The following is a 93,130-nucleotide window of genomic DNA, read 5'->3' as shown; positions in this document are numbered from 1 at the left end:
AGGCTCATATACATGCTCCTGTTAGAGAAAATCAGCAGGAAAAGGTATTGGAAAACCTCAACAACCGGAATTCCCTTTTTCTTATAGGCATTGGCTGCCTTTAATGCCGAAGAGATGTGAAACCGCGCAAAAAATCTCTTAATAGATTTTGAAATCTGCTTATCATTTTGGTTCGCTTGTGTTATACTGATATTCATAGCATGAGCCTCCGGTTTTAATTGTTTTTTGGTCAATTCAATTATATCAAACCAGATGGTTTCATGCTATTTTATTGCCAGAACTTATTGAATTTTCAAGGTGCATAGGCACTTATTCAAGTGCGAAGTTTGAGTTATTATATCTTTTTCTATAAAAAGAGGAAATAGATAAAAGGTAAACAAGTATTTTAAATTTTCCGGTTATAATAAATTACAGTAATTAATTCCAGAAGCATCATGGCGGCTAACATGATGCCAAACGCAAGTGTCATAGGTACCGATAATACTTCTCCGATGACAGAATGCCCCAGCATACATGCAAGCAGGCAGAGAAAGCAGATGCCTTCCGACCATAAAAATGCAGTACTTCGGGATTTGATCTTTACAAGCAAATTTCTCTCGTCAAGTTCGTTGATTTTATCTTCTCTGGACAGACCGGCGGATAAACTGCGGATTAGAATCCCAATCCCGAAGAACAGACATAAAACCATGATCAGGCTTCCCTTGATATCGAAGCCTTTCCAGATGCTTGCAATCAGCATCGCAATGCCAAGCAGGCAAAAAAACAATCCAAGGAAAAAATTATTCTTGTTATAAATCTTCATACTGCTTATCCTCCTTCTTTTTATTCTCTTTCAGACAGCATAAGTCCTCAACGGTGACACCGAATATCAGGGCCATCCGGTAGGCCAGCATCAGGGACGGACTGTACTGCTCCTTCTCGATGGAAATGATCGTCCTCGATGAAACGTGAACCAGATCAGCCAGCTGCTGCTGTGTCATTTTTGCTGCTGTTCTTAATTCTTTTACTCTTGTTTTCATGTGTACCCTCTCATCAATGTGAAGTCAGCTTCTTGTGAAGTTAACTTCATGTTATCAGAAGAATATGAAAATGTCAACAGATATATGAAGGAAACTTCATATTCCGGCTCCGGATGATTTCCCCATAAAAAAGCAGGAATCCCATTTATCCAGGAATTCCTGCTTTTTATATAGATAGCGTCAGCTATTGGTATTCTCGTCCGATTCTTTTGAACCCATCTTGAAGAGATGGATTGTGCCGGTGCGGTTCAGATAGGAAAGCAGTGACAGCCCGATCGGAAAACCAAACAGACCGACTACACCGAACAGCTGGACACCGGCGAACATGCTGACAAGTGTAATAACCGGATGAAGTCCGATCTGTCCGCCTACGATTTTTGGCTCAATAATGTTGCGCACGACAGTGATGAATACATAGAGCAGCGCAAGCTTGATCGCTCCCGGAAAATCTCCGAGGATTGCAGAAATAACAGCCCATGGAATCATGATACCGCCGGTACCGAGAACCGGAAGAATATCAAAAACTGCAATGCACAAAGCGATCAGAACTGAATTCCTGATACCGATCAAAGTCAGGCCGACAGCCAGCTCTACAAATGTGATGCTCATGATCAGTGCGTAGGAGCGGATGCAGACAAATAATGTACCGACCACATACTGCTTGATCTGCCGGACCACGTTCTGGGCTTTGTCGCTTAACTGGCGCATGCAGAAAGCGGATAAGGCTTCGTAATCCATAGCAATAAAGAAGGTAGAGATGATCATTAAAACCAGCCGGATGAAAAGCATCGGAAGGGAGGACGCAATATTGGAAATTGCCTCCATACTGGTAAGAGAAAGATTCGATACAATTCCACGAAGAGACTGCATAAGCTGATTCCACAAATAATCTACGGTATCCAGAATAGAAGGATCCGCCTGCTGGATCGCGTGTTCCAGCTGATCGAAAAGATCAATCAGGACCGGATTTACATACCGGAGATAAATCTGCGGAAGCCTTTGTATCAGGTCGCTTACATAAGAAAAAGCCCGGATGCTTCCAAGCACTAAAAGTGTACCGATTGTCACATAAAATACCAGAACCACAAGAATGGCTGACAGCTTCCGGGGAAGCTGTGTTTTTGTGGTAATAAACTGAATAGGGCGTCTCAATATATAGGCAATAAAAAGCGCCGCGACAAACGGGAAAAGAAAGGACAGCGCGAACCTCAGCACAAAAAAGGCGAGGGCAATAATAATTGCGAAGTACAAAAAGTTAATGATGAATTTTGTCCGTTTTTCCATTTGTTTTCATAACCTCATTCCATGTTCAATATAGAAATAACTCACTAATAATTAAGATATCGGAGATTTGTGAAAGTGTCAACAGAAAGTATGCTGCCAAAGCAGTTTTTATGCTTCTTCCAGCGGAAATCTCTCCCATATTTTTCCCAGACGTTTTGCAATCAGTCCGACCAGAAGGGCAGCGGCAACGGTTCCTTCCCTGACACCCTGAAGGCTTTGAGTAAACACGAGCGAAAGGATGCAGGCAGTCAGTACTAATGTCACATCAAATCCCACCTTCATATAACCGAATTTGACCGGAAGAACCTGGCAGATGGCAAGGACTACTCCTTCTCCGGCGAGAACGACTACACCGGCCTTGACCTCCAGGCTGACCCCGACGGCTACCAGAAAGATACCCGCCAGACAGACAATCCACTGCTGCCAGTATGTATGGCACTGTATGCCGCGGACCGCCCAGACCGCGAAATCAGTGAGATATCCAAAGAGAAAGGCTACAGGAAGCTGCATCAGCTGAATCAGATGATATTTTCTTCGGAGAATTAAAATCTGGAGCAGTATAAAAACGCAGTGCATGAGAATAGTAGCGGTTCCTACAGTAAACGGAGAAAACAGGCTGATGACATAAGGAACACTGGAGATCGGCGATGTCCCGAGACTGGCCTTGATGGAAAATGCCACCCCGAAAGCCATGATGGTAAGACCGGCCAGGAGAATGAAATACCGCTTAAAAAGGGTAACAGTCAGTTGATTATGCATGATACTCATTCCTTTCGATAAAACTACAGTGATGCGTAAAAGCGCATCCATCAATTACACAGCATTTCACTGCGTTCTATTTTATTATAGCATTTGAAAAGAAAATGTAAATTATGGGAAACGTTTTAATGGATGGGTAGCAAAACAGGCCCGTCTGATGCTATAATGGATCATACAAAGAGAAACAGAAGGTATGAGAAAGGAGAAGGACCAATGAATATGGAATACGTACTGGAGCAGCTGAAAAACCTGCTTGCAATCGACAGCCCGTCAGGCTATACAAAAGAGGTGACGGATTATCTTTTAAATGAATTTGAGAAACTGGGAGTGCCGGCATACCGCACAGTAAAAGGTGGAGTGATTGCGGATCTCGGCGGAGAAGACGCGGACAATGCGGTCTTTGTAGAGTCTCATGTAGATACACTGGGCGCGATGGTTTCACAGATCAAGAGCAACGGATGTCTGGAGATTTCTCCGGTGGGAGGAATCGACGCCAACTCCGCAGAAGGTGAGACTGTCCGCATCCGGACACGGGACGGACGTATCTATGACGGGACATGCCAGCTTTGCAACGCCTCTGTTCACGTAAATGGTAAATATGCGGAGACAAAGCGGACATACGATGTGATGGAGATTGTTGTTGACGAAAAGACATCTTCCAAAGAGGAGACGGAGAAGCTGGGAATTATGACCGGAGATTTTGTCTGCTTTGAACCGAGAACAACAATTACAAAGAGCGGCTATATCAAGAGCCGTTTCCTGGATGATAAGCTCAGTACCGCAATGCTTCTTGGATACGCAAAGCATATCAAAGAGGATGAGGTGACACCTAAGAGGAGGATCTATCTTCATATGACAGTGTTTGAAGAAGTTGGACACGGCGGTTCCGCTTCCATTCCGGATGGTGTGACAGAAGTGCTTTCCGTGGATATGGGATGTGTAGGAGACGGTCTTGCCTGCAAAGAGCATCAGGTATCGATCTGTGCAAAAGACAGCAAGGGACCTTACAATTATGATGTCGTTTCTAATCTGATTGAGGCGGCGAAAAAAGCGGGATGCGATTTTGCGGTGGATGTTTATCCTCATTACGGATCGGATGCGGATGCTGCACTGACAGCCGGATATGATGTGCGCCATGGATTGATCGGGGCAGGTGTTTATGCATCTCACGGATACGAGAGAAGCCATGTGGATGGAGTGAAGAATACTCTTCTTCTGCTTGAGACATATCTTGGATAGGCTGGAGAAAGACAGGAGATTACGATTTACTTAAAATTCTTAAAAAAATGTGAAAACCATTTTATCTAAAAGAATCCGTGTTAAAATACATGTGTTACAGAAGAAATCAGATTTACGGAAGGGGAGACTGATTGTATGGAACATAAGGGAGGACGGATTAAAGATCATATCAGACGGGAAGAGCCTCAGGGACAGGATGACTGGATCGATGTGGAGTGGCTGGATGATGATGAAGATCTGGACAGCCGGCCGGATGCAGCCTCCGGGGAACAAGGCGGTGCGCAGGACAAGTCTGAAGAGGAGCCGTTTGAGATAGAAGACTGGAGAGACGAGGAGAACTGGAACCTCGAGAAAAAAGAGGAAACACCGAAATCCGAGCCGGCAAAAGACCCGTCAGCGAAAAGGAAAAATACCGGAGCACGCAGCACGGATGGACAGAATCCGCAAAGAAAGCGACGTCCGCAGCAGCAGGGATCCGGTACAGGAAAAGACGGTAAAAATGGTAAAAAACCGGTGAAAAAAGCGCCTCAGAAAGACAGCCGCAAAGACGGCAGACGAGAGCAGGAGCAACGGGATCAGGACAGACAGAAGAAAAAGAAATCAGGCTCAGCGGCCCGCCCGGTGAAAGCAGCCGGACGTGTGGCAGGAAAAGCCGGAAAGACAGCAGGAAAAGCAGTCGGAAAGGGAATTTCCATTGCGCTGAAATGTGGATGTTTTGTCGTGATGGCTGTGATTGTTCTGGAATTGTGGCAGGAATTCTGGGTTGAGAGAAGTACGCTTGGCGAGATCTGGCGGGTGGCCGCAGACCGGAATTATGCACAGGCGCTCTACCTTGGCATTGCGGGAGTCATTCTCCTGTACGGTGTCATTTCTGCACTCTGGCTTCTTGGAGGAAAGAAGATGCCGGACGGTAATCGTGTCAGAAGCTACGACACGGGACGAGGGCTGACAGCATTTATTCTGTTTGCCATTCTGGCGGCAGCTGCAGGTTATGTGGTACCGGTGATCCCGGCAAGTCCACAGGTTCTGGAAGGTGCGAGACTGGCACTTGCAGTAGTGGAGCGTGTCAGCACAGTTATACTCGGATGCAGTGTGATTGGTGTTGTGCTCTGTGTGATCAGAAAAATAGTAGGAAGATAAACAAAGAGGAGGACGTGACGGACGTCCTCCTTGTTTTGTAAAAAAATATAAAATGATTCTTTGATCAAAAGCAGCGGAAAGTTAACGGTCCAGAATCTGTCCTTCCGGTGTGATGACCCGGACCTGCCAGGGAATCATTTTTCCGCTGTTTTTCAATGCCTGTACTGCCGCGCGCTCCAGACCGCCGCAGCAAGGAACCTGCATCCGTGCGATCGTAAGGCTTTTGATCTCATTGTTTGCTAAAATTGAGGTCAGTTTCTCCGTGTAGTCGCCTTCGTCCAGTTTTGGACATCCGATGAGCGTGATGTGGTTTCGGATGAAATCCTGGTGGAAATTTCCATATGCATAAGCGGTACAGTCGGCGGCGATCAGAAGATTCGCATTGTGATAGTACGGAGCCTGTTCCGGTACCAGCTTGATCTGAACCGGCCACTGGGAAAGAAGTCCCGGACAGCCGGTAGGCTGCGGCGCGGTCTGCGCTACCCCGCTGCGATGAATGGCTTTTGCCATGCTTCCAGGGCATCCGCAGGCAAGTGCCGGCTTTTCGGTTTCTGCTTTTCCGGCTTTCTCTGCCTGAGCAGCTTTGACAGCTGCCTCATCATAAGCAGGCGCCTCCCGCTCTTCAAATGTAATTGCATTGGCAGGGCATGCAGGCAGACAGTCTCCAAGACCGTCGCAGTAATGTTCATGCACCAGTTTTGCTTTTCCATCTATCATTTCAATTGCGCCCTCGTGGCACGCCTGGGCACAGAGGCCGCAGCCATTGCAGAGTTCTTCGTTGATTTTGATTATTTTTCTGATCATCATATTCCTCCTTGTTCATTTTGTTTACAGGAAACGGCTTGACTTCCTGAGTATAGGATAGTACACTCAGGAAAAAGAGTCGGTTGTAATTACAACGAAGGAGAATTATGGATCAAATACAAATTATAGCAGAATGCCCGTTGTTTTCGGGCATGACCGATATGGAAATCCGGGGGCTTGTAGAGGAGATCCGGGCTATAAAGAAATATTACCGGAAAGGGGAAGTCCTGCTTCATGCGGGAATGGTTCCGGGTGAATTCGGTATCGTGCTGGAAGGATGTATTCATATATTGAGAGAAGAGTTCAGCGGAAGTACTACACTGCTTGCGCAGGGAATGCCGGGAGAGATTTTTGCGGAGGCCTTTGCGGCGGCAGGTGAGCCGTCTCTTGTTACGGTGGAGGCAGCCAGAGATACGGAAGTACTGTGGATTCATTTTGGACGGATGATGAGGCGAAGCGGGACAGGAAGGGCGCAGCAGACCCTCGTAGAAAATATGATGCAGATCCTGGCAAAGAAAAATCTGTTTCTTGCGGGGAGGGTCTCCCATCTTTCCCGAAGAACACTCAGAGAGAAAGTTCTGTCGTACCTTGCCGGACAGGCGGCGAGGCAGGGAAGCAGAAGTTTTGAGATCCCGTTTGACAGACAGGGGCTTGCGGATTATCTTGCGGCGGACAGAAGCGCTCTTTCAGCGGTGCTTGGAAAGCTGAAGAAGGAAGGAGTTCTGACGTTTCGCAAAAATCATTTCACACTGTTGAATGAAGATGTGGATGCAGAGAATGCAGGCAAAGGAGGAAAAGTTTGATATGACAATCAAAGAAATCGCACAGCTCGCGCAGGTGTCAAGTGCGGCTGTTTCCAGATATCTGAATGGTGGATATGTAAGTGAGGAGAAAAAGGAACGGATCCGGGAGGCTATTGAAAAGACAGGTTATCATCCGTCGGCCCAGGCGAGGATTCTGAGGACGAAAAAAGCAAGGCTGATCGGTGTCGTAGCACCAAAGCTCAGTTCTGAGTCTATTGCAAGAGTGGCGGACGGGATCGGAGAGGTGCTGGCGGAAAAGCAGTTTCAGATGCTGCTTACTGTTACCAACAACCGGTCGGAAAAAGAACTGGAATATATGCGGCTGTTTGAAAACTATCCGGTAGACGGGATTATTCTGATCGGAACGGTCATCTCCAAAAAGCACGAGAAATTTTTTGAGCAGAGCAAGGTTCCCATCGTAGTGCTGGGACAGTATACGGATAAAGCAAACTGTGTGTATCATGATGATTATGGCGCAGCGAAAGATCTGGCAGTGAGGATTGCCGGAAAAGAAAAGAAAAAAATTGCCTATATCGGAGTGACAAGAGATGACCGGGCTGTCGGGCAGGAAAGAGAAGACGGATTCCGGGCCGGACTTCTGGAGGCGGGAATTGTTCTTCCGGAAGAACTGTACGGGCTTTCGGAGTTTTCTGTTGAGTCCGGGTACCGTCAGGCAAAAGCGATTTTAGAGAAAAATAGTGATATCGATATCATATCATGCGCGACAGATACAATCGCGGCGGGAGCGATGGAAGCTTTGAAAGAGTGCAAAAAGGAAAGAAGAGAAAAGGTGAAAGTGACGGGTTTTGGGGACAATCAGTTCTTAAAAGCAGTTTCCGAGGGAATCACAACAGTCCATTTTTACTATAAAACAAGCGGAATCAAGGCTGCGGAAATGCTGCTGGACATTATTGAAGAAGGACATCAGGTGCCGATCCGGATGAAACTCGGATACCAGATTATGGAACATTAGACAGAGGATAAAACAGATAAGCAATCAATTTTCACAAAAACAGAATAGAAAAATCAGTAAAAGTGCCATATTTACAAGTGGCACTTTTTTCGTTATTATTTATGCAGGATATGAAATCGATTACATAAAATAAAGGAGGAGAAACATGGATTACAGAAAAACAGCAGAAGAAATCCTGGAGCATGTGGGCGGAAGCAAAAATATTGTTTCTGCCGCACACTGCGCAACAAGGCTTCGCCTTGTCATTGCAGACAATTCCAGAGCGGATAAAACAGCCCTGGAAAACGTAGACGGCGTAAAGGGCGTATTTGAGGCATCCGGACAGCTTCAGATCATCCTTGGAACAGGGACAGTCAATAAGGTCTTTGACGAATTCATTGCGGTTTCCGGAGTGACGGCCAGTTCCAAGGCAGAGGCCAAGGAGGCCGCGGTACAGAAGCAGAATATATTTATGAGGGCAATCAAGCTTCTGGGGGACATTTTCGTTCCGATCATTCCGGCCATTGTGGCAAGCGGATTCCTTATGGGAATCATGAACTCTCTGGACTTTATGAATTCCAATGGATTTATCAACATTGATACGAGCGGGTCCTTCTATGTATTTGCCAATATCTTCAGCAATACGGCGTATACATTCTTACAGATCCTCATCGCGTTTTCGGCAGCAAAAGCATTCGGTGCCAACCCGTATCTGGGAGCAGTCATCGGTATGATTATGATCAATCCGAGTCTTCAGAATGCCTACACCGTAGCGACAGAAGGTGTGCAGGCTACCCAGTCCGTCTTTTTCGGACTGTATGACATTGACATGGTCGGTTATCAGGGACATGTTATTCCGGTTGTCATTGCAGTATGGCTGTTATCAGTACTGGAAAAGAAACTTCACAAAGTCGTGCCTGAGGTCCTGGATCTTTTTGTTACCCCTCTGGTCAGCGTGTTTGTGACAGGATACCTTACACTTGCGGTTATCGGTCCGGTTTTCGTATGGGCGGAAAATGCGGTTCTGAGTGCGATTCAGTGGCTGCTTACCCTGCCGCTTGGGATCGGAAGCCTTATCATGGGCGGACTTTATGCTCCAACGGTTGTAACAGGCATCCACCAGATGTACACGGCCATTGACCTTGGACAGATTGCACAGTACGGAGTGACCTACTGGCTTCCTCTTGCAAGTGCGGCAAACATTGCACAGGGTGCGGCGGCGCTGGCAGTGGGAATCAAATCCAGAGATAAAAAGGTGAAATCACTTGCCCTTCCTTCGTCATTAAGTGCGTTTATGGGAATCACGGAGCCGGCAATTTTCGGCGTCAACCTTCGGTTTTTCAAACCGTTTATCGCAGGGTGTATCGGAGGAGGATGTGGAGCACTTTATGCCTCAATCGTGCATCTGGGAGCAAAAGGAACCGGTGTAACGGGTATTTTCGGAATCCTGCTTTGTCTGGAACAGCCGGTTCAGTATATTATCGAGATGGTCATCGCAGTGGGTGTGGCATTTATTCTCTCTTTTATTCTTTATAAGGATCAGAATAAAGATCAGAAGCCGGAAGTTGTGAAGGCGGATGCACCGCAGACATTGCCGGAAGAACACAGGGATGAAAAAGAGGCAGGCGAGATTCCTGCGAACACAACAGTAACGGCCGGAAGCGAAGAACTTCATACACCGGTCAATGGAACATTGATTCCGGTATCTGAGGTCAGTGATCCGACGTTTGCGGCGGAAGTGCTTGGGAAGACGGCGGCAGTCATCCCGTCAGACGGACAGATCGTGGCACCTTGTGACGGTCAGATTGTCAGTATCTATGAGACGGGACATGCAGTCTGCATTGCAAGCAGTCTCGGAGGAGAGATTTTGATTCATGTAGGAATCGATACAGTCAAGATGGAAGGAAAAGGATTTACGACAAGAGTAGCGGACGGGGATCAGGTACATGCCGGGGATCTGCTGATCGAAGCGGATCTTGATCAGATTAAAAAGGCCGGATACGATACGGCAACCATGATGATTCTGACCAATGCCGACAGCTTTGCGGCGGTTGATAAGGCTGAACCGCAGGAGGTCAGCCGGGGAACGACAGTAATGACGATCAGAACAGGAGCTTAGAATTCAATGAATGCATTATCCAAAGATCTTACAAAACTGGTCAAAATGATTGAGAAGATTGAGAGCCGGTCCGGAGAGCCAGACAGGTTCCGGCCAAGATTCCATCTGGCCCCTCCGGCCGGATGGCTGAACGATCCGAACGGGCTGTGCCAGTATCAAGGCCTGTATCATGCCTTTTTTCAGTACTCTCCATTTGACGTGGAGGGAGGCCTGAAACTGTGGGGACATTCCACAAGCCGTGACATGCTTCACTGGGAATATCAGGGAGCGGCACTTTACCCGGATCAGCCGTTCGACTGCCATGGTGTTTATTCCGGCTGTGCGTTGACAGAAGATGGCAGAATTTCTTTTTACTATACCGGAAATGTCAAGCTGGACGGCGACTTTGATTATGTGACGGAAGGAAGGGAAGCCAACACCATACTCGTGGAGAGCGAGGATGGCTTCCGGTTTGGACGAAAGCAGCTTTTGATGACAAATGAAGATTATCCGGAAGATGTGACAAAACATGTCCGGGATCCGAAAGTCTGGAAAGAGAATGGCATCTACTACATGATTCAGGGGGCCAGACGGAAAGATGATGTTGGAGAGGCGCTTCTATTTGCATCTTCAGACCGGATTCACTGGTTATTGAAAAACAGAATTACCACAAAAGAGCCGTTTGGCTTCATGTGGGAATGTCCGGACTACTTTGAAATTGATGGAAAGAAGATTCTCTCTGCATCGGTACAGGGACTGGAAGGTGAGAAATGGAAAGACAAAAATGTCTACCAGTCCGGTTATTTTGAAGTGAAAGGCCACGTTGCAGAGCAGTGTACGCTTTCGGAATATGTACTCTGGGATTACGGTTTTGATTATTATGCGCCGCAGAGCTTTGAGACAGAGGATGGCCGGAGAGTCCAGATTGGATGGATGGGAATGCCGGACTGTCCGGAACATACAAACCGGACTATCGAGGACGGATGGCAGCACTGCTTCACTATTCCAAGAGAAATTTATGTGAAAGACGGAAGAGTCCTGCAGCGTCCGGTCAGAGAACTGGAAGAAAGGAAACGGATTCTGGCAGAAGCGACAGGCGGCCTTTATGTGGAAGAAGAACCTGTTTATGAAGCAAGAATTGCGGAAATCAAAGAAAATCAGTTCCATGCTGTACTCGGAGAAGAATTGATTCTTGAATATCGGGACAGCAGATTTGAGATGCGGTTTATCAATCCTTCCAAAGACAATGCGTCCGGCGGACGGACCATCCGGTATCAGGAAATCGAAACTCTGAATAATGTAACCATTCTCACAGATGTATCGACCTGCGAGGTGTTTGTAAATGATGGAGAGTATGTCTTTTCCACGAGATTTTATCCGGAAAACTACGGACTTCAAATTCAGGCGGACGAAGCGAAGATAAAGATGTGGGAACTGGTTTCGTAAAAAGGTTAATGATTATAGTAGGGCAGTATCGCGGCAAACGGTACTGCCCTGCTTTTGCCATCTGGAAATAGGGGACATGACTCGTATGAGAGAAAGCCAAATCAGATATTACGGTTAAAAGAAGAGGGTATTGCATTTGAACCGTAGAAATCAGAATCTACGGTTGCGAAACAAGAATTGCCAGATCAAACCGTCTGCGGCCGCTAAAACCTGCGGTTACAATGGAGAAATTTCCCAAAAGCCGAAAAATCTGACTATCGGAACCGGGCAGGTTTCTCAGCAGTTTTCTACTGGCAAAATCGTCTGATATCTCTTGCCTTTTGTCATGGAATATTATAGAATAATTCTGTGAGTTACTATGCTGAAGTGATTCAGTGAAAGGAGTTATAGCAATGGGATATGAAAAATTAAACGAGAAGATGATGGAGCTTAAAGATGAGATCTTTGCTTCCATCAAAGAGAGTGTCGCAATCGAAAGTGTCAAAGGCGCACCGGAGGAAGACGCACCATATGGAAGAGGACCGAAGGAAGCTCTGGACCACGCTCTGGCATTGGGCGAGAAGCTTGGATTTAAGACAGGCAATCTTGACAACAAGGTTGGCTGGATCGAATATGGCGAGGGCGAAGAAATGGCAGCGGTTCTTGGACATCTGGATGTTGTTCCGCTTGGAGAGGGATGGAAATACCCGCCGCTGGCATGCGAGATTCATGACGGACAGATGTACGGCCGCGGAGTTCTGGATGACAAGGGACCGGTAATAGGAGCGATTTATGCACTGAAAGCGATCCGTGATCTCGGACTTCCGATCGACAGAAGAATCCGTGTGATTTTCGGAACAGATGAAGAAAACGGTTCTTCCTGTGTAAAACATTATAACGAAGCTGGCGGAGAACAGCCTGCGATCGGATTTACTCCGGACGGACAGTTCCCGGTTATCTTCTGTGAAAAGGGACAGTCTTTCTGGGAAGTTACAAAGAAAGTAGAAAATCCGTCCAGTGTCAAAGTGCTTTCTATTGAGGGCGGTACAGCAAAGAATGTCGTAACACCAAAATGTACAATGGTTGTAGAAGGTGATCTGGATGTCAAAGAAGCAGACGGCATCACCGTGACAAAGGCAGATGGAAAGACTACAATCGTGGCAGAAGGACAGGGCGCACATGGCAGTACTCCGGAAAAAGGAGTCAATGCGGCAATCAAGCTGTTTGAGGCTGTAAAAGATTGTGGAATCGACGGAGATCCGGGACAGATGATCAACTTTATTCTGGAAAAGATCGGAACAGAGACAAATGGAAAATCTCTCGATATCTGCTGGACAGACGAGGAGACAGGAGAGACAACAGTCAACCTTGGTGTTGTAAAATGCACAGAGGAAGATCTGTTCTTCACACTGGATATCCGCTATCCAAAGAACGGAGACCGCGACACACTTGTTGCAACAATGAAGAAACAGGCAGAGGCTTATGGAATGAATGCAGATCTGGAGTCTGAAGGCAAACTGTTATACGTGCCGAAGGATTCTGAGCTGATCCGGAAGCTGATGAACGTATATAAAGAAGAAACAGGAAGAGACGATCAGCCGATCGCCATCGGAGGCGGTACATATGCAAAAGCATTTGATAATATGGTTGCTTTTGGGCCGACATTCCCGGGAGAGCCGGATGTCATTCACCAGCCGAATGAATGTGCGGATGTAGAGAAAATGATGCTGTCCTACCAGATTCTGGCGGCAGCAATGTATGAGATTGCACAGAAATAAAATGCTGATTTAAGACAGAATAGAAAAAGGATTCCGGAACTGTTCTAATGTCCGTTTTGTGATGTTGGAAACAGTCCGGAATCCCTTTTTTTACGTGAAAATGCATTCCCCTCTTGCCGGAAAATATAGGATATGATACATTGGGCTTACAACACTTTTGGATGAGGGAGGTTATGAGGTGAAACTGATTTTGGAGTATCTGAAAAGATACAAATTCTGGTTTGTCCTGAACGTGATTTCCGTCTTTGGATTTGCTCTGGTGGAACTGGGGATTCCGACGATCATTTCCTATATGATCGACCAGGGAGTCATGAATGAGGACAAAGGATTTTTGATGAAGATGGGAGTGCTGACAGCGGTGATTTCTGTGATTGGCGTCTGCGGCACCATTCTTCTTGGTTACTGCTGTGCCCGGATTTCCACAGGGATTGCTCATGATATCCGGCAGGATGTTTTCCGAAAGGTACAGACTTTTTCGCACAGCGAAATGAATGAGATCGGAGTGGCATCTCTGATTACGAGAACAAACAATGATGCTTTTCAGATCATGATGTTTATGAATGTAATTTTGAGGACGGCAGTGTTGACCCCGGTTATGATTGTAGTAAGTTTCATGCTGACAGTCCGCACCTCTTTGGATCTGTCGCTGATCATTATTTCTACGATTCCTCTGATTATTATCGGGGTCGTTATTGTGGCGAAGATTTCCTCTCCGATCAGTGAGAGGCAGCAGGCGTCACTGGATTCTATCAACCGGATTTTCCGTGAGAATCTGACCGGTATCCGTGTCATTCGTTCTTTTAATAATGATGAATATGAATCTGAACGGTTTGACAAAGAAAATGTAAATTTTATGAACCAGTCGAAAAAGCTGTTTAAGCTGATGACCTCGACAGATCCGGTATTCTTTCTTATGATGAATCTTGCGATCATTGCGATCTATGTTGTTGCGAGCTTTATGATTGATGCCGGTACACTTCCTGTTGGAAAGCTGATTGCTTTTATGGACTATGTTTTCCATGCAATGTTTTCCGTATTGCTGTTCTGCCTTGTGTTTATGATGTATCCAAGGGCGAATGTGTCGGCAAAACGTATCCGGCGGGTACTTAAAACCGAGTCAATCATCGAGAACCACCCGGATGCTTCAAAGACAGAGGACAGGGAAAAGAGTATCGTATTTGATGATGTTACTTTTGCTTATCCGGACGGAGAAGAAGCGGTTCTGCAGCATATTTCTTTCGAGGCGAAGAAAGGCGAGACGGTAGCATTTATCGGAAGCACCGGTTCCGGAAAGAGTACGTTGATCAAGCTGATCCCGAGATTTTATGATGTATCAGCCGGAAAGATTTTGATCAACGGAGTGGACGTACGGGATATGGACATTTATAAGCTCCGCGAACGGATCGGATTTGTGTCCCAGAAGGCCAATCTTTTCAGTGGGACAATCGAGGAGAATATCCGTTTCGGCAACCGGAACGCGAGCATGGAAGAAGTAGTCCATGCGGCAAAAGTAGCGCAGGCCTATGATTTCATTATGGAGAAACCGGGGCAGTTTCAGGAGCACATTGTAGAAGGTGCGGGAAATGTTTCCGGAGGACAGAAGCAGAGGCTTTCGATCGCAAGAGCACTGGTGCGGCACGCGGATATCTATGTCTATGACGATTCTTTCTCCGCACTGGATTTCCGGACGGACGCAAAGCTGCGCAGTGAGCTTCGTAAGGAGATGACGGATGAGATTGTCCTGATCGTTGCGCAAAGAGTCTCTACGATTATGGATGCGGACCAGATTATTGTTCTGGACGAGGGCAGGATCGTCGGAAAGGGCACGCACAAAGAACTGCTTAAAAACTGCAGTGTATATCATGAAATTGCAGCTTCCCAGCTGAGTGAGGAGGAACTGGCTTATGAATAAAGAACAGATCGGCTGGAAGGCATGTATGAAAGGGATGGGACGGTTTGTAAGTCCGTACAAAGGAAAACTTTTAGTGGCAGTCCTGACGACAGTGTTTGCGACAGCAATCTATTCCCTGAATCCGACAATAGAGGGGCTTGCAACGACACAGCTCGCCCGGGACGCGTCTGAAATTCTCCAGGGTGTCAGTGGGGCACATGTACATTTTGACAAGGTATTCCGCATTCTGGCGCTTCTTGGTACAAGTTATGTGACAAGGGCACTGGCGCTCCTTGTGTCGGCATTTTTCCTGACCAATGCGATTCAGCAGACGATGCATGATTTGAGAGGGGCACTTCAGAAAAAAATCCAGAAGATGCCGGTCAGCTATTTTGACGAGCACGCTTTTGGAGATGTATTAAGCTGTGTGACTAACGATGTGGATACGCTGAGCAATGCTCTGCAGCAGACGCTGACCAGGGTGATCAGCGGGGTGCTGACTTTTATTCTTGCGGTCAGCATGATGCTTCGGATCAATGTAGCGATGACGCTGATTGCATTGATCATTATTCCGCTCGTGGCGCTTATTACGAAGGTATTTGTAAAGCGTTCCCAGGATCTGTTTGACATTCAGCAGAAAACCGTAGGACAATTGAATGGTGCAATCACGGAGCTGTACGGCGGATTTAACGAGATTATCAGTTACAATAAACAGGAAGATGTGGAAAAACAGTTTGAGGAAGTAAATCAGAAGATGAGAAATTCCGCGTTCAAGGCGCAGTTTGTCTCCTCTTTGATTTCTCCCTGCGTGTCACTTGTGACTTACCTGACGATCGGTACCTGTGCGGTAATCGGATGTCTTCAGGTTATTCAGGGGACCATTACGATCGGACAGCTTCAGGCATTTGTGCGCTATATCTGGCAGATCAACGATCCGCTGTCCCAGGTTTCCCAGCTTTCCGCACAGGTACAGGCAGCCTTTTCCGCCATGCGCAGAATCTTTACCCTTCTTGCTGAGAAAGAAGAGGATCAGGGCGGAAAGGCAGAGATTGCAAAGGATAAAATCGAAGGCAATGTGACCTTTGAACATGTACAGTTTGGATACGATAAGGAACTTCTGATGAAAGATGTCAATATCGATGTCAAGAAAGGCCAGACGGTGGCGATCGTCGGTCCGACAGGAGCAGGAAAGACAACGCTGATGAATCTGCTGCTCCGCTTTTACGACGTGAAGGGTGGTTCCATCAAGATTGACGGCGTTGATATCCGGGATATGAAACGGGAAGATCTGAGATCGCTGTTCTCGCTCGTACTGCAGGATACATGGCTGTTCTCCGGAAGTATTTATGACAATATCCGCTACGGAAGACAGAATGCAAGAAAAGATGAGATTATCAGCGCTGCGAAGATGGCAAATGTCCATCACTACATCCGCACACTGTCCAGAGGATACGATTCACTGATCAATGAGGAAGCGAACAATATTTCTCAGGGAGAAAAGCAGCTCCTTACCATCGCAAGAGCGATTCTGAAGGATCCGCAGATTCTGATTCTGGACGAGGCGACATCCTCGGTGGACACCAGACTTGAGAGAAGGCTTCAGGAAGCCATGCTTCGGGTGATGGAGGGAAGAACATCCTTCGTTATCGCCCACCGGCTTTCTACAATCCGGGACGCGGACATGATTCTGGTACTGCGGGACGGAGATATTGTGGAACAGGGAACACACGAAGAGCTTCTGGCAAAGAAAGGTATGTACGAAAAACTGTATCATTCTCAGTTCGCGGGACAAAATTTTGATGAGGTTTGCTAGACATTGTGGTATGATAGTGTATAGATAATATGAGGAAAGGGGCATGAATCCATGAAAAAGAAACTCATTTTAGTTACATCACCACCGGCATGCGGAAAAACCTATGTTGCCATGAAACTTGCGGCAGAACTGAAGCATGTTGTATATCTGGATAAAGATGCACTGATTATTCTGAGCAGACAGATTTTTGAAGTGGCAAATCAGCCATATGACAGAAGCTCGGATTTCTTTGAAGAACATATCCGTGATTACGAATATGCGGCGATTCTGGATATGGCAGTGGATGCGCTGGAATACGATGACATTGCGCTGATCAACGCGCCGTTTACCCGTGAGGTCAGAAATCCGAGATTTATGGAGAGCCTCCGGCAGGATCTGATGCGAAAGAATGCAAGACTTTATGTTGTGTGGGTTGTCACAGACCCGGCAATCTGCAAGAAGAGGATGATCCGGAGAAACAGCGACCGTGACACATGGAAGCTGGCACACTGGGATGAGTACATGGCAAAGACTGATTTTTCCATCCCGGAAGAACTGAACGACAAAAGCAAAGATCAGGAGCTCCTTCTGTTTTATAATTCCAATGAAGAAGAGTTCCGCAAATCCATGAAAGAAGTGGTACGAAAACTCCAGGATGAGGAGTAAAGAGAAAAGTCAGACAGACGAATGCAGACAGGAGATTCCGGCCGGACGGCAGGGGATCTCCTGTCAGACGTAGGGGGAGTCTGGAACAAGGACAAAAGAGAGGACCGGAATATGGAAATACAGATGTACAATATGGGGCTTGGAGAATGTTTCCTGCTGGAAGACGGAACAGAAAAACTGGCAGTCAACTGTGGAACCCGCAATAAAAGAATCAATGGGACAGACAGCGGAGAGATTTACCGGGAGATACAGGACCGGGCGGCAGAAGAGGGATATGATTTGCTGATTACACAGTTTGATCCGGAACATATCAGCGGGTTCCTCCAGACAGGCCGGGTACGGCCGGGTGACGGGATCCGGACTGTATACCTTCCGGATCTCTTTTCGGAACGGTGGATGAACGAGGTGCTTGCTCTGCTGCTTTTGCAGGATCTTTCCAGAGGAGGGTTTCTTCCGGGAAAAGCGGTGACACTTACCAGCCTGATGGAAGTACTTTTAACTTTTCCGGGCAGGCTTTGTTTCCTGAAAAGGGGAGAGAGCATCGGCGGGAGGTATCAGGTACTCTGGCCGCAGAAAGACGGACTGAAAGCGGAGATGGAACAGACACTTAAGTCCGCGGGGATTCTCGACGCTTTTTATGAGCAGGACCGCTGCATGTGGAGAGAACTGGTCCGGGTCTCCTCAAGAATGAGAGAGATTTACATGCGGCTTCTTGCCATTTCCAGAAGCGCGGATGTTCCGAGAAATGAAGAAGGAATCCCGGTGGAACTGGAAGAGGACATCAAAAACTTCCGGTCGGACTTCAGAAAGCTGCGTAGAAACGAGCGGTTTCTTGGAATGGTGGAACGGTGCCAGAAACATCTTGAGATTCTGAAAGCATTTCATGACAGGACAGGACTGATTTTTCATACCCGTGAAGACAGCAGCAGGAATTTTCTCTATACAGGAAACACCTGGAAAGAAAGGGCGGCATGGCTGGCGGCAAATGAGGACGGGCTCGCCGGACTTCACAGAGAATACTGGTGCATTACGCTTCCGGGACATGGGACGGATGCCTGTTACTGGGATTTCTCGGAGTATGCTCCGAAGCACTTCCTCGTATCCAACGGGTACGTAGCGGGACAGGAGAACGGGAAGGTATCCGGACGTTACAGCGGCATGTTCGCCGTCCCGGATGTAACGATGCACTGTACCAGCGCAGACTGGTGCGAGGGGCGGAGGAACGGTATCTGCAGCTGCTGGAGCGCGCAGATCACATCTCCGCATCATTATTCCGTCATCCGGTAGCACGAAAGAAAAGATCCGACATGCAAAGAAAGGGAGGACAGACAGAATGAATAAGAGAAGAGCAGATAACGGAATCCCGAAGTATCAGCAGATTGCTACGGATATTGCCTATAAAATTGTAAATGGAATTTATCAGGAGGATCAGAAAATCTATGCAAGATCTGCCATCGGGAGTCAGTACAGTGTTTCTTCGGAGACAGCGCGCAGAGCAATGTGCATTCTTGCGGACTGGGATGTGGTGACGATTGAGAAAAACAGCGGTGTTCTGATCAAGTCGGTGGATAATGCAAAGAATTTTCTTCAGCAGCAGAAACAGACAAAATCAATCCAGAATCTAAAACGGAATATTCTTGACAGTGTGGAACGCCAGCAGGAGGAAATCAAAGAGCTCTATGATTATCTGACAGAGATGATTGATCAGATTGAGCGTTACCGGTCGACCAATCCATTTATCCCGTATGAAATTGTGATTACAGATCAGACTCCTTATCTGGACCGGACTGTCGGGGAAGTGGATTTCTGGCAGGAAACCTTTGCGACCGTGATCGCAATCAGGAGAAATGGAGTGCTTATGATGTCTCCGGGGCCAAAAGCGGTGTTTAAACTCAATGATATCCTGTATTATACAGGGGATGAGGAATGTCCGGAAAGGGTACAGAAATTTATGTATCCGCATCAGTAAAAAAGTACTTGCAAAAGTAACAACTTTAAAATAAAATAGAGTTGTCATTCATGGCTATAATGTAACTCACAAAAAAGAGCAGGAGGTTCTGATGCAGATCTTCCTGTTTTTTTCTTTTACCCGGCCCGGAACGTCAGGGAAGGGTGAGGACTGCATGGAAAAGAACAAGGTTGACATCACATTCACACTGTAATAAGATAAAGCAAAAAGAAAATGGAGTCATTATGAAAAAAGATACGATAAAAGAAGTTGTAGAAAAACTGAACCGTAATTACCTCACTGAGGAACTGTTCATGCCGAAAAAAGGGCGGAGGCTTCCGGAGCGCGCGGCGGTGATTGAGATTATCCGTGATCTCAGACAGATTATTTTTCCGGGATATTTTGGAAAAGACAGCGCGCTGGAACTGGATACCGCCTACTATGCAGGATACCGGATCAACCATCTTTACGATGCGCTGAAAGAGCAGATCACCATTGCGCTGAGATATCAGGGGAAAGAAGAGAATGTAGAGCAGAAGGCTCAGGAAGTGACGGACCGCTTCTTCTCCCGGATTCCGGATATCCAGAATCTGATGCTCAAAGATGTACAGGCTGGATTTGACGGGGACCCGGCGGCCCAGAGCCGGGAGGAGATTATCTTTTCCTATCCTGGACTGTTCGCGGTTTATGTGTACCGGATTGCCCATGTGCTTTATGGTGAAAAGATCCCGTTTATTCCGCGGATCATGTCAGAGTATGCGCATGGAAGAACAGGGATCGATATCAACCCGGGAGCCAGAATCGGAGAATATTTCTTTATTGACCACGGCACCGGAATTGTAATCGGGGAGACGACCGAGATCGGTGACTATGTCAAACTTTATCAGGGCGTGACGCTGGGGGCGCTGTCTACAAGAAACGGACAGAAGCTTGCCGGACTGAAACGACACCCTACCATCGGCAACCATGTGACGATCTACTCGAATTCCACCGTCCTTGGTGGAGATACCGTGATCGGGGAACACTGCATTATCGGAGGAAATACTTTCATTACAGAGTCCGTGCCGCCTTACACGAAAGTAAGCGCCAAGAGCCCGGAACTGATTTTCAAAACGCCAAAAGAAAATCAGGAAAAGAAGAATCTCTGGGAGTGGGAAAATTAAAACTCCTTTACCTTGGAAGACGGAAGTAGTAAAATATAGGCAAAAGAACAACAGGAGGGAAAGTTTATGGGACAGGAACTGATTTTAAAATTAAAAGAAGTAAAACAGGCACTGGTAGACCTTGATCTCAAAGGCGAAGAGTGGGAAGAACGTCAGGAAATTCTGCAAAAGCTTGAAGACGTGACCTCCTATGTAAAGGATGCCATGGGAAGCGGAAAACTATAAAGCAGAAAGGATGAAAGACGATGCAGCCAAAGATCAGGGCACTGGTATTTGACATGGACGGGCTTCTCTTTGACTCGGAGAAGGTGGTCCAAAAATCGTGGTATATCGCCGGAGAACGGCTGGGATACCCAAACGTAGGAGATCACATCTATCATACCCTCGGGTTTAATGTTGTAAGAAGAAGCAGGTATTTCAGGGAGACATTTGGAGAGAAATTTCCGGTAGAGACCTTTAATCAGATGACAAGGGAGATTTTCTATGAATTGAAGGAGACGGAAGGAGTTCCGAAAAAGCCGGGTGTGGATGAGCTGCTTTCCTACGCAAAAGAAGAAGGATACCTGCTGGCGGTCGCCACTTCGTCCGGGGAGGCCTATTCCAGAACGCTTCTGAAAGAGGGAGGGATCTGGGATTATTTTGACGCCGCGGTCTTTGGCGATATGGTCACACATGCCAAGCCGGATCCGGAGATTTATCTGAAAGCATGTGAGAAACTTGGAGTGAAGCCTTCGGAAGCGGCCGCACTGGAGGACTCGCCGAATGGAATCCGTTCCGCGTATGCGGCGGGCATGTATCCGATTGTCATACCGGATCTGGTCAGGCCGGACGAGGAGATCAAAAGTCTCAGCACATGGCAGTGTGAATCATTGTTTGATGTGATCAGTATACTGAAAGAAAAGTAAGAATCAGCCGTACAGAAAAGGCAGTCATTCTCTGTGCGGCTGATTTTGTGATGTATGAGGAATGTGCGTACATCCTAAAGATTCAAAAAGCGGCTGCAGCATTCCTCAAAGACGTGAATCTGATGTGTCAGGTCTTCTGCCTGTATGTCGGACAGACTTTCCAGAAGAAGATCCTGAGCACGGTGTACGCCTTCTTTGTCAAGAGGAGGCGTAAGAGCGAAATCGCTGTAGGCCCGAAGCTTCTGGAAATAGAGATTCAGGTCCGCGGGATTTTGTTCCTTATATGCCAGTTCATACATATAGTGGGAGTCTGCAGCGTCAGAATCACTGCATTTTTGACAGATCCACTTTCCAAGGTAATAATATTGATTTCCGATCCGGTAGACAAATCCCGGACGGGAGATGAAATCCTGATGGTTCATATCCGGCACCTCCTTGTCATTAGCCGTTGATGATAACCTGTTTCAGGGAAAGATCCGGATTTAACAGGACCAGATTTCCGATTTTGCCGGGAGAGATGCTTCCGTACAGATGCTCCAGGTGCAGTGCGCGTGCCGGATTGTAGGTGGCACAACGGACAGCGTCTTCCAGCGGAATGTCCATCTCAGTTATTGCGGTACGCATACAGTCGGCAAGGTTTGTCACGGATCCGGCCAGTGCTCCGCCCTCTGCCAGAGTGGCATGTTTTCCGGACACATTGACATCCAGTCCGCCGAGGGTGTAGGAGCCGTCCGGCATTCCTGTGGCGCGCATACTGTCACTGATCAGGCAGATTCTTTCGGAACCAAGCATGGCAAAGGCAGCCCGTACCATGGACGGATGAATATGGACTCCGTCACAGATCAGCTCTGCGAATACATGTGGACTGTCAAATACAGCGCCGACAACACCCGGTTCCCGGTGGGTAAATGCAGGCATGGCATTGAAAAGATGAACAGCATGGCAGGCTCCGGCATCGAAAGCGGCCTTTGCGTCTGCATATGGAGCGTTTGTATGTGCCAGAGAAACGGATACGTTGTCCTTCACTTTCCGGATAAAATCAAGTGTCCGTTCCAGACCCATTTCCGGCGCAACGCCGATAAATTTGATCAGCCCTTTTGCGGCATCCTGAAATTCATTAAAAAGAGCGGCATCACATGGAATGATATTCCTTTCGTCCTGCGCGCCTTTCTTTGCGATGCTGATAAAAGGCCCTTCCATATTCAGACCCACAAGATGTGCACCCTGCTCATTTGTGTAGGAAGCAGCGGTAGCAAGAATCTTCTTGAGCTCTTCCGAAGGAAGTGTCATGGTGGCCGGACAGATGGTTGTTACACCGATGGAAGCTTCGTATTCGGCAATTGTCCGAAGTGCTTCCGGATCGTTATCACAGACGTCGGCTCCCATGCATCCGTGAAAATGAATGTCAATCAGTCCCGGAATGGCGTAGGCACCGCCGCCGTCCACAACTTCACCGGAACCGGAAGCAGTTTCGCAAAACAGTCCGTCTTCAATCACTACATCACCCGGATGGAAGTGAAAATCCTCCCCGTATACTTTTACATTTTTGATAATCATAATAGTACTCCTTTGTCTGAAAGAAAAGGATGCCAGGAAAGAATCCTTCCTCCCGGCATCCCTGATTACATGTTAACGAGGAACTTTGGAAAAAGCAGCCTCATCAGCTACAACGGTTACGTCCGGATGGAACTGCAGGATTGATGCAGGTACTTCTGGCGTAACAGGCCCAAAGAATGATTTTGCGACCGCTTCAGCTTTATCTTCTCCGCTTACAATAAGGAGAATTTTCTTTGCGCGCATAATGGTTCCGATTCCCATGCTGTAAGCCTGTTTCGGAACATCATCAGCGGAAGCAAAGAAACGTTTATTTGCTTCAATCGTACTTGGCTGAAGGTCAACACAATGTGTTGCTTTCGGGAATTCACTGCCCGGTTCGTTGAATCCGATATGACCATTGTGTCCGATTCCGAGAAGCTGAAGATCCACACCGCCGAGAGAAGCAACGACTTCTTCGTAGTGCGCACATTCTGCTTCGCTGTCTTCGCATGTGCCGTCCGGGATGTTGGTGTTTGCCGGATCGATATTTACATGATCAAACAGATGATCATGCATGAAATAATAGTAGCTCTGATCATTATCTTTTGGAAGTCCCTTGTACTCATCCAGATTGGCTGTCTTCACCTGTGAAAAATCAAGGTCACCATTCTCGTATTTGGCAACAAGGTTTTTGTAGGTTCCGACCGGAGAAGAACCTGTAGCCAGACCAAGTACACAGTCCGGTTTTGAAATAACCTGTGCTGCGATGATGTTGGCAGCTCTCTGACTCAGAGCATCGTAATCTTTTTCCACGTAGAATCTCATGACTAAAATCCCCCTTTTGTCTGATAGTTACAGTATAACACATAAAAAGAGAAAGTACTTTCAAAACGTGGCTTTTTCAAAAAATTCCGGTCTGTGAAAATCCGGAGCGTCTGACAGGAGGGGCGAAAATGCAGCGTAATGCTCGATGGACGGATCTTCCGAAATCTTATAAAAGTTGCAGGAAAAGGTATCGGGAAGACTGGATTTTGTGATTCCGTAAATCTGTTCCAAAAGGGAAAGCGGAAGATGGAAGGTCAGTTTCCAGCAGTCCGGCATCAGACGGACATGGTGTGACAGCGCACGGCATTCTGCTTCCGAAAACAGGGTACGGCCGGTACGGGCAAATCCGTACTGGGCAAGGAGAGCGCCGTTTGCGTTGAATTCCAGATTGATATACGGAGAGAGTTTCCGGCTTCGCTTTCCGGAAAACGGGAAGTGAAAAAACGCTTCCATGGCACTGTCCAGGTAAACAGGAACCTGAAAGCCGGTCTGACGGCGGAGCGGATCTGTCTCAAAACAGGTCATTTCCACGTAGAATCCGTCACCGGGCACATATCCGATCCGGCCTGTAACGGGAGGAGCAAATTTCGTCCCCCAGAGTAAATGGGACACCTCAAATGAGGTGCCCTCTGAAGATAACTGTTCCGGGAAGGAGAGGATCTGAATTTTCATTATGCCGAAACCCCGCTTTCCCAACGGCCGCTTGCCCCGCATGGAAGTACAAGACCGTTTGAAGAAACCGGAAGACCGATTTCCTGAGAGTCCACATGACCGTGGAACTGTTTCAACTCCGTGCCGAGCATATAGGTCAGAACTGCAGGAGCGAGGCCGGTTGTGTAAGAGTTGACAAGGAAAAACAGCGGCTTGTCGGACAGAATCTGTGTACACTTCCGGATCAGAGGATGAATGGCATCCTCGATCTTCCAGATCTCGCCTTTTGGTCCGCGGCCGTAGGAAGGCGGATCCATGATGATGGCATCATAATGATTTCCTCTGCGGATTTCTCTTTCGACAAATTTCATACAGTCGTCCACAAGCCAGCGGATCGGCGCGTCCGAAAGGCCGGAGGAAGCAGCATTTTCCTTTGCCCATGTGACCATGCCTTTGGAAGCGTCCACGTGAGTGACGTGCGCTCCGGCAGCGGCAGCCGCAAGAGTGGCTCCTCCGGTGTAGGCAAACAGGTTCAACACCTTGACCGGGCGTCCGGCGGAACGGATTTTTTCAGAGAACCAGTCCCAGTTTGCCGCCTGTTCAGGGAAGAGTCCCGTATGTTTAAAGCTGAAAGGCTTCAGATTAAAGGTCAGATCCCGGTAATGGATCTGCCATTGCTTCGGAAGGCTGAAGAATTCCCATTCTCCGCCGCCTTTTTTACTTCTGTGATAATGTGCGTTTGGATGATACCACCCGCGGTTTGTCTTTTCAGTATTCCAGATTACCTGCGGGTCCGGGCGGACCAGGATGTAATCACCCCAGCGTTCCAGCTTTTCCCCGCCGGAACAGTCTATGACTTCATAATCTTTCCAACCATCTGCAATCCACATGATTAACAATCCTTTCTATATCTGATATTTATCGTGACGGTGTGATTCCGTTTTGTGAATCCTCCATAATCCTGTTTATTATAGCAGTAAAGGAATAAAAGCTCAATGAAAAACACCCTTTTTGAGCCGAACCTATAGAAAAAGCAAATGATTGATATACGAAAAACCGATAAGTAAATCCGTTTACCGGCTATTTGCTTAGTGTTAAAATAATCGGTAGATATGGAACTAAACAGGAAAGGTGGAACAAGAAATGATCAAAGTAAACGCAATCGGAGATAATTGTCCGATTCCTGTAATTAAAACAAAGAAAGCAATGAAGGAGCTGACAGGACCGGATACAATCGAAGTACTGGTAGATAACGAAATCGCTGTTCAGAATGTGACAAAGATGGCTCAGTCCTCAGGCGGAAAAGTAACATCCGAAAAGAATGCGGAAAAAGAATACCGCATCCTGATTGAGATGGAAGGTGCACCGGCAGCAGAAGAGGCTGAAGAAGAGGTTTCCTGCACACCGGACAAGAGAGGAAATACGATCGTTGTCGTATCTTCGGACAAGATGGGAAGCGGAAACGAGGAGCTGGGAAAAGTCCTGATGAAAAGTTTCCTCTTTGCGGTGACACAGCTTGAGGAGCTGCCAAAGACCATGCTCTTTTATAATGGAGGCGCGACACTGACGACAGAGGAGTCCGACTCTCTGGAAGATCTGAAGAATCTGGAGGCACAGGGCGTTGAGATCATGACGTGCGGAACATGTCTTGATTACTATGGACTGAAAGAGAAGCTGGCTGTCGGAACAGTAACAAATATGTACAGCATTGTAGAGACGATGGAACAGGCATCAAAAGTGATCAGACCATAAAGACAACAGTATGGAAGTATACATCAGGATCGGCATCAGACTGTGCTGATCCTGATATTTTTTTGACGGGAAACGTAGATTTTTGGTTGATCTTGTTTCGGTTTATGATATAATAAAAAAGTTATAAGTTTTTTCTATAAGTACATGCGAAAGGAGAAGAAGAAAAAGATGATTCAGGATGTGAAATTGACACAAATGACAAAGACGGCGGGGTGAGCCGCCAAGATAGGTCCTGAGACCCTTGCCCAGGTTCTGGGTAAGCTACCGAAATTCCATGATGACAACCTGATCGTCGGAATCGAGACAGCGGATGATGCTGCGATCTACAAGGTGACAGATGACATCGCCATGATCCAGACGGTTGATTTCTTCACTCCGATCGTAGATGATCCATATATGTTCGGCCAGATTGCGGCAGCCAATTCGTTAAGCGATGTGTGGGCCATGGGAGGAGAGCCGAAGGTGGCGCTTAACATCGTCGGATTCCCGAACTGTCTGGATCCGTCCATTTTAGGAGAAATCTTAAAAGGCGGAGCGGACAAGGTGATGGAAGCAGGCGCCGTGCTGGTGGGCGGACACACCATTCAGGATGATGAACCGAAATACGGACTCTGTGTTTCCGGATTCGTTCATCCGAAGAAGATTTTTAAAAATTACGGCTGCAGGCCGGGAGATAAGCTTATTCTGACAAAGCAGATTGGAAACGGTATCGTCAATACGGCGATCAAAGCGGAGATGGCTTCTGAAAGAGCGATCAAGGAGGCAGAGACTGTCATGTCTTCTCTCAACAAGAAAGCGAAAGAGGTTGTGGAGAAGTATGACGTATCCGCCTGCACGGACGTGACAGGATTCGGGCTTCTTGGACACGGGGCCGAGATGGCAACTGCAAGCGGAGTGTGCCTGAATCTGGATGTGAGAAAGATCCCGTATTTTGCGGATGCGGTTGAGTATGCAAAGATGGGACTGATTCCGGCAGGGGCGTATAAAAACAGAGGACATTCCGGACAGTATGTGGATATCGGCAGTACGCCGGAACACTACGTGGATCTTCTTTATGATCCGCAGACATCCGGAGGGCTTCTGATCAGCGTTGCGCCGGAGCAGGCAGATGCTGTCATGGAAGATTTTGAGAAAAAGGGACTGGATACCAGGGTGGCCATGATAGGCGAAGTATCGGAAAAAGATCAGGAGGACAACACATTCATCCGGCTTGTATAGATGCCGGAGAATGGAAAAGAGACGAAAATGGACAAAAATATTTTTTACCGCAGTATTCCGAAGGTGGATATACTGCTGGAAGATGAAAGAATCCAAAACGCAGCTTCGATTTATGAACGAGACACGGTGATGGATGCTATCAGGGAGCAGACAGAGTATGTGCGCGGACTGATCCGGACATGCGACGAAGAGGAGACGATCCGCCGCGAAATTGACAATCTGATTCCGGATATTATCCGGCGGGTGGAGAAGATGCATACGCCGGATATGCGCCCGGTGATCAATGCGACAGGTACGATTCTCCACACCAATCTGGGACGTGCCCCGATCAGCAGGGAGCATATGGCAAGGCTTGCGGAAGTAGCATGCGGATACTCCAATCTGGAGTATGATCTGGAGGCCGGCAGACGTGGGGAGCGGTACTCTCACTTTGAGAAGCTTCTCTGCAAGATTACGGGAGCGGAGGCTGCCATGGCAGTCAATAATAATGCTTCTGCCGTTATGCTGATTTTAAGTTCCATGGCAAAAGGAGGAGAGGTTGTCGTATCCAGAGGAGAGCTTGTGGAAATCGGCGGGAAATTCAGGATTCCGGACGTGATGGAGCAAAGCGGAGCCAGACTTGTGGAAGTGGGAACGACGAATAAGACTCACTATTCTGATTACGCGGATGCTGTCACAGAGGAGACGAAAGCTTTTCTGAAGGTTCACACAAGTAATTACCGGATTGTCGGATTTACCGAGTACGTAGGCATCGACGATCTGATTCCGCTGGGACAGGAGTATGATCTTCCGATTATCGAAGACCTCGGAAGCGGTGTACTCATTGATCTGAGTAAATACGGACTGACTTATGAGCCGACGGTACAGGATTCCATCCGGAAGGGAGCGGATGTAGTCTGCTTCAGCGGGGACAAGCTTCTTGGAGGACCGCAGGCGGGAATTATCGTCGGAAAGAAAAAATACATTGATAAAATGAAGAAGAACCAGCTGACAAGAGCCCTCCGTATCGACAAGTTTACGGCGACGGCGCTGGAGCTGGTATTACAGGAATATTTAAGCGAAGAAAACGCGGTAAACAAGATTCCGGTTCTTCGCATGATTACAAAATCTGCCGAAGAGGTGGAAAAGTCTGCAAGACGATTTAAACGGATGCTGGAAAGAAAAGGACTTAAGGCGGCTATCACTCTTCAGAAGTGTGAATCCCAGATCGGAGGGGGATCTCTTCCGCTTGAGAGGATTCCGAGTATGGCTGTCGGCATCCGCCCGGAAACGATGAGTGTTCCGGAGCTTGAGACGGCAATGCGCCATCTGGAGGTTCCGATCATCCCAAGGACGGTCAACGATACGATTCTGATGGATGTGAGGACCATCGAGGAAGACCGGATGAAGCTTGCGGCAGACGAGTTAAAGCAGATATTATAATTACGATAGAGACAGTGGGAATGAAATAACATGAAACACATTATCATAGGAACAGCCGGTCATATTGACCATGGAAAGACGACGCTGATCAAGGCGCTGACAGGAAGAAATACAGACCGATGGGAAGAAGAGCAGAGAAGAGGGATCACGATCGATCTTGGATTTACCTACTTCGACCTTCCAAACGGCGACCGGGCAGGGATTATCGACGTGCCGGGACATGAGCGTTTTATCAACAATATGGTTGCAGGCGTGGTAGGGATGGATCTGGTCATGCTTGTAATCGCGGCGGATGAGGGAATCATGCCGCAGACAAGAGAACATATGGACATTCTTGGCGAGCTTGGTATTGAGAAGAGTATCATTGTCCTCAACAAATGCGATCTTGTGGATGAAGAGTGGATGGAGCTTGTTGAGGAGGAAGTGCGTGAGGAACTGCATGGCACATTCCTTGAGAATGCACCGATTGTAAAGGTATCCGCCGCTACAGGAGAGGGGCTGCCTGATCTTATCGATACGATCCAGCGGATGACGGAAAATGAAGTGACGGAAAAAGATATTCATACGATCCCGAGACTTCCGATTGACCGTGCGTTTACCATATCCGGATTCGGGACAATCATTACCGGAACCCTGCTTGCGGGGACAATCCGGAAAGAGGATACCCTTTGCATGTATCCGATCGGAAAAGAATGTAAAATCCGGAATATCCAGGTCCACGGCGAAAATGTGGATGTCTGCTATGCCGGACAGCGTGTGGCCATCAATCTCTCCAACATCAAAAAGTCTGAGATCAAGAGGGGCTGTGTTCTTGCGCCACCGAAAAATATGAAAAATACAGATCTTCTGGACGTAAGGCTCAATGTCCTTCCATCTTCCATGAGGATCCTTACCAATAATGCAAGACTTCACCTGTTTACAGGGACAAGCGAAGTTCTATGCCGTGCCGTCCTGCTTGATAAAGAGGAGATCGGACCGGGCGAGAGCGGCTTTGTGCAGCTGCGTCTGGAGGAGGAGATCGCCGTGCGAAGAGGCGACCGGTTTGTTGTGCGCTTCTATTCTCCAATGGAGACCATCGGGGGCGGCGTGATTCTGGAGCCGAATCCGAAATGGAAGAAGAGATTCCAGCCGGATGTGATTGAGGAACTGAAGAAAAAAGAGTCCGGCTCCTCTGCTGATGTGATCGAGCTTCATATCCGCCAGCATGACAAGACTATGGTGACAGTTGCGGAACTGGCCAAGATCACTGCGCTTGCACCGGAGGAAGTGGAGGAAGATGTAAAAGAGCTGCAGGCGGCAGGACAGATTCATGTGTTCCCTATGAAGAAAGATACCTATGTATGGCACAGAAGTTCGCAGGAGAGCATGACAGAGTCCATTTTAAAAGAGCTGGAAGGATTCCATAAGGCTCATCCGTACCGGCCGGGTATGCCGAAGGCAGAAGTGCATATGCGCTTTATGAAGCAGGTCAAGCCAAATGTATTTGACATGTATATTGAAATGCTGATAAATGAGAGAAAGATCGGACGCAGCGGAGAGTACCTCCATGCCCCGGCTTATGAGATACCAAAAGATGCGGTATTTGAGAAAGCATCCCGGACGATTCTTGAGACCTTTGAGAAAGCGGGGTATGATTTTGTCCGTTTTTCAGAGATCGTATTTCCGAAGCTCCCGGACGGAGTGAAGGAAGATGTGCTTCAGGTGCTGATTTCCGACGGAACTGTCGTAAAGATCAACGATGAAATGTATACACTGGCGTCCTATATGGAGAAAGCAAAAGCAAAGATTATTGAGAAACTTCAGAAGGACGGTTTGATTACGATTGCTGAGGTGCGGGATATGCTTGGAACAAGCCGGAAGAGCGCCAAGCCGATCCTGGAATATATGGACAGCCAGAAAGTGACTAAGAAAACAGGAGCAGAGAGCGAAAGGGTTGCATATTTATGAATTTAAAACAGTTGGAGGCATTCGTATGTGTTGCAGATAAGAAGAGCTTTTCCAAAGCGGCAAGGGAGCTGTATCTGACACAGCCGACGATCAGCGCACATATTGCCTCGTTGGAAAAGGAGCTGGATGCAAGGCTGTTTATCAGAAATACAAAAGAGGTGAGTCTGTCCGAGGATGGAACCGTTCTCTACAGCTACGCAAAACAGATGATTGATCTGGAAGAGCAGATTGAGGCATGTTTCTGCGGAGAGAGACAGTCGGATGTCAGAAAGATCACAATTGCGGCATCCACAATTCCGGCGCAGTATATTCTGCCGGGGATTTTGGCAAGGTTCATTGAGAAATATCCGAAAGAGCAGTTTAAGGTCATTGAGACGGACAGTTCCAAAGTGATCGAACTGATCTCCGGGGGAGCGGCTGATATCGGGTTTTCCGGAACTGTTCTCGAGAGGAAGTTCTGCAAATATATTCCTTTCTATAAGGATGAACTGATTATCATTATGCCGAATACGGAAAAGTATCAGGCGCTTATGGAGCAGGAAAATCTGGACTGGCTGAAATCAGAATCCTATATCATGAGGGAGGAAGGATCCGGGACACGAAAGGAAGCGGAAAAACAGCTGAAACGCTACGGGATCGATGTGGATCAGCTTACCGTAGTCGCAAGTATGGAGAGCCAGGAGGCAATTAAACGTTCCGTCATGAACGGAATGGGAATTTCCATTATCTCCAGACTGGCAGCGGAAGAAGAGGTCAGAACAGGAAAGGTGCTTTGCCGCAAGGTGCCGGGTGAAGGAGAAGGCCGGGATCTGAATGTCGTTTACAATAAAAACTTTCACCTTTCAAAATCCGCTGAGCGGTTTATTAAAGTAGTGAAAGAAATGTATCAAATTCACAAGTAATTACAGATTGCCAATTTATAGAATGTTTCTATAAATTGGCAATTTTCATAGGGTTTTTAAATTAGACTGGATTTGATAAAAAAGATATACTAGAGGTAATGGGAGGGAGAGACTATGATTTATCTTGATAATGCGGCGACTACGATGCATAAGCCGCAGGAAGTGATCGATGCGGTTGTAAATGCAATGGGTTCCCTCGGAAATGCAGGGCGTGGTGCCAATACAGCATCTCTGGGGGCGGCGCGGATCATTTATGAAGCAAGAGAGCGCCTGGCAAAGCTCTTTGGTGCGGAGGATCCGAAGCAGATCGCGTTTACATCCAATTCTACCGAAAGCCTGAATACGGCAATCCGGGGATTGATAGATCCTGGAGATCATGTAATTACGACTGTGCTGGAGCATAATTCTGTCCTCAGGCCGATCTATGATCTTCAGGAAAAAGGAGTGGAAGTGACCTTTGTAAAGAGTGATGACAAGGGCAGGATCTGTTATGAAGAAATCGAGCAGGCAATCCGTCCAGAGACAAAGGCCATCGTGACGACACACGGATCCAATCTGACGGGAAATCTGGTTGATATTGGAAGGATCGGAAAGATGGCACATGACCATGGTGTTCTCTATATTGTGGATGCATCCCAGACGGCGGGGGTTTTCCCGATTGATGTCAAAGCCATGCATGTGGATGTACTCTGCTTTACAGGACACAAAGGACTCCTGGGCCCGCAGGGAACCGGTGGGCTTTATGTGAGAGAAGGACTGAAGATTCGTCCGCTGAAGATGGGAGGAAGCGGAGTACAGACATACAATCATCATCATCCGTCTGAAATGCCGACGGCACTGGAGGCAGGCACACTCAACGGGCATGGAATCGCAGGACTGAATGCGGCACTCGGCTACATCGAACGTGTTGGGATTGATACGATCCGCAGAACCGAGCAGAAGTGGATGCGGATGTTTTACGAGGGGGTAAAAGATATTCCCGGCGTGAAAATCTACGGTGATTTCGAGACGGAAGAGAGATGCCCGATCGTTACACTGAATATCGGGGATTATGATTCCGCGGAAGTCAGCGACGAACTTCTGATGACGTACGACATTTCCACGAGACCGGGCGGACACTGCGCACCTTTGATGCATGAAGCGCTCGGTACGGTAGAACAGGGATCCGTACGCTTCAGCTTCTCCCATTTCAATACTGAGGAAGAGATTCAGACTGCCATCCGTGCAGTAGAAGAACTCGCGAAAGAAGAATAAGGAACAGGAGGAAAGAGAATGAATTTATCTGACTCAAAGAAAAAACTGGCGCTTGCCGGCGTTGTCTGCGGTATCGTTGCTGCAGTTCTGGCGGCAACAGGAAATCCGGCGAATATGGCGATCTGTATCGCATGTTTTGTCAGGGACACTGCAGGAGCTCTGAAATTCCACAGCGCGGCGGCAGTACAGTATGCCAGACCTGAAATTGTAGGAATTGTGCTGGGAGCATTTGCGATCTCATTAGCGACAAAGGAATACCGGTCTACCGGAGGATCTTCTCCGATGATCCGTTTTGTCCTTGGAATGATCATTATGATCGGTTCTCTTGCATTCCTTGGCTGCCCGCTTCGTATGGTACTCCGTATGTCAGCAGGTGACCTGAATGCATGGGTTGCCCTGATCGGATTTGCTGCCGGCGTTGCAACAGGAGCATTTTTCCTGAAGAAAGGATTCAGCCTTGGACGGGCACATGAGACCAATGCCGCAAGTGGTACAGTACTTCCGATTCTGATGGTGGGAATTCTGATTTTAAGCGTATGCACAACACTGCTTGCTGCATCAGAGCCGGGGGCAGGACCGGGAGCCCTTCACGCCCCGATTCTGATTTCTCTGATCGGTGGTTTGATCTTTGGAGCTTTTGCGCAGAAATCCAGAATGTGTTTTGCGGGAAGTATCCGTGATATTATTCTTGTCAAAAGTTTCGATCTGATTTCTGTTATCGTAGGACTGTTTGCAGTTATGCTGATTTATAATATCGCAACAGGCGGATTCCACCTCGGATTCAGTGGACAGCCGATCGCACATTCCGCGCATCTGTGGAATATTCTCGGGATGTATGCGGTAGGATTCGCGGCAGTACTTGCCGGTGGATGTCCTCTTCGCCAGCTCGTTCTGGCAGGACAGGGATCTTCCGATTCCGCAGTCACGGTACTGGGACTGTTTGTCGGCGCTGCTGTATCACATAACTTTGGACTGGCAGGCGCGGCAGCAAGTGCGGCAACTGCAGACAAGGCAGCGTCCGCAGGCGGAGTCAGCACAGCAGGTCAGATTGCAGTTGTCATCTGTATTGTCGTATGTTTCATAATTGCATTGACAAATAAGCGGAAAATGGCGAAATAGTATGGTATTTTAATGAAATGTATGTTATTCTATGAGAAAGGATGATAATGAAATGAAGGAAGTAGATGCAAGAGGACTTTCCTGTCCGGAACCGATCATGCTGACAGCAGAGGCGATCAAAGGAACGACGGAGCCGGTAAAGGTACTTGTAAGCGAACCTCATCAGAGAACGAATGTAGAGAAATTCGCGAAAGATAAAGGCAAGAAGGTTACCGTGACGGAAAAGGGCTCTGAATTTGAAATAGTGATTGAATCATGAGAAAGAAAGAATTAAAGCTGGTAGTGACATTCCATACGACAGCAGATGCTATGGCAATGGAAAAGACTTGTAAAGAACATGAAGTGAATGGCAGACTGATCCCTGTACCAAGGGCGATTTCGGCGGGATGCGGACTTGCCTGGTGTGCGGATCTTACGGACAGGGATTCGGTGCTTGACATCATGGATCAGGTGGGAATTGAACACGAAGAGCTTCACGAATGTATGGTATAATCAGGAGAAAACCGGATTTTCATTATGAAAATCCGGTTTTGCTTTTTGGGGGACAAATTTCCGCGGGGCGGGCTGTTCTGTAAAAGCAGAAAGTACAGCAAAGTCATGAAATTGAGAGGAGGAGATGATATGACATTAATGCTGAAAGTAGTTCCTGTATTTGCTGCAGCGGCACTTCTGTTTGCGGTTTATCTGGCGCTTAAGGTTTCCAGACAGGAGGCAGGAACCAGGAGAATGCGGGAGATTTCCGAAGCCATTGCGGAAGGAGCGGGAGCTTTCCTGATGGCGGAATACCGGATTCTGATAGTCTTTGTTGTAGTGCTGTTTGTCCTGATCGGTATTGGAACGAGAAGCCTTGTAACGGCCGTGTGCTTTGTAGCAGGTGCTCTGTTTTCGACACTTGCCGGTTACTTTGGAATGCAGGTGGCGACAAAGGCAAATGTCCGAACGGCAAATGCGGCAATGAAATCCGGTATGAACCGGGCTCTTTCCATAGCATTTTCCGGTGGAGCCGTGATGGGGCTTTGTGTGGCAGGTCTCGGGGTTCTTGGTGTCAGCATGATTTATCTGATTACCGGAAATATTGATGTGCTCTCCGGATTCAGCTTCGGAGCATCTTCCATCGCACTGTTTGCCCGTGTGGGAGGCGGTATCTATACGAAGGCGGCAGATGTTGGCGCTGACCTGGTCGGAAAAGTAGAGGCCGGAATACCGGAAGATGATCCGAGAAATCCGGCTGTCATCGCGGACAATGTCGGAGATAATGTCGGAGACGTGGCCGGAATGGGAGCTGACCTTTTTGAGTCTTATGTAGGGGCATTGATTTCGGCTCTGACACTTGGAATCGTATATCATGAGACTGCAGGCGTCGCGTATCCGCTCGTGATTTCCGGGCTTGGACTGATTGCGTCTGTTCTTGCGACCTTCTTTGTAAAAGGAGATGAAAAGTCGAATCCGCACAGAGCTCTTAAGATGGGAACGTATGTATCAAGCGCACTGGTGGTTGTTGTGTCGCTTGTCTTCAGCCTTGCGTTCTTTGGCAGCCTCAGGATGGCGGGAGCGGTGATTTCCGGTCTTGCTGTGGGCCTGCTGATCGGAATTATCACAGAAATTTATACATCAGCAGATTATAATTCGGTAAAAGAGATTGGAAAGCAGTCAGAGACAGGAGCGGCGACAACGATTATCAGCGGTATGGCTGTCGGAATGAAATCGACAGCGGCGCCGGTTCTTCTGATCTGTGTCGGTATTTTTGCGGCATACCAGTGCAGCGGTCTTTATGGAATTGCGCTGGCCGCAGTAGGAATGCTGTCTACAACGGCTATTACTGTTGCGGTGGATGCCTATGGCCCTATCGCGGATAATGCGGGAGGTATTGCAGAGATGGCGGGGCTGGACGAATCGGTCCGTCAGATTACGGATAAGCTCGATTCCGTTGGAAATACGACAGCGGCGATAGGAAAAGGATTTGCCATTGGTTCTGCAGCCCTGACCGCGCTGGCATTGTTTGTGTCCTACGCTGAGGCAGTCAGGCTGGATCAGATTGATATTCTGGACAACAGAGTTATTATCGGACTTTTTATTGGAGGAATGCTGCCGTTTCTATTCTCGTCCATGACAATGCAGAGTGTATCGAAAGCAGCATACCAGATGATCGAAGAAGTAAGAAGACAGTTTAAGGCAATGCCGGGGATTATGGACGGTACAGAAAAACCTGATTATAAATCCTGTGTGGCAATTTCTACAACAGCAGCCTTGAAGGAAATGCTGATCCCGGGAATTATGGCGGTCGCATCTCCGGTAGTAACAGGGCTGATCCTTGGAACGGGGGCGCTGGGCGGTCTTCTGGCAGGAGCGCTTGTAACCGGTGTCCTGATGGCCATTTTCATGTCCAATGCAGGCGGAGCCTGGGATAACGCAAAAAAATATATTGAGGACGGACATCACGGTGGAAAGGGAAGTGAGGCGCATAAAGCGGCAGTAGTCGGAGATACCGTGGGTGATCCTTTCAAAGATACCTCGGGGCCGTCTATTAATATTCTGATCAAACTGATGACAATTGTTTCGCTGGTGTTTGCACCGTTGTTCCTTTCGGTCGGCAGTCTTTTGTAAAAAAGAAAAAAGAGAATCCTGCACGAAAAGTGCAGGATTCTCTTTAAATACCATGAACAAATGTATCCAGTACGTGGGGCAGAAGACGACCGCTGTACTCGGACAGGGAATATGTACCCCGGCATAATGCCCAGTCATAAATCATGGAACGCTCATACATGGCGTAAATCTTGAGCAGTTCATCGACAGTACAGCCGGGATGAAACTCTCCGGTTTCCACCGCGTGTTCCAGGATCTCTCTCAGCCAGGTAAAGTACAGACGCTGCTCGTCAAGAAGCGACCGGTGGTCTTTTGTGACAAGCTGAGAAGAATACAAAAACGCAATAAGATTAACATCAATGCTCGTTTCGATCATATGGAACAGTTCTCTGTTCAGATACAGAAGTGTATCATAGGCAGACAGATCCGGATCAATTTTTGACTGAAGATCTTCATATTTTGAGTCAAACAGATCGGAGATGGAATTCAGCAGTGCCTCTTTCCCCTTGAAGTAATGGTAAAAGGTTCCTTTTGATGTCTTGGAAAGAGCGATAATATCTTCTACGGTTGTTTTGTCATAGCCTTTTTTGTAAAAAAGATTCCATGCCGCTTTTACTATACGGCTTTTCGTGGAAGAACGTTTTCTTGGCATAAAAATCTGTGTCCTTTCTGCATGACTGTGAGGTCTAGTGACCTACGCGGAATCCGTATTTCAGCGGATCGTCCGGGTCAATGACGTAGGTGGAAAGACCTGTAACATAAGCAGATCCTGTAATCCGCGGAATAACAGCATTGTAATCGCCTACTTTTGCTTCACCGAGAATAACACCTTTGAACTGGGAGCCGATAAAGCTTTCGTATACGAAAGGTTCACCGATACCGATTTCACCTTTTGCGTACAGTGTGGCAAGTTTTGCGCTTGTACCTGTTCCGCACGGAGAACGGTCAGCCATATGATCGCCGAAGATTACAACATTTCTGCGGCTGCATCCAGGTGTATCTGTATGACAGTAGAACTCGGCAAGGTCTACAGTTGTAATGTCGAGCTCCGGATGTTTTACTTTTACTTCTTTGTTGACATTCTCCAGAAGCTTCATTCCAAAATCCTGAAGGAACGGAACAGTCTTGGAATCTACGTGAAGATTCAGGGACGGCTGTTCTGCATCGATAATGGCAAAGAAACTTCCGCCGAAGGAAATATCATAAGTAATTTCTCTTCCGTCTACGACTGTTTTGAGATTTTCTTTATAAAGGAATGCAGGTACGTTTGTCAAAGTAACGCTGACAACTTTTCCGTCTTTTACCTGAGCCTTTGTACGGATTAATCCGGCCGGAGCCTCAAGAACGACTTCTGTCTCAGGTTCTTTTGCTTCGATCAGTCCTGTTTCGATTACGGCTGTAACTGTACCGATTGTACCATGTCCGCACATGTTCAGATACTCTCCGGTATCCATGAAAATAACGCCGAAATCAGCTTCAGGGTTGACCGGTTCTGTCACAACAGCGCCAAACATGTCGTGATGTCCCCGTGGTTCAAACATCAAAGCCTGACGAAAATGATCGTAATGCTCTGCGAGATAGTTCTTTCTTTCAATCATGGTATTACCTTCCAGTTTCGGGAAACCGGAAACTACAATACGTGTAAATTCTCCGACTGTGTGTGTATCCACAGCTAAAAAAGATGCCTCAAAATTATCAAGATTTAATTTTGGGTTCAGTTCCATGATCAGATCCTCCTTAGAAAAAATACTTCATAAACTTTGATTGCCTATAGATAAAAGCGATAAATCTATCGGGCGGGACGCTGTACGGTATGCAGAAAAAAAATACCTGCGGCATAAGCCGGAAGCGGCAGGTGCCATATAGTAGACCGCATTCTAGTACGGCGTCTAGTAAGTTATTACAATTATGACTGAAAAGCCTTGAAAAGTCAACGGCTATTTGCTAAAATACAATTGACAAAAATTTAATTATTTTTCTGTTGAAATTTGCCGTCAAGTGTGGTAAATTGTCTATGCGAAAAAGCATAACATGGAGGTAGATGAGTAACTGGTGTGCTTCCTGGTCTTCAAAACCAGTGTAGGGCGTTAGGAGCGTCCTGGGTGGGTTCGATTCCCACATGCCTCCGCCAGAAAGAAAACAGGCCTGTAAATATGCGGGCTTCAGATATCAGCCGGGAAATGACCGCGCTGAGCATCTTATAGAAATCATCAATAAACAAACATTGCTGTGGATCACGACGGGAGACAGATCGTATATTGGAGACCGAGCTTATATCCCGTATAAAATATAAAGAAAAGGAGCATGTTGTTATGGGAAACATTCAACTTTTACTGCGTCAGCACGTAGGAGCGCCATGTGAACCGGTTGTAAAAGCCGGAGATGTGGTAAAAAAGGGTACACTTGTAGCAAAACCGACCGGACTTGGAGCGAACATCTTCTCCAGTGTTTACGGTGTGGTAGAAGAAGTAAAGGAAGATCGCATCGTGATCAGGCCGGATGAAGAACAGCCGGATGAGTACGAAAAGATTTCCGAGGGCACACCGCTTGAGATGGTGAAAGAAGCCGGAGTAGTCGGCATGGGCGGAGCAGGATTCCCGACAGGAATCAAGCTGGATGCGCATCTGGATCATGGCTATATTCTCATCAATGCAGCTGAGTGTGAGCCTGGTCTATACCATAATATCAGACAGATCGAGGCCGAGAGCGACAAGATCGTACGCGGCGTGAAATATTGTATGGATATCGCAGGCGCTGACAAAGCGATTTTTGCAATCAAGAAGAAAAATGAAAAAGCAGTAGAGACACTTCGGACTGCGATTAAAGATGAAGAAGCCATGACGATCCACCTTCTTCCGGATATCTACCCGATGGGAGAGGAAAGAGCGGTTGTCAGAGAGTGTCTTGGAATCGAGCTTGAGACGACACAGCTTCCATCCGCAGCCAATGCGGTAGTAGTCAATGTGGAGACAATCTCCAGAGTGGCAGAAGCTATCGAGGAGAGAAAGCCGTGCTTTGTCAAGAACATGACGGTAATCGGCAAGCTGAACGGCGGAAATGAACCGCATGTCTTCATGAATGTTCCTGTAGGGACAAGCGTTGGAGAGATGATCGAGCGTGCAGGCGGCATCGACGGCGTTTACGGCGAGATCATTATGGGCGGACCTTTCACAGGGAACCCGACAGATCTTGATGCTCCTGTAACAAAGACAACAGGCGGTATCATCGTGACGATCGACTTCCCGAACCTTCATGGTGCGAAAGTCGGACTGCTTGTCTGCGCATGCGGCGGAAGTGAAGCACGTATGAGAGATATCTGCGCAAAGATGAACGGTGTTGTAGCATCCGTGGCAAGATGTAAACAGGCTGTTGAGAACAAGCCGGGCGCACCGCTCAAATGTGAAAGACCGGGTAACTGCCCGGGACAGGCGAAGAATAACATCCAGTTCAAGAAAGACGGATGTGAATACATCATCATCGGTAACTGCTCCGACTGTTCCAATACAGTTATGGGATCTGCGCCTAAGATGAAACTGAAAGTATTCCACCAGACAGACCATGTCATGAGAACAATCGGACATCCATTATACAGATATCTGAGAGTTTCCAAACAGGTGGAACAGCTTCCGGAAGGAAAGTAAGAAAAGGTATGGCATAAAAGTACATCACATTCTGCGTCACCATGCGGTGTGGTTGTATATAGAAAACGGCGAAGAGCCGAAGGAGAAAATCAAGGAGGGAATGAAACATGTCAATTACAGCTGAAACAGCGAAAGCTCATGCAAAAGATCCGGCCGTGCTTTGCTGCAGGGCGGAAGAGGGCATCACAATCGAAGCTGCAAATCTTGAGGATCCGGCGATCTTTGATGATCTGGTAGATTCAGGACTTCTGAATCTGGAAGGCGTCCTTACGATTGAACAGGTTCTTGGTGCAAAACTGAAAAAAACATGTGATTCACTTACAGCACTTACACCGGATGTCGTAGAAGGATACAAAGAAGCTTCTGCGGAAGAACCGGTAAAAGAAGAAACAGCTGAAGAAGAAGCACCGGCAGTTCAGCCGGAAGTGTCGGCTCCGGCACCGGCAGCAGTACCGGGTGGAGTATTTAAACTCCATATCGGAGAAGGAAAAGATATCAATCTGGAAATCCCGGTTGGCATCATGGGAGGCTCTGCAGTAGCAGCAGCACCGGCTCCGGTGGCAGTAGCAGCGGCACCGGCAGCAGAAGAAAAAGAAGCAAGAGTGATGGGAACACTCACAAGAAAGCATTTCAAAATCACTGAAGTAAAGAGAGGACCGGAGACAAAGATCGACGGAACAGTGCTTTACATCCGTGAAGGAATCGAAGAAGAAGCAGCTGCAGGCCAGGAACTGGTAAACAGCTTAAAGATTGATATTATCACACCGGAGATGTACCACACATACTCCAACACAATCATGGACGTACAGCCGATTGCCACAAAAGAAGGCGAAGCTGAAATCGGAAATGGTGTAACACGTGTACTTGACGGCGTTGTTATGATGGTAACAGGTACAGATGCAAACGGCGTTCAGATCGGTGAGTTCGGTTCTTCCGAAGGATACCTGGATGAGAACATCATGTGGGGACGTCCGGGAGCACCGGATAAGGGTGAGATCTTCATCAAGACAGAAGTGATCATCAAAGAAGGAACAAACATGGAGCGTCCGGGCCCGCTCGCTGCACATACAGCGACAGACGTGATCACACAGGAGATCCGTGAAGCCCTTAAGAAACTGGACGACTCACTTGTTGTTGATACAGAGGAGTTTGAACATCTCAGACATCCTGGAAAGAAAAAAGTAGTCATCGTAAAAGAGATCATGGGACAGGGCGCTATGCATGATAACCTGATCCTTCCAATGGAGCCGGTAGGAGTACTTGGAGCGAAACCAAATGTAGACCTTGGAAACGTTCCGGTTATGACATCTCCGCTGGAAGTGCTTGATGGATGTATCCATGCACTGACATGTATCGGACCTGCATCCAAAGAGATGTCCAGACACTACTGGAGAGAGCCTCTCGTACTGGAAGCACTCCATGACGAAGAGCTTGACCTCTGCGGCGTTCTTTTCGTAGGAAGCCCGCAGATCAACGCAGAGAAGTTCTATGTATCCAAACGTGTCGGACAGACAGTAGAAGCTCTGGATGTTGACGGTGCATTTATCACAACAGAAGGCTTTGGAAATAACCACATTGATTTTGCAAGTCATCATGAGCAGATCGGAAAGAGAGGAATCCCGGTAGTTGGATTATCTTTCTGTGCTGTACAGGGTGCACTCGTTGTTGGAAATCCGTATATGACAAACATGGTTGACAACAATAAATCTGAATCCGGTATCGAAAATGAAGTTCTTGCATGCAACACACTGTGTAAAGAAGAAGCAGTACGTGCAATCGCAATGCTGAAAGCAGCAATGGCAGGCGAGGAAGTAAAACCGGCAGAAAAGAAATGGAATCCGAATGTCAAGGCAAACAACATCGAGATGATCGAAAAGGCAACAGGAACAAAGATTGATCTCGTTGCAAATGAGCAGTCTCTCCCGATGAGCCAGAAGAGAAAAGAAAAATACGATTAATAGATGGTAATGACGTATGGAACTGAAATATGGAGATAAAATCATAAGAATGGAAGGCGTCATCGTCGAGGTACATGACGGATGCGTAGGAGTTGACCTGAAAGGAAGGCTCGGCTATCTGAAGATTCCGATGCGGATGCTGATCACAGATTATCCCGTCAAAGTCGGACAGGAAGTGGCATGGAACATGAGCTTCGTAGAGCAGATGGGGCCGGAGATCAATGAGAAGTACGTCAGCAACCTTGATATCTACAAGAGGCGTCAGAAAGAGATGCGCGAATTGAATGAAAATCATGAGGAGGTTTCAAAATGAGCTTAACGGTTGTGAAAGGTTTACAATCTGAAATTTATGTTCCGATTACTCCGCCGGCAGTATGGACTCCAGTAACAAAAGAGATTAAAGATATGTCTATTGCTCTTGCTACTGCAGCAGGTGTCCATAAGAAAAGCCAGGAAAGATTTAATCTTGCCGGAGACTTCACATGGAGAAAGATTGAAAATACAACTCCATCCAGTGAACTGATGGTTTCACATGGTGGATATGATAACGGTGATGTAAACAAAGACATCAACTGTATGTTCCCGATCGACAGAATCCATGAACTTGCAAAAGAAGGATTTATCAGAGCATGTGCTCCGGTACACGCAGGATTCATGGGCGGCGGTGGAAATCAGGAGAAATTCAAACATGAAACTGGTCCGGCCATCGCACAGATGTTTAAAGAAGAGGATGTCGACGCAGTCATCCTCACAGCTGGATGAGGTACCTGCCACCGCTCTGCAGTACTGGTGCAGAGAGCGATTGAAGAGGCTGGTATTCCTACAATTATCATCGCAGCCCTTCCACCTGTTGTTCGTCAGACAGGTACACCACGTGCGGTAGCACCGCTCGTACCAATGGGAGCAAATGCCGGAGAACCGAACAACGTAGAAATGCAGACAGAGATTGTAAAAGCAACTCTGGAGCAGCTCGTTGCAATCGATACTCCAGGAAAGGTAGTTCCGCTTCCATTTGAATACATTGCAAAAGTTTGATGCAAATCATTATGGGATCTGTACAGAGTGTACAGATCCCTATTTTCATTTGAAAATCAAATATCATTTTCTGAAAGTGCAAAGTGTGTTATGATAAAAAAGGATCAACAGGAAAGGAAACAAATGCCATGGGAGAAGAGACAAAACAGCTCCGCCGGCTTGTGATTAAAGCCTACCACATACGGGAAGCTATGTGGGGCGAGGAGAACAAGGTGGAGGAAAGCGGCGTGCTGACTGTGGATAAAGAGAGCGCAGACCGCTACAAACGTGGAAAAGAAGACTATATATCAGATATTTCTTTCCGGATTATCAAACCGGAAGAACGTGATCAGTATACCAATACGATTATGGACATTATCCCGATTTCAGCGAAAGTACTTGGAAATATCGGGGAAGGAATTACTCATACGCTGACAGGTGTCTATGTGATCCTGACAGGCGTGGATACTGTAGGAAAGCAGACACATGAATTCGGATCCTCGGAAGGAAACCTGAAGGAGCAGATCTGTTACGGAAGAGCCGGGACGCCAGGAGAAGGAGATATCATGATTGCCTTTGATGTGACGCTTCAGGAAGGAATGGGTCAGATCCGGGCAGGGGTAACGGCGGCACACAGCGCATGTGATGAATTTGTCCAGGAACTCCGGGAACAGCTGAAGAAATATCATGGGGACCGCTGCACAGAACGTCACGAATATTACGATGTGGTACGTCCGGGAAAGAAAAAAGTACTCATTATCAAACAGGTGGCCGGGCAGGGAGCTATGTATGACATGCATCTCTTCGCAAAAGAACCATCAGGCGTGGAAGGAGGCCGCTCCATCATCGATATGGGAAATATGCCGGTTCTAGTAACACCAAACGAATACCGTGACGGAATTCTGCGGTCCATGCAGTAGAAAAAGAACGAAAAGGGGTGACAGAGAATGGGAATCGGACCTTCAACAAAAGAAACAACACTTCACAACTTCCGCGATCCGCTTCTGGATGTAGTGTCAGCCGATGAGGATCTGGATCTGATGGGAATCCTTATCGTGGGGACACCACAGGATCAGCAGGACAAAGTGCTGGTGGGAACCAGGGCGGCAGTCTGGGCGGAAGGAATGCGCGCGGACGGCGTGATCATCTCTGCAGACGGATGGGGAAACAGCGATGTCGATTATGCCAATACAATCGAACAGCTCGGAAAACGCGACATTCCGGTGGTGGGAATCCACTTTTCCGGAACGGCCGGACAGTTCGTGGTGACCAATCCGTATATGGATACGATTGTTGATATGAATAAAAATCCAAAGGGCGTAGAGACCGACGTGGTCGGCGAAAATGCGGTAGACACCATGGATGCACGAAAAGCAACGGCAATGCTGAAACTGAAAATGCGAAAACGATAGAAAATTGAAAATGTGTTGAAAAATACAGGAAAGCAGGGAGATTGTGGATGGAATTCTTCCTGCTTTCGTCGTATAATAAAGGCATAGGATTCCTCTGCGCATGGAGGATTCATATGAAAAAAAGAAAAACACTACAGGAACTGACAATCAAGGATAACTTTCTCTTTGGCGCCGTTATGGTAAACGAAGAAAATTGTAAGGAATTTCTGGAAATGGTGCTGGAAATTGAGATCGACCAGGTTAAGGTCAGTAAGGAAAAGAGCATCGTTTACCATCCGGAATATAAGGGCGTCCGCCTGGATGTTTATGCCAGAGATGAGGAGCATACACACTACAATATTGAGATGCAGGCAGAGAAAAAGCCGGTTTTAGGAAAAAGGAGCCGCTATTATCAGAGCCAGATGGATATGGAACTTCTGATGAGCGGGGAGGACTACACGGAACTTCCCAATACCTATGTGATCTTTTTGTGCGATTTCGATCCTTTTGGAGCAGGAAAATACCGCTATACCTTTCAGTCGGTCTGTCAGGAAACGGAGGAAGCATCGTTGGAAGACGGACGGAAGATTTTATTTCTGAATACCCGCGGGAAGAATGACGCAGAAGTTCCGGGCAAACTGGTAACATTTCTGAGATTTGTCAGAGCAGGACTAAAGGAGAGCCAACAGGATTTTGGAGATCCCTATGTCCAGAAGCTTCAGGAGTTTATTTCGTATGTGAAGCAGAGCCGGGAAATGGAGGAAAGATTCATGGTGCTGGAAGAAATGCTGAGAGATGAAAGAAGCCGGGGAAGAGTCGAAGGTAAAGCTGAATTTGTCTTAAAGGTGCTTTCGGCGTACGGAAAAGTCCCGGAATCACTCAATGAAAGAATTACTAAGGAAACTAATTCGGGAATGCTGGATCAATGGTTCCAAATAGCTCTGGAATGCGGTTCCGTTGAGGAATTTGAGCAGAAAATCAAAGAGTAAGATGCATCGGTCTATTTAAATTATTATAAAAGCTGATTATAGGATACAGATATGACAGAAACGGATGTTTTGTTGTATCTGTATTACTGTCTATGGTACACATCAATCGCTGTCATTTCGACAGAATTTCAATGAAAAGCAGAGGAATTCTATTATCAAATGTGTTTTTTCTTTTTGGCTTGATCTTAGAAGCGGATAACTACTGTTCTTTAAGAGGAGAAGAATGGGATATGAAAAACCCGAAACGGGATCAGACAGAGCAGTTTCGGGTTTACTTTTTTGATAGTAGTTTTATGAAAAAAACTGGGCGTAATAAATCAAATCGTGAATGATACATGCCACACAGATGAAAAGGACAATTCCTTTAAAGTATGGGCGGGATTTTACTGTTTTAATAACATAGATCAAAAGAAAAACGCCCAAAAAAGGAAGCTCAAATGCGGCAATGGCGAGCACAATGAGAAAAATGCTCTCCAATTTGGAATTTACTGCATCTTCTGCACTGGAAACAGGAGTTTCGCCGGAAGTTGCCTCTGTAACGGCCGGCTCGGCAGAGGGTAGTACTTCTTGGAGATCTGCCGTTTGCTCTTGTATATCGAGTGTATTCTCTGGTGTAACATTGCCGATCAGACTGTCAACGCTCGTCTGATAAAGCTGACTCAGGAGGACAAGATTTTCCAGATCCGGGAAGGATGCATTATTCTCCCAGGCGGAAATGGCCTGGCGGCTGATATGCAATTCATTTGCCACTTGCTCTTGCGTGAAATGCCGGCTTTTACGATGCTCTTTTAAGTAACTTCCGATCTGCATAACTATCTTCCTCCTTTCAGCAAAATCAATATTGCCTGAAACTGACATAATATTAACATAAATTCCAGAAAATTACAATAAGTGTCAAATGCCTTATATTGGATGATTAGTAAATGCCCCAGTAAAATTCTGATAAATATTGTGCGAACGTGAGTGAAAAAATCGTGCATTTCCCAGGAGCAAATGTTCTGATAGAAGCATATAAAACAGCATAGAAAAAGCTGAGACAAAATGAAAAAAGATTAAGTGAAGAAATATCGGAAGATAATGCATACAACAGACCGACCAGTAAAACACCAGCCAGTTTATTGCGAAAGATATCCTGAAAAAAGGTCAGCAAAAATCCGTGATAAAGCATGTTTTGGCCTAATAATGCCAGGAAAAAATCAGCTCCTGGTAAAAAGGTGTGTAGATAATGATATCTCATATGGATCAGGCAGATGTTCCATACTTCTAAAAGATGAGAGATGAAACGACTTGGATTACCAAGAAAAATCAGAAGGAATATCAGGAAAACAGCAAAAAGTATCTGAGAAATAATCTGACTAAAATGAAATCCATATCTGTTTAATGGTTCATGCAGGAAAAAGCGGATCAAAAATACTGGGAGAAAGAACTCGAGCAGATAAATAATCCACCAATGATCCAACAGCATGGTGATCCAGGATGGAGCGGGTTTAGATAAAACATGATACATGTTGAAAATATAAAGTATACATGAATAAGTGATTCCGATAATAAAAAATGCCATCCATTTCTTTTTTTCTTTTTGATCCATCTGAGATTCCTTTCTATTATTCCCTGAAAATTTTCGACTTCATTATTATAGCATAGAGCGTAAATAAGAGAAAGAAAGTATCAGTTTCCGATGCAAGCAATGGTTGCCAGGTGAAAAATTTATGTTTTGCAAAGATGCAAGAACTCGTTTCTGGAAATAGAGAGGGATTGCAGTATAATAAAAGGTGTAGACCAAAAAAGTATAAAGCGATAAAGAGAAGAAGTGTGTGTAATGCCCGAACTACAGATCGCAAGGTAAAATACTTATAGAGATTTTATAACGTTACGCTGGAACATTCAAAATAGAATTGCAGTTGGTATTTTAGCAATAGAACGGGAGGAAAGTGTAAATGAAGAAAAAAGGTTGGAACAAGCGAGTATTTGTTGCGATTTTAGTGATTGTCATGGCTGCTGCGTGTTTCGGGTGCGGGCGTAATACTAGTACGCGGGAAGAAGAAAAACAAGAGGAGCAAACCCCAGATGGCATCTACCTGTATGGTGAAATACACGTTAATGCAAATATCATGAAGAAAGAACTGGAATTGTGGGGAGAGTACTATGATGATGGGATGAGGGATCTGTTTGTTGAATTACCGTATTTTGATGCACAATTAATGAATATCTGGATGCAATCAGCTGATGATGACATTTTTGACATGTTTTTTCAAAATAGCCAGGGAACGGCAGGGGGCACTCCGGAGTATCAGAATTTTTGGAAAAAACTGAAGACGAACTATCCGGAAACAATTTTACACGGTACAGATATTGGGCATGGGTATGCGACGACGGGACAATGGTACCTGAATTATCTGGAGGAACATGGCCAAAAAGATTCGGAAGAATATCGAAAGACTCAGGAGAACATGGATCAGGGAAAATATTATTATGATCATTATGAGGACGACCCATACCGGGAAAATAAGATGGTAGAGAATTTTGTTGAGGAATATGAAACATTGGGAGAAATTCCGGTCATGGGGATTTATGGAAGCGCTCATACAGAAATCGATGCAATGGATTATATGACAGGAACAGTTCCGTGTATGGCTAATCAGCTGCATGAAAAATATGGAGACAAGCTTCATACAGAAAGTCTGGAAGAATACGCCTGGATAACAGAGCCTTTAAAAACAGAAACGATAGAAGTAGATGGAAAGGACTATAAGGCAGATTATTTCGGCGAGAACAGTGCTTTTAGTGACCAAGAGGGATGGTATTCTATGAAATGCTGGAGATTGGAAGGAGCGTATCAGAATTTCAAAGAAGCTCCACTTAGCGGTGAAATGTGGGATCAGGCATCATTTCCAATGAAATTGAAAGCAAAGCAGGTCTACGTAGTTGAAATCAGCCATAATGACGGTACATTGGAGCGGAAATATTTCCGGACGGATCAGAATTCGTTTGAGAAAATGGGGTATGTGAAAGAACTTGTTGTTGATTAAGTGGAAGTGCTGGCAGGAGGAAATTGTCTATGAAATTTTGGAGATTTAAAAAGAAGTGGATTGAGGCGGTACTGGCTTTTGCGATGACGGCAGTGCTTGCAGGATGTGCATGGCAGGGGACGGCAATATCGGAAGAAGGAGGTCTGCTGACTAAAACACAGGTGGAGGAAGACAGGAAACAGGCGATTCAATATGTGGAAGATGTACATCCGTTCTTTGAATTGGAGGAAGATCAGTCGGAATATAAGGAAGCGAAAAAAGCATACATCAGTCAGACACAGTCGGGTATGACTGTCTGGGAATTCTGGGGAGCAACGGCAGAGTACATGAGTTCTCTTCGCGATGCACATACAAGGATTCAGGATCCTGGAGGAATAAAAGTATTAGACATACCTGCTTCTTATGAAAACGGAAAATCATATCTGTGGGAAAATGGGAAAAGGACCGGGCTTTATGTAGAAAAAGTTGGAGGAGTGGATGTAGAGAAAATATACGAAAAAATCGATAAAATGATCGTGGCGGAGAATGCAGCAGCAGAAGAACAGAACAGAGAAAAATATCTTGCAGTGAACACGATTCTAAAATTCTGTGGAGCGGTATCGAAGAATGATCAGGTAGAGGTAGAATTCTCGGATGGCACAAAACGGATCTACTCCTTTATGGAAGTTGGTAGATCCACCGAAGAAGTGACAAACAATTGTTTTACTGAAGGTGATATTTTTGTGGTAGATTTCAATACCTGTGAAGTTGATCAGAAACTGGAAGAAATTGCGGTAAAACTGGAAGAAGCAGTGGAAAATGGATGTACGAAAGTCATTATTGATGTACGGGGGAATCCGGGAGGGGACTCGAATGCTTGCTTAAGGATTTTGGAAGCAATGGGAATGAGGGAGCCTTACTATGGAAGTGTTATCAGATTTTCCAAAGAAGCGAAAGAACAGGGAGGAGTTCCAATAGATCACGGAATAATTGAAACAAAGGGATCGACACTCATGGCTAAAGCGAATGAGGATGTTCAGTTGATTGTCCTGTCTGATCATATCACATTTAGTTCGGCAACGATGCTTTGTGTTTGGGTGAGAGACGGAAAATTGGGAAAAATTGTCGGAGAACCAAGCACTAATAAGCCGAATTCCTATGGTGATATTTTGATGTTTCAATTAGAAAATTCGGGTTTAGTTATGTCGGTTTCATACAAAAAGTTTACACGCCCCGACAGTTCCAACAACGAAGACATGCTTGTGCCGGATGTCCAGACATCATCAGAGGATGCGTATGATAAAGCAGTAGAATTATTGAACCAGCAATAAACGAAAACCACTTGCGCTCCCTCGCCTGTCCGTTTGCTATATTATAATAGAAGAAACAGATCGTTCTGTTTGATGAAAGACAGGAGGCGGAGCATATGAAAACAGTCAATACTGTTCCGGAGATTCTTTCTACATTTCCGGATTCTCATTTTGACAAGCAAAGATGGCGGGACTATGCAGGAGCAATCCATCCGGAACTTCCTAAACTCTGTGAAGAAGATACGGCAAAGTATGAGTTTGAAAAGGATGTCCTCCCGGTAATTGAGACAGTACTGGGGGAACCAGAGCGGATCCGGCATCTTGGCAGCAGGTTTGAGCATATTGTGGCGGAGCTTCAGGAGCGCCTTCCGGTCCTGTTTGACAAGGAATGTGAAGTGACGGTTGTTTTATATCTGGGACTTTGCAATGCGGCGGGATGGGTGACGTTCCTTGGAGGGAAGAAGGTCGTTCTGCTGGGCGTGGAAAAGGTTCTGGAACTGAACTGGGACAGCGAGGAGAAGCTGAAGGCACTTTTGTACCATGAGATCGGACATATCTGGCATGAGACATACGGGAACCTGGAGTTCCCGGCGCATACACAGAGCAGGCAGTCGATGCTCCAGCTCTGGCAGGAGGGAATTGCCATGGTATGCGAGCAGATCTTAAGCAAAGATGAGAGGTATTACCATCAGGATGAGAATGGATGGCTTGCATGGTGTCAGGAGCAGGAGCCGATGATTAAGGAGGAATACGGGAGACGCCTGGAGCAGGAGGAAAGTACGCAGGATTTCTTTGGAGACTGGTGCGATTTCTGCGGCTATTCGGATGTAGGCTATTATCTGGGATGCCGGTTCGTGAGATGGATGATGAAAGAGAATGATCTCCGGGAGATCGCAGCGATGGGGGCCGCGGAACTGTTGGAAAAGTACACCCGGTTTGCGGGGAAAGAGTTACCTGCATAATATAGAAGAAAATGAAAAGGCGGATACGCGATCGCATCCGCCCTTTCATTTTGGTATGTCATTGAGAGGTTTTCCTGATTACATTGTAGTTTCTACATATACAAAACTGGGGAATCTCTTAAATAGAGGATGTATATAAGAATTGGAGACGTCGCTGATACTTTGGGGGAATATCAGGGACACTACAATGTAATCGTTTAGTACTTTAATGTACTAACACGCTATCACTATACCATGAACAAAAGGAAACTGTCAAGAGTTTAACGGAAAAAAGTAAAAAAAAGTATTGTTGCTGTTTGCGCCGAACCGCCGCCCGCATGCGCGCTCGTCGCACAGACGCGCTTCAGTTCCGGGCTGCGTGTATCAAAAAAAATACAAAAAAATGTAAAAAGGGCTTGCAAATTTATATTGTTTCATATATACTGAAAAAGCTGTGACATGATAGCGATGAAACGTGAGGTTGCTGCCTGGAAATGGCAGGTTTTTCCGCGGAGCGAATGTCAAGTTAGGAAACTGGCGACAAGTCACTGTACGAATCAATAACATCCATTGAAACATGGTAACAACGTGTGAGTCGATGTGGACACGCACGGGAGAGTGTACAGTCACCGCTTGTCGTACTGAGTTTGAAAGTACGAAAAGGAGGCGACTTTTTTTATGGCAAGTCAAGTAATGAGAATCACACTGAAGGCATATGATCATCAGCTGGTTGATGCATCTGCCAAGAAAATTATCGAAACTGTAAAGAAAAATGGAGCAAAGGTGAGCGGACCGGTACCGCTTCCGACAAAGAAGGAAGTAGTTACAATCCTGAGAGCTGTTCACAAATACAAAGATTCCAGAGAGCAGTTCGAGCAGAGAACTCATAAAAGACTGATTGATATCATCACACCAACACAGAAGACAGTTGATGCATTATCCAGACTGGAAATGCCGGCAGGTGTGTACATCGATATCAAAATGAAACAAAAATAAGAAAGCAGTATTCCTAAAATTTAGGATGAACGGATGCATGTCCGTTCCGCTGTAAATCACAGGAGGTAAACATAATGAAGAAAGCTATTTTAGCAACAAAAGTCGGAATGACTCAAATCTTCAACGAAGATGGAGTATTAACTCCGGTAACTGTTCTTCAGGCTGGTCCTTGTGTTGTAACACAGATCAAGACAGTTGAGAACGATGGTTACAAGGCTGTTCAGGTTGGATTCGTTGACAAGAAAGAAAAGATTGTCAATGTTGACAAGAGCGGCAAGAAAGAAATTGTCCACAGAAATGGTGTGACAAAAGCTGAGAAAGGACACTTTGACAAGGCTGGAGTATCCGGAAAGAGATTCGTAAAAGAATTCAAATTTGACAATGCAGAAGAATATGCACTTGCACAGGAAATCAAAGCTGATATCTTCGCGGTAGGAGATAAGGTAGATGCAACAGCAATCTCCAAAGGTAAAGGATTCCAGGGTGCAATCAAGAGACATAATCAGCACAGAGGACCTATGACACACGGTTCCAAATTCCACCGTCACGCAGGTTCCAACGGTGCGGCTTCCGATCCGAGCAAGGTATTCAAAGGAAAGAAAATGCCGGGACACATGGGAAGCAAGAAGATCACAATTCAGAATCTTGAAGTAGTAAGAGTTGATGCAGAAAACAATCTGCTCTTAGTAAAAGGTTCCGTACCAGGACCTAAAAAATCTTTAGTAACAATCAAAGAAACAGTAAAGAGTATTTAGGTTTTTGAGAGGAAAGGAGGAACATAGTAATGGCAAACGTAGCTGTTTACAATATCGAAGGTAAAGAAGTTGGTACGATTGACTTAAATGATGCTATTTTCGGTGTTGAAGTTAACGAACACCTTGTGCACATGGCAGTTGTACAGCAGCTTGCAAATAAACGTCAGGGAACACAGAAAGCAAAGACTCGTTCTGAAGTATCCGGCGGCGGAAGAAAACCGTGGAGACAGAAAGGAACAGGTCATGCAAGACAGGGATCAACAAGAGCTCCGCAGTGGACAGGCGGTGGAGTGGTATTCGCTCCGACACCGAGAGACTACTCTTTCAAATTAAACAAGAAAGAAAAGAGAGCAGCTCTGAAATCCGCTCTGACATCCAGAGTAGAAGAAAACAAATTCATCGTAGTAGATGAAATGAATTTCGATGAAATCAAAACAAAGAAATTCCAGAACGTATTAAGCAACTTAAACGTATCCAAAGCATTAGTGGTATTAGAAGACGGCAACACAAAGGCTGAGCTTTCTGCAAGAAACATTGCCGATGTCAAGACTGCACGCACTAATACAATCAATGTGTATGATATCCTGAAATACAACACAGTGATTGCTACAAAAGCTGCTGTAGAGGCGATCGAGGAGGTGTACGCATAATGGCAAACATTCAGTACTATGACGTAATCCTGAAACCGGTGATTACAGAGAAAAGCATGGGGCTTATGGCTGACAAGAAATACACATTCCTTGTTCATCCGGAAGCTAACAAGACTCAGATCAAAGAAGCAGTTGAAAAAATGTTCGCTGGAACAAAAGTAAAGAGTGTCAATACAATGAACCAGGACGGAAAGACAAAACGCCGTGGCATGACATACGGAAAAACTGCTAAGACGAAGAAAGCGATCGTAGCTCTTACAGAAGAAAGCGCAGAGATCGAAATCTTCCAGGGACTCTAGGATATAGAGAAAATAAACGGTGCAAATCCGTGAAACCAATAATTAGATAACGAAAGGAGATACAGTAATGGGAATTAAAACATACAGCCCATATACACCTTCCAGAAGACAGATGACCGGATCTGATTTTGCTGAGATCACAAAGACAACTCCAGAGAAATCTCTGCTTGCATCCAAGAGCAAAACAGCTGGTCGTAACGCTCAGGGTAAAATTACAGTAAGACACCGCGGAGGCGGAGCTAAGAGAAAATACAGAATTATCGATTTTAAGAGAAATAAAGATGGAATTCCGGCAAAGGTAATCGGTATCGAGTACGATCCGAACAGAACAGCCAACATCGCTCTGATCTGCTACGCAGACGGCGAAAAAGCTTACATCCTTGCACCGCAGGGACTGACAGACGGAATGACAGTTATGAATGGACCGGAAGCGGAAGTAAGAGTAGGAAACTGCCTGCCGCTCTCTGAAATCCCGGTTGGTACACAGATTCACAACATTGAGCTTTATCCAGGAAGAGGCGGACAGTTCGTTCGTTCCGCTGGTAACAGCGCTCAGTTAATGGCTAAAGAAGGAAAATACGCTACACTTCGTCTTCCTTCAGGCGAAATGAGAATGGTACCGCTTGTATGCCGTGCATCAGTTGGTGTTGTTGGAAACGGCGAACACAACCTGATCAACATCGGTAAAGCAGGACGTAAACGCCATATGGGCATCAGACCTACAGTTCGTGGTTCTGTTATGAACCCGAATGACCATCCGCACGGTGGTGGTGAAGGTAAGACTGGTATTGGACGTCCAGGCCCGTCTACACCTTGGGGCAAACCGGCACTTGGTCTTAAGACAAGAAAGAAAAACAAAGCGTCTAATAAGCTGATCGTAAGAAGACGTGACGGAAAAGCTATCAAATAAACAGTTTTGAAGGAGGTTAAACCTAATGGCTCGTTCACTTAAAAAAGGACCATTCGCAGATGCGAGTTTACTGAAAAAAGTAGAAGCTATGAACGAATCCGGAGACAAGTCTGTTATCAAGACATGGTCCCGCCGTTCTACAATTTTCCCGATGATGATCGGTCATACAATCGCCGTTCATGACGGAAGAAAACATGTCCCGGTATATATCACAGAAGATATGGTTGGACACAAACTTGGAGAGTTTGTTGCAACAAGAACATACAGAGGACATGGAAAAGACGAAAAGAAATCCAGAGTAAGATAATAAACGTGTATTCGAAAGGAGGGTTCATCCATGGCTAAGGGACATAGATCTCAGATTAAAAGAGAAAGAAATGCGAACAAAGACACAAGACCATCAGCTAAGTTATCCTACGCAAGAGTCTCTGTTCAGAAAGCATGCTTCGTATTAGATGCCATCAGAGGTAAGGATGTAACAACAGCACTTGGAATTTTAACATACAACCCAAGATATGCTTCCAGCTTGATTAAGAAATTATTAGAATCAGCAATCGCAAACGCTGAAAACAATAACGGTATGTCACCAGAAAACCTTTACATCGCAGAATGCTATGCGAACAAAGGACCTACAATGAAACGTATCAGACCAAGAGCACAGGGTAGAGCTTACAGAATCGAAAAGAGAATGAGCCACATTACACTTGTGTTAGATGAAAGATAAGGAGGGCAATCATGGGACAGAAGGTTAATCCACACGGATTGAGAGTCGGTATCATCAAAGACTGGGATTCCAGATGGTATGCAGAAAAAGACTTCGGCGACAATCTGGTTGAAGACCACAAAATCAGAAAATTTCTTAAAAATAAATTATACAGTGCCGGAATCGCAAAGATCGAGATCGAAAGAGCATCTGACCGTGTAAAAATCATCGTTTACACAGCAAAACCGGGTGTGGTAATCGGTAAAGGCGGTTCTGAAATCGAGAAAGTGAAAGCAGAACTTCAGAAGATGACAGATAAGAAAGTTATCGTTGACATCAAAGAAGTAAAGAAACCGGACAGAGACGCTCAGCTCGTTGCTGAAAACATCGCACTTCAGCTTGAAAACCGTATTTCTTTCAGACGTGCTATGAAGTCCTGCATGAGCAGAACAATGAAGGCAGGAGCGCTTGGTGTGAAAACATCCGTTTCCGGACGTCTTGGCGGAGCTGATATGGCTCGTACAGAGTTCTACAGCGAAGGAACAATTCCGCTTCAGACACTTCGTGCAGACATTGACTATGGATTCGCTGAGGCAGACACAACTTACGGAAAAGTAGGTGTGAAAGTCTGGGTATACAAAGGCGAAGTTCTTCCAACAAAGGCTAATCAGGAAGGGAGCGATAAATAATGTTAATGCCAAAAAGAGTAAAACGTCGTAAACAGTTCCGTGGCTCCATGAGAGGTAAGGCTTTACGCGGAAATAAGATTACTAACGGTGAATATGGTCTTGTGGCAATGGAACCTTGCTGGATCCGTTCCAACCAGATCGAAGCTGCCCGTGTTGCTATGACTCGTTATATCAAACGTGGTGGTAAAGTCTGGATCAAGATTTTCCCAGATAAACCTGTAACTACGAAACCAGCTGAAACGCGTATGGGTTCCGGAAAAGGTACTCTTGAATACTGGGTAGCAGTTGTAAAACCAGGACGTGTTATGTTCGAACTTTCCGGAGTACCGGAAGAAGTTGCACGTGAAGCGCTGCGTCTTGCAATGCACAAATTACCTTGTAAATGTAAAATCGTTTCTCGCGCAGACTTAGAAGGCGGTGATAACAGTGAAAATTAATGCATTTGTAGAAGATTTAAGAAAAAAATCAGTTTCAGAATTGAATGAAGAATTAGTAGCTGCTAAAAAGGAACTCTTCAACCTGAGATTCCAGAACGCAACGAATCAGCTTGAAAATACAAGCAGGATCAAAGAAGTAAGAAAGAATATTGCCAGAATCCAGACAGTGATGACTGAGATGGCAAAGGCTGAGTAAGGAGGGAATGAACGTGGAAAGAAACCTGAGAAAAACAAGAGTTGGTAAGGTTGTCAGCGACAAAATGGACAAAACAATCGTAGTTGCAGTTGAAGACCATGTGAAACACCCGCTTTACAACAAAATCGTGAAGAGAACTTACAAATTAAAAGCACATGACGAAAACAACGAATGCAACATTGGAGATAAAGTAAAAGTTATGGAAACAAGACCGCTGTCCAAGGACAAGAGATGGAGACTTGTGGAAATAATGGAAAAAGTGAAATAATTTCACGATGGAGCAGAATATAAGGAGGTTACCTGCATGATTCAGCAAGAAAGCAGATTAAAAGTAGCAGATAACACAGGTGCTAAAGAATTACTTTGTATCCGTGTTATGGGCGGTTCTACAAGAAGATATGCAAATATCGGAGATGTGATCGTTGCTTCTGTTAAAGACGCAACACCAGGCGGCGTTGTTAAAAAAGGTGACGTTGTAAAGGCTGTCGTTGTTCGTACAGTAAAAGGCGCACGTCGTAAAGATGGTTCCTACATCAAATTCGATGAAAATGCTGCTGTTATTATCAGAGACGACAAGAACCCAAGAGGAACTCGTATTTTTGGACCAGTTGCGAGAGAACTTCGTGAGAAACAGTTCATGAAGATCGTATCTCTGGCTCCGGAAGTATTATAAGGAGGTACCTGAGAATGTCAACTATGAAAATTAAAAAAGGCGACACTGTTAAAGTTATCGCTGGAAAAGATAAAGACAAAGAAGGCAAAGTAATTTCCGTTGACAGAAAGAACGGAAGAGTTCTGGTAGAGGGTGTCAACATGCTGACAAAGCACACAAAACCAAGTGCTTCTAATCAGGAAGGCGGCATCATCCATCAGGAAGGACCTATTGATGCATCTAACGTAATGTACGTTCACAAGGGAAAAGCTACAAGAGTAGGTTTCAAGATGGACGGAGACAAGAAAGTACGTTACGCTAAATCAACAGGCGAAGTGATTGATTAATTCGAGAAAGGAGGTCCAGCGCTTTGAGTAGATTAAAAGAACAGTATCAGAACGAGATCGTAGACGCTCTGATCAAGAAATTTGGATATAAAAACATTATGGAAGTACCGAAGCTCGACAAAGTTGTTATCAACATGGGCGTAGGTGAAGCTAAAGAAAACCACAAACTTCTGGAATCTGCTATTGCTGACATGGAGACAATCACAGGTCAGAAAGCAGTTACAACAAAGGCTAAAAAGTCCGTGGCTAACTTCAAAATCAGAGAGGGTATGCCGATCGGATGTAAAGTTACATTAAGAGGTGAAAAAATGTACGAGTTCGTTGATCGTCTGATCAACCTTGCACTTCCTCGTGTACGTGACTTCAGAGGTGTAAATCCGAACGCATTTGACGGAAGAGGAAATTATGCCCTTGGAATCAAAGAACAGCTGATTTTCCCGGAAATCGAATACGATAAGGTTGACAAAGTTCGCGGTATGGACGTAATCTTCGTAACAACTGCAAAGACAGACGAAGAAGCTCGTGAATTACTGAAACAGTTCAACATGCCATTCGCAAAGTAGTAAAGGAGGAAAATCATGGCAAAGACAGCAATGAAAATCAAACAGCAGCGCAAACAGAAATTCTCCACAAGAGAATACAATCGCTGTAAAATCTGCGGCCGTCCGCATGCATATTTAAGAAAATATGGTATTTGCCGTATCTGCTTCCGTGAATTAGCTTACAAAGGAGAAATTCCGGGAGTAAAGAAAGCAAGCTGGTAGGCCCGTTAACTGCTTTACGCTCATCCCTGACCGGGATGTGCGGGGCGAAAGGCTGCTCTCCGGCATGTTCCGGAGAACTCCTTGAAAAAGGATATCCGCAGTCAGGAAACAAAATGAACCATTCCATAAGGAGGAAATTGAAAATGACTATGAGTGATCCAATCGCAGATATGCTTACAAGAATTCGTAACGCAAACACTGCAAAACATGATACAGTAGATGTACCGGCTTCCAAAATGAAAGTCGCTATCGCAGACATCCTTGTAAACGAAGGATATATTACAAAATATGATCTGATTGATGAAGGAAGCTTCAAAACAATCAGAATTACATTAAAATACGGCGCTGATAAGAACGAAAAAGTTATTACAGGATTAAAGAGAATCTCTAAACCGGGTCTTCGTGTATACGCAGGCAAGGAAGAGCTCCCGAAAGTACTTGGTGGACTTGGAACAGCAATCATCTCCACAAACCAGGGTGTAGTAACAGACAAAGAAGCAAGAAAACTCGGTGTTGGCGGAGAAGTACTCTGCTTCGTATGGTAAGCACTGAACACTTGGCGAGCACAAGCGCAAGCGCAGTGCGAGGTTAGTGTGAAGGCTGCTCCCAAGCGTTAGCGAAAACGAGCCGCAGGCGAAGTTTGAGCTTAGGCGCACGGAGCGAGGCATGTATATAGGGATATGATCCCCATGAAACTGAAAACAGAGCGGATCAGGTCCGTTCCGAAAATTTAAGTGTAGGAGGTATACGTTATGTCACGTATCGGAAGACTTCCGGTTGCAATCCCGGAAGGAGTAACTGTAGAAATTGCAGAGAACAATAAAGTGACTGTAACAGGTCCAAAAGGAACTCTCGTAAGAGAACTTCCAGTTGAAATGGAAATCAAAAAAGAAGACAATACAATCGTGGTTACAAGACCGAACGACTTAAAGAAAATGAAATCTTTACATGGTCTTACAAGAACGCTGATCAACAACATGGTGATCGGTGTAACTGAAGGATACCAGAAAGTTCTTGAAGTAAACGGTGTTGGTTACAGAGCGGCAAAAGCCGGAAAGAAACTTACATTAAGCCTTGGATACTCTCATCCGGTAGAGATGGAAGATCCGGAAGGAATTGAAACTGTACTTGAAGGACAGAACAAAATCATTGTTAAAGGTATCAGCAAAGAAAAAGTTGGCCAATACGCAGCTGAAATCAGAGACAAGAGAAGACCGGAACCTTACAAGGGCAAAGGTATCAAGTATGCTGATGAAGTTATCAGACGTAAAGTTGGTAAAACTGGTAAGAAATAAGTAAGGAGAGTGTGAAAATGGTTAGCAAAAAATCAAGAAGCGAAGTTCGTTTAAACAAGCATAGAAAGTTACGCAACCGTTTCAGCGGTACAGCTGAAAGACCACGTCTTGCTGTATTCAGAAGCAACAATCATATGTATGCTCAGATCATCGATGATACAGTTGGAAACACTCTGGTATCAGCTTCCACTCTTCAGAAGGACGTGAAAGCAGAACTGGAAAAAACCAACAATGTAGAAGCAGCAGCATATCTTGGAACGGTTATTGCTAAGAAAGCTCTGGAAAAGGGAATCAAGGAAGTTGTCTTTGACAGAGGCGGCTTTATATATCAGGGAAAAGTCAAAGCATTAGCAGACGCAGCTAGAGAAGCTGGACTGGAATTCTAGAAGTTGAGGAGGAAAACACAGATGAGACGTAATCACATTGATGCTAGTCAGTTAGAGTTAAATGAAAAAGTAGTATCAATTAAACGTGTAACCAAAGTTGTTAAAGGTGGCCGTCACTTCAGATTCACAGCTTTAGTAGTTGTCGGCGATGGAAAAGGCCATGTTGGTGCAGGTTTAGGTAAAGCGGCAGAAATTCCGGAAGCAATCCGCAAAGGAAAAGAAGACGCAATGAAAAACATCATCACAGTTGCACTGAATGATGAAGAAAGTATCACTCATGATATGTATGGAAAATTCGGAAGCGCAACAGTACTTCTGAAAAACGCTCCGGAAGGTACCGGAGTTATTGCCGGCGGTCCGGCCCGTGCCGTGATCGAGATGGCAGGAATCAAGAATATCCGTACAAAATCTTTAGGTTCCAACAACAAACAGAACGTAGTACTCGCTACTCTGAACGGCCTGAAGAATGTAAAGACACCGGAGGACGTTGCAAGACTTCGCGGCAAATCTATTGAAGAGATCGTAGGCTAAGGAGGACGGTTAACATGGCAAATTTGAAAATCACATTAGTGAAATCAACAATCGGTGCCATTCCGAAGCATAAAAAAACAGTTGAAGCATTAGGTTTAAAGAAGATGCACAAAACAGTTGTACTTCCGGACAATGCTGCAACAAGAGGTATGGTACAGCAGGTAAGACATTTAGTAAAAGTGGAAGAAGAAGCTTAATATCAGATAAGGAGGTGTCATAATGGACTTATCAAATTTAAGACCAGCTGATGGTTCAAAACACAGCGATAATTTCAGAAGAGGCCGTGGACACGGATCTGGAAATGGTAAGACAGCCGGAAAAGGACACAAAGGTCAGAAAGCACGTTCCGGAGCAACAAGACCGGGATTTGAAGGTGGACAGATGCCATTATACAGACGTATTCCGAAGAGAGGTTTCACAAACAGAAACACAAAGGAAATCGTTGGTATCAATGTAAGCGCATTAGAAGCATTTGAAAATGATGCAGTTGTTTCAGTAGCAGCTTTAATCGAAAAAGGAATCATTAAGAACCCGAAAGACGGCGTTAAGATTCTTGGAAATGGAGAGTTAACCAAAAAGCTTACAGTTCAGGCTAATGCTTTCAGCGAAGGCGCAAAAGCTAAAATTGAGGCTCTTGGTGGAAAAGCAGAGGTGATCTAATTGCTTCAGACAGTCCGTAGGGCATTTCAGGTTGAAGAGATCAGACAGAGACTGTTCTTCACATTTTTGATGCTGATTGTTGTAAGACTCGGATCCGAACTCCCGACACCGGGGGTGGATCCGACATACATCCAGAACTTTTTTGCGAGCCAGACCGGAGATGCATTTAACTTTTTTGATGCATTTACCGGAGGTTCCTTTACCCAGATGTCCGTTTTTGCGTTGAGCATTACGCCGTACATCACTTCCTCAATTATCGTTCAGCTTCTTACAATTGCGATTCCGAAGTTGGAAGAGCTCCAGAAAGAAGGAGAAGAAGGAAGAAAGAAGATGACGGCGATTACGCGTTATCTTACAGTTGCGCTCGCATTAATCGAGTCTGCTGCAATGGCAATCGGATTTGGACGTCAGGGTCTTCTTGTAGAGTTTAATTTTGTGAATGCAGCTGTTGTCATCATGACACTGACAGCCGGTTCTACTTTGTTGATGTGGATTGGTGAACGTATTACAGAAAAAGGTGTTGGAAACGGTATTTCCATCGTACTTCTGATCAACATTCTCTCCAGAATTCCACAGGACTTCGTGACGTTATACAGTCAGTTTATAAGCGGTAAAAGTCTTGCTAATGCAGCTCTCGCGGCTGTTATTATCCTGTTGATTCTGCTTGTAGTGATTGTTTTTGTTATCATTCTGCAGGATGCGGTTCGGAAGATTCCGGTACAGTATTCTCAGAAGGTTGTCGGAAGAAAAACAATAGGCGGGCAGTCTACCAATATTCCACTGAAGGTTAACACAGCAGGAGTAATCCCGGTTATCTTCGCATCTTCTCTGATGCAGTTCCCTATTGTTATCGCTTCTTTCCTTGGAAAAGGAGACGGGGACGGTATCGGAAGTGAAATACTGAGAGGCCTGAATTCAAACAACTGGTGTGATCCATCAAATCTTCAGTATTCATGGGGATTAATCGTATATATCCTCCTGACAGTATTTTTTGCATATTTCTATACGAGTATTACATTCAATCCGATGGAAATTGCAAACAATATGAAAAAAAGCGGAGGTTTTATCCTTGGTATCAGACCAGGAAAACCGACGGTCGAATATTTGACAAAGATCCTGAATTATATCATTTTCATCGGAGCGTGCGGTCTTGTAATTGTACAGATTATTCCGTTCTTCTTCAACGGAGTATTCGGTGCAAATGTTTCTTTCGGAGGAACATCCATGATTATTATCGTAGGTGTCGTTCTGGAAACAATCAAGAAAGTCGAATCCATGATGCTTGTTCGTAATTACAAAGGATTTTTAAATACCTGATGATTTTAGCTCGCGGAAAATTTTTTCGCGAGTTAAAGTTCTATAAAGAGATAATATGGAGGTACGCAGTATGAAAGTAATTATGTTAGGTGCACCGGGGGCAGGTAAAGGAACCCAGGCAAAGAAGATCGCAGCAAAATACCAGATTCCTCACATTTCCACGGGAGACATTTTCCGGGCAAATATTAAAGAGGGAACAGAACTTGGAAAAAAAGCAAAAGAATACATGGATCAGGGACTTCTTGTGCCGGACGAACTGACAGTAGATCTTGTAATTGACCGTGTAAAGCAGGATGACTGCAAAAACGGATATGTACTCGACGGATTTCCGCGTACAATTCCGCAGGCAGAGGCTCTTGACAAGGCACTTGCCGCACTTGGTGAAAAAATGGATTATGCAATTGATGTAGATGTTCCGGATGAGAATATTGTAAACCGTATGGGCGGAAGAAGAGCGTGTGTCGGATGTGGAGCTACATACCATATTGTCTATGCTGCGCCGAAACAGGAGAATATCTGCGATGTTTGCGGTAAAGAGCTGATTTTGAGAGATGACGACAAACCGGAAACAGTTCAGAAGCGCCTGAACGTATACCATGAGCAGACACAGCCGCTGATTGACTACTACAACAATGCAGGTATTCTGCGTGAAGTAGACGGAACAGTCGACATTGACGACGTATTCGCAGCAATTGTAAAAATTCTTGGAGAATAAAAATGTCCGTGAAAATCAAATCAGCCCGCGAGATAGAGTTGATGACGGAAGCCGGAAGAATTCTTGGAGAAGTTCACAGGGAGCTTGGAAAGGGAATCCGGCCGGGGATGTCAACCGCTGATATTGATCATCTGGGGGAGGAGATCATCCGAAGTTACGGATGCACTCCCTCCTTCCTCGGTTATAATGGATATCCGGCTTCGATCTGTGTATCTGTCAATGAGGAAGTCGTACATGGAATTCCGGACCGGCACAGAATCATAAGAGAAGGAGATATCGTTTCTCTGGATGCAGGGGTTATTTACAAAGGCTATCATTCCGATGCTGCCAGGACGCACATACTGGGAGATGCGGGAGAAGAAGTCAGAAAACTCGTGGAAGTGACGAGGCAAAGTTTCTTTGAAGGTATGAAATATGCAAAAGAGGGTTATCATTTATATGATATTTCCCGCGCAATCGGAACATATGCCGGATATTTCGGGTATGGAGTTGTCAGGGAACTTTGCGGCCACGGGATCGGAACGAAGCTGCATGAAGATCCCCAGATTCCAAACTTCGCAATGCCGCGCAGAGGACTGAGGCTGAAGGCAGGAATGACCCTTGCGGTTGAACCGATGATTAATCTTGGGACAGCGGATGTCAAATGGATGAGGGATGGCTGGACTGTGGTGACAAAAGACAGGAAACCTTCCGCACACTATGAAAATACCATTCTGATTACAGAGGGAGAACCGAAAATTTTGACATTGTCGGAGGAAGAGGGCAAAGAGGAGACTTAGATGTTAAGTTATGAACCGGGAATGCTTGTGAGATCACTTGCAGGGCATGACAAAGGAAAGCTTTATATTATAATAGAAGAAAGAGATCAGATGCTTCTGCTTTCGGACGGGAAGATCCGGACTATGGAGAGGCCGAAAGCAAAAAAAGTCATGCATGTCCAGCTGATCAAAGAAAAGCTGGAAGAGAAGGAAATGACGGATATTTCCATCCGTTCATTCATAAAAAAATATCAGAAAGAACACATGTAAAAGGGATTCAAAAAGGAGGAACAGCATGTCAAAGGCTGACGTAATCGAAATTGAAGGAACTGTTGTTGAGAAACTGCCAAACGCAATGTTCCAGGTAGAACTGGAAAACGGACACCAGGTGCTTGCACACATCAGTGGAAAGCTCCGCATGAATTTTATCAAAATCTTACCGGGTGACAAAGTAACTCTGGAGCTTTCACCGTATGATTTATCTAAAGGAAGAATTATCTGGAGAGATAAATAAAAAAAGTATTGACTTTTGAAGAGAGAAAAACTATAATATTAGATGCCGTTCGTGGGCGAAGTCCGCACAAACGGCAGCAACAGTAGGTTTACAAGGTATGAAAGGAGGATTTGACATGAAGGTTAGATCATCAGTAAAACCGATTTGCGAAAAATGCAAAGTTATCAAGAGAAAAGGCAGTATCAGAATTATCTGCGAAAATCCGAAGCACAAACAGCGTCAGGGCTAATCAGGCTGACAAAGCAGTGATTTGGAACATGAATTAGGCGGCTGATAGTGTGACACGCCAGGCGGTGTGTAGCGCTATTTTAAATATACAAGGCACCGCAGGATGGGCCATTGTATATTGCTTCTAATACCGGCAGTCATGAACCCAAAGGTTGCCGGAAAGGGCATATTTAACATACCGGATATGCCTGGGCACATCAGTATTCCGTCAAATACGGTATGCCCCAGTTAAAGACAATATGAAACAAAACATGTAAAAATGGAGGAAAACAAGTATGGCTCGTATTGCAGGTGTTGACTTACCAAGAGACAAACGTGTAGAAATCGGTCTGACTTACATCTACGGAATCGGAAGAGTAAGTTCCAACCGTATCTTAACAGAAGCAGGAGTAAATCCTGACACAAGATGCAGAGATCTGACAGACGAAGAAGTTAAGAGAATCAGCTCTGTTATCGATGAAACTCAGGTTGTTGAAGGTGATCTTAGAAGAGAGATCGCTATGAACATCAAGAGATTACAGGAAATCGGATGCTACAGAGGAATCCGTCATAGAAAAGGACTTCCGGTTCGTGGACAGAAGACAAAGACAAATGCCAGAACAAGAAAAGGTCCGAAGAGAACAGTAGCAAATAAGAAGAAATAGTACACAATATTCAAGAAAGTAGGTTAGTTTAAATGGCAAAGAAAGTTGCAAAGAAAGTAACAAAAAAACGTGTCAAGAAAAACGTTGAACATGGACAGGCACATATTCAGTCATCTTTCAATAACACAATCGTTACTCTGACAGATGCACAGGGAAATGCTTTATCATGGGCAAGTGCCGGCGGTCTGGGATTTAGAGGTTCAAGGAAATCTACTCCATATGCAGCACAGATGGCAGCTGAGACAGCAGCTAAGGCAGCATTAGTACATGGTCTGAAATCAGTAGACGTTATGGTAAAGGGACCAGGTTCAGGAAGAGAAGCAGCAATCCGTGCGCTTCAGGCATGCGGAATTGATGTAACAAGCATCAAAGATGTAACTCCGGTACCACACAATGGTTGCCGCCCACCAAAACGTAGAAGAGTCTAATTAGGAGGAAAAGAGCATGGCAGTAAATAGAGTTCCGGTTCTGAAAAGATGCCGTTCCCTCGGAATGGATCCGATTTATTTAGGAATTGATAAAAAGTCCAAAAGACAGTTAAAAAGATCTAATAGAAAAATGAGCGAGTATGCACTTCAGTTACGTGAAAAGCAGAAAGCAAAATTCATCTACGGCGTATTAGAAAAACCGTTCCGTAACTACTACAAGAGAGCAAAACAGATGAACGGTATGACAGGTACAAACCTGATGATCCTTCTTGAAACACGTCTTGACAACATCATCTTCCGTATGGGATTTGCCAGAACAAGACGCGAAGCAAGACAGATCGTTGATCACAAGCACGTACTCGTAAACGGCAAGCAGGTGAATATTCCGTCCTACCTTGTAAAGGCCGGTGATGTAATCGAAATCAAAGAGAAATGCAAAGGTTCTCAGAGATATAAAGATATCCTTGAGGTAACAGCAGGACGTCTTGTACCGGCATGGTTAGATGTAGATGCAGAAAGCTTAAAAGGAACAGTAAAGGAACTTCCGACACGCGATGAGATCGATGTACCGGTTGATGAAATGCTGATCGTCGAATTATATTCTAAATAATAACCCGTAAAACGTGCTGATAGCAGGAGGGAACTTATAGTGTTTGATTTTAATAAACCGAATATCGAAATCACAGAAATGTCAGAAGATAAAAGATACGGCAGATTTGTTGTGGAGCCGCTGGAAAGAGGCTACGGAACAACACTCGGAAACAGTCTGAGAAGAATTATGCTGTCCTCTCTGCCTGGAGCTGCAATTAGCCAGGTAAAGATCGATGGTGTACTTCATGAATTCAGTTCCATTCCGGGAGTGAAGGAAGACGTTACTGAGATTATCATGAATCTGAAGACATTGGCGATTAAAAACACTTCAGAAACAGACGAACCAAAAACAGCTTATATCGAATTTGAAGGAGAAGGCGTTGTAACAGGCGCTGATATTCAGGTGGATTCTGATATTGAAATCATGAATCCGGATGTTGTCATTGCTACACTGAACGGTGGAGCAGACAGCAAGCTTTACATGGAGCTGACCATCACAAAAGGAAGAGGTTATGTAAGCTCGGATAAGAACAAGAAGGAAGATCTTCCGATCGGCGTGATCCCGATTGATTCTATCTACACTCCTGTAGAGCGTGTAAATCTGACTGTACAGAATACTCGTGTCGGACAGATTACAGACTACGATAAGCTGACGCTGGATGTATATACAAACGGTACCCTGCTTCCGGATGAGGCAGTCAGCCTTGCGGCAAAAGTGTTAAACGAACATCTGAAGCTCTTTATTGATCTCTCCGAAGTGGCTCAGGCTGCTGAAGTGATGATCGAAAAAGAAGATGATGAGAAAGAAAAAGTTCTTGAGATGAGTATCGATGAGCTGGAACTTTCTGTTCGTTCTTACAACTGCCTGAAGAGAGCTGGAATCAATACCGTGGAAGAGCTGACAAACAGAACTCCTGAGGATATGATGAAAGTACGTAATCTGGGACGTAAGTCTTTAGAAGAAGTGTTAGCAAAATTGAAAGAACTCGGCCTCGAACTCAGCCAGGGAGAGGAATAGAGAATAAGATAATTTCCTGCCGGTAAGCCCGATGTGCGCGGCAGGGCATTTGACTAGTAAGCCCGAAGATGCATAATCAGATGTAAATAATGGAGGAAAAGAACAATGGCAAAGTATAGAAAGCTTGGAAGAAGAAGTGATTTAAGAAAGGCTCTGTTAAGAAATCAGGTTACAGCTCTTTTAAATCATGGAAGAATCAGAACAACAGAAGCGAAAGCGAAAGAAATCCGCAAAATCGCTGAAGGTCTGATTGCAATGGCTGTAAAAGAAAAAGATAACTTCGAAGAAGTAACTGTAACAGCAAAAGTTGCACGTAAAGATGCTGACGGAAAGCGCGTGAAAGAAGTTGTAGACGGAAAGAAAGTAACCGTTTACGATGAAGTTGAGAAGAAGATCAAAAAAGATCTTCCATCCAGACTGCATGCACGCCGCCAGATGCTGAAAGTTCTCGTTCCGGTTAAAGAAGTTGTAGACGGAAAGAAGAAAGCTCCGAAGGAAGTAGATCTTGTTGAAAAATTATTCACAGAGATCGCTCCGAAATACGAAGGACGTAACGGTGGTTACACAAGAATCGTAAAGATCGGACAGCGTAAAGGTGACGCTGCGATGGAAGTATTCATCGAGTTAGTTTAATATTGAGAACATAAACGGTTTTCCTTTTATGGAAAGCCGTTTTTTATGTTTTAGAAATGAGTTTACAGTCATAAAGTAATCGGAAAAATGACGAAGACAATCATAAAATCAGGCATTCGTTTATGCAAAAAGTAGAAAGAGTTTTCTTCGTTAAAAAATTATCAAAAATGAATTGACAAATAATTAACGATGAACTATACTAAGCACAGTGAAACGATAAAAACGTTTTAGAGTTTAGGAGGAAGATAAGCATGGCGACAAAGAAAAAAGAAGCACCAGCAATTATTGACAATGTGGAAGCTCTTATTGAAAAAATCAAAGCAATGAAAGAAGCTCAGAAGGTATTTGCTACTTTTACACAGGAACAGGTCGATAAGATCTTTTTTGAAGCAGCAATGGCAGCTAACAAGGCTCGTATCCCGCTGGCAAAGATGGCAGTGGAAGAAACCGGAATGGGCGTTGTCGAAGATAAGATTATTAAAAATCACTATGCGGCTGAATATATTTACAATGCATATAAAAATACAAAGACATGCGGTGTGATCGAAGAAGACACGGCATACGGAATCAAAAAGATTGCAGAGCCAATCGGTCTGATTGCCGCTGTTATTCCTACGACAAACCCGACATCTACAGCAATCTTCAAGACACTGATTGCGTTAAAGACAAGAAATGCAATCATTATCAGCCCGCATCCACGTGCAAAAGCATGTACGATTGCGGCAGCCAAAGTTGTGCTTGACGCAGCTGTCAAAGCAGGTGCTCCGGAAGGCATTATCGGATGGATCGATGTTCCGTCTCTGGAACTGACAAATGAAGTCATGAGAGATGCTGATATTATCCTCGCTACAGGCGGCCCTGGAATGGTAAAAGCTGCATACTCCTCCGGAAAACCGGCACTTGGAGTAGGTGCAGGAAATACACCGGCAATTATTGATGAGACAGCAGACATCAAACTTGCTGTAAACTCCATCATTCATTCTAAAACGTTTGATAACGGTATGATCTGTGCTTCTGAACAGTCCGTAACTGTTCTGGAGAGTGTATACGAAGAAGTAAAGAAAGAATTCGCTTATCGCGGATGCTACTTCTTAAAGAAGGATGAGATCGAAAAAGTAAGAAAAACGATCATTATCAACGGTGCCCTGAATGCGAAGATCGTAGGACAGAGCGCATTCACAATTGCAAAACTTGCAGGAGTAGACGTTCCTGAAAATACAAAGATCCTGATCGGTGAAGTAGAATCCGTAGATATCTCTGAAGAATTTGCTCATGAGAAACTTTCTCCGGTACTTGCAATGTATAAAGCGAAGACATTTGACGAGGCTATCGCAAAGGCAGAGCAGCTTGTTGCAGACGGTGGATATGGACATACTTCTTCCCTGTACATCAATACAGCAGAGAAAGAAAAAATGGCTAAACATGCTGCAGCAATGAAGACCTGCCGTATCCTGATCAACACACCTTCTTCCCAGGGTGGTATCGGTGATTTATACAACTTCAAACTTGCTCCATCTCTGACACTTGGATGTGGATCCTGGGGAGGCAACTCCGTATCCGAAAACGTAGGAGTGAAACATCTGATCAACATTAAGACAGTTGCCGAGAGGAGAGAGAATATGCTTTGGTTCAGAACACCTGAAAAAGTTTACTTTAAAAAAGGATGTATGCCGGTGGCTCTCGACGAGCTCGGAACAGAGATGCACAAGAAGAAAGCATTTATCGTTACTGATACATTCTTATACAAAAATGGTTATGTAAAACCGATCGAAGAGAAACTCGATGAGATGGGAATTCAGCATACATGCTTCTACGAAGTGGCACCTGACCCGACTTTACAGTGCGCACTCAAAGGTACAGACCAGATGAGAGCATTCGAGCCGGATACAATTATCGCACTCGGCGGCGGATCCGCAATGGACGCAGCAAAGATCATGTGGGTAATGTATGAACATCCGGAAGCAAACTTTGAAGACATGGCTATGGACTTCATGGATATCCGGAAGAGAGTTTACAAATTCCCTAAGATGGGAGAGAAAGCTTACTTTGTAGCAATCCCGACTTCTTCAGGTACAGGTTCCGAGGTGACACCGTTCGCGATCATCACAGACGCTGACACAGGTGTAAAATGGCCTCTGGCTGACTACGAATTACTTCCAAACATGGCGATCGTTGATGTTGACAACATGATGACACAGCCGAAAGGACTGACAAGTGCATCCGGTATCGACGTTATGACACATGCGATCGAGGCATATGTATCCATCATGGCTACAGAATATACAGACGGTCTTGCATTAAAGGCAATCAAGACAGTATTTGATTACCTTCCGGCAGCTTACGAAAAGGGAGCAGCAGACCCGATTGCGAGAGAGAAGATGGCAAACGCTTCCTGTATGGCAGGTATGGCATTCGCCAACGCATTCCTTGGACTGAACCACTCCATGGCTCACAAACTTGGTGCGTTCCACCACATTCCGCACGGTGTGGCAAATGCGCTGCTTCTGACAAACGTAATCCGCTACAATGCTGCAGAAGTACCGGTTAAGATGGGAACATTCTCACAGTACCAGTATCCGCACGCTCAGGCAAGATATGCTGAGGCGGCAAGATTTGCAGGAATCTGCGGCAAAGATGATGCAGAGACAGTAGAATTATTCTGTGAAAAACTGGAAGAATTAAAGAAAGCAATCGGAATTCCGAAAACGATCAAAGAATGGGGCATCAAGGAAGAAGACTTCCTCGCTACACTGGACGAAATGGTAGAACAGGCATTCAATGACCAGTGTACAGGAGCAAACCCGAGATACCCGCTGATGAGCGAAATCAAAGAGCTTTACCTGAAATCCTACTACGGCAACTAAATGATATTCGTACTTCATATGCAAGGTGTGGCAGGAATTGCGCACCTTGCATATTTTGTAAAAAAATCGTATAAAATGTGCAGTCAATATATAAAATAACGAAAAGTTTGTTAAAAAATTTACCAATATAAGAATGTTATGGTATAATAAGGATAAATCGAAGATCAGTTTTGACAGACAGGAGGTAATCTTATGAAACTGGAAAATGTAATCGTAGAACGCCCATACAAAAAAGTATACCGTTGCGACGAGGGGATCGCGAAAGTTTTTGAACCATCTCATCCAAAGGAAGATGTATTTAATGAAGCGCTCAATCAGGCAAGAGTCGAGGCGACAGGGTTAAATATTCCAAAGGTAAAAAGTGTAAATGAAATTGATGGAAAATGGGCACTTGTCATTGATTATAAAGAGGGAAAGACACTCGAAGAGCTGATGCAGGAAAATCCGGATAAGATGGACGAGTACATGGAGCAGTTTGTGGATCTTCAGCTTGAGATTCACAGCAAGACAGCACCGCTTTTAGGAAAACTCAAAGACAAACTGAACCGCCAGATCAACAGTCTGAAAGATGTGGTGGATGCTACGACCAGATATGAACTCCTGACAAGACTGGACAGCATGCCAAAGCATCACAAAGTATGCCATGGTGATTTCAATCCAAGCAACGTGATCGTAGGAGAAGACGGATCCCTCTATGTGGTTGACTGGGCTCATGCCACACAGGGAAACGCAAGTGCGGATGCAGCCATGACCTACCTTCTGTTTGCACTGAAGGATCAGAAGCTCGCTGACAAATACATGGATCTGTTCTGCAGGAAGAGCGATACGGCAAAACAGTACGTACAGCAGTGGCTTCCGATCGTTGCGGCAGCACAGCTTACAAAGAAACATACGATGGAACAAGATTTCCTTATGAAATGGATCGATATCTTCGATTATCAGTAAATGATTATGAATTTACACACGCCGGACCTTGCGGGTCCGGCGTATTTATTTCGGCCGGGACCTTTAGAAAGACTGGTTTTATCCGGAGGAAAAACGTGATAAAATGGAAAGACACAAAAGGGGGACGAAATATGGTAATCAGAGAAACAAAAAAGGAGGATCTGAAACAGGTCATGGAAATTATCAGGATGGCCCAGAAGCTTTTTAAAGAGAGCGGGATCAATCAGTGGCAGGATGGCTATCCAAACAAAGAAGTTCTTCTGGGAGATATCCGGAAGAGACAGAGCTACGTGGCAGAAGAAGAGGGGAGACTGATCGGTACAGCGGTGCTTTCTCCTGAAGGAGAGAGTACATATGAAAAGATAGAGAAAGGAGAATGGCTGACGGGACCGGATGCGGACTATGTCGTCATTCACAGAATCGCGACACACAGCGATTACAAAAGGCGCGGAACAGCCGGCAGTTTTTTGAAAAAAGCCGAGGATCTGGGCAGAGAACATGGAGCCGGGAGTATTCGGATTGATACGCATCCGGACAACCGGATCATGCAGAACTGGTTGAAAAAGAACGGTTTTTCCTACTGTGGATGGATCTGGCTTGTAACCGGAGATCTGCGCTATGCCTATGAAAAGTTGTTATAAAGTGGTAAGAAAGTATATACTTTTTTTAGAAAAGCTTTAGATTTCTTCCATGGTTTCTACACAGACGCCATGCTATACTAAAACAAGAAAATGAAGGGAGATACGCAATGAAAGAAGTTAAATCACCTAGAAAACCTTTTATCATATATGCGCTCGTGGTTGCGGTAGTCATCCTTCTGCTGAACGGGCTGTTGTTCCCGAACATACTGGAGCAGAGGACGGAAGAAGTCGATTACGGCACATTTATGACGATGACAGAAAATAAAGAGATTGGACTTGTGGAGGTTCAGGATACAGAAATCGTTTTTACGGACAAGAATCAGGAACATGTCTACAAGACCGGTGTGATGAATGATCCCGGACTGGTGGAGCGTCTTCATGATGCGGGAGCGAAATTCTCCCAGAATATCGAAGAGCAGATGCCGGTATGGATGAGCCTGCTGCTTTCCTACGTTATTCCGATTGCCATCTTTCTGTTTATCGGGAACTGGCTTTCGAAAAAAATGGCAAGCAAGATGGGCGGGCCGAATTCCATGGCGTTCGGAATGGGAAAGAGCAATGCCAAGATTTATGTTCAGTCCGACTCCGGAATTCACTTTTCGGATGTGGCAGGTGAGGAGGAGGCCAAGGAGCTTTTAAGTGAGATCGTTGATTTCCTTCATAATCCGGCAAGATACAGAGAGATCGGTGCTTCCATGCCGAAAGGAGCCCTTCTCGTAGGCCCTCCTGGTACCGGTAAGACGCTGCTTGCCAAGGCAGTAGCCGGAGAGGCAAATGTTCCGTTCTTCTCCATTTCCGGATCGGAGTTCGTAGAGATGTTTGTCGGAATGGGCGCTGCCAAAGTGCGTGACCTCTTCAAACAGGCGAACGAGAAGGCGCCGTGTATCGTCTTCATTGATGAGATCGATACCATCGGTAAAAAGAGGGACGGACAGATTGGCGGCAATGACGAACGGGAACAGACGCTGAACCAGCTTCTGACAGAGATGGATGGTTTTGACGGTTCCAAAGGTGTTGTGATTCTGGCGGCGACGAACCGTCCGGATTCTCTGGACCCGGCGCTGTTAAGACCGGGGCGTTTTGACCGGAGGATTCCGGTTGAGCTTCCGGATATGCAGGGAAGAGCGGATATTCTGAGAGTCCATGCAAAGAAGATCAAGATCGCTGATAATGTGGACTTTAACGAGATTGCCAAGATGACAGCAGGTGCTTCCGGTGCGGAGCTTGCCAATATTGTCAATGAGGCTGCTTTAAAGGCGGTAAGAGAGCACAGGAAATTTGCGACCCAGGCCGACATGGAAGCGAGCGTGGAAGTAGTTATCGCAGGATATGAGAAGAAGACCCGTGTGCTGTCCAACAAGGAGAAGCTGCAGGTGGCATACCACGAGGTAGGACATGCTCTGGTGGCCGCGTTGCAGACCCATTCCGCGCCGGTTCAGAAGATCACGATTATTCCAAGGACAAGCGGCGCGCTTGGATATACGATGCAGGTGGATGAGAAAGAGCATTTCCTGATGTCAAAAGAGGAACTGGAAAATAAAATCGCAACCTTCACAGGAGGACGTGCGGCGGAAGAGCTGATTTTCCACTCCAGCTCCACAGGAGCGTCCAATGATATTGAACAGGCGACAAAGCTTGCAAGAGCAATGATTACTCAGTATGGTATGTCAGATGAGTTTGATATGGTGGCTCTTCAGCATATCAGCAACCAGTATCTGGGTGGAGACGCATCCCTTGCCTGCTCCGATGAGACGGCATCCTACATTGATAAAAAGGTAGTTGAACTTGTACGGACACAGCATGAGAAAGCAAGAAGAATTCTGGAGGAGAATATCATGAAGCTTCATGATATTGCAAAATATCTCTATGAACACGAAACCATCACCGGCGATGAGTTTATGGAAATACTGAATCGCAGACCGGGACAGGCAGGAGGTCCGGTGCAGGAATAAAGAAAAAAAGAAACGCTATGCAGAAATCGGGAGAGATCCTGATCTGCATAGCGTTTTCATATGCAAATTATTAAAAATCCGCCGGCGTAATGCCGGGTCAGCAAGGATGTGTTGTCAGAAACTTATTAGAAAAATACATTTCCTCCTACGACAGTTCCACTGTGACCGGTAGATGCGGCGCGGAACTGATAACATCCGCTGACAGATGCAAGCCGTTTGCCGTTGAGGGCATCTCTTGCTACCTGATAACAGATGGAGCTTGGTCCCCGGTTCAGAACTTTACTGAGACTTCCGTTCCAGGTCGGGGAAAACTGTCCGCTCTGGTAAATGACGCCTTTTAATGTATTAGGATATCTTGGACTCTCTACACGGTTCATAATGACGGTAGCAACAGCGAGAAGCCCGTCGTATCCGCCTCCGCCTGCCTCGCATTCCAGAATTGCCGCAAACAGAACGAGGTCGCTTGTTTCGGCAGGAGCAGAAGGCTTCTGGGTAGTTGAATTATCGGCCGGCGGCTTCTGATTTCCTGAATTAGACGTATTGTTATTATTGTTATTGCTGCTGTTATTTGAGCTGCCGGAGGAATTTCCGCCGGAAGGCTTCTGGGTATCCGCAGGTTTCTGAGCAGATGTCTCCTGCTTATTGTCAGAAGATGATTCGCTTTTGCCGGAGTCTTTGTCAGAAGAAGTATCTGATTCGAGTTCGCTCGTACCGGCTGCATTGTAAGAGTCTGTTGTCGTTTCCAGTGCTTTTTTTGCAGCTTCTTCAGCGGCCTTTGCAGCAGCAAGTGCCTGGGAAGAAGCAGTAAGCTGTCCGTTGGTTGATTCAATCCGGGAATTCAATTCAGCCTGCTTGGATGTCATCTGCTGTTTCATGGCATCCAGTTCTTCTTTTTGTTTCTTCAGATTTTTCTCTTTTTGATCGATATCCTGACGCAGATCCTGCAGCTGCTTGAGCATTTTACGGTCGTATTCCGTAACGCTTGATACAAAGTCCACACGGTTCAGAAATTCGCCCATGCTGTCTGAAGTAAGAAGAATTTCGAGAAAAGAAACATTCCCGCTTTCATATATGTACTGAATACGTTTCTTCATCGACTGATACTGCAGATCTTCATTCACCTGTGCGGCAGCCAGATCAAGCTCTGTCTGCTCGGCTTCTTTATTCGTGCTTTCAATCTTCGCGGCAAGGGAGGTGATTTCCCCGCTGATAGAAGAAAGCTGCTCATTCAAATCCTGTAATTCGGACTGGAGATCCTGTGTTTCCTTTTCCAGATCAGCTACGGAATCCTCTGCATATACAAGAACAGGGGAAGCCATCAGAACGGCGGCACAGGTAAAAGCAGTACATGCACGCAGTAAAGGTTTAAGTTTTGCTTTCATCATACCGAATCCTTTCGTAAAATTAAATACAGATAGAGTATACTATAAATTGCGGAATTAATCAAATTTTGATAGAATATAAATAATTATGTAGGCCAAGAGTCATTTATGAAGAAAGGATAACGAAAATGGGAAGCAGGACAAAAGAAGCAGAGTTTGAAGAATACAGGCTCCGGATTTATCCATGGGTGCGGGAAATCCCGGGGGATGCGGCCGGATGGGAGAAAGAGGGCTGTTCGCCGGAAGACACCCCGCTTCTGTCTTTTGTGGACGGTCTGATGACGGTATTTGTAATACAGAAAGAAGAAGAGGTTTTTGAAATTTTGAAAGATTCGATGCTCCCGGAAGGGATGACACCGGAAGAGATTTACCGGACTGCCTGCGAGAATCTGGCAAGGGATGTGGAGTTTGTCTTTTCCAATACCCTGTTTGGAGGATTCGGCGTGATTGCAGACGGAGTACACGAGGCAAGTGCGCTGTGTCTGCGTCACGTCTGGGAAGTCTGTACGGAAAAGCTGCAGGACGATGTGGTGATCATGGCACCTTCCAGGGATCTGCTTTTATTTGCGCCAAAGTCGGATAGAAAGACCGTGCAGTCCATGATTCAGTTTGGGGAGCAGGGATGGCTGCAGAGTGAGCACAGGCTGACAAAGCGGCTGTATCAATATTCCAGAGAAAGAAAGGAACTGACAGGTTATGAGAGAGATTAAGATGATCGGGCTGGATCTGGACGGTACGCTGCTCAACAGTGAGAAAAAGGTGACGAAATATTCAGAAGAAGTACTCAAAGAGGCGATCCGTCAGGGAGTAACGGTCCTTGTGGCAACCGGACGGCCACTGTCCGGAGTGCCGGAGTTTATGAGAGAGTTTCCGGGGATGCGGTATATTCTGACTGCAAACGGAGCCAGAATCTATGACAGAAAAGATGGAGAGAAGCTTCTTTTTTCGCATCTTTTGTCCAACGAAGATGCATCCAGAGTGTTGGACATATTTGAAGAATACGACACACTGAGAGATGTCTATTATGACGGAGTCGGATACGCGAATCGTGCCGCGATTGAACAGGTGGAAAAATATTATCCCGAGCCGGGTATGCGTGAGTACATCAGGAAGACGAGAAAACGGGTGGACAATGTCAGGGACAAGATGAAGGAGTTTTCCTTTGGAATGGATAAGATCCAGGCTGTGTTTGCAGATCTGGATGAGAGAAAAGAGGCAATGAGACGGCTGAAAGAGACGACAAATCTTGCTGTTACCGGAGCTTTGGTCAATAATGTCGAAGTCAATGCGGCAGGTGTCAATAAAGGAAACGGGCTTCTGGAGCTTGGAAAGCTTCTTGGAATTACAAAAGATGAGATTATGGCCTGCGGGGACGGACTCAATGACCTGGTGATGCTTCAGACAGTGGGATTCGGCGTTGCCATGGCAAACGGCCATGAGGAAGTCAAAAAGCATGCGGATTATATTACGCTTACCAACGAAGAGAACGGCGTGGCAAAGGCAATAGAGAAGTTTGTACTGAGGTAGGGGAGGTTCAGAGATTGGACATTATTATTTCGATTATACTTGGAATCATACAGGGAATTACCGAGTGGCTGCCGATCAGCAGTACCGGACATCTGCTTCTGGCAGAAGAGTTTTTGCATATGAGTGTCAGCAATGAATTTGTAAATATGTTTAAAGTGGTGATTCAGCTTGCGTCGGTGATTGCAGTCATTGTTTTGTATTTTCACAAGCTGAATCCGTTTTCATCACGGAAGACGCCGAAACAGCGGTGGAACACGATAGAGCTTTGGATGAAGGTGGCGGTTGCGTGCATTCCGTCAGCAGTCGGACTGTTTATCGATGACATTGTGGATGAAAAGCTGTCCAACTATGTTGTGATTTCCCTGATGCTTATTATCTACGGTGTACTTTTTATCGTTATTGAAAAGTGGAACAAACACAGGAAACCGGGAGTGACAAAGCTGAAGGAGCTCACCTACTGGACCGCATTTGGAATCGGATGCTTCCAGGTACTTGCGATGGTTCCGGGTACGTCACGTTCCGGTGCGACAATCGTGGGAGCCCTTTTGATTGGTGTGGCAAGACCGGTGGCAGCGGAGTTTACCTTCTTTCTTGCGATTCCGACCATGGTAGCGGCAAGCGGACTGAAACTGATCAAATTCGGATTCAATTATACGGGACATGAGATTGCGGTTCTGCTGACAGGATGTGTCGTATCGTTCCTCGTTTCAGTCTTTGCGATCAAATTCCTCATGGGATACATTAAGAAGCACGACTTTACCGTGTTCGGATACTACCGGATTATTCTGGGTGTCGTTGTGCTGGGATATTTCCTGATTTTTACTTAAAATCATAATGCGAGACGGAGAAAGTGGATTTGATGCGCCGGGCATGGAATCCACTTTCGCAGTTTTGACAGAATACAAAAACAGAAAGGAGAAACAGGATGGGATATGAGCATGAACTGATTATTCCAAATGAAGGCTTTCCGTTTAAACTGTTCCGGTTTGAAGGGAAAGACGGACATTATGTGCGGGAGAAACACTGGCACCGCTCCATCGAGATTTTTGCAGTGTTTGAAGGGACGCTGACCTTTTTTATCAATGAGGAGAAGTATCCGCTGAAACCGGGAGAATTTATTCTTCTGAATTCCAATGAGATTCATTCAGTTGTATCACCCCTTCCAAATCATACGATTGTTCTGCAGATTCCCATGAATGTATTTCGGAATTATTATGCTCAGGATGGAATGATTCTTTTTACACACAGTCCGAGAAGGCAGGATCAGAAGATTATGGAGCTGATGGAGAGCATGTACCGGGACATTCAGATAAAAGAGACCGGATACGAGTGGAAGGTGCAGAGCGATTTTTTCATGCTGATTTATCTGCTGGTCACAAAGTACCGGAAACAGGAGATTCTTCCGGAGGAGATCCGGCATTACCGGAAGCTGAACCGGCTTTCCATGATTACCGGATATATCCGGGATAATTATACAAAAGATCTGTCCCTGGAGACGGTGGCAGAGATTTTCGGCTACTCGCCGTCCTACCTTTCCCGCATGTTCCAGAAATATGCCAGGACAAATTATAAGACTTTCCTCCAGGATGTCCGGGTAGAGTACGGTTTTCAGGAACTTGCCAACACGGATCACACCATCGGGGAGATCGCCATGAATCACGGCTTCCCGAATCAGAAGGCATTTACAAGGGAATTCAGGAAGAAGTACGGGATTCTTCCGAGCGAATACCGAAAAAGACAAAAAAGTGCCATGGATTAGCTAAATTATTGGTGGATAAGGACAAAAAAGAACTGCTATAATCATTTTAACAGAGCCGAAATTCAGGAGGAAGAAAAGATGAGTCTGGAAATGAATATGCCAAAAGTAAAATTAGGAATCGTTGCGGTGAGCAGAGACTGCTTTCCGGAGAGCCTTTCCGTGACAAGAAGGGAAAACCTTGTAAAAGCCTACTCGGCAAAATATGATGCGGAAGATATTTATGAATGCCCGGTGTGCATCGTGGAAAGTGAAATCCATATGGTACAGGCACTGGAGGATATTAAAAAAGCAGGATGCAATGCGCTTTGCGTATACCTTGGAAACTTTGGACCGGAAATCTCTGAGGCCCTGCTTGCAAAACACTTCGATGGACCGAAAATGTTCGTGGCGGCAGCAGAGGAAACAGGAGACGATCTCTGCCAGGGAAGAGGAGATGCATATTGCGGAATGCTGAATGCAAGCTATAACCTGGCACTTCGCAATATCAAAGCCTATATTCCGGAGTACCCGGTAGGCGATGCAGAGGACTGCGCGGATATGATCCACGAATTCCTGCCGATCGCAAGAGCTGTGATTGCCCTTCAGGATCTGAAGATCATCAGCTTTGGACCACGCCCGTTAAATTTCCTTGCATGTAACGCACCGATCAAACAGCTTTATAACCTCGGTGTGGAGATCGAGGAAAACTCCGAACTGGATCTGTTTGAAGCATTCAACAAACATGAGGGAGACGAACGGATTCCGGCCATTGTAAAAGAAATGGAAGAAGAACTCGGAGCAGGCAACAAGAAACCGGAAATCCTCACCAGACTTGCACAGTATGAACTGACATTAAAAGACTGGATCCGGGATCACAAAGGATACAGAAAATACGTGACCATCGCAGGAAAATGCTGGCCGGCATTCCAGACACAGTTCGGTTTTGTGCCATGCTACGTCAACAGCCGTCTGACCGCACAGGGCATCCCGGTATCATGTGAAGTTGATATTTACGGAGCACTCAGCGAATTCATCGGAACCGTCGTAAGCCAGGATGCCGTAACGCTGCTTGACATCAACAACACCGTACCAAAAGATCTGTACGAAGCAGACATCAAAGGAAAATACGACTATACACTGAAAGATACATTCATGGGATTCCACTGCGGCAACACCGCATCCGGAAAACTCACCTCCTGCGAGATGAAATATCAGATGATTATGGCAAGAACCCTTCCGGAAGAGGTGACACAGGGAACACTCGAAGGAGACATCGTACCTGGAGACATTACATTCTACCGCCTCCAGAGCACCGCAGACAACAAACTGCGCGCATACATTGCTCAGGGAGAAGTTCTTCCGGTGGCAACCAGATCCTTCGGATCCATTGGAATCTTCGCAATTCCGGAAATGGGAAGATTCTACCGCCACGTTCTCATCGAAGGCAACTACCCGCACCACGGCGCAGTCGCATTCGGACACTACGGAAAAGAACTGTACGAAGTATTCAAATACATCGGTGTCGACGTTGACGAAATAGGCTACAACCAGCCAAAAGGCGTAAGATACAGAACAGAAAACCCATTCGCTTAAACATTTTTGTTTAACGGGGACGTGTTCCGATGCACCGGAACACGTCCCCAATGAAAATAGGAAGAGAAAAAGGAGGGCAGAGCCTATGTTATATCTTGGTGTGGATCTTGGAACATCGGCGGTGAAGCTTTTGCTGATGGACGGACAGGGAGAGATCCGGAAGATTGTTTCCAGAGAATACCCGATTTCCTTTCCGCATCCGGGCTGGTCGGAGCAGAATCCAGAAGACTGGTACGAGAAGAGTATTGAGGGAATCCGGGAGCTGACTAAAGATGTGGACAGGTCGGAAGTGGCAGGGATCAGTTTTGGCGGACAGATGCATGGTCTGGTCGTGCTGGATGAGAAGGATGAGGTAATCCGTCCGGCGATCCTCTGGAATGACGGCCGTTCGACAAAGGAGACGGATTATTTAAATGAAGTGATCGGACGGGAAAAGCTGTCTGCATATACGGCCAACATTGCGTTTACGGGATTTACAGCGCCTAAAATTCTCTGGATGAAAGAAAATGAGCCGGAGAAGTTTGCGCGGATCAGGAAAATCATGCTTCCGAAAGATTACCTTGCGTACCGGCTGTCCGGGACGTTTTGCAGCGACTATTCGGATGCGTCCGGTATGCTTCTGATGGATGTGAAGAACAAGTGCTGGTCCAAAGAGATGATGGAAATCTGCGGAATCAGCAGGGAGCAGCTGCCGGATCTTTATGAAAGCTATGAGGTGGTCGGCACTTTGAAAAAGGAGGAGGCTAAAAAACTCGGACTGCCGGAGAGCGTGAAAATCATTGCGGGAGCCGGGGATAATGCGGCTGCGGCTGTGGGAACCGGAACTGTCGGCGAGGGAATGTGCAATATTTCCCTCGGAACGAGCGGTACCATCTTTATTTCCAGCCGGAAGTTTCAGGTAGACCGGTATAATGCGCTTCACTCCTTTGCCCATGCGGATGGATACTATCATCTGATGGGATGCATGCTCAGCGCAGCATCCTGTAATAAATGGTGGATGCAAGATATTCTTGGAACATCGGAGTTTACAAAAGAGCAGGAAAAGATCGTAAAGCTGGGAGAAAATCAGGTGTTCTATCTTCCGTATCTCATGGGAGAGCGTTCCCCGCACAATGACCCGATGGCACGGGCAACATTTACAGGGATGACGATGGACACGACGAGAGAAGAGATGACGCAGGCGGTACTGGAAGGTGTTGTATTCGGGCTGCGGGATTCTCTGGAAGTGGCGAGAAATCTTGGAATTCAGATTGAACGGACGAAAATCTGCGGAGGCGGGGCAAAAAGCCTGCTCTGGAAAAAGATGGTAGCCAACATCATGAATCTGAAAGTGGATGTGATTGAAAGCGAGGAGGGGCCGGCGCTTGGAGGAGCAATTCTGGCGGCAGTCGGATGCGGTGAGTTTGAAAGTGTTGAGGAAGCGGCCGCGAAACTCGTAAAAGTGGTGGAAACCGTGGAGCCGGATGAGGATCTGACAGAGAAGTATGAGGAATGTTATCAGAAATTCCGGAAAATTTACCCTGCATTGAAACCGGTATTTCGTAAGATTGTATCTTAAATGAAAAGGAGAGGCAGTCGTTTCTATAGATGGAAGCGGCTGCTTCTTGTTTCTTTGTCCGATTCGTGTTACTGTAAGAGGGACAGAAAAAAAGAAGGAGATCATAATGAGAGAATCGATTTTATTAATGAATTTCAAAGATAAAAAACAGCTGAAAGGGATCCAGATGACGGCCTTTCTGTTGAAATTGAAAATCCGGATGGTAGAAGAGAAGGATTTCCTTCAGCCGATCGGATATCTGGCGGGAGTGGAAGGAATTGAACCGTCAGACGAAGTATTTCAGGGAGAAGCTCCGGAGCATGAGATTCTGGTGTTTGCCGGCGTGCCGGATGCGAAGCTTCAGAGGATGCTGGCTGAGATGCGTAAAAACGGTATCAAAAAGGTGGATCACAAGGCGATTCTGACACCGACGAATGTACACTGGAACACAATCGAACTGTATGAGGAGCTGGACAAGGAGCATCAGGCGATTCAGAAAGGACAGCAGGCTCACGAAGGCAGCAGTCTGGAGGAGAACGCATGAAATATACAGGGATAGAAAAGGCGGTCTTTCTTGAGAGGCCGAACCGGTTTATTGCCTATGTCAACGGCATCAGGGAACAGGAGGAAGTGACAGAGACAGTTCACGTCAAAAATACAGGACGGTGCCGGGAGCTGCTGCTTCCGAATACGGAAGTGTACGTGCAGCATTCGGACAATCCGAACCGGAAGACGAAATGGGATCTGATCGCGGTGAAAAAGGACGGTCAGATCATCAACATGGACTCTCAGGTGCCGAACAAGGCAGCGGGAGAGTGGATCCGGGAAGGAAACCTTTTCGCGGATATGGTGCGGATCAAGCCGGAATATCAGTATGGAAATTCCAGAATTGATTTCTGCGTGGAGACCAGAGAGAAGAAGATCCTGATTGAAGTCAAAGGAGTCACCCTGAAAGAAGGAGAGACAGCGAAATTCCCGGATGCGCCAAGCGAACGGGCGGTGAAGCATTTGGAAGAACTGATGCGTGCTGTGGATGAAGGATGGGATGCTTATGTTTTTTTCGTGATTCAGATGAAAGGTGTGAAAGAGATCCTGCCGAATGTGGATACTCATCCGGAATTTGCACGGGCATTGTGGAAAGCGAGGGAAAAGGGCGTGCACCTGATTGCAAGGGACTGCATTGTCACAGAAGATGAGATCCGGATCGATCAGGAGATCCCGGTCCGGTTCCCGGAGGAGATGGAAGAAGAGAAACCGCAGGAGCGTCTAAAACATCTGCCGGAGCCGTTGACTGCATGGTTTCGGAAGGAGCAGCGGGATCTGCCGTGGAGAAAGGATGCGACAGCCTACCATGTGTGGGTATCTGAAATCATGCTGCAGCAGACGAGGGTAGAGGCAGTAAAGCCGTTTTATGCCCGTTTCCTTGACGCATTGCCGACCATACAGGATCTGGCGGACGCGCCGGAGGAGAAGCTTCTGAAACTGTGGGAAGGACTTGGGTATTACAACCGTGTGCGTAATATGCAGAAAGCGGCCAGACAGATCGTGGAGCTCTATGAAGGGGAAATGCCGGCAGATTATGACCAGATTCTTTCTCTTTCCGGAATAGGCAGCTATACGGCAGGAGCCATCAGTTCCATCGCATATGGAATTCCAAAGCCTGCGGTAGACGGAAATGTCCTCCGTGTCCTGACCAGGATTCTGGCGGATGGAGAGGATATTATGAAAGCCTCCGTCAAAAAGCGGATGGAAGGAATGCTGGAAGAAATTATTCCCGCAGATGCGGCAAGCGATTTTAACCAGGGCCTGATTGAGCTGGGTGCCATCGTCTGTGTTCCGAACGGGGAGCCGAAATGCAGTAAATGTCCGGTAGAGGAGTTCTGTCTGGCGCATCAGAGAGGAGCAGAGCTTTCCTACCCGGTTAAGAAAAAGGCGAAAGCAAGAAGGATTGAGGAGAAAACCGTCTTTATACTAAAAGACGGGGAGAACATTGCTCTTCATAAACGTCCGTCATCCGGCCTGCTGGCAGGACTCTATGAGTTCCCGAATGTAAAAGGAAAACTGACTCAGGAGGAAGCAATCCATCATATTGCGGAGCTTGGACTTTCACCGCTTCGGATTCAAAACATTGGAGAGGCAAAGCATATTTTCAGCCATGTGGAGTGGCACATGACCGGATATGCGGTGAGAGTGGACGAGCTGGAGAAAATATCCGCAAAGAATCTGGTTTTTGCGCATCCGGAAGAAATTCAGAAAGAATACCCTGTTCCGGCAGCATTTGAAGCCTATACAGATCAGATCGGCATTCTGATCGGGCAGGAAAAATATGAGCAGGAAAACCTATAGAAAAACATAATAAAACTATAGATACATGACAAATATCAATTAGCCCCATCCTGTCAGAAAATGTTACCATATAAGGTAGATAGGCGAAGACAGGAGGAAAAAAATGGAACTGATTAAAGAATTACCAGATGTATTTGAAGAATTTGCTGAACAGAGACAACAGTCATTTCTGGGCATTAAGGAGTTAAAAGACAAGGGCGTGCCGATTGTAGGCACATTCTGTACATATTTTCCACAGGAAATCGCGATGGCAATGGGAGCAGCTACAGTGAGTCTTTGCTCCACATCCGACGAGACGATTCCGGCGGCTGAGAAGGATCTGCCAAAGAACCTGTGCCCGCTGATCAAATCCAGCTACGGCTTTGCGGCAACAAAGAAGTGCCCGTTTTTCTATTTTTCCGATCTGGTTGTAGGAGAGACAACCTGTGACGGGAAAAAGAAGATGTATGAATACTTAAGCCAGTTCAAGGATGTCTTCACAATGGAGCTTCCGAACCGACAGACAGAGGACGGACTTCAGCTCTGGAAAAATGAAATCATCCGCTTCAAAGAATATCTGGAGCAGAAGTTTGAAGTGACAATCACGGAAGAGCAGATCAGAGATGCTGTCAGAGTGCAGAATGAAGGAAGAGTGGCACTGAAGCGTCTGTATGAGCTGATGAAACTGGATCCGGCTCCGATGAAAGGACAGGATCTGTTTAAAGTGTTATACGGAAGTACATTCAAACCGGACAGATCCAAGATTCCGGCAGAAGTGAATGCGATCGCTGACAAGATCGAAAAGGAATACGCAGAAGGAAAGATGGAAGAAAAGAAGCCTCGTATTCTTGTGACAGGATGCCCGATCGGCGGAGCGACAGAGAAAGTGATCAAAGCCATCGAGGACAACGGCGGAATCGTTGTTACTTTTGAAAACTGTTCCGGAGCAAAATCCATTGACAAGCTTGTGGATGAAGATACAGACGATATCTATCAGGCAATCGCTGAGAGATATTTAAGCATCGGATGCTCTGTCATGACACCGAACCCGAACCGTCTGGAACTCCTTGGAAGACTGATGGACGAGTATCAGGTAGACGGAGTGGTAGAGATGATTCTTCAGGCATGCCATACATACAATGTAGAGAGTCTTGGAATCCGCAGATTCGTAAATGAGGAAAAAGGAAAACCGTACATCAGCGTTGAGACAGACTATTCTCAGGCAGACATCGGACAGCTCAACACGCGTATCGCTGCGTTTATTGAAATGCTTTAAAACAGGAATCGGAAAGAGACCGCATATAAAGTATCCCCTTCAGGATCCGTGCCTTACCGCATGGACTCCAAAGGGGATATTTTTATTTCGGGTTTATTAATCACCCATGGCTTTTTTAACAGAATGCTTTGTGACTTTCGGGCGGAATACCTTTCTGGATTCTCTGACGTATACGACCGGATAAAGCAGAGTTGCCATGCAGCCTGCCAGTGTCACATCGATTACGGAATGCTGCTTTAAAAACATCGTGGCAAGGATGATGGATATTCCGAGAATCAGAGATCCGTAATGGATCACCTTGCGGCTCGAAAGTGTTTTGTTGTGTGAGATGGCAATGCAGACACCGATAGAGTTAAATACGTGAATACTTGGAAGAACATTTGTCGGAGTGTCTGCCTTGTACAGCGTTTTGACCATATCCACAAAAATATTGTCCCGCTCGAATTGAACCGGGCGAAGATCAAGACCGTTTGGATAGAGGGTCGAAATAATTAAAAATATGGTCATTCCGGTAAAAAGGAAAGCGGCCATTTTGTAAAATCCGGATACATCGTGAAAGAAGAACCAGAGAAAAGTGACCGCAATAAACGCAAACCACAAAAGATACGGGACGATAAAATACTCTATAAAAGGAATATAGTCATCGACCGCTGCGTGAATCACGTGAAAATCGGAATTTGCTGTTACGTGTTGCTCAAGATAGTAAAACCAGGGTAAATAAAGAAAAATATACAAAAATACCCAGGCATGTTTATATCGGTAAATCAAAGCTTTGCATTTACTTCTTGAAAACATTCGGATTTCTCCTTTTAACGAAAATGATGAAAGTAAGTGAACCGGATTAATCCAGATTCAATGTTGTCTCAGCTATATTACTGTTTGAACCGAAAGTTTCATAAAGCTGAAGAGTCACATCGGACTGATCAAGAAGAATAAAGGAGGTGCACACACGCACGCTGTCGCCCTGGCTGACTTCTGCGCTTTCATTTTCTGACAGTGGTTCATCCGAGACAATCGTAGGATCCAGAGTGGTATCATCCTGCAGTGCCTTGAAAGTAACGGCAACAGATGGAACCAGGGTTTCGGAACCTTTATTTGTAATTGTGTAATAAACCATAAGAGCCTGTTCGCCCTCATAATCTGTTCCGATATCAGATTTTTCAAATGAGACGGTAAAATCATCCGTGGTCAGACGTAGATTTTTACCGGAACTTGCCGAACTCTGCGGAACCACATACTGAGCCGCATAGTAGGCACCGGCTGCAACCGCAACTGCAACGATGAAAACAAGTACCCGGAGGGCAACATGGATCTCTTTGGCACAGCCAAGTGCAAAGAGCAGAAATGCTCCAAACAAAGCAGACACAAAGAGCAGAATCTGTACAGTCATGACAGAACCCGGGATAAAGAATCCTCCTACGGCTCCTCCAAGATAAAAAATACAAGGTACAATAAATGCCGGCACGCTGTTCCTGCGGTGAGTAATTAATACCACAAGACCACCGATCAAGAAGCAGACTGCAAGTACCATACCGGCAATTCCTGTCAGTCCCGGCGTATGTATAAAGGTAGTAAAGATACCTGAATCATAAGCCTGGTAAGCAAGAAAAGCGGCGCATAGGATCGATACAATTCCAATCAGAACACGGAAACCACCGAAAACCGGAATTACATCATCAGCTTCCGAGTCATCAGAAGTTTCGTCTTTTATATTCAGCATGGCCTCATAATTGGCCTTCATTTCTTTTTCACGCTCATTCCTTACCGCTTCCGGAGGGATGTTGGAATAGGTCTGTCCTTCCGGTTCTGCCGTTTCTGTTTCAGAAGATTCTTCCTGAACAGATTCTTCCTGAATAGATTCTTCCGAAACAGTTTCTTCTTCAGGTTCTTCCGGAGATGTTTCTGTTTGATCGGCTTCTGCCTGAACCGGCTCTTCCGGAACAGTTTCTTCTGGAGTCATGCTTGTCTGAGCTTCTTCTGCCTGAATTTCTTCTGTCTGGTTAGTTTCTGTCTGAGTTGTTTCATCTGGCTCTTCCGGCTTTACCGGTGCAGGTTTTTTCCTGCGGACAGGTCTGGCAGACTGAAACCGGTCCAGAGTTTCCTGGCTGAATTTCTTTTTGCAGGAATCACATAAAAAATAGCCAGGAGTTTTTTTGCTTTCCCGCAGTTCATTACCACATTTCGGACATTTCATAGCGTTTCTCCCCTTTTCATTTGTATGTCCATCATCTGATGACAGTCACTATATTATACCATCAGTAAATCTTAGTATACCACAATTCTGTGAAAAGAGATTGAATATTTTATAAATATTTTAAGATACGATCACTTTTAAAGGACAGGCCTCGATAGAAGCTGTAAAACATCGTTGTAAAAAAACAGGTTCGCCGTCTGTATGTACGGGAAGGGCACTGGCTGTATGGATGGAAACTTTTTTGCAGCGGAATAAATGGACACCGTGAAATTTTGTATGTTTCCCGAAAAGCGCGAATGGAAGAGTAAGAAGAAGAGCCGGAGCCTTCAGGCCGGATACGACCAGAACATCAAGTTGTCCGTCGTCCGGCCGGGCATCAGGACAAAAATAAAATCCGCCGCCTTCACAAGGGTGGTTCATCACTGCAGCAAACCATCCTTTTGGAAAGGACACCTCTTTTTCATCATCAAGGACGATATGGAAAGGGCAGGTGGATGTAAGTAAAAGCCGGTGAAGCGCAATGACGGCATAGGTAAATTTCCCGAGATGAATCCGGTTCAGTATCCGCTTCCACTTTGAAACAACCGCTTCGTGGCAGATTGCGGCATCGAAACCTATGCCGGCACTGACTGCAAAACGCCGGTGTTTCCCTTCGTATGACATGGTTCCAACGTCCATGTGTACGGTCCGTCCTGGATTCAGGATAATTTCCAGAGCGCGCAGAGGATCATTTGGGATACCAAAGCTGCGGGCAAAATCGTTGCTGGAGCCGGTTGGGATATAACCGAGTGTAACCCGCTCCGGAAAGCAGATCCCGTTAATGACTTCATTCAAAGTGCCGTCTCCGCCGAGAACCACAAGAACACGGGAAGATCCGTCGGAGGTAAGCTTCCGGACATATGTGGTGGCTTGCCTTTGATATTTTGTGAAAAAGGCGGTATAACAGATTTGGCGCTGTTCTAGCTGAGCCTCAACGGTGTGCCAGATTGTGAGTCCTTTTCCAGAGCGGGAGTGCGGATTGATGATAAAAGTGTACATAATTCCTCCTGAAATTTTCTGAAATAAAAACCGCCTTCGGAGAATGGCAGAAACAGCCGGATCTCCGAAGGCAGAAATAAAATCAGTGCATATTATCTGTCAGAACGAGGCATCGCCCATGCCTGATGATCAGTATGTAACAGCTGGTGGGCACGGTGAGACAGCGGCTGTCCCATAAAGTCCGCATACAGCTTCTGTACATCAGGATTTTCGTGGGAAAAACGAAGTGGTGCATTCTTGTCCAGGAAGTAGAGGCTCTGTCCTCTTTCGTAGGCAAGTTCTTCGCCATCGTGGATGATCTGTCCGCCTCCGCCTACACAGCCGCCAGGGCATGCCATGACTTCCACGAAATCATAATGGACTTCTCCGTGTTCGATCTGCTGCAGCAGACGTCTTGTATTTCCAAGTCCGCTTACAACAGCAGCTTTCACAACGGCATCGCCAATCTGGATTTCTGCTGATTTCACGCCTTTTCCGTCATTGCGTACAGCCTTAAATGCGTCCGGATCCGCATTTCTTCCGGTTACAAGATAGTAAGCGGAACGAAGAGCAGCTTCCATAACACCGCCTGTTACACCAAAGATAACGCCGGCGCCTGTATATTCTTTCATCAGTCTGTCAAATTCCCGATTCTCAAGAGAATGCGGCGGAATGTGGGCAGAACGGATCATGCGCGTCAGCTCACGTGTGGTCAGAACCACATCGGTATCATGACCGGCGTATTCTTCATAGAAAAGCTCCATATTGCGCTCTCCTTTTTTCGCGACGCAAGGCATGATGGAAATTGTAAAAATACGATCCGGACTTACATTGATGGAATCTGCAAAGTAAGTCTTCATCACTGCGCCAAACATCTGCTGAGGAGATTTGGCTGTGGAAAGCTGAGGCACCAGATGCGGGAACTGGGATTTGATGAAACGGATCCATCCAGGACAGCAGGATGTAAACATCGGACGTAATTTCGTCTCTCCTTTAGTAAAACGTTCCAGAAATTCATTTCCCTCTTCCATGATCGTAAGATCGGCGGAGAAGCTGGTGTCAAACACATAGTCAACTCCGATCTTGTGAAGAGCATCAGCGATTTTGTTGACTGTAGCATCTTCACGTGAAAGACCAAGAGCCTCGCCCCATGCAGTACGGACAGCCGGAGCGATCTGTGCTACTGTGATTGTGTTTTTATCTGCAATTGCATCCCAGACTTTTTCTGTATCGTCGCGCTCGCGCAGAGCACCAACCGGACAATGAGTAATACACTGTCCGCAGAGGGAACAGTCTGCTTCTTCAATCTTACGGCCGCCTGATACATTGACTGTAGAGCGGGAGCCGGTTCCTTCCAGATCCCAGATGTGCAGGCTCTGAACCTTGTCACAGATCTGGATACAGCGCATACATTTGATACATTTTGCGGAATCCCGGATCAGCGGGAAATCCTTGTTCCATGGCTGGCGTTCGATACGCTCGCCGAATGGAAGCTCCAGAATATTCAGGTCGTTGGCAATCTTCTGAAGAGAACAGTTGCCGCTGCGGACACAGGTCGCGCATTTGCAGTCATGCTGGGAAAGAATGAGCTGCACGGTATTACGGCGGTCCGCACGTACCTTCGGGCTGTTTGTATAAAGAACCATGCCTTCCTGAACAGTGTTGTTACAGGAGGTGATCAGGCGGTCCTTACCTTCCATTTCTACTACGCAGACACGGCAGGCAGCGATTTCGTTGATATCTTTCAGATAACAGAGTTTCGGAATGATGATTCCGTTTTGAGCTGCCGCATCCATAATCGTGGTACCTTCCGGTACACAGATTTCTTTATTGTCGATTTTAAGATTTACCATACTTTCTCGCGGCCTCCTTTAAATATTCCAAAACCAAAGTGGTCGCAGCGCAGGCAGCGGTTTGCCTCCTGCTGTGCTTCCTGACAGGTCATGCATTGTTCTACACCGTCAAAGTCGTGGATACGCTCACAGGCTTCCCGCTCAGGAAGCTCAACACGTCCGCACGGTACACGGTCATCCAGATTCGGCTCCGGAATCTCGACATCACAAGTGATTTCGTGATGGTATCCCAGATATTCATCAATATTTGCGGCAACAACCTTTGCGGCCGCGATCGCGCGGATTACGGTAGCAGGACCGGTAGCGCAGTCTCCGCCGGCAAAAACTCCAGGAAGATTGCTGAATCCGCCGAATTTTTCAGCCATGATTTTTCCTCTTTCTACAGGAAGCCCGGCTTTTTCAAAATGTTCTGTTTCAATGTTCTGCCCAATGGCAACGATCAGGGTTGTACATGGAACAAACTCATCCGGAAGTCCGGACGGTTTGACACTTGCGCGTCCTCCTTTGATCTGGCTGATCATCTGCGGTGTCACATAGATACCGCGGATATGTCCGTTTTCATCCGTCTCGATGCGGGAAGGAGCGCGTAATGTGCGGATTTCCACGCCTTCTGCAATGGCACCTTCAATTTCGGCCGGAAGCGCAGTCATGTCTGCGGTACGGCGGCGGTACAGGATGCTGACTTTTTTCGCACCAAGTCTGACAGCAGAACGAACAGCGTCCATGGACACATTTCCGCCTCCGACAATGGCAACTTCCTGTCCGGTAAGATCCGGGTTAATACCTTTTCCTACATCACGGAGGAAACGGACTGCGGACATTACGCCCTCGGCGTCCTCGCCTTCGATGCCGAGTTTTTTATCTGTGCTGGCTCCGATAGTGATCAGGACTGCATCGTAGGAAGCGCGCAGTTCCTGTACGGTGATGTCCTGCCCGATACGGAGACCGTATTTTACTTCGACGCCGGTATCAAGAATTGCCTGAATGTCTTCGTTGAGACGGTCTTTCGGAAGACGGTAGTTTGGAATACCATAACGGAGCATACCGCCAAGTTCCGGAAGCATCTCATATACAGTTACCTGATGTCCCATAAGCTGCAGATAGTATGCGGCACTTAATCCTCCAGGGCCGCCTCCGATGACTGCGACAGTCTTTCCGGTGGAAGGAGCACATTCCGGCGGAGGTACCTTTCCGGCATAGTCCGCAGCCATCCGCTTCAAACCGCGAATATTGACAGCATCATCGACCATATTACGGCGGCATCTTGCCTCACACGGATGTTCGCAGATAAATCCGCACGTGGTCGGGAACGGATTGTCTTTCCGGATCAGCCGGATAGCATCGGCGTAGCGTCCTTCGCGTACGAGAGCGATATAGCCCGGGATGTCAACGTGGGCAGGACAAAGTGCAACACATGGAACAGGCTGGTTGTAGGTACATGTACAACGTCCGTTCCGGATATGCTCTTCATAGTCTTCACGATAACCGATCAAGCCTTTATAAACCATATTGGCAGCTTCATATCCGATGGCACAGTCCGCGGTCTCCATAATTGAACGGGCGGTACGCTCCATCAGGTCAAGGGTTTCCATTGTAGCCTTTCCATTCAGAACATCTGTGATCAGATGTTTCAACTGTAAAAGACCAATACGGCATGGTACACATTTGCCGCATGTCTGAGCATGGCACAGTTCGAGGAACGCCCTCGAGATATCTACAGGGCAGAGTCCCGGCGGGCTTGCTTCAATCCGCCGCTCTAAATCTTTGTATAATCCCTCAACGACCAGCTGCGCTTTGCTCGGGGTAGGGAGTTCTAGTCTGCTCATATCTTTTCACCTCACAATTTCATTTTACGAATCACGTATACTTCTATTTTACAACATGTCAGAAAAATACACAATAGAAGTTTAAAAATAGTATGTGTCAAGTAATCGTTGGCACTTTTTCTTCTTTTTTTGATATCAGTTTATTTCTTTTATTTTCAGACAATTCAGTTCGGACTTTATCTGATCATTTTATGTTTCTTTTTAACAGAATGCTCTT

Annotated in this window: 101 protein-coding genes, 1 tRNA gene and 1 pseudogene; 82 read left to right on the top strand and 21 right to left on the bottom strand. The window is 46.0% G+C overall.

Features of this window, described 5'->3' with window-relative positions:
• The 5 genes and pseudogenes from Selli1_RS08270 to Selli1_RS08250 all read right to left on the bottom strand — a co-directional run.
• Positions 1–197 (bottom strand): annotated as a pseudogene (locus tag Selli1_RS08270) (IS4 family transposase); the annotation flags it as partial.
• Positions 198–385: 188 nt separating this feature from the next.
• Complete coding sequence (locus tag Selli1_RS08265) at positions 386–802, bottom strand: hypothetical protein (protein ID WP_191433792.1); 417 nt, start codon at positions 800–802, stop codon at positions 386–388.
• Positions 789–1,019, bottom strand: a complete 231-nt coding sequence (locus tag Selli1_RS08260; protein ID WP_118636519.1) for a helix-turn-helix transcriptional regulator — start codon at positions 1,017–1,019, stop codon at positions 789–791. The genes Selli1_RS08265 and Selli1_RS08260 overlap by 14 nt, the downstream gene beginning before the upstream one ends.
• Before the next feature lie 180 nt (positions 1,020–1,199).
• A complete protein-coding gene (gene ytvI / locus Selli1_RS08255) occupies positions 1,200–2,303 on the bottom strand; it encodes a sporulation integral membrane protein YtvI (protein ID WP_087169634.1) in 1,104 nt (367 codons plus the stop codon).
• A 108-nt stretch (positions 2,304–2,411) separates the two neighbouring features.
• Positions 2,412–3,062, bottom strand: a complete 651-nt coding sequence (locus Selli1_RS08250; protein WP_087169633.1) for a YczE/YyaS/YitT family protein — start codon at positions 3,060–3,062, stop codon at positions 2,412–2,414.
• 213 nt (positions 3,063–3,275) lie between these two features.
• Here Selli1_RS08250 and Selli1_RS08245 point away from each other — a divergent pair, with 213 nt between their 5' ends.
• Together Selli1_RS08245 and Selli1_RS08240 are read left to right on the top strand one after the other, a co-directional pair.
• Positions 3,276–4,301, top strand: coding sequence for a M42 family metallopeptidase (locus Selli1_RS08245; protein ID WP_087169632.1), 1,026 nt, complete (start codon positions 3,276–3,278; stop codon positions 4,299–4,301).
• 135 nt (positions 4,302–4,436) lie between these two features.
• The gene (locus Selli1_RS08240; RefSeq protein ID WP_087254677.1) at positions 4,437–5,441 is read left to right on the top strand and encodes a hypothetical protein; all 1,005 of its coding nucleotides are present in this window, start codon (positions 4,437–4,439) and stop codon (positions 5,439–5,441) included.
• Between the two features lie 81 nt (positions 5,442–5,522).
• On the opposite strand, the gene Selli1_RS08235 is transcribed toward Selli1_RS08240, so the two are convergent.
• Positions 5,523–6,245 carry an ATP-binding protein gene (locus tag Selli1_RS08235; protein WP_087169630.1) on the bottom strand — a complete coding sequence of 241 codons (723 nt, stop codon included), beginning with the start codon at positions 6,243–6,245 and terminating at the stop codon, positions 5,523–5,525.
• A 107-nt stretch (positions 6,246–6,352) separates the two neighbouring features.
• Between Selli1_RS08235 and Selli1_RS08230 the strand changes: the two genes are divergently transcribed.
• From Selli1_RS08230 to Selli1_RS08170, 13 genes are all read left to right on the top strand, one after another.
• Positions 6,353–7,048, top strand: a complete 696-nt coding sequence (locus tag Selli1_RS08230) for a Crp/Fnr family transcriptional regulator (RefSeq protein ID WP_281872709.1) — start codon at positions 6,353–6,355, stop codon at positions 7,046–7,048.
• Between the two features lies 1 nt (position 7,049).
• Positions 7,050–8,021: a LacI family DNA-binding transcriptional regulator gene (locus tag Selli1_RS08225; protein ID WP_281872707.1), complete on the top strand. Its 972-nt coding sequence runs from the start codon at positions 7,050–7,052 to the stop codon at positions 8,019–8,021.
• Between the two features lie 145 nt (positions 8,022–8,166).
• A complete protein-coding gene (locus Selli1_RS08220) occupies positions 8,167–10,119 on the top strand; it encodes a PTS sucrose transporter subunit IIABC (RefSeq protein ID WP_281872705.1) in 1,953 nt (650 codons plus the stop codon).
• 6 nt (positions 10,120–10,125) lie between these two features.
• Positions 10,126–11,544 (top strand): glycoside hydrolase family 32 protein, encoded by a 1,419-nt coding sequence (locus Selli1_RS08215; RefSeq protein ID WP_281872703.1) that lies wholly within the window; start codon positions 10,126–10,128, stop codon positions 11,542–11,544.
• Between the two features lie 392 nt (positions 11,545–11,936).
• On the top strand, positions 11,937–13,301 hold the full coding sequence (gene pepV / locus Selli1_RS08210) for a dipeptidase PepV (protein ID WP_087254661.1): 1,365 nt from the start codon (positions 11,937–11,939) through the stop codon (positions 13,299–13,301).
• A 178-nt stretch (positions 13,302–13,479) separates the two neighbouring features.
• Positions 13,480–15,213 carry an ABC transporter ATP-binding protein gene (locus Selli1_RS08205; RefSeq protein WP_281872701.1) on the top strand — a complete coding sequence of 578 codons (1,734 nt, stop codon included), beginning with the start codon at positions 13,480–13,482 and terminating at the stop codon, positions 15,211–15,213.
• Positions 15,206–17,005 carry an ABC transporter ATP-binding protein gene (locus tag Selli1_RS08200; protein ID WP_087254654.1) on the top strand — a complete coding sequence of 600 codons (1,800 nt, stop codon included), beginning with the start codon at positions 15,206–15,208 and terminating at the stop codon, positions 17,003–17,005. Before Selli1_RS08205 ends, Selli1_RS08200 begins: the two co-directional genes overlap by 8 nt.
• 51 nt (positions 17,006–17,056) lie before the next feature.
• The gene (locus Selli1_RS08195) at positions 17,057–17,650 is read left to right on the top strand and encodes a P-loop nucleotide/nucleoside kinase family protein (RefSeq protein WP_087254651.1); all 594 of its coding nucleotides are present in this window, start codon (positions 17,057–17,059) and stop codon (positions 17,648–17,650) included.
• Between the two features lie 111 nt (positions 17,651–17,761).
• Positions 17,762–18,937 carry a hypothetical protein gene (locus Selli1_RS08190; RefSeq protein ID WP_144289704.1) on the top strand — a complete coding sequence of 392 codons (1,176 nt, stop codon included), beginning with the start codon at positions 17,762–17,764 and terminating at the stop codon, positions 18,935–18,937.
• A gap of 46 nt (positions 18,938–18,983) precedes the next feature.
• Positions 18,984–19,619: a GntR family transcriptional regulator gene (locus Selli1_RS08185; RefSeq protein ID WP_138373489.1), complete on the top strand. Its 636-nt coding sequence runs from the start codon at positions 18,984–18,986 to the stop codon at positions 19,617–19,619.
• 224 nt (positions 19,620–19,843) lie between these two features.
• Positions 19,844–20,761, top strand: a complete 918-nt coding sequence (gene epsC / locus Selli1_RS08180; RefSeq protein ID WP_281845823.1) for a serine O-acetyltransferase EpsC — start codon at positions 19,844–19,846, stop codon at positions 20,759–20,761.
• Between the two features lie 66 nt (positions 20,762–20,827).
• Entirely contained in the window at positions 20,828–20,986 is a 159-nt protein-coding gene (locus Selli1_RS08175) for a hypothetical protein (protein WP_171027948.1), read from the top strand.
• Between the two features lie 20 nt (positions 20,987–21,006).
• Positions 21,007–21,666 (top strand): HAD family hydrolase, encoded by a 660-nt coding sequence (locus Selli1_RS08170; RefSeq protein WP_281845822.1) that lies wholly within the window; start codon positions 21,007–21,009, stop codon positions 21,664–21,666.
• Between the two features lie 74 nt (positions 21,667–21,740).
• On the opposite strand, the gene Selli1_RS08165 is transcribed toward Selli1_RS08170, so the two are convergent.
• From Selli1_RS08165 to Selli1_RS08145, 5 genes are all read right to left on the bottom strand, one after another.
• Entirely contained in the window at positions 21,741–22,088 is a 348-nt protein-coding gene (locus Selli1_RS08165) for a hypothetical protein (RefSeq protein ID WP_087254635.1), read from the bottom strand.
• Positions 22,089–22,107: 19 nt separating this feature from the next.
• A complete protein-coding gene (gene nagA, locus Selli1_RS08160) occupies positions 22,108–23,223 on the bottom strand; it encodes an N-acetylglucosamine-6-phosphate deacetylase (RefSeq protein ID WP_281872699.1) in 1,116 nt (371 codons plus the stop codon).
• A gap of 72 nt (positions 23,224–23,295) precedes the next feature.
• Positions 23,296–24,027, bottom strand: a complete 732-nt coding sequence (gene nagB, locus Selli1_RS08155; protein WP_087168708.1) for a glucosamine-6-phosphate deaminase — start codon at positions 24,025–24,027, stop codon at positions 23,296–23,298.
• A 60-nt stretch (positions 24,028–24,087) separates the two neighbouring features.
• Positions 24,088–24,699, bottom strand: a complete 612-nt coding sequence (locus Selli1_RS08150; protein ID WP_191427263.1) for a carbohydrate-binding family 9-like protein — start codon at positions 24,697–24,699, stop codon at positions 24,088–24,090.
• A complete protein-coding gene (locus Selli1_RS08145) occupies positions 24,699–25,568 on the bottom strand; it encodes a class I SAM-dependent methyltransferase (protein WP_087254632.1) in 870 nt (289 codons plus the stop codon). Before Selli1_RS08145 ends, Selli1_RS08150 begins: the two co-directional genes overlap by 1 nt.
• A 253-nt stretch (positions 25,569–25,821) precedes the next feature.
• Between Selli1_RS08145 and yedF the strand changes: the two genes are divergently transcribed.
• The 10 genes from yedF to Selli1_RS08095 all read left to right on the top strand — a co-directional run bounded on the left by yedF (position 25,822) and on the right by Selli1_RS08095 (position 36,896).
• Positions 25,822–26,430: a sulfurtransferase-like selenium metabolism protein YedF gene (gene yedF, locus Selli1_RS08140; RefSeq protein ID WP_191433809.1), complete on the top strand. Its 609-nt coding sequence runs from the start codon at positions 25,822–25,824 to the stop codon at positions 26,428–26,430.
• Positions 26,431–26,598: 168 nt separating this feature from the next.
• A complete protein-coding gene (selD, locus tag Selli1_RS08135; protein ID WP_087168704.1) occupies positions 26,599–27,648 on the top strand; it encodes a selenide, water dikinase SelD in 1,050 nt (349 codons plus the stop codon).
• A gap of 27 nt (positions 27,649–27,675) precedes the next feature.
• Positions 27,676–29,070 carry an L-seryl-tRNA(Sec) selenium transferase gene (gene selA / locus Selli1_RS08130; protein WP_281845821.1) on the top strand — a complete coding sequence of 465 codons (1,395 nt, stop codon included), beginning with the start codon at positions 27,676–27,678 and terminating at the stop codon, positions 29,068–29,070.
• Positions 29,071–29,100: 30 nt separating this feature from the next.
• Entirely contained in the window at positions 29,101–31,017 is a 1,917-nt protein-coding gene (gene selB, locus Selli1_RS08125) for a selenocysteine-specific translation elongation factor (RefSeq protein WP_281872695.1), read from the top strand.
• Positions 31,014–31,919 (top strand): selenium metabolism-associated LysR family transcriptional regulator, encoded by a 906-nt coding sequence (locus tag Selli1_RS08120; RefSeq protein ID WP_087168702.1) that lies wholly within the window; start codon positions 31,014–31,016, stop codon positions 31,917–31,919. The genes selB and Selli1_RS08120 overlap by 4 nt, the downstream gene beginning before the upstream one ends.
• A gap of 114 nt (positions 31,920–32,033) precedes the next feature.
• On the top strand, positions 32,034–33,173 hold the full coding sequence (locus tag Selli1_RS08115; protein ID WP_087168701.1) for an aminotransferase class V-fold PLP-dependent enzyme: 1,140 nt from the start codon (positions 32,034–32,036) through the stop codon (positions 33,171–33,173).
• 18 nt (positions 33,174–33,191) lie between these two features.
• The gene (yedE, locus tag Selli1_RS08110; RefSeq protein WP_087168700.1) at positions 33,192–34,292 is read left to right on the top strand and encodes a YedE family putative selenium transporter; all 1,101 of its coding nucleotides are present in this window, start codon (positions 33,192–33,194) and stop codon (positions 34,290–34,292) included.
• A 52-nt stretch (positions 34,293–34,344) separates the two neighbouring features.
• Positions 34,345–34,551 carry a sulfurtransferase TusA family protein gene (locus tag Selli1_RS08105; RefSeq protein ID WP_087168699.1) on the top strand — a complete coding sequence of 69 codons (207 nt, stop codon included), beginning with the start codon at positions 34,345–34,347 and terminating at the stop codon, positions 34,549–34,551.
• Positions 34,548–34,784 (top strand): putative Se/S carrier protein, encoded by a 237-nt coding sequence (locus tag Selli1_RS08100; protein WP_087254621.1) that lies wholly within the window; start codon positions 34,548–34,550, stop codon positions 34,782–34,784. Before Selli1_RS08105 ends, Selli1_RS08100 begins: the two co-directional genes overlap by 4 nt.
• A gap of 129 nt (positions 34,785–34,913) precedes the next feature.
• Positions 34,914–36,896, top strand: coding sequence for a sodium-translocating pyrophosphatase (locus Selli1_RS08095; protein ID WP_087168723.1), 1,983 nt, complete (start codon positions 34,914–34,916; stop codon positions 36,894–36,896).
• A gap of 43 nt (positions 36,897–36,939) precedes the next feature.
• On the opposite strand, the gene Selli1_RS08090 is transcribed toward Selli1_RS08095, so the two are convergent.
• The gene (locus tag Selli1_RS08090; protein WP_087168697.1) at positions 36,940–37,527 is read right to left on the bottom strand and encodes a TetR/AcrR family transcriptional regulator; all 588 of its coding nucleotides are present in this window, start codon (positions 37,525–37,527) and stop codon (positions 36,940–36,942) included.
• Positions 37,528–37,561: 34 nt separating this feature from the next.
• Positions 37,562–38,599 carry a proline racemase family protein gene (locus Selli1_RS08085; protein WP_087168696.1) on the bottom strand — a complete coding sequence of 346 codons (1,038 nt, stop codon included), beginning with the start codon at positions 38,597–38,599 and terminating at the stop codon, positions 37,562–37,564.
• A gap of 309 nt (positions 38,600–38,908) precedes the next feature.
• Here Selli1_RS08085 and Selli1_RS08080 point away from each other — a divergent pair.
• The 9 genes from Selli1_RS08080 to Selli1_RS08045 all read left to right on the top strand — a co-directional run bounded on the left by Selli1_RS08080 (position 38,909) and on the right by Selli1_RS08045 (position 45,868).
• Positions 38,909–39,006: transfer RNA gene (locus Selli1_RS08080), tRNA-Sec, on the top strand.
• Between the two features lie 181 nt (positions 39,007–39,187).
• Entirely contained in the window at positions 39,188–40,516 is a 1,329-nt protein-coding gene (prdC, locus tag Selli1_RS08075) for a proline reductase-associated electron transfer protein PrdC (protein WP_087168695.1), read from the top strand.
• A 107-nt stretch (positions 40,517–40,623) separates the two neighbouring features.
• The gene (gene prdA, locus Selli1_RS08070) at positions 40,624–42,474 is read left to right on the top strand and encodes a D-proline reductase (dithiol) proprotein PrdA (RefSeq protein ID WP_087168694.1); all 1,851 of its coding nucleotides are present in this window, start codon (positions 40,624–40,626) and stop codon (positions 42,472–42,474) included.
• A gap of 22 nt (positions 42,475–42,496) precedes the next feature.
• Positions 42,497–42,787 carry a CBO2463/CBO2479 domain-containing protein gene (locus Selli1_RS08065; RefSeq protein ID WP_087168722.1) on the top strand — a complete coding sequence of 97 codons (291 nt, stop codon included), beginning with the start codon at positions 42,497–42,499 and terminating at the stop codon, positions 42,785–42,787.
• Positions 42,784–43,236, top strand: coding sequence for a glycine/sarcosine/betaine reductase selenoprotein B family protein (locus Selli1_RS18775; protein WP_465231407.1), 453 nt, complete (start codon positions 42,784–42,786; stop codon positions 43,234–43,236). Before Selli1_RS08065 ends, Selli1_RS18775 begins: the two co-directional genes overlap by 4 nt.
• A gap of 27 nt (positions 43,237–43,263) precedes the next feature.
• A complete protein-coding gene (locus Selli1_RS18770) occupies positions 43,264–43,509 on the top strand; it encodes a hypothetical protein (protein ID WP_465231406.1) in 246 nt (81 codons plus the stop codon).
• A 128-nt stretch (positions 43,510–43,637) separates the two neighbouring features.
• Positions 43,638–44,408 (top strand): proline reductase cluster protein PrdD, encoded by a 771-nt coding sequence (gene prdD, locus Selli1_RS08055; protein WP_281872693.1) that lies wholly within the window; start codon positions 43,638–43,640, stop codon positions 44,406–44,408.
• A 27-nt stretch (positions 44,409–44,435) separates the two neighbouring features.
• Entirely contained in the window at positions 44,436–44,900 is a 465-nt protein-coding gene (locus Selli1_RS08050; protein WP_087254612.1) for a glycine/sarcosine/betaine reductase component B subunit, read from the top strand.
• Positions 44,901–45,013: 113 nt separating this feature from the next.
• Complete coding sequence (locus tag Selli1_RS08045) at positions 45,014–45,868, top strand: Rpn family recombination-promoting nuclease/putative transposase (RefSeq protein WP_191427257.1); 855 nt, start codon at positions 45,014–45,016, stop codon at positions 45,866–45,868.
• 291 nt (positions 45,869–46,159) lie between these two features.
• On the opposite strand, the gene Selli1_RS08040 is transcribed toward Selli1_RS08045, so the two are convergent.
• Complete coding sequence (locus Selli1_RS08040) at positions 46,160–46,678, bottom strand: helix-turn-helix domain-containing protein (protein WP_204863977.1); 519 nt, start codon at positions 46,676–46,678, stop codon at positions 46,160–46,162.
• Between the two features lie 106 nt (positions 46,679–46,784).
• Positions 46,785–47,456 carry a hypothetical protein gene (locus Selli1_RS08035; protein WP_281872689.1) on the bottom strand — a complete coding sequence of 224 codons (672 nt, stop codon included), beginning with the start codon at positions 47,454–47,456 and terminating at the stop codon, positions 46,785–46,787.
• A 349-nt stretch (positions 47,457–47,805) separates the two neighbouring features.
• On the opposite strand from Selli1_RS08035, the gene Selli1_RS08030 reads away from it, so the two are divergent.
• From Selli1_RS08030 to ftsH, 39 genes are all read left to right on the top strand, one after another.
• Positions 47,806–48,897 carry a hypothetical protein gene (locus tag Selli1_RS08030; RefSeq protein WP_281872687.1) on the top strand — a complete coding sequence of 364 codons (1,092 nt, stop codon included), beginning with the start codon at positions 47,806–47,808 and terminating at the stop codon, positions 48,895–48,897.
• 29 nt (positions 48,898–48,926) lie between these two features.
• Positions 48,927–50,207: a S41 family peptidase gene (locus tag Selli1_RS08025; RefSeq protein WP_191437282.1), complete on the top strand. Its 1,281-nt coding sequence runs from the start codon at positions 48,927–48,929 to the stop codon at positions 50,205–50,207.
• A 95-nt stretch (positions 50,208–50,302) separates the two neighbouring features.
• Entirely contained in the window at positions 50,303–51,148 is an 846-nt protein-coding gene (locus Selli1_RS08020) for a hypothetical protein (protein WP_281872683.1), read from the top strand.
• A gap of 657 nt (positions 51,149–51,805) precedes the next feature.
• Positions 51,806–52,123: a 30S ribosomal protein S10 gene (rpsJ, locus tag Selli1_RS08015; protein WP_024731851.1), complete on the top strand. Its 318-nt coding sequence runs from the start codon at positions 51,806–51,808 to the stop codon at positions 52,121–52,123.
• Between the two features lie 74 nt (positions 52,124–52,197).
• Entirely contained in the window at positions 52,198–52,878 is a 681-nt protein-coding gene (rplC, locus tag Selli1_RS08010) for a 50S ribosomal protein L3 (RefSeq protein WP_087168684.1), read from the top strand.
• Between the two features lie 29 nt (positions 52,879–52,907).
• Positions 52,908–53,528: a 50S ribosomal protein L4 gene (gene rplD, locus Selli1_RS08005; RefSeq protein ID WP_087168683.1), complete on the top strand. Its 621-nt coding sequence runs from the start codon at positions 52,908–52,910 to the stop codon at positions 53,526–53,528.
• On the top strand, positions 53,528–53,827 hold the full coding sequence (rplW, locus tag Selli1_RS08000) for a 50S ribosomal protein L23 (protein WP_087168682.1): 300 nt from the start codon (positions 53,528–53,530) through the stop codon (positions 53,825–53,827). The genes rplD and rplW overlap by 1 nt, the downstream gene beginning before the upstream one ends.
• Positions 53,828–53,894: 67 nt before the next feature.
• Positions 53,895–54,737, top strand: coding sequence for a 50S ribosomal protein L2 (rplB, locus tag Selli1_RS07995; RefSeq protein ID WP_281872680.1), 843 nt, complete (start codon positions 53,895–53,897; stop codon positions 54,735–54,737).
• A 25-nt stretch (positions 54,738–54,762) separates the two neighbouring features.
• Positions 54,763–55,044, top strand: coding sequence for a 30S ribosomal protein S19 (gene rpsS / locus Selli1_RS07990; RefSeq protein WP_024731856.1), 282 nt, complete (start codon positions 54,763–54,765; stop codon positions 55,042–55,044).
• Positions 55,045–55,074: 30 nt separating this feature from the next.
• Positions 55,075–55,461, top strand: a complete 387-nt coding sequence (rplV, locus tag Selli1_RS07985; RefSeq protein ID WP_048620766.1) for a 50S ribosomal protein L22 — start codon at positions 55,075–55,077, stop codon at positions 55,459–55,461.
• 11 nt (positions 55,462–55,472) lie between these two features.
• Complete coding sequence (gene rpsC, locus Selli1_RS07980) at positions 55,473–56,129, top strand: 30S ribosomal protein S3 (protein ID WP_087168680.1); 657 nt, start codon at positions 55,473–55,475, stop codon at positions 56,127–56,129.
• Positions 56,129–56,566, top strand: a complete 438-nt coding sequence (gene rplP / locus Selli1_RS07975) for a 50S ribosomal protein L16 (RefSeq protein ID WP_087168679.1) — start codon at positions 56,129–56,131, stop codon at positions 56,564–56,566. The genes rpsC and rplP overlap by 1 nt, the downstream gene beginning before the upstream one ends.
• A complete protein-coding gene (gene rpmC / locus Selli1_RS07970; protein ID WP_087168678.1) occupies positions 56,556–56,762 on the top strand; it encodes a 50S ribosomal protein L29 in 207 nt (68 codons plus the stop codon). Before rplP ends, rpmC begins: the two co-directional genes overlap by 11 nt.
• A 13-nt stretch (positions 56,763–56,775) precedes the next feature.
• Positions 56,776–57,030, top strand: coding sequence for a 30S ribosomal protein S17 (rpsQ, locus tag Selli1_RS07965; RefSeq protein WP_087168721.1), 255 nt, complete (start codon positions 56,776–56,778; stop codon positions 57,028–57,030).
• 36 nt (positions 57,031–57,066) lie between these two features.
• Entirely contained in the window at positions 57,067–57,435 is a 369-nt protein-coding gene (rplN, locus tag Selli1_RS07960; RefSeq protein ID WP_087168677.1) for a 50S ribosomal protein L14, read from the top strand.
• Between the two features lie 14 nt (positions 57,436–57,449).
• A complete protein-coding gene (gene rplX, locus Selli1_RS07955; RefSeq protein WP_087168676.1) occupies positions 57,450–57,761 on the top strand; it encodes a 50S ribosomal protein L24 in 312 nt (103 codons plus the stop codon).
• Between the two features lie 23 nt (positions 57,762–57,784).
• Entirely contained in the window at positions 57,785–58,324 is a 540-nt protein-coding gene (gene rplE, locus Selli1_RS07950; protein WP_087168675.1) for a 50S ribosomal protein L5, read from the top strand.
• A gap of 15 nt (positions 58,325–58,339) precedes the next feature.
• A complete protein-coding gene (locus Selli1_RS07945; RefSeq protein ID WP_024731865.1) occupies positions 58,340–58,525 on the top strand; it encodes a type Z 30S ribosomal protein S14 in 186 nt (61 codons plus the stop codon).
• Between the two features lie 143 nt (positions 58,526–58,668).
• The gene (gene rpsH, locus Selli1_RS07940; protein ID WP_087168674.1) at positions 58,669–59,070 is read left to right on the top strand and encodes a 30S ribosomal protein S8; all 402 of its coding nucleotides are present in this window, start codon (positions 58,669–58,671) and stop codon (positions 59,068–59,070) included.
• 207 nt (positions 59,071–59,277) lie between these two features.
• Positions 59,278–59,820: a 50S ribosomal protein L6 gene (gene rplF, locus Selli1_RS07935; protein ID WP_087168673.1), complete on the top strand. Its 543-nt coding sequence runs from the start codon at positions 59,278–59,280 to the stop codon at positions 59,818–59,820.
• A 17-nt stretch (positions 59,821–59,837) separates the two neighbouring features.
• The gene (gene rplR / locus Selli1_RS07930) at positions 59,838–60,206 is read left to right on the top strand and encodes a 50S ribosomal protein L18 (protein ID WP_087168672.1); all 369 of its coding nucleotides are present in this window, start codon (positions 59,838–59,840) and stop codon (positions 60,204–60,206) included.
• A gap of 21 nt (positions 60,207–60,227) precedes the next feature.
• A complete protein-coding gene (rpsE, locus tag Selli1_RS07925) occupies positions 60,228–60,737 on the top strand; it encodes a 30S ribosomal protein S5 (protein ID WP_087168671.1) in 510 nt (169 codons plus the stop codon).
• A 14-nt stretch (positions 60,738–60,751) separates the two neighbouring features.
• Positions 60,752–60,934: a 50S ribosomal protein L30 gene (gene rpmD / locus Selli1_RS07920; protein ID WP_024731870.1), complete on the top strand. Its 183-nt coding sequence runs from the start codon at positions 60,752–60,754 to the stop codon at positions 60,932–60,934.
• Between the two features lie 22 nt (positions 60,935–60,956).
• Positions 60,957–61,397, top strand: a complete 441-nt coding sequence (rplO, locus tag Selli1_RS07915) for a 50S ribosomal protein L15 (protein WP_087168670.1) — start codon at positions 60,957–60,959, stop codon at positions 61,395–61,397.
• Positions 61,398–62,714, top strand: a complete 1,317-nt coding sequence (secY, locus tag Selli1_RS07910; RefSeq protein ID WP_138373562.1) for a preprotein translocase subunit SecY — start codon at positions 61,398–61,400, stop codon at positions 62,712–62,714. It abuts the gene before it with no gap.
• A 70-nt stretch (positions 62,715–62,784) separates the two neighbouring features.
• Positions 62,785–63,429, top strand: a complete 645-nt coding sequence (locus tag Selli1_RS07905; protein WP_087168668.1) for an adenylate kinase — start codon at positions 62,785–62,787, stop codon at positions 63,427–63,429.
• Positions 63,430–63,431: 2 nt separating this feature from the next.
• Positions 63,432–64,208 carry a type I methionyl aminopeptidase gene (map, locus tag Selli1_RS07900; protein ID WP_087254951.1) on the top strand — a complete coding sequence of 259 codons (777 nt, stop codon included), beginning with the start codon at positions 63,432–63,434 and terminating at the stop codon, positions 64,206–64,208.
• Entirely contained in the window at positions 64,209–64,457 is a 249-nt protein-coding gene (locus Selli1_RS07895) for a KOW domain-containing RNA-binding protein (protein WP_118636487.1), read from the top strand.
• A gap of 25 nt (positions 64,458–64,482) precedes the next feature.
• Positions 64,483–64,701 carry a translation initiation factor IF-1 gene (infA, locus tag Selli1_RS07890; RefSeq protein WP_004607275.1) on the top strand — a complete coding sequence of 73 codons (219 nt, stop codon included), beginning with the start codon at positions 64,483–64,485 and terminating at the stop codon, positions 64,699–64,701.
• Between the two features lie 115 nt (positions 64,702–64,816).
• Positions 64,817–64,930, top strand: a complete 114-nt coding sequence (gene rpmJ, locus Selli1_RS07885; protein WP_003022746.1) for a 50S ribosomal protein L36 — start codon at positions 64,817–64,819, stop codon at positions 64,928–64,930.
• A 274-nt stretch (positions 64,931–65,204) separates the two neighbouring features.
• Positions 65,205–65,573: a 30S ribosomal protein S13 gene (gene rpsM / locus Selli1_RS07880; RefSeq protein WP_087168665.1), complete on the top strand. Its 369-nt coding sequence runs from the start codon at positions 65,205–65,207 to the stop codon at positions 65,571–65,573.
• Positions 65,574–65,605: 32 nt separating this feature from the next.
• Positions 65,606–66,001, top strand: coding sequence for a 30S ribosomal protein S11 (gene rpsK, locus Selli1_RS07875; protein ID WP_024731877.1), 396 nt, complete (start codon positions 65,606–65,608; stop codon positions 65,999–66,001).
• A 16-nt stretch (positions 66,002–66,017) separates the two neighbouring features.
• Complete coding sequence (gene rpsD / locus Selli1_RS07870) at positions 66,018–66,611, top strand: 30S ribosomal protein S4 (RefSeq protein WP_087168664.1); 594 nt, start codon at positions 66,018–66,020, stop codon at positions 66,609–66,611.
• A 39-nt stretch (positions 66,612–66,650) separates the two neighbouring features.
• Positions 66,651–67,610 carry a DNA-directed RNA polymerase subunit alpha gene (locus Selli1_RS07865; protein WP_087168663.1) on the top strand — a complete coding sequence of 320 codons (960 nt, stop codon included), beginning with the start codon at positions 66,651–66,653 and terminating at the stop codon, positions 67,608–67,610.
• Positions 67,611–67,715: 105 nt separating this feature from the next.
• Entirely contained in the window at positions 67,716–68,243 is a 528-nt protein-coding gene (locus Selli1_RS07860; protein WP_087168662.1) for a bL17 family ribosomal protein, read from the top strand.
• 251 nt (positions 68,244–68,494) lie between these two features.
• Complete coding sequence (adhE, locus tag Selli1_RS07855; protein WP_281845759.1) at positions 68,495–71,107, top strand: bifunctional acetaldehyde-CoA/alcohol dehydrogenase; 2,613 nt, start codon at positions 68,495–68,497, stop codon at positions 71,105–71,107.
• A 192-nt stretch (positions 71,108–71,299) separates the two neighbouring features.
• The gene (locus Selli1_RS07850; RefSeq protein ID WP_087168660.1) at positions 71,300–72,052 is read left to right on the top strand and encodes a phosphotransferase family protein; all 753 of its coding nucleotides are present in this window, start codon (positions 71,300–71,302) and stop codon (positions 72,050–72,052) included.
• Positions 72,053–72,183: 131 nt separating this feature from the next.
• Positions 72,184–72,693 (top strand): GNAT family N-acetyltransferase, encoded by a 510-nt coding sequence (locus Selli1_RS07845; protein WP_171027954.1) that lies wholly within the window; start codon positions 72,184–72,186, stop codon positions 72,691–72,693.
• A 107-nt stretch (positions 72,694–72,800) separates the two neighbouring features.
• Positions 72,801–74,645: an ATP-dependent zinc metalloprotease FtsH gene (gene ftsH / locus Selli1_RS07840; RefSeq protein WP_191433830.1), complete on the top strand. Its 1,845-nt coding sequence runs from the start codon at positions 72,801–72,803 to the stop codon at positions 74,643–74,645.
• Between the two features lie 125 nt (positions 74,646–74,770).
• Here ftsH and Selli1_RS07835 read toward each other — a convergent pair whose 3' ends face one another.
• Positions 74,771–76,030 (bottom strand): cell wall hydrolase, encoded by a 1,260-nt coding sequence (locus tag Selli1_RS07835; protein WP_281872674.1) that lies wholly within the window; start codon positions 76,028–76,030, stop codon positions 74,771–74,773.
• Positions 76,031–76,155: 125 nt separating this feature from the next.
• Between Selli1_RS07835 and Selli1_RS07830 the strand changes: the two genes are divergently transcribed.
• The 9 genes from Selli1_RS07830 (at position 76,156) to Selli1_RS07790 (ending at position 86,023) form a co-directional block, all read left to right on the top strand.
• Positions 76,156–76,737, top strand: a complete 582-nt coding sequence (locus Selli1_RS07830) for a DUF1444 domain-containing protein (RefSeq protein WP_087168656.1) — start codon at positions 76,156–76,158, stop codon at positions 76,735–76,737.
• Positions 76,724–77,554 (top strand): Cof-type HAD-IIB family hydrolase, encoded by an 831-nt coding sequence (locus tag Selli1_RS07825; RefSeq protein ID WP_087168655.1) that lies wholly within the window; start codon positions 76,724–76,726, stop codon positions 77,552–77,554. Before Selli1_RS07830 ends, Selli1_RS07825 begins: the two co-directional genes overlap by 14 nt.
• Before the next feature lie 14 nt (positions 77,555–77,568).
• Positions 77,569–78,381: an undecaprenyl-diphosphate phosphatase gene (locus Selli1_RS07820; protein WP_087168654.1), complete on the top strand. Its 813-nt coding sequence runs from the start codon at positions 77,569–77,571 to the stop codon at positions 78,379–78,381.
• A gap of 98 nt (positions 78,382–78,479) precedes the next feature.
• The gene (locus Selli1_RS07815; protein WP_087168653.1) at positions 78,480–79,313 is read left to right on the top strand and encodes an AraC family transcriptional regulator; all 834 of its coding nucleotides are present in this window, start codon (positions 78,480–78,482) and stop codon (positions 79,311–79,313) included.
• Between the two features lie 78 nt (positions 79,314–79,391).
• Positions 79,392–80,885: an L-fucose/L-arabinose isomerase family protein gene (locus Selli1_RS07810; protein WP_281845764.1), complete on the top strand. Its 1,494-nt coding sequence runs from the start codon at positions 79,392–79,394 to the stop codon at positions 80,883–80,885.
• Positions 80,886–80,970: 85 nt separating this feature from the next.
• A complete protein-coding gene (xylB, locus tag Selli1_RS07805; protein ID WP_087254931.1) occupies positions 80,971–82,443 on the top strand; it encodes a xylulokinase in 1,473 nt (490 codons plus the stop codon).
• A 106-nt stretch (positions 82,444–82,549) separates the two neighbouring features.
• The gene (locus Selli1_RS07800; protein WP_281845765.1) at positions 82,550–82,966 is read left to right on the top strand and encodes a DUF3783 domain-containing protein; all 417 of its coding nucleotides are present in this window, start codon (positions 82,550–82,552) and stop codon (positions 82,964–82,966) included.
• A complete protein-coding gene (gene mutY / locus Selli1_RS07795; protein ID WP_281845766.1) occupies positions 82,963–84,768 on the top strand; it encodes an A/G-specific adenine glycosylase in 1,806 nt (601 codons plus the stop codon). Before Selli1_RS07800 ends, mutY begins: the two co-directional genes overlap by 4 nt.
• Before the next feature lie 103 nt (positions 84,769–84,871).
• Positions 84,872–86,023: a double-cubane-cluster-containing anaerobic reductase gene (locus tag Selli1_RS07790; protein ID WP_087168649.1), complete on the top strand. Its 1,152-nt coding sequence runs from the start codon at positions 84,872–84,874 to the stop codon at positions 86,021–86,023.
• A 96-nt stretch (positions 86,024–86,119) separates the two neighbouring features.
• Here Selli1_RS07790 and Selli1_RS07785 read toward each other — a convergent pair whose 3' ends face one another.
• The 5 genes from Selli1_RS07785 to Selli1_RS07765 form a co-directional block, all read right to left on the bottom strand.
• Complete coding sequence (locus Selli1_RS07785) at positions 86,120–86,818, bottom strand: phosphatase PAP2 family protein (RefSeq protein WP_087254925.1); 699 nt, start codon at positions 86,816–86,818, stop codon at positions 86,120–86,122.
• A 46-nt stretch (positions 86,819–86,864) separates the two neighbouring features.
• On the bottom strand, positions 86,865–88,217 hold the full coding sequence (locus Selli1_RS07780) for a DUF5067 domain-containing protein (protein WP_204863969.1): 1,353 nt from the start codon (positions 88,215–88,217) through the stop codon (positions 86,865–86,867).
• Positions 88,218–88,337: 120 nt separating this feature from the next.
• The gene (locus Selli1_RS07775) at positions 88,338–89,255 is read right to left on the bottom strand and encodes a diacylglycerol/lipid kinase family protein (protein WP_087254919.1); all 918 of its coding nucleotides are present in this window, start codon (positions 89,253–89,255) and stop codon (positions 88,338–88,340) included.
• 92 nt (positions 89,256–89,347) lie between these two features.
• A complete protein-coding gene (locus tag Selli1_RS07770) occupies positions 89,348–91,087 on the bottom strand; it encodes a [FeFe] hydrogenase, group A (protein WP_281872669.1) in 1,740 nt (579 codons plus the stop codon).
• Positions 91,081–92,913, bottom strand: coding sequence for an NAD(P)-binding protein (locus tag Selli1_RS07765; protein WP_087168644.1), 1,833 nt, complete (start codon positions 92,911–92,913; stop codon positions 91,081–91,083). Before Selli1_RS07765 ends, Selli1_RS07770 begins: the two co-directional genes overlap by 7 nt.
• Positions 92,914–93,130 lie beyond the last annotated feature (217 nt).

It is taken from the genome of Sellimonas catena, from assembly GCF_027924685.1.
Lineage (GTDB): Bacteria > Bacillota > Clostridia > Lachnospirales > Lachnospiraceae > Sellimonas > Sellimonas catena.
Note: the sequence above shows the minus strand (reverse complement) of the source record. Positions and strands in the feature narration are given on the sequence as shown.

Bases quoted from the DNA above. Each gene is read 5' to 3' on its own strand.
- Selli1_RS08150 (WP_191427263.1), bottom strand. From the start codon at position 24,699: ATGAAAATTCAGATCCTCTCCTTCCCGGAACAGTTATCTTCAGAGGGC.
- Selli1_RS08020 (WP_281872683.1), top strand. From the start codon at position 50,303: ATGAAAACAGTCAATACTGTTCCGGAGATTCTTTCTACATTTCCGGAT.
- Selli1_RS07945 (WP_024731865.1), top strand. From the start codon at position 58,340: ATGGCAAAGACAGCAATGAAAATCAAACAGCAGCGCAAACAGAAATTC.
- Selli1_RS07845 (WP_171027954.1), top strand. From the start codon at position 72,184: ATGGTAATCAGAGAAACAAAAAAGGAGGATCTGAAACAGGTCATGGAA.
- adhE (WP_281845759.1), top strand. From the start codon at position 68,495: ATGGCGACAAAGAAAAAAGAAGCACCAGCAATTATTGACAATGTGGAA.
- Selli1_RS07860 (WP_087168662.1), top strand. From the start codon at position 67,716: ATGGCAAAGTATAGAAAGCTTGGAAGAAGAAGTGATTTAAGAAAGGCT.
- Selli1_RS07830 (WP_087168656.1), top strand. From the start codon at position 76,156: ATGGGAAGCAGGACAAAAGAAGCAGAGTTTGAAGAATACAGGCTCCGG.
- Selli1_RS07780 (WP_204863969.1), bottom strand. From the start codon at position 88,217: ATGAAATGTCCGAAATGTGGTAATGAACTGCGGGAAAGCAAAAAAACT.
- Selli1_RS07810 (WP_281845764.1), top strand. From the start codon at position 79,392: ATGAGTCTGGAAATGAATATGCCAAAAGTAAAATTAGGAATCGTTGCG.
- Selli1_RS08120 (WP_087168702.1), top strand. From the start codon at position 31,014: ATGAATTTAAAACAGTTGGAGGCATTCGTATGTGTTGCAGATAAGAAG.
- Selli1_RS07905 (WP_087168668.1), top strand. From the start codon at position 62,785: ATGAAAGTAATTATGTTAGGTGCACCGGGGGCAGGTAAAGGAACCCAG.
- Selli1_RS08115 (WP_087168701.1), top strand. From the start codon at position 32,034: ATGATTTATCTTGATAATGCGGCGACTACGATGCATAAGCCGCAGGAA.
- mutY (WP_281845766.1), top strand. From the start codon at position 82,963: ATGAAATATACAGGGATAGAAAAGGCGGTCTTTCTTGAGAGGCCGAAC.
- Selli1_RS08215 (WP_281872703.1), top strand. From the start codon at position 10,126: ATGAATGCATTATCCAAAGATCTTACAAAACTGGTCAAAATGATTGAG.
- Selli1_RS08165 (WP_087254635.1), bottom strand. From the start codon at position 22,088: ATGAACCATCAGGATTTCATCTCCCGTCCGGGATTTGTCTACCGGATC.
- rpsK (WP_024731877.1), top strand. From the start codon at position 65,606: ATGGCAAAGAAAGTTGCAAAGAAAGTAACAAAAAAACGTGTCAAGAAA.
- Selli1_RS08190 (WP_144289704.1), top strand. From the start codon at position 17,762: ATGGAAATACAGATGTACAATATGGGGCTTGGAGAATGTTTCCTGCTG.
- Selli1_RS08045 (WP_191427257.1), top strand. From the start codon at position 45,014: ATGAAAAAAAGAAAAACACTACAGGAACTGACAATCAAGGATAACTTT.
- rplP (WP_087168679.1), top strand. From the start codon at position 56,129: ATGTTAATGCCAAAAAGAGTAAAACGTCGTAAACAGTTCCGTGGCTCC.
- infA (WP_004607275.1), top strand. From the start codon at position 64,483: ATGTCAAAGGCTGACGTAATCGAAATTGAAGGAACTGTTGTTGAGAAA.
- Selli1_RS08090 (WP_087168697.1), bottom strand. From the start codon at position 37,527: ATGCCAAGAAAACGTTCTTCCACGAAAAGCCGTATAGTAAAAGCGGCA.
- Selli1_RS08250 (WP_087169633.1), bottom strand. From the start codon at position 3,062: ATGCATAATCAACTGACTGTTACCCTTTTTAAGCGGTATTTCATTCTC.
- Selli1_RS08145 (WP_087254632.1), bottom strand. From the start codon at position 25,568: ATGTGGATTGCAGATGGTTGGAAAGATTATGAAGTCATAGACTGTTCC.
- epsC (WP_281845823.1), top strand. From the start codon at position 19,844: ATGAAAAAAGATACGATAAAAGAAGTTGTAGAAAAACTGAACCGTAAT.
- Selli1_RS08025 (WP_191437282.1), top strand. From the start codon at position 48,927: ATGAAATTTTGGAGATTTAAAAAGAAGTGGATTGAGGCGGTACTGGCT.
- pepV (WP_087254661.1), top strand. From the start codon at position 11,937: ATGGGATATGAAAAATTAAACGAGAAGATGATGGAGCTTAAAGATGAG.
- Selli1_RS08225 (WP_281872707.1), top strand. From the start codon at position 7,050: ATGACAATCAAAGAAATCGCACAGCTCGCGCAGGTGTCAAGTGCGGCT.
- rpsC (WP_087168680.1), top strand. From the start codon at position 55,473: ATGGGACAGAAGGTTAATCCACACGGATTGAGAGTCGGTATCATCAAA.
- Selli1_RS08240 (WP_087254677.1), top strand. From the start codon at position 4,437: ATGGAACATAAGGGAGGACGGATTAAAGATCATATCAGACGGGAAGAG.
- Selli1_RS08170 (WP_281845822.1), top strand. From the start codon at position 21,007: ATGCAGCCAAAGATCAGGGCACTGGTATTTGACATGGACGGGCTTCTC.
- rpmD (WP_024731870.1), top strand. From the start codon at position 60,752: ATGGCAAATTTGAAAATCACATTAGTGAAATCAACAATCGGTGCCATT.
- rpsE (WP_087168671.1), top strand. From the start codon at position 60,228: ATGAGACGTAATCACATTGATGCTAGTCAGTTAGAGTTAAATGAAAAA.
- Selli1_RS08030 (WP_281872687.1), top strand. From the start codon at position 47,806: ATGAAGAAAAAAGGTTGGAACAAGCGAGTATTTGTTGCGATTTTAGTG.
- Selli1_RS07825 (WP_087168655.1), top strand. From the start codon at position 76,724: ATGAGAGAGATTAAGATGATCGGGCTGGATCTGGACGGTACGCTGCTC.
- rplV (WP_048620766.1), top strand. From the start codon at position 55,075: ATGGCTAAGGGACATAGATCTCAGATTAAAAGAGAAAGAAATGCGAAC.
- rplR (WP_087168672.1), top strand. From the start codon at position 59,838: ATGGTTAGCAAAAAATCAAGAAGCGAAGTTCGTTTAAACAAGCATAGA.
- rplN (WP_087168677.1), top strand. From the start codon at position 57,067: ATGATTCAGCAAGAAAGCAGATTAAAAGTAGCAGATAACACAGGTGCT.
- Selli1_RS08185 (WP_138373489.1), top strand. From the start codon at position 18,984: ATGAATAAGAGAAGAGCAGATAACGGAATCCCGAAGTATCAGCAGATT.
- Selli1_RS08095 (WP_087168723.1), top strand. From the start codon at position 34,914: ATGACATTAATGCTGAAAGTAGTTCCTGTATTTGCTGCAGCGGCACTT.
- rplO (WP_087168670.1), top strand. From the start codon at position 60,957: ATGGACTTATCAAATTTAAGACCAGCTGATGGTTCAAAACACAGCGAT.
- prdD (WP_281872693.1), top strand. From the start codon at position 43,638: ATGGGAGAAGAGACAAAACAGCTCCGCCGGCTTGTGATTAAAGCCTAC.
- yedE (WP_087168700.1), top strand. From the start codon at position 33,192: ATGAATTTATCTGACTCAAAGAAAAAACTGGCGCTTGCCGGCGTTGTC.
- prdC (WP_087168695.1), top strand. From the start codon at position 39,188: ATGGGAAACATTCAACTTTTACTGCGTCAGCACGTAGGAGCGCCATGT.
- Selli1_RS07785 (WP_087254925.1), bottom strand. From the start codon at position 86,818: ATGTTTTCAAGAAGTAAATGCAAAGCTTTGATTTACCGATATAAACAT.
- Selli1_RS07770 (WP_281872669.1), bottom strand. From the start codon at position 91,087: ATGGTAAATCTTAAAATCGACAATAAAGAAATCTGTGTACCGGAAGGT.
- nagB (WP_087168708.1), bottom strand. From the start codon at position 24,027: ATGAGATTCTACGTGGAAAAAGATTACGATGCTCTGAGTCAGAGAGCT.
- Selli1_RS07835 (WP_281872674.1), bottom strand. From the start codon at position 76,030: ATGATGAAAGCAAAACTTAAACCTTTACTGCGTGCATGTACTGCTTTT.
- Selli1_RS07895 (WP_118636487.1), top strand. From the start codon at position 64,209: ATGTTAAGTTATGAACCGGGAATGCTTGTGAGATCACTTGCAGGGCAT.
- rplW (WP_087168682.1), top strand. From the start codon at position 53,528: ATGGCAAACATTCAGTACTATGACGTAATCCTGAAACCGGTGATTACA.
- Selli1_RS08230 (WP_281872709.1), top strand. From the start codon at position 6,353: ATGGATCAAATACAAATTATAGCAGAATGCCCGTTGTTTTCGGGCATG.
- Selli1_RS08235 (WP_087169630.1), bottom strand. From the start codon at position 6,245: ATGATCAGAAAAATAATCAAAATCAACGAAGAACTCTGCAATGGCTGC.
- selA (WP_281845821.1), top strand. From the start codon at position 27,676: ATGGACAAAAATATTTTTTACCGCAGTATTCCGAAGGTGGATATACTG.
- Selli1_RS08175 (WP_171027948.1), top strand. From the start codon at position 20,828: ATGGGACAGGAACTGATTTTAAAATTAAAAGAAGTAAAACAGGCACTG.
- Selli1_RS08105 (WP_087168699.1), top strand. From the start codon at position 34,345: ATGAAGGAAGTAGATGCAAGAGGACTTTCCTGTCCGGAACCGATCATG.
- Selli1_RS08195 (WP_087254651.1), top strand. From the start codon at position 17,057: ATGAAAAAGAAACTCATTTTAGTTACATCACCACCGGCATGCGGAAAA.
- Selli1_RS08085 (WP_087168696.1), bottom strand. From the start codon at position 38,599: ATGGAACTGAACCCAAAATTAAATCTTGATAATTTTGAGGCATCTTTT.
- Selli1_RS08035 (WP_281872689.1), bottom strand. From the start codon at position 47,456: ATGGATCAAAAAGAAAAAAAGAAATGGATGGCATTTTTTATTATCGGA.
- rplB (WP_281872680.1), top strand. From the start codon at position 53,895: ATGGGAATTAAAACATACAGCCCATATACACCTTCCAGAAGACAGATG.
- rplC (WP_087168684.1), top strand. From the start codon at position 52,198: ATGAAGAAAGCTATTTTAGCAACAAAAGTCGGAATGACTCAAATCTTC.
- Selli1_RS07800 (WP_281845765.1), top strand. From the start codon at position 82,550: ATGAGAGAATCGATTTTATTAATGAATTTCAAAGATAAAAAACAGCTG.
- Selli1_RS08200 (WP_087254654.1), top strand. From the start codon at position 15,206: ATGAATAAAGAACAGATCGGCTGGAAGGCATGTATGAAAGGGATGGGA.
- ftsH (WP_191433830.1), top strand. From the start codon at position 72,801: ATGAAAGAAGTTAAATCACCTAGAAAACCTTTTATCATATATGCGCTC.
- Selli1_RS18775 (WP_465231407.1), top strand. From the start codon at position 42,784: ATGAGCTTAACGGTTGTGAAAGGTTTACAATCTGAAATTTATGTTCCG.
- rpmJ (WP_003022746.1), top strand. From the start codon at position 64,817: ATGAAGGTTAGATCATCAGTAAAACCGATTTGCGAAAAATGCAAAGTT.
- rpsJ (WP_024731851.1), top strand. From the start codon at position 51,806: ATGGCAAGTCAAGTAATGAGAATCACACTGAAGGCATATGATCATCAG.
- rpsM (WP_087168665.1), top strand. From the start codon at position 65,205: ATGGCTCGTATTGCAGGTGTTGACTTACCAAGAGACAAACGTGTAGAA.
- Selli1_RS08100 (WP_087254621.1), top strand. From the start codon at position 34,548: ATGAGAAAGAAAGAATTAAAGCTGGTAGTGACATTCCATACGACAGCA.
- Selli1_RS08050 (WP_087254612.1), top strand. From the start codon at position 44,436: ATGGGAATCGGACCTTCAACAAAAGAAACAACACTTCACAACTTCCGC.
- rplF (WP_087168673.1), top strand. From the start codon at position 59,278: ATGTCACGTATCGGAAGACTTCCGGTTGCAATCCCGGAAGGAGTAACT.
- nagA (WP_281872699.1), bottom strand. From the start codon at position 23,223: ATGATTATCAAAAATGTAAAAGTATACGGGGAGGATTTTCACTTCCAT.
- Selli1_RS08220 (WP_281872705.1), top strand. From the start codon at position 8,167: ATGGATTACAGAAAAACAGCAGAAGAAATCCTGGAGCATGTGGGCGGA.
- Selli1_RS08265 (WP_191433792.1), bottom strand. From the start codon at position 802: ATGAAGATTTATAACAAGAATAATTTTTTCCTTGGATTGTTTTTTTGC.
- rpsH (WP_087168674.1), top strand. From the start codon at position 58,669: ATGACTATGAGTGATCCAATCGCAGATATGCTTACAAGAATTCGTAAC.
- yedF (WP_191433809.1), top strand. From the start codon at position 25,822: ATGATCAAAGTAAACGCAATCGGAGATAATTGTCCGATTCCTGTAATT.
- map (WP_087254951.1), top strand. From the start codon at position 63,432: ATGTCCGTGAAAATCAAATCAGCCCGCGAGATAGAGTTGATGACGGAA.
- ytvI (WP_087169634.1), bottom strand. From the start codon at position 2,303: ATGGAAAAACGGACAAAATTCATCATTAACTTTTTGTACTTCGCAATT.
- Selli1_RS08260 (WP_118636519.1), bottom strand. From the start codon at position 1,019: ATGAAAACAAGAGTAAAAGAATTAAGAACAGCAGCAAAAATGACACAG.
- rplD (WP_087168683.1), top strand. From the start codon at position 52,908: ATGGCAAACGTAGCTGTTTACAATATCGAAGGTAAAGAAGTTGGTACG.
- selB (WP_281872695.1), top strand. From the start codon at position 29,101: ATGAAACACATTATCATAGGAACAGCCGGTCATATTGACCATGGAAAG.
- rplX (WP_087168676.1), top strand. From the start codon at position 57,450: ATGTCAACTATGAAAATTAAAAAAGGCGACACTGTTAAAGTTATCGCT.
- Selli1_RS07790 (WP_087168649.1), top strand. From the start codon at position 84,872: ATGGAACTGATTAAAGAATTACCAGATGTATTTGAAGAATTTGCTGAA.
- prdA (WP_087168694.1), top strand. From the start codon at position 40,624: ATGTCAATTACAGCTGAAACAGCGAAAGCTCATGCAAAAGATCCGGCC.
- Selli1_RS08040 (WP_204863977.1), bottom strand. From the start codon at position 46,678: ATGCAGATCGGAAGTTACTTAAAAGAGCATCGTAAAAGCCGGCATTTC.
- Selli1_RS07850 (WP_087168660.1), top strand. From the start codon at position 71,300: ATGAAACTGGAAAATGTAATCGTAGAACGCCCATACAAAAAAGTATAC.
- rpsD (WP_087168664.1), top strand. From the start codon at position 66,018: ATGGCAGTAAATAGAGTTCCGGTTCTGAAAAGATGCCGTTCCCTCGGA.
- Selli1_RS07765 (WP_087168644.1), bottom strand. From the start codon at position 92,913: ATGAGCAGACTAGAACTCCCTACCCCGAGCAAAGCGCAGCTGGTCGTT.
- Selli1_RS07775 (WP_087254919.1), bottom strand. From the start codon at position 89,255: ATGTACACTTTTATCATCAATCCGCACTCCCGCTCTGGAAAAGGACTC.
- Selli1_RS08245 (WP_087169632.1), top strand. From the start codon at position 3,276: ATGAATATGGAATACGTACTGGAGCAGCTGAAAAACCTGCTTGCAATC.
- rpsS (WP_024731856.1), top strand. From the start codon at position 54,763: ATGGCTCGTTCACTTAAAAAAGGACCATTCGCAGATGCGAGTTTACTG.
- xylB (WP_087254931.1), top strand. From the start codon at position 80,971: ATGTTATATCTTGGTGTGGATCTTGGAACATCGGCGGTGAAGCTTTTG.
- Selli1_RS07815 (WP_087168653.1), top strand. From the start codon at position 78,480: ATGGGATATGAGCATGAACTGATTATTCCAAATGAAGGCTTTCCGTTT.